Source organism: Mycolicibacter engbaekii (assembly GCF_002101585.1).
GTDB classification, from domain to species: domain Bacteria; phylum Actinomycetota; class Actinomycetes; order Mycobacteriales; family Mycobacteriaceae; genus Mycobacterium; species Mycobacterium engbaekii.
The window spans coordinates 1-87,302 of the sequence record NZ_LQOT01000012.1 but is presented as its reverse complement, the minus strand read 5'-3'; the positions used below and the strand labels follow the sequence as shown (position 1 = coordinate 87,302).

The 87,302-nt window shown below is 69.4% G+C and carries 82 protein-coding genes, 1 pseudogene and 1 riboswitch; of the genes and pseudogenes, 47 read left to right on the top strand and 36 right to left on the bottom strand.

The features are described 5' to 3' along the window. Positions 1-165: 165 nt before the first annotated feature. The 3 genes from AWC02_RS02670 to AWC02_RS02660 all read right to left on the bottom strand — a co-directional run bounded on the left by AWC02_RS02670 (position 166) and on the right by AWC02_RS02660 (position 2,509). Positions 166-687: a hypothetical protein gene (locus AWC02_RS02670; RefSeq protein WP_207567981.1), complete on the bottom strand. Its 522-nt coding sequence runs from the start codon at positions 685-687 to the stop codon at positions 166-168. A gap of 134 nt (positions 688-821) precedes the next feature. Continuing rightward, the gene (locus tag AWC02_RS02665) at positions 822-1,004 is read right to left on the bottom strand and encodes a hypothetical protein (protein ID WP_085126969.1); all 183 of its coding nucleotides are present in this window, start codon (positions 1,002-1,004) and stop codon (positions 822-824) included. A gap of 23 nt (positions 1,005-1,027) precedes the next feature. Continuing rightward, the gene (locus AWC02_RS02660; protein WP_085126967.1) at positions 1,028-2,509 is read right to left on the bottom strand and encodes an amino acid permease; all 1,482 of its coding nucleotides are present in this window, start codon (positions 2,507-2,509) and stop codon (positions 1,028-1,030) included. Between the two features lie 156 nt (positions 2,510-2,665). On the opposite strand from AWC02_RS02660, the gene AWC02_RS02655 reads away from it, so the two are divergent. The 6 genes from AWC02_RS02655 (at position 2,666) to AWC02_RS02630 (ending at position 9,357) form a co-directional block, all read left to right on the top strand. Beyond that, positions 2,666-3,826 (top strand): FAD-dependent oxidoreductase, encoded by a 1,161-nt coding sequence (locus AWC02_RS02655; protein WP_085126965.1) that lies wholly within the window; start codon positions 2,666-2,668, stop codon positions 3,824-3,826. Positions 3,827-3,849: 23 nt separating this feature from the next. Continuing rightward, a complete protein-coding gene (locus AWC02_RS02650; RefSeq protein ID WP_419179195.1) occupies positions 3,850-5,124 on the top strand; it encodes a cytochrome P450 in 1,275 nt (424 codons plus the stop codon). A 176-nt stretch (positions 5,125-5,300) separates the two neighbouring features. After that, positions 5,301-7,148, top strand: a complete 1,848-nt coding sequence (dnaK, locus tag AWC02_RS02645; protein WP_085126961.1) for a molecular chaperone DnaK — start codon at positions 5,301-5,303, stop codon at positions 7,146-7,148. Next, entirely contained in the window at positions 7,145-7,774 is a 630-nt protein-coding gene (grpE, locus tag AWC02_RS02640; RefSeq protein WP_085126959.1) for a nucleotide exchange factor GrpE, read from the top strand. The genes dnaK and grpE overlap by 4 nt, the downstream gene beginning before the upstream one ends. 21 nt (positions 7,775-7,795) lie before the next feature. Further along, positions 7,796-8,989, top strand: a complete 1,194-nt coding sequence (gene dnaJ / locus AWC02_RS02635; RefSeq protein WP_085126957.1) for a molecular chaperone DnaJ — start codon at positions 7,796-7,798, stop codon at positions 8,987-8,989. Then, positions 8,986-9,357 carry a heat shock protein transcriptional repressor HspR gene (locus AWC02_RS02630; RefSeq protein ID WP_085126955.1) on the top strand — a complete coding sequence of 124 codons (372 nt, stop codon included), beginning with the start codon at positions 8,986-8,988 and terminating at the stop codon, positions 9,355-9,357. Before dnaJ ends, AWC02_RS02630 begins: the two co-directional genes overlap by 4 nt. Before the next feature lie 72 nt (positions 9,358-9,429). Here AWC02_RS02630 and AWC02_RS02625 read toward each other — a convergent pair whose 3' ends face one another. The 3 genes from AWC02_RS02625 to AWC02_RS02615 are packed head-to-tail and all read right to left on the bottom strand — an operon-like array spanning position 9,430 to position 12,200. Further along, positions 9,430-10,332 (bottom strand): aldose 1-epimerase, encoded by a 903-nt coding sequence (locus AWC02_RS02625; RefSeq protein ID WP_237160294.1) that lies wholly within the window; start codon positions 10,330-10,332, stop codon positions 9,430-9,432. Continuing rightward, on the bottom strand, positions 10,329-11,495 hold the full coding sequence (locus AWC02_RS02620; RefSeq protein ID WP_085126953.1) for an FAD-binding oxidoreductase: 1,167 nt from the start codon (positions 11,493-11,495) through the stop codon (positions 10,329-10,331). Before AWC02_RS02620 ends, AWC02_RS02625 begins: the two co-directional genes overlap by 4 nt. A gap of 33 nt (positions 11,496-11,528) precedes the next feature. Then, positions 11,529-12,200, bottom strand: coding sequence for a GAP family protein (locus AWC02_RS02615; RefSeq protein ID WP_085126951.1), 672 nt, complete (start codon positions 12,198-12,200; stop codon positions 11,529-11,531). A gap of 107 nt (positions 12,201-12,307) precedes the next feature. Between AWC02_RS02615 and AWC02_RS02610 the strand changes: the two genes are divergently transcribed. After that, positions 12,308-12,799, top strand: a complete 492-nt coding sequence (locus tag AWC02_RS02610) for a hypothetical protein (RefSeq protein ID WP_109560831.1) — start codon at positions 12,308-12,310, stop codon at positions 12,797-12,799. Here AWC02_RS02610 and AWC02_RS02605 read toward each other — a convergent pair. Continuing rightward, entirely contained in the window at positions 12,788-13,405 is a 618-nt protein-coding gene (locus AWC02_RS02605) for a TetR/AcrR family transcriptional regulator (protein ID WP_085126949.1), read from the bottom strand. The two genes, AWC02_RS02610 and AWC02_RS02605, sit on opposite strands and share 12 nt — an antisense overlap. 100 nt (positions 13,406-13,505) lie before the next feature. On the opposite strand from AWC02_RS02605, the gene AWC02_RS02600 reads away from it, so the two are divergent. From AWC02_RS02600 to AWC02_RS02555, 10 genes are all read left to right on the top strand, one after another. Further along, positions 13,506-14,252, top strand: coding sequence for a nuclear transport factor 2 family protein (locus AWC02_RS02600; protein ID WP_085126984.1), 747 nt, complete (start codon positions 13,506-13,508; stop codon positions 14,250-14,252). A gap of 140 nt (positions 14,253-14,392) precedes the next feature. Continuing rightward, positions 14,393-16,939, top strand: a complete 2,547-nt coding sequence (gene clpB / locus AWC02_RS02595; protein ID WP_085126947.1) for an ATP-dependent chaperone ClpB — start codon at positions 14,393-14,395, stop codon at positions 16,937-16,939. Positions 16,940-17,096: 157 nt separating this feature from the next. Continuing rightward, positions 17,097-18,344, top strand: a complete 1,248-nt coding sequence (locus AWC02_RS02590) for a PecA family PE domain-processing aspartic protease (RefSeq protein ID WP_085126945.1) — start codon at positions 17,097-17,099, stop codon at positions 18,342-18,344. An 86-nt stretch (positions 18,345-18,430) separates the two neighbouring features. After that, a complete protein-coding gene (gene ttfA / locus AWC02_RS02585) occupies positions 18,431-19,294 on the top strand; it encodes a trehalose monomycolate transport factor TtfA (protein ID WP_085126943.1) in 864 nt (287 codons plus the stop codon). A 102-nt stretch (positions 19,295-19,396) separates the two neighbouring features. Continuing rightward, positions 19,397-20,173, top strand: a complete 777-nt coding sequence (locus AWC02_RS02580) for an SDR family NAD(P)-dependent oxidoreductase (protein ID WP_085126942.1) — start codon at positions 19,397-19,399, stop codon at positions 20,171-20,173. Continuing rightward, positions 20,160-20,708 carry an orotate phosphoribosyltransferase gene (gene pyrE, locus AWC02_RS02575; protein ID WP_085126940.1) on the top strand — a complete coding sequence of 183 codons (549 nt, stop codon included), beginning with the start codon at positions 20,160-20,162 and terminating at the stop codon, positions 20,706-20,708. The genes AWC02_RS02580 and pyrE overlap by 14 nt, the downstream gene beginning before the upstream one ends. A gap of 17 nt (positions 20,709-20,725) precedes the next feature. After that, positions 20,726-21,619: a hypothetical protein gene (locus AWC02_RS02570; protein ID WP_085126938.1), complete on the top strand. Its 894-nt coding sequence runs from the start codon at positions 20,726-20,728 to the stop codon at positions 21,617-21,619. After that, entirely contained in the window at positions 21,616-22,275 is a 660-nt protein-coding gene (locus tag AWC02_RS02565) for a TrmH family RNA methyltransferase (RefSeq protein ID WP_419179193.1), read from the top strand. Before AWC02_RS02570 ends, AWC02_RS02565 begins: the two co-directional genes overlap by 4 nt. 251 nt (positions 22,276-22,526) lie before the next feature. Further along, the gene (locus AWC02_RS02560) at positions 22,527-23,372 is read left to right on the top strand and encodes a hypothetical protein (RefSeq protein WP_133055596.1); all 846 of its coding nucleotides are present in this window, start codon (positions 22,527-22,529) and stop codon (positions 23,370-23,372) included. Between the two features lie 80 nt (positions 23,373-23,452). Next, a complete protein-coding gene (locus AWC02_RS02555) occupies positions 23,453-24,562 on the top strand; it encodes a glycoside hydrolase family 76 protein (protein ID WP_085126932.1) in 1,110 nt (369 codons plus the stop codon). A 10-nt stretch (positions 24,563-24,572) separates the two neighbouring features. Here AWC02_RS02555 and AWC02_RS02550 read toward each other — a convergent pair whose 3' ends face one another. Then, a complete protein-coding gene (locus AWC02_RS02550) occupies positions 24,573-25,271 on the bottom strand; it encodes a DedA family protein (RefSeq protein ID WP_085126930.1) in 699 nt (232 codons plus the stop codon). An 85-nt stretch (positions 25,272-25,356) separates the two neighbouring features. Between AWC02_RS02550 and fbaA the strand changes: the two genes are divergently transcribed. Continuing rightward, positions 25,357-26,388, top strand: coding sequence for a class II fructose-bisphosphate aldolase (fbaA, locus tag AWC02_RS02545; protein WP_085126928.1), 1,032 nt, complete (start codon positions 25,357-25,359; stop codon positions 26,386-26,388). Between the two features lie 72 nt (positions 26,389-26,460). Here the strand turns inward: fbaA and AWC02_RS02540 are convergent, their stop codons facing one another. After that, a complete protein-coding gene (locus tag AWC02_RS02540) occupies positions 26,461-27,315 on the bottom strand; it encodes an Rv0361 family membrane protein (protein ID WP_085126925.1) in 855 nt (284 codons plus the stop codon). A gap of 108 nt (positions 27,316-27,423) precedes the next feature. Between AWC02_RS02540 and AWC02_RS02535 the strand changes: the two genes are divergently transcribed. Then, positions 27,424-27,840, top strand: a complete 417-nt coding sequence (locus AWC02_RS02535; protein WP_207567980.1) for a DUF3151 domain-containing protein — start codon at positions 27,424-27,426, stop codon at positions 27,838-27,840. A gap of 4 nt (positions 27,841-27,844) precedes the next feature. On the opposite strand, the gene AWC02_RS02530 is transcribed toward AWC02_RS02535, so the two are convergent. From AWC02_RS02530 to AWC02_RS02520, 3 genes are all read right to left on the bottom strand, one after another. Continuing rightward, positions 27,845-28,732: a cation diffusion facilitator family transporter gene (locus tag AWC02_RS02530; RefSeq protein ID WP_085126921.1), complete on the bottom strand. Its 888-nt coding sequence runs from the start codon at positions 28,730-28,732 to the stop codon at positions 27,845-27,847. An 82-nt stretch (positions 28,733-28,814) separates the two neighbouring features. Then, a complete protein-coding gene (locus AWC02_RS02525) occupies positions 28,815-29,600 on the bottom strand; it encodes a site-2 protease family protein (protein WP_085126919.1) in 786 nt (261 codons plus the stop codon). Between the two features lie 50 nt (positions 29,601-29,650). After that, entirely contained in the window at positions 29,651-30,235 is a 585-nt protein-coding gene (locus AWC02_RS02520; protein ID WP_109560835.1) for a peptidase M50, read from the bottom strand. Between the two features lie 183 nt (positions 30,236-30,418). On the opposite strand from AWC02_RS02520, the gene AWC02_RS02515 reads away from it, so the two are divergent. Together AWC02_RS02515 and AWC02_RS02510 are read left to right on the top strand one after the other, a co-directional pair. After that, entirely contained in the window at positions 30,419-31,717 is a 1,299-nt protein-coding gene (locus tag AWC02_RS02515; RefSeq protein WP_085126915.1) for an adenylosuccinate synthase, read from the top strand. Further along, positions 31,714-32,352: a PaaI family thioesterase gene (locus tag AWC02_RS02510; protein ID WP_085126913.1), complete on the top strand. Its 639-nt coding sequence runs from the start codon at positions 31,714-31,716 to the stop codon at positions 32,350-32,352. Before AWC02_RS02515 ends, AWC02_RS02510 begins: the two co-directional genes overlap by 4 nt. 19 nt (positions 32,353-32,371) lie before the next feature. Here AWC02_RS02510 and AWC02_RS02505 read toward each other — a convergent pair whose 3' ends face one another. Further along, positions 32,372-32,737 (bottom strand): DoxX family protein, encoded by a 366-nt coding sequence (locus AWC02_RS02505; protein WP_085126911.1) that lies wholly within the window; start codon positions 32,735-32,737, stop codon positions 32,372-32,374. Between the two features lie 150 nt (positions 32,738-32,887). Between AWC02_RS02505 and purT the strand changes: the two genes are divergently transcribed. The 3 genes from purT to AWC02_RS02490 are packed head-to-tail and all read left to right on the top strand — an operon-like array spanning position 32,888 to position 35,815. Further along, positions 32,888-34,141: a formate-dependent phosphoribosylglycinamide formyltransferase gene (gene purT / locus AWC02_RS02500; protein WP_237160293.1), complete on the top strand. Its 1,254-nt coding sequence runs from the start codon at positions 32,888-32,890 to the stop codon at positions 34,139-34,141. Positions 34,142-34,184: 43 nt separating this feature from the next. After that, positions 34,185-34,589, top strand: a complete 405-nt coding sequence (locus tag AWC02_RS02495) for a rhodanese-like domain-containing protein (protein ID WP_085126907.1) — start codon at positions 34,185-34,187, stop codon at positions 34,587-34,589. Further along, complete coding sequence (locus AWC02_RS02490; protein WP_085126905.1) at positions 34,586-35,815, top strand: O-succinylhomoserine sulfhydrylase; 1,230 nt, start codon at positions 34,586-34,588, stop codon at positions 35,813-35,815. The genes AWC02_RS02495 and AWC02_RS02490 overlap by 4 nt, the downstream gene beginning before the upstream one ends. A gap of 6 nt (positions 35,816-35,821) precedes the next feature. Here AWC02_RS02490 and AWC02_RS02485 read toward each other — a convergent pair whose 3' ends face one another. The 3 genes from AWC02_RS02485 to AWC02_RS22805 all read right to left on the bottom strand — a co-directional run bounded on the left by AWC02_RS02485 (position 35,822) and on the right by AWC02_RS22805 (position 40,951). Next, positions 35,822-36,676 (bottom strand): SDR family oxidoreductase, encoded by an 855-nt coding sequence (locus AWC02_RS02485; RefSeq protein ID WP_085126903.1) that lies wholly within the window; start codon positions 36,674-36,676, stop codon positions 35,822-35,824. Positions 36,677-36,743: 67 nt separating this feature from the next. Further along, a complete protein-coding gene (locus AWC02_RS02480) occupies positions 36,744-37,928 on the bottom strand; it encodes an acyl-CoA dehydrogenase family protein (RefSeq protein ID WP_085126901.1) in 1,185 nt (394 codons plus the stop codon). A gap of 38 nt (positions 37,929-37,966) precedes the next feature. Next, positions 37,967-40,951, bottom strand: coding sequence for a PGRS repeat-containing protein (locus AWC02_RS22805; protein WP_165757829.1), 2,985 nt, complete (start codon positions 40,949-40,951; stop codon positions 37,967-37,969). A gap of 540 nt (positions 40,952-41,491) precedes the next feature. Here AWC02_RS22805 and AWC02_RS02470 point away from each other — a divergent pair. Both AWC02_RS02470 and AWC02_RS02465 read left to right on the top strand, forming a co-directional pair. Further along, positions 41,492-41,959, top strand: coding sequence for a hypothetical protein (locus AWC02_RS02470; RefSeq protein ID WP_237160292.1), 468 nt, complete (start codon positions 41,492-41,494; stop codon positions 41,957-41,959). Positions 41,960-42,003: 44 nt separating this feature from the next. Further along, positions 42,004-43,119: an alkaline phosphatase family protein gene (locus AWC02_RS02465; RefSeq protein ID WP_085126899.1), complete on the top strand. Its 1,116-nt coding sequence runs from the start codon at positions 42,004-42,006 to the stop codon at positions 43,117-43,119. A gap of 66 nt (positions 43,120-43,185) precedes the next feature. On the opposite strand, the gene AWC02_RS02460 is transcribed toward AWC02_RS02465, so the two are convergent. Further along, the gene (locus AWC02_RS02460; protein WP_085126897.1) at positions 43,186-44,682 is read right to left on the bottom strand and encodes a potassium/proton antiporter; all 1,497 of its coding nucleotides are present in this window, start codon (positions 44,680-44,682) and stop codon (positions 43,186-43,188) included. A gap of 157 nt (positions 44,683-44,839) precedes the next feature. Here AWC02_RS02460 and AWC02_RS02455 point away from each other — a divergent pair, with 157 nt between their 5' ends. After that, entirely contained in the window at positions 44,840-45,520 is a 681-nt protein-coding gene (locus AWC02_RS02455; RefSeq protein ID WP_085126895.1) for a potassium channel family protein, read from the top strand. A 4-nt stretch (positions 45,521-45,524) separates the two neighbouring features. Beyond that, the gene (locus tag AWC02_RS02450; RefSeq protein WP_237160291.1) at positions 45,525-46,460 is read left to right on the top strand and encodes an SAM-dependent methyltransferase; all 936 of its coding nucleotides are present in this window, start codon (positions 45,525-45,527) and stop codon (positions 46,458-46,460) included. A 10-nt stretch (positions 46,461-46,470) separates the two neighbouring features. Here AWC02_RS02450 and AWC02_RS02445 read toward each other — a convergent pair whose 3' ends face one another. Further along, positions 46,471-46,866: a heme-binding protein gene (locus tag AWC02_RS02445; RefSeq protein ID WP_085126894.1), complete on the bottom strand. Its 396-nt coding sequence runs from the start codon at positions 46,864-46,866 to the stop codon at positions 46,471-46,473. Between the two features lie 217 nt (positions 46,867-47,083). After that, entirely contained in the window at positions 47,084-47,839 is a 756-nt protein-coding gene (locus AWC02_RS02440; protein ID WP_085126892.1) for an MBL fold metallo-hydrolase, read from the bottom strand. Between the two features lie 43 nt (positions 47,840-47,882). Between AWC02_RS02440 and fgd the strand changes: the two genes are divergently transcribed. After that, positions 47,883-48,893: a glucose-6-phosphate dehydrogenase (coenzyme-F420) gene (gene fgd / locus AWC02_RS02435; protein ID WP_046319696.1), complete on the top strand. Its 1,011-nt coding sequence runs from the start codon at positions 47,883-47,885 to the stop codon at positions 48,891-48,893. 10 nt (positions 48,894-48,903) lie between these two features. On the opposite strand, the gene AWC02_RS02430 is transcribed toward fgd, so the two are convergent. From AWC02_RS02430 to glnX, 4 genes are read right to left on the bottom strand one after another with little or no spacing between them, the layout of a single operon-like run. Further along, positions 48,904-49,347 carry a cupin domain-containing protein gene (locus AWC02_RS02430; RefSeq protein WP_085126890.1) on the bottom strand — a complete coding sequence of 148 codons (444 nt, stop codon included), beginning with the start codon at positions 49,345-49,347 and terminating at the stop codon, positions 48,904-48,906. 31 nt (positions 49,348-49,378) lie between these two features. Continuing rightward, positions 49,379-51,628: a serine/threonine-protein kinase PknG gene (locus AWC02_RS02425; RefSeq protein ID WP_085126979.1), complete on the bottom strand. Its 2,250-nt coding sequence runs from the start codon at positions 51,626-51,628 to the stop codon at positions 49,379-49,381. Further along, a complete protein-coding gene (locus AWC02_RS02420; RefSeq protein ID WP_109560830.1) occupies positions 51,628-52,614 on the bottom strand; it encodes a glutamate ABC transporter substrate-binding protein in 987 nt (328 codons plus the stop codon). Before AWC02_RS02420 ends, AWC02_RS02425 begins: the two co-directional genes overlap by 1 nt. Next, a complete protein-coding gene (gene glnX / locus AWC02_RS02415) occupies positions 52,611-53,930 on the bottom strand; it encodes a protein kinase G-activating protein GlnX (protein WP_085126886.1) in 1,320 nt (439 codons plus the stop codon). The genes AWC02_RS02420 and glnX overlap by 4 nt, the downstream gene beginning before the upstream one ends. Positions 53,931-54,095: 165 nt before the next feature. On the opposite strand from glnX, the gene AWC02_RS02410 reads away from it, so the two are divergent. Then, on the top strand, positions 54,096-54,557 hold the full coding sequence (locus AWC02_RS02410) for an NUDIX hydrolase (protein WP_085126884.1): 462 nt from the start codon (positions 54,096-54,098) through the stop codon (positions 54,555-54,557). Positions 54,558-54,663: 106 nt separating this feature from the next. Here the strand turns inward: AWC02_RS02410 and thiE are convergent, their stop codons facing one another. Continuing rightward, a complete protein-coding gene (thiE, locus tag AWC02_RS02405) occupies positions 54,664-55,353 on the bottom strand; it encodes a thiamine phosphate synthase (protein ID WP_085126882.1) in 690 nt (229 codons plus the stop codon). Positions 55,354-55,414: 61 nt separating this feature from the next. Here thiE and thiO point away from each other — a divergent pair, with 61 nt between their 5' ends. From thiO to AWC02_RS02365, 8 genes are all read left to right on the top strand, one after another. Next, positions 55,415-56,431 (top strand): glycine oxidase ThiO, encoded by a 1,017-nt coding sequence (gene thiO, locus AWC02_RS02400; RefSeq protein ID WP_085126880.1) that lies wholly within the window; start codon positions 55,415-55,417, stop codon positions 56,429-56,431. A 50-nt stretch (positions 56,432-56,481) separates the two neighbouring features. Next, the gene (gene thiS / locus AWC02_RS02395) at positions 56,482-56,679 is read left to right on the top strand and encodes a sulfur carrier protein ThiS (RefSeq protein ID WP_046319713.1); all 198 of its coding nucleotides are present in this window, start codon (positions 56,482-56,484) and stop codon (positions 56,677-56,679) included. After that, positions 56,672-57,433, top strand: a complete 762-nt coding sequence (thiG, locus tag AWC02_RS02390; protein WP_046319684.1) for a thiazole synthase — start codon at positions 56,672-56,674, stop codon at positions 57,431-57,433. The genes thiS and thiG overlap by 8 nt, the downstream gene beginning before the upstream one ends. 34 nt (positions 57,434-57,467) lie before the next feature. Then, positions 57,468-58,226 carry an SGNH/GDSL hydrolase family protein gene (locus AWC02_RS02385; RefSeq protein ID WP_085126878.1) on the top strand — a complete coding sequence of 253 codons (759 nt, stop codon included), beginning with the start codon at positions 57,468-57,470 and terminating at the stop codon, positions 58,224-58,226. 90 nt (positions 58,227-58,316) lie between these two features. Beyond that, complete coding sequence (locus AWC02_RS02380; RefSeq protein ID WP_419179194.1) at positions 58,317-59,762, top strand: M28 family metallopeptidase; 1,446 nt, start codon at positions 58,317-58,319, stop codon at positions 59,760-59,762. Then, positions 59,759-61,216 (top strand): M28 family peptidase, encoded by a 1,458-nt coding sequence (locus AWC02_RS02375; RefSeq protein ID WP_085126876.1) that lies wholly within the window; start codon positions 59,759-59,761, stop codon positions 61,214-61,216. Before AWC02_RS02380 ends, AWC02_RS02375 begins: the two co-directional genes overlap by 4 nt. A 98-nt stretch (positions 61,217-61,314) precedes the next feature. Then, the gene (locus tag AWC02_RS02370; RefSeq protein ID WP_165757828.1) at positions 61,315-62,601 is read left to right on the top strand and encodes a TetR/AcrR family transcriptional regulator; all 1,287 of its coding nucleotides are present in this window, start codon (positions 61,315-61,317) and stop codon (positions 62,599-62,601) included. Between the two features lie 314 nt (positions 62,602-62,915). Further along, positions 62,916-63,917, top strand: coding sequence for a beta-ketoacyl-ACP synthase III (locus AWC02_RS02365; RefSeq protein ID WP_085126874.1), 1,002 nt, complete (start codon positions 62,916-62,918; stop codon positions 63,915-63,917). Here AWC02_RS02365 and AWC02_RS02360 read toward each other — a convergent pair whose 3' ends face one another. Genes AWC02_RS02360 through thiC form a run of 3 tightly spaced genes read right to left on the bottom strand, consistent with a single transcriptional unit; the run spans position 63,918 to position 67,032 of the window. Beyond that, positions 63,918-64,553 (bottom strand): alpha/beta hydrolase family protein, encoded by a 636-nt coding sequence (locus tag AWC02_RS02360; protein ID WP_085126872.1) that lies wholly within the window; start codon positions 64,551-64,553, stop codon positions 63,918-63,920. After that, positions 64,550-65,389: a bifunctional hydroxymethylpyrimidine kinase/phosphomethylpyrimidine kinase gene (thiD, locus tag AWC02_RS02355; protein WP_085126870.1), complete on the bottom strand. Its 840-nt coding sequence runs from the start codon at positions 65,387-65,389 to the stop codon at positions 64,550-64,552. Before thiD ends, AWC02_RS02360 begins: the two co-directional genes overlap by 4 nt. Beyond that, positions 65,389-67,032 carry a phosphomethylpyrimidine synthase ThiC gene (gene thiC, locus AWC02_RS02350; RefSeq protein WP_085126975.1) on the bottom strand — a complete coding sequence of 548 codons (1,644 nt, stop codon included), beginning with the start codon at positions 67,030-67,032 and terminating at the stop codon, positions 65,389-65,391. Before thiC ends, thiD begins: the two co-directional genes overlap by 1 nt. A 260-nt stretch (positions 67,033-67,292) precedes the next feature. Here thiC and AWC02_RS02345 point away from each other — a divergent pair, with 260 nt between their 5' ends. Then, a complete protein-coding gene (locus tag AWC02_RS02345; RefSeq protein WP_085126868.1) occupies positions 67,293-69,059 on the top strand; it encodes an MFS transporter in 1,767 nt (588 codons plus the stop codon). Positions 69,060-69,207: 148 nt separating this feature from the next. Next, positions 69,208-69,375: riboswitch (M-box (ykoK) riboswitch) on the top strand. Between the two features lie 227 nt (positions 69,376-69,602). Continuing rightward, positions 69,603-69,797, top strand: coding sequence for an Rv1535 family protein (locus AWC02_RS02340; protein WP_085126866.1), 195 nt, complete (start codon positions 69,603-69,605; stop codon positions 69,795-69,797). A 25-nt stretch (positions 69,798-69,822) separates the two neighbouring features. Here AWC02_RS02340 and AWC02_RS02335 read toward each other — a convergent pair whose 3' ends face one another. From AWC02_RS02335 to AWC02_RS02310, 6 genes and pseudogenes are all read right to left on the bottom strand, one after another. Then, positions 69,823-70,098 carry a hypothetical protein gene (locus AWC02_RS02335; RefSeq protein ID WP_085126864.1) on the bottom strand — a complete coding sequence of 92 codons (276 nt, stop codon included), beginning with the start codon at positions 70,096-70,098 and terminating at the stop codon, positions 69,823-69,825. Beyond that, a complete protein-coding gene (locus AWC02_RS02330) occupies positions 70,095-74,576 on the bottom strand; it encodes a cation-translocating P-type ATPase (protein ID WP_085126862.1) in 4,482 nt (1,493 codons plus the stop codon). Before AWC02_RS02330 ends, AWC02_RS02335 begins: the two co-directional genes overlap by 4 nt. Positions 74,577-74,742: 166 nt before the next feature. After that, positions 74,743-75,141 (bottom strand): annotated as a pseudogene (locus AWC02_RS22380) (hypothetical protein); the annotation flags it as partial. Positions 75,142-75,247: 106 nt separating this feature from the next. After that, positions 75,248-76,051, bottom strand: coding sequence for an exodeoxyribonuclease III (locus tag AWC02_RS02320; RefSeq protein WP_085126973.1), 804 nt, complete (start codon positions 76,049-76,051; stop codon positions 75,248-75,250). Between the two features lie 37 nt (positions 76,052-76,088). Beyond that, positions 76,089-77,009 carry an N-acetylglutamate synthase, CG3035 family gene (locus AWC02_RS02315; protein ID WP_085126858.1) on the bottom strand — a complete coding sequence of 307 codons (921 nt, stop codon included), beginning with the start codon at positions 77,007-77,009 and terminating at the stop codon, positions 76,089-76,091. An 11-nt stretch (positions 77,010-77,020) separates the two neighbouring features. Further along, on the bottom strand, positions 77,021-77,614 hold the full coding sequence (locus tag AWC02_RS02310) for a peptide deformylase (protein WP_085126856.1): 594 nt from the start codon (positions 77,612-77,614) through the stop codon (positions 77,021-77,023). 173 nt (positions 77,615-77,787) lie between these two features. Between AWC02_RS02310 and AWC02_RS02305 the strand changes: the two genes are divergently transcribed. The 5 genes from AWC02_RS02305 (at position 77,788) to AWC02_RS02285 (ending at position 81,138) form a co-directional block, all read left to right on the top strand. Continuing rightward, on the top strand, positions 77,788-78,096 hold the full coding sequence (locus tag AWC02_RS02305) for a DUF3263 domain-containing protein (RefSeq protein ID WP_085126854.1): 309 nt from the start codon (positions 77,788-77,790) through the stop codon (positions 78,094-78,096). A gap of 66 nt (positions 78,097-78,162) precedes the next feature. Continuing rightward, positions 78,163-78,633, top strand: coding sequence for a LytR C-terminal domain-containing protein (locus AWC02_RS02300; protein WP_085126852.1), 471 nt, complete (start codon positions 78,163-78,165; stop codon positions 78,631-78,633). Between the two features lie 9 nt (positions 78,634-78,642). Then, a complete protein-coding gene (sodC, locus tag AWC02_RS02295; protein WP_085126850.1) occupies positions 78,643-79,353 on the top strand; it encodes a superoxide dismutase[Cu-Zn] in 711 nt (236 codons plus the stop codon). Then, positions 79,310-80,500, top strand: a complete 1,191-nt coding sequence (locus AWC02_RS02290; protein WP_237160290.1) for a glutamate--cysteine ligase — start codon at positions 79,310-79,312, stop codon at positions 80,498-80,500. The genes sodC and AWC02_RS02290 overlap by 44 nt, the downstream gene beginning before the upstream one ends. Next, positions 80,500-81,138, top strand: a complete 639-nt coding sequence (locus tag AWC02_RS02285; protein ID WP_085126846.1) for an LON peptidase substrate-binding domain-containing protein — start codon at positions 80,500-80,502, stop codon at positions 81,136-81,138. The genes AWC02_RS02290 and AWC02_RS02285 overlap by 1 nt, the downstream gene beginning before the upstream one ends. A 26-nt stretch (positions 81,139-81,164) precedes the next feature. On the opposite strand, the gene AWC02_RS02280 is transcribed toward AWC02_RS02285, so the two are convergent. Together AWC02_RS02280 and AWC02_RS02275 are read right to left on the bottom strand one after the other, a co-directional pair. Continuing rightward, positions 81,165-82,004: a mycofactocin-coupled SDR family oxidoreductase gene (locus tag AWC02_RS02280; protein WP_085126844.1), complete on the bottom strand. Its 840-nt coding sequence runs from the start codon at positions 82,002-82,004 to the stop codon at positions 81,165-81,167. A gap of 96 nt (positions 82,005-82,100) precedes the next feature. Beyond that, on the bottom strand, positions 82,101-82,694 hold the full coding sequence (locus tag AWC02_RS02275; RefSeq protein ID WP_085126842.1) for a TetR/AcrR family transcriptional regulator: 594 nt from the start codon (positions 82,692-82,694) through the stop codon (positions 82,101-82,103). A gap of 124 nt (positions 82,695-82,818) precedes the next feature. On the opposite strand from AWC02_RS02275, the gene AWC02_RS02270 reads away from it, so the two are divergent. Both AWC02_RS02270 and AWC02_RS02265 read left to right on the top strand, forming a co-directional pair. Further along, entirely contained in the window at positions 82,819-84,099 is a 1,281-nt protein-coding gene (locus AWC02_RS02270) for a cytochrome P450 (RefSeq protein WP_085126840.1), read from the top strand. A gap of 51 nt (positions 84,100-84,150) precedes the next feature. Beyond that, positions 84,151-84,507, top strand: coding sequence for a bleomycin resistance protein (locus tag AWC02_RS02265; protein ID WP_207567979.1), 357 nt, complete (start codon positions 84,151-84,153; stop codon positions 84,505-84,507). 8 nt (positions 84,508-84,515) lie between these two features. On the opposite strand, the gene AWC02_RS02260 is transcribed toward AWC02_RS02265, so the two are convergent. Continuing rightward, positions 84,516-86,708 carry an AAA family ATPase gene (locus tag AWC02_RS02260; RefSeq protein ID WP_085126971.1) on the bottom strand — a complete coding sequence of 731 codons (2,193 nt, stop codon included), beginning with the start codon at positions 86,706-86,708 and terminating at the stop codon, positions 84,516-84,518. Between the last annotated feature and the right edge of the window lie 594 nt (positions 86,709-87,302).

The following is an 87,302-nucleotide window of genomic DNA, read 5'->3' as shown; positions in this document are numbered from 1 at the left end:
GGCCCATGGGCGCCGGGGGCGGGCCGGGCGGCTGCGGGCCGCGCTGGGAGTAGGGCATGGACCGAGTCTGGTCCTCGCCGGGTTTGCCGGAACCACCTGAAGATCCGAAGCGCGCCATTTCACCGATCGTAACGGAAAGCCCTGGCAGGCGACTTGGACGAGAGATCAGAAGGTGTCGACGTTATCGATGCTGACCACCATCCCGTGGCCGGTGCGGTCGTTGGTGAACCGGGTGCCGTCGATATCGGCATTGATCGTCCACCCCTGCGCCCGGTAGGTCAGGTAGTCGATGGTCACGACCGGAATATCGCCCAGGTTGCCCAGCACCCACTGCACGGTGCCGTCGGCGCTGACGCTGACGCCGTTGGCGTGCTGCCCGTCCTTGAGGGGGGAGTTGGTGAACTCCGCCTCGCAGTCGACTTGCGGTGACGAGATCTGGCAGCGGGTCCGCCCGGATTTCGTCTCGATGAAGACGTAGCCGTTGTCGTCGGGCGGCAGCGGGATGGCATCGGCCGGCTGGTTCGGCGTCGCCGACGGGGTCGGGCTCGGGGGGCTCGACGGCGTCGTGGTGGTCCGGGGCGGCCGCAGCGACGGCTCCGGCGGGCCACCACCGCCCGGCGCTGCGGTCGGGTGACCGTCGACGGTGGTGCTGCAACCCGCCAGCAGCAGTGCGGCCGCCAGCGTCAGCTTTACGACCGTCGGGGGCTTCGCCTGGTCTGGTGCTCGCACTCATTCCCTCGCTGACATGTAGTGCGGCTCAGCGTACGCACCCAGTGACTGCCGTGGCTGTAGTGACTCGCGGTGCCACGGTGGCGCGGCGGTCAGGAAAGGTCGCGGAAGGCCAGTACCGCACCGATGGCCGCCAGCACCGCCGCGAGCGCATATCCCGCGATCGACCACCAGCCGGCGTGCAGGGCCGCGGCGACGGCGACGATCGCGATGGCGCTGAAGACCAGCACCATTCCGTACAGCGGGGGCTTGGCTGCGTAACGGTTGCGGGTCATGGGATCGGGCCTTACTACTCGTCCTACTCGTCCGGATCGGGCGGCACGGCCGCGGGCCGAGCCTGATCGTGCTCCGGCGTTGCAAGCGCGGCCGCGGCCTGGACCCGACCGCGCACCAGAAACCAGCCGCCGAACAGTGCCGGGGTGCCGATGAGCAGCACGCCCCAGACAAACGGGCCGCTGCGCTGGTCGAACAGCATCAGAACCAGCACGCCGGCCAGGAATACCAACGTCACGTAGCCGCTGTAGGGCGCCAGCGGCATCCGGAACGACGGCCGCTGCATGACGCCCGCATTGGCGAGTCGGTGCAGCCGCAGCTGGCAGGCCACGATCGTGGCCCAGGCCGCCATCACCCCAACCGCGGCGATGTTGAGCACGATCTCGAATGCCTGCCCGGGGCGCACCGCGTTGAGCACCACGCCGAACAGGCCGACCGCGCTGGTCAGCAGGATGCCGCCGTAGGGCACCCCGTTCTTCGACATCTTGGCGGTGAACGCCGGCCCGCTGCCGTTGACCGCCATCGAACGCAGAATCCGCCCCGTGGAGTACAGGCCCGCGTTGAGGCTGGAGAAGGCCGCGGTCAGCACCACCAGGTTCATCAGGCTGCCGGCCCCGGTGAAGCCCACCTTGGAGAAGAAGGTGACGAAAGGGCTCTGGTGCTCCTTGAACGCGGTGTAGGGCAGCAGCAGTGCCAGCAGCACCACCGAGCCCACGTAGAAGATCGCGATGCGGGCCACCACCGAGTTGATCGCCCGCGGCATGACCTTCTCGGGGTTGGGGGTCTCCCCGGCCGCGGTGCCCACCAGCTCCACCCCGGCGTAGGAGAACACCACGCCGGACGTCACCAGCACCAGGGGCAGCAGGCCCGTGGGCAGCAGCCCGCCGTTCTCGGCCAACAGGTGCAGGCCGGTTTCCTGGCCGTCGACCTGGTAGCGGCCGCCCAGGAAGATGGTGCCGACCACCAGGAAGGTCAGCAGCGCGACGACCTTGATCAGCGCCGCCCAGAACTCCAGCTCACCGAAGAGCTTGACCGAGATCAGGTTCATCGACAGCACCGCCAGCAGCGCGATCAGGGCCAGCGTCCACTGCGGAACCACCCCGAACAGGTGCCAGTAGTGGAAATAGCTGGCGATCGCGGTGGTGTCGACGATCCCGGTCATCGACCAGTTCAAGAAGTACAGCCACCCCGTCACGTAGGCGGTCTTCTCCCCGAAGAATTCCCGCGCGTAGGACACGAATGATCCCGAGGTCGGCCGGTGCAGCACCAGCTCGCCGAGCGCACGCAGGATGAGGAACGCAAAGACGCCGCACACCGCGTAGACGATGAACAGGCCCGGTCCGGCCGAGGCGAGCCGGCCGCCGGCGCCGAGGAACAGCCCGGTGCCGATGGCGCCACCCAGGCCGATCATCTGCAACTGCCGGGGGGTCAGGTCTTTGTGGTAGCCCTCGTCCTCGCGGGCCAGTGCGGCGGGAGAAGCCGGCTGCGGGGCGGGGGAAAGTGACATCGCTGCGAGGGTAACGCACCGGGATTGCCGATCCGGATCAAAACCGTGGCCACGGGCACCACCCCGCCGCAGCGGGCCCGAGCCCGGGTGCCATGGTGATCTGGTCAGGGAGGTGCACGTGGCTGCGATCAGATGCGGTGCTGCGGGGTCGGGCTCATGAGGCGGCGCATCGCCGTCGTGGGTGCCGGCATAGCCGGGCTGGCGACCGCGGTCGGGCTGCACCGCGGCGGGCATGACGTCACCGTCCTCGAACAGCGCACCGACACCTCATCAGGGGCCGGCATCAGCATCTGGCCCAATGCGCTGGCCGCCCTGGACCACCTGGGCCTCGGCGATGCGGTCCGCGCGGCGGGCGGGCGGATCACCGCCGGGGCAGCCCGCTGGCACGACGGGTCCTGGCTGCGCCGCCCGCAGCCCGAGCGCATAGTCCGGGCACTCGGCGAACCGCTCGTCGTCGTGCAACGCTGGGCGCTGCGCGACGTTATCGCCGGCGCGTTGCCGGTGGGCGCCGTCGAGTACGGTCTGGCCGCCACCGAGGTGACGACCACCGGGGAGGCGGTGCGGCTGCACCTTTCGGACGGCTCGGCCCGCACCTTCGATGCCGTGATCGGCGCCGACGGCACGCACTCGGTAGTGGCCCGCCAGCTCAACGGCCCGCTGCAGCAGCGCTACGTCGGCTACACCGCGTGGCGCGGCGTCGCCGCCTACGAGCTGGATCCAGACCTGGCCGGCGAGACGGTGGGGCCCGGCGTGGAGACCGGTCATGTGCCGCTGGGGCCGGGGCTGACCTATTGGTTTGCCACCGAGCGGGCGCCCGCGGCGCAGCGCACGCCCGCGGAGGAGCTGGCCTACCTGCGGGCGAAGTTCGCCCGGTGGGCCGAGCCGCTGCCCAGCATTCTTGCCGCCACCGCCGCGGCCGATGTCCTGCGCGATGATCTCTTCGACCGCAGCCCGGCCAGGCGCTGGGCGCGCGGACCGATCGTGCTGGTGGGCGACGCGGCCCACCCGATGCGCCCGCACCTCGGGCAGGGCGGTTGCCAGGGGTTGGAGGATGCGGCAATCCTGGCCGCATTCGTCGACCAGGCCCCCGACCCGGCGACCGCTTTCGCGCGTTTCGAGTCCTTTCGCCGGCGTCGCGTCACTGCGATGGTGCGAGAGTCGGCCTTGATCGGCAAGGCCATCAACGTGCGGTCGGATCTGCTCAGCAGCCTCATCAGCCGCTCCACGGCGATGGTGCCGGAGTTCGTGATGACGAGGCATCTGGCATCGATCGCCGCGGGCAGGGCGTTCGTGCTGCCCGGCGCCGGTGCGCGCTGATGAGCGGCGTCGCGAAACGTCGGCTGCCGATGATGCTGTGGCTGCGGTGGGCCGTACTGCACGGGCTCCCGCGCGCACTTCTGGCCGTGCAGGCGCGGCGGGGAGAACCGATGGCACGCCTGTTGGTCGGCCCGCTGCGCGGCGGCGACCCGGCGCCGTTGATGGAGCAGATCCGCACGCGTGGGCGTCTGACGCGCACGCCGGCCGCGTTGGTGACCGCCGACCATGAGCTGTGCCGAACCATCCTGCGCGACGACAGATTCGGGGCGAGCAACCCGGCCAACATGAATCTGCCCAAGCCCGTTCGCTGGGTGTTCTACCGGACCGATCCCCAGTTGCCGAATCCGGCCGAACCCCCCTCGATGCTCGTGGTGGATCCGCCTGCTCACACCCGCTACCGGCGAGCTGTGGTGCGGGCCTTCACCCCTCGCGCGATCGAGCGGTTGCAGACCCGGATCGTGGAGGCCACCGAGGAGTTGCTGGATCGGGTTGCAGCAGCGGCGCATCCGGACCTGATCGCCGATTTCGCCGCTCCCTTGCCGGCCTTGATCATCGCCGAGATCCTGGGAATACCGCAGGACCAGCGGTCGCAGATGCTCGACCGGGGCGACCGGAGTGCCCCGTTGCTCGATATCGGGGTGTCCTGGAAGACCTTTCGAGGCGCCATGCGCTCGCTTCGAGAAGGCGACCGCGAGTTCGGCGACCACATCGAGCTGTTGCGTGCCGACCCCGGTGAGTCCGTCTACAGCCAGGTGATTCGCGACGGGCAGCTGGACCGGCGCGAGCTGGGCGTGACGGCGTTGCTGCTCGCCGGCGCGGGCTTTGAGACCACCGCCAACCTGATCGGCAACGCAATCTTCCTGTTGCTGCGCCACCCGGATCAGCTGGCGAAGCTGCGCGACGACCCCGGTTTGTGGCCGGCCGCCGTCGAAGAGGTTCTGCGCTACGACAGCCCGGTACAGATGACCTCGCGCAACGCGCTGTGCGACCTGGAGCTGGCGGGGCGCCGGGTGGCCGCCGGCGAGACGGTGGCACTGCTGCTGGGAGGCGCCAACCACGACCCCGGCGTGTTCACCGAGCCGGACCGCTTCGACATCACTCGGGCCAACGCCAAAGACCATCTGTCTTTCAGCAGCGGCATCCACGCCTGTCTGGGCGCCAACCTGGCCCGCATGGAAGCCACCATCGCCCTGCGTGCACTTTTCGAACGCTTCCCCGACCTGCAGCTGGAAGGGCCGCCGACTCGCCGCGGGCTGGCCACCCTGCGCGGATTCCGGCGGATGCCGGCGACCACCTGACCCTGGACGTCAGCCGTTTTTACCCCGGGAACAAATCGGCGGCCCCTCCCGTTGACGCTAGCGATAAGTTGAGTCGGAATCACTCAAGTCCAAGTTGACAGCGAGGCTGTCGAGGGAGGATCGTTGAGCGCAGTCCGCTCAGACTAGGGATTATCGTCTACCAGGGAGGAACCACAATGGCTCGTGCGGTCGGAATCGACCTCGGGACCACCAACTCGTGCGTCGCAGTGCTGGAGGGCGGGGACCCCGTCGTCGTAGCCAACTCGGAGGGCTCGCGCACCACCCCGTCGGTCGTCGCGTTCGCCCGTAACGGCGAAGTGCTCGTCGGCCAGCCCGCCAAGAACCAGGCGGTCACCAACGTCGACCGCACCATTCGCTCGGTCAAGCGCCACATCGGCTCGGACTGGAAAGTCGAGATCGACGGCAAGGACTACACCGCGCAGGAGATCAGCGCCCGCGTGCTGATGAAGCTCAAGCGTGACGCAGAGGCCTACCTCGGTGAGGACATCACCGACGCCGTGATCACCGTGCCGGCCTACTTCAACGACGCCCAGCGCCAGGCCACCAAGGAGGCCGGTCAGATCGCCGGTCTGAACGTGCTGCGCATCGTCAACGAGCCGACCGCGGCCGCGCTGGCCTACGGCCTGGACAAGGGCCACAAGGAACAGACCATCCTGGTGTTCGACCTCGGTGGCGGCACCTTCGATGTCTCCCTGCTGGAGATCGGCGAGGGCGTGGTCGAGGTGCGGGCCACCTCCGGTGACAACCACCTCGGTGGCGACGACTGGGACGACCGCGTCGTGGACTGGCTGGTCGACAAGTTCAAGGGCACCTCGGGCATCGACCTGACCAAGGACAAGATGGCCATGCAGCGCCTGCGCGAGGCAGCCGAGAAGGCCAAGATCGAGCTGTCGAGCTCGCAGAGCACCTCGATCAACCTGCCCTACATCACCGTGGACGCCGACAAGAACCCGCTGTTCCTCGACGAGCAGCTCACACGGGCGGAGTTCCAGCGGATCACCCAGGACCTGCTGGACCGCACCCGCAAGCCGTTCCAGTCGGTGATCAAGGACGCCGGCATCTCGGTGTCGGAGATCGACCACGTGGTGCTGGTGGGTGGTTCCACCCGAATGCCCGCGGTCACTGACCTGATCAAGGAGCTGACCGGCGGCCAGGAGCCCAACAAGGGCGTCAACCCCGACGAGGTTGTCGCCGTGGGCGCCGCGCTGCAGGCCGGCGTGCTCAAGGGTGAGGTCAAAGACGTTCTGCTGCTTGACGTCACACCGCTGTCGCTGGGTATCGAAACCAAGGGCGGCGTGATGACCAAGCTGATCGAGCGCAACACCACCATCCCGACCAAGCGCAGCGAGACCTTCACCACCGCCGACGACAACCAGCCGTCGGTGCAGATCCAGGTCTTCCAGGGTGAGCGTGAGATCGCCTCGCACAACAAGCTGCTGGGCTCCTTCGAGCTCACCGGCATTCCGCCGGCCCCGCGCGGTGTCCCGCAGATCGAGGTCACCTTCGACATCGACGCCAACGGCATCGTGCACGTCACCGCCAAGGACAAGGGCACCGGCAAGGAGAACACGATCAAGATCCAGGAAGGCTCCGGCCTTTCCCAGGAGGAGATCGACCGGATGATCAAGGACGCCGAGGCACACGCCGAGGAGGACCGCAAGCGGCGCGAAGAGGCCGACGTGCGCAACCAGGCCGAGTCGCTGGTCTACCAGACGGAAAAGTTCGTCGCCGAGCAGCGCGGAGCCGAGGGCGGCTCGAAGGTCCCCGAGGACACCCTGGCCAAGGTCGACGCCGCGATCGGCGACGCCAAGAAGGCGTTGGCGGGCACCGACATCGGCGCCATCAAGTCGGCAATGGAGAAGCTGGGTGTCGAGTCCCAGGCGCTGGGCCAGGCGATCTACGAGGCCACCCAGGCCGAGCAGGCCGCCGAGGCCGCAGGTGACTCCGGCGGCGACGACGACGTCGTGGACGCAGAGGTGGTCGATGACGGAGACACCAAGTGAGCCCCGAGGGCGCCGCGAACGGCTCCGACGTCCCGCCGGAGACCATCACCGTCACCGATAAGCGGCGTATCGACCCCGAAACCGGTGAGGTGCGGGAGAGTTCCTCCGGACCGGCCCCCAGTGGGCCGGCTCCGGAGGAGCCGCCCGTCGACGAAGACCAGGACGACCCGCTGGCCGAACTCACTGCGGACCTGCAGCGAGTGCAGGCGGACTTCGCCAACTACCGCAAGCGGGCGCTGCGCGACCAGCAAGGCGTCGCCGATCGCGCCAAGGCCTCGGTGGTGACCGAACTGCTCGGGATCCTCGACGACCTGGATCGCGCCCGTAGCCACGGTGACCTGGAATCGGGTCCCCTCAAGGCGATTGCCGACAAGTTGACCGGGGTGCTCACCGGGATGGGCCTGTCGTCGTTCGGCGTCGAGGGCGATGAATTCGACCCGCAGCTGCACGAAGCGGTCCAGCATGAGGGTGACGGCACGCACTCGGTGATCGGCACCGTCCTGCGACGGGGCTACAAGCTCGGCGAGCAGGTGTTGCGGCACGCGATGGTCGGTGTCATCGACACCGTCCCGGACGCCGAATCGGGCGGGGCCGTTGTCGACGGCGACAACGCTGACCAGAATTGACAGGTAAGGAGGTGACGCGGAATGGCTCAGCGTGAATGGGTCGAAAAAGACTTCTACAAGGAGCTCGGCGTCTCCTCCGACGCCAGCGAGAAAGAGATCAAGAGCGCCTACCGCAAGTTGGCCTCCGAACTGCATCCGGACCGCAACCCGAACAACCCTGCGGCCGCGGAGCGATTCAAGGCGGTCTCGGAGGCCTACAGCGTCTTGTCCGATGAGGCCAAGCGCAAGGAATACGACGAGACACGACGGCTGTTCGCCGGCGGCGGCTTCGGCCGGCGCTTCAACGGCGGCGGCTTCGGCGGTGGCAACTTCGACCGGTTCTCCACCGGCGGCGACGGCAGCGAGTTCAACCTCAACGACCTGTTCGGCGCCGCCGGGCAGACCGGCGGAGCCAACATCGGCGATCTCTTCGGCGGCCTGTTCGGGCGCGGGGCCCAGCAACGGCCCAGCCGGCCGCGGCGGGGAAACGACCTGGAGACCGAATCCGAGCTCAGTTTCCTCGAGGCCACCAAGGGCGTGGAGATGCCGCTGCGCCTGACCAGCGCCGCGCCGTGCACCAACTGTCACGGCAGCGGCGCCCGGCCCGGTACCAGCCCGCGAGTGTGCGTGTCCTGCAACGGATCCGGAGTGATCAGCAGTAACCAGGGCGCGTTCGGGTTCTCCGAGCCGTGTACCGAATGTCGCGGCAGCGGCTCGATCATCGAACACCCGTGCTCGGAGTGCAAGGGAACCGGGCGGGCAGCCCGGACCCGAACCATCAACGTGCGGATTCCGCCGGGCGTCGAAGACGGCCAACGGATCCGGCTGGCCGGCCAGGGAGAGGCCGGCCTGCGCGGCGCCCCCTCGGGCGACCTCTACGTGACGGTGCGGGTGCGCCCGGACAAGGTCTTCGGCCGCGACGGCGACGACTTGACGGTCACCATCCCGGTGAGTTTCGCCGAACTGGCCCTGGGCACCACCTTGTCGGTGCCGACACTGGACGGCAAAGTCGGCGTCCGGGTTCCCAAGGGCACCGCCGACGGCCGGATCCTGCGGGTGCGCGGGCGCGGCGTCCCCAAGCGCGGCGGCGGCCACGGCGACCTGCTCGTCACCGTCAAGGTTGCGGTTCCGCCCAACCTGGAAGGTTCGGCGCAGGCGGCGCTCGAGGCGTACGCGGCGGCGGAGCAGGCCAGCGGGTTCGACCCGCGGGCCGGATGGGCGGGTAACCGGCCATGAGCAAATCGGAGAACTCTCGCACCTTCTTGATCTCGGTGGCCGCGGAGTTGGCCGGGATGCACGCACAGACGCTGCGCACCTATGACCGCATCGGGCTGGTCAGTCCCCGGCGCAGCTCCGGCGGCGGGCGCCGCTACTCCGAGCGCGACGTGGACATGCTGCGCGAGGTGCAGCGGCTCTCCCAGGACGAGGGCGTCAACCTGGCCGGGATCAAGCGCATCATCGAGCTGACCAACCAGGTGGAGGCGCTGCAGTCGCGGATCAAGGAGATGTCGGCCGAACTGGAGATGTTGCGCGCCAAGCAGCGTCGGGAGATCGCCGTCTTGCCCAAGAGCACCGCGGTGGTGGTCTGGAAGCCCCGCAGCTAGCGATTCCCCGCTGACTCTGCGCCCACCAGGCAATCCACTCGCACATCTGCCGGGTACGCGCAGAGTCAACGCTCAGGCGAGCCGGATCGAGAACTGGGCCACGCCGGGTTGGCCCGAGCGCGCCACCGCGTAGCCGCCGCGGCGCAGCGCGTCGGTGGGCGCGGCCATCGGCTCGAAGCAGACCACGTCGTCGGTGGCCGGCGCATAGATCTGCGCCGCGGGATATCCCGCGTCGAAACGCACCTCCACGCGGCGCCCGCCGCCGGAGACCGCGAACACCGATCCCGGCTGCACCTCGTCGAAACCATGGTCGAAGACCTGCTCGCCCAACAACTGCGTGGTTGCCGGGTGCGCGGCGACCGCCCCGGTGGGGATGCCGTGCGGGTCCACGATCCGGGACCGCATCGCCGGGGTCTGGATCAGCCACTGTGAGCGGGGCACGTCGGGAAGCTGCAGATAGGGGTGGAAACCGAAGCACAGCGGCACCGCCGTGTCACCGGTGGCGGTGACCGTGGTGCGCACCGTCAAGGTGCGGTCCGCCAGTGTCACCGCCAGCTCCAGCAGGTGCGGGAACGGAAACGCCGCGAGCAGATCCGGGCGCGATCCGAAGTCGAGCTGCGCGCTCAGCGCCGACGCCGACTGGGCAGTCACCCGCCATCCCGGCTCGCCGGCCAGGATCCCGTGGATCGGGGCGCCGTAGGCGTCGGTGTGCACCCCGCCGACCCCGGGGACCAGCGTCACCGTTGTGTCGCCCACCCGGTAGGCGTTGGCGCTCAGCCGATTCGCCCACGGATACAGCAGTGGGATGCCCATGGTTTTGTGCTCGGTGACGTATGCGGCCACACCGCGGAGTTGACCGAGCAGTTCCACGCCGTCGTCGGCCAGCGAGGTGCCGATCATGCCGGCGTGCGGCAGGAAGGTCGCCGTCAGCGGTGACGACGGATCCGACAGGACGCAGGCGGCGAGATCGGTCACGCGGACAGGAGGTCGTGTTGAATGCGTTGCGGGGGAGTTCCTTTGGCGATCAGGGCGGCAACGGTCGCGCGCGTCATCTCCGGGCCTCCGCAGATCAGGATCTGCCGATCGCCCCAGTTGCCGTACCGGGTGACCACCTCTGCCAGTCGCCCGGTCTGGCGCAGATGCAGTCCGCGCGGCGGAGTCACGTCGGGATAGTCCGCGGCCCAGTCGGGGTCGCGCGGGTATTCCGACACCGGCGTCACCGACAGCCATGGATTGTGCGCCGCGATCTGCCACAGGGTGGGCAGATCGTAGAGCTCGCAGGGATAGCGGCCACCGAAGAACAGGTGCACGCGCGGATTCTCGCCCCAGCGGGTCAGGTCCATGATCATCGACCGCAGCGGCGCCAGGCCGGTGCTGCCGGCCACCATCAGGACGTCGCCGTCGCCCCGGTCCACGTGCATGCCGCCCAGCGGACTGGACAGGCGCCACCGGTCGCCGGGCCGGGTCTCGTTGACGATCGCGGTGCTGACCAGTCCGGCCGGGACCGCCCGCACGTGAAACTCGATCGCCCCGGTTTCGTCGGCCGGAATACTGGGGCTCAGATAGCGCCACGACCGAGGGCACTGCGGTACCTCGACTTTGACGTATTGGCCGGGGTGGTACGGCATCGGCTGATCCAGCTGGAGCCGGATGACGGCGATGTCGCGGGAGACCCGGAGCTGCTCGATGACGGTGCCGTCCCACCAGGCCGGACCCTCTTCGGCGTCGGCGGCCCCGCCCATCACCCCGATGATCAGGTTCAGCGCCTCGCGGGCGGCTTCGTCGACGGCCGCAGTCCAGCGGTCGGCCAACGCCTCGCGCAGGGTGGCCAACAGCACCTGGCCCACGCTCTGGTAATGGCGTTGGGTCACACCGTACTTGCGGTGATCGCGGCCCAGTTGAGCCAGGAATGACACGGGTGGTTGCGCCCGTTGGGCGAGGAATTCGCCCAGCACCCAGCTCATGGCGTGGGCGAAGGCGTCCCGCTGGGGGCTCAGGTCGGCGGGGAACAGGTCACGGACCGACGGGTCGGTGCCGAACCACCGGTTGAAGAACTGGGCCACAACACCGGAAGCGTCGCACGGCGCAGCGAACGCGTCATAGAGAACGCGCAGCGCATCGCGGTCATCCAGGCCCACGGCGCGATCTTAACGGCGCCGCTGCGTCGCCGGTCAGAGCGCGTCAATCCCGTTGTAGAGCACCATCGCACCGATCAGGACCAGGATCACCGCGACCAGTGCGGCGTGCTGGCGCTCCATCCAGTCTTTGAGCCGGTTCAGTGCCGGATTCAGCCGGTCGCTGGCGGCGACGTAGCCCAGGATGGGAATCAGCACCGAGGAGGCGGAGAGCGCGACGAAGAATGCCGCCATGGTCCAGCTGTCCTCGGCGGCCAGTCCGGCGCTGCCGATGGCCAGTCCGGCGGCGGCGCACATGAACAACACCTCGGGCCGGACGACGGCCAGTATCGCCCCCATCAGGCCGGCGCGCAGCGGTGCCATCGTGGTGAAGGAGCGCATCCAGCGGGGCATTTCGCTGTGGCCGTGCCGGGCCGTCCACCGGTAGAGGCCGAACCCGATCAGCGCCGTACCGACGACGATCCGCAGCCAGGACGCCCAGCCCGGCGGTGTCCGCTGCAGACCGCCGGCCAGGCCGGATGCCGCGACGAACGCGGCGGTCAGAGCCGCCAGGCCGGCCAGCCATCCGAGCAGGAAGGCCAGTCCGGTCTCCCGCGGGCGCGCAGTGTGCAGCACGAGCACGGCCGGGATTACGGTGATCGGGGACAGCGCCACCACCAGGGCAAGGGGTATCAGGGCAGTCCACACCGAAGCCAGGCTGGTCGTCATAGCTGCACCGTAGCGGACCGGATCGGTCCGGCCGTGCACCCGGCCATGCCTTGCCAGATACCCCTACGGGGTATAGGTTCGGCTCACAACCTTGGGAAGGGTGGGATATGTCAGCAACGCCGCAGCGCGACGCGGCAGGTCCGGGCAAGCCGGCCGGGCGCAGATTCGGGGTGGCGGGCGCGTTCGCCGCGCTGACCTGCACGCTGGCCTGTTGTCTCCCGGCGGTCCTGGCCGCAGTCGGCGCCGGCGCCTCGGCGGCGGCCGGCGCCGGCCATGGTGCACACGAGGGCGCGCGGTCCCGCGGCTGGGGTGGCGCTGCGCTCGAGGCGTTACATCGGATCAGTCCCGTCCTGCTGATCGTGTCGATCGTGTTCGTCACGGTCGCGCTGGCCCTGCGGCGTCGGGCTGCCGCGCTGCCTGCGCTGATCGTCGGGGTGGCGCTCTACCTCAGCGTGCACGGCCAGTCGGATCCCACCGTCATGTATGCCGGGATGGCATTGGGCTACGGCGCCTGGATCGCGCTGTTCCTCTGGAGCCGACCGCCGGCCGGCGCCCGGTCCTGCGAGACCTCGGCCTCGTGTGAGACCTCAGCGTCCTGAATCGCCGGACCCGGCCAGCCCTGCCAGCACCAGCGTGGTCGCGTAGGCGACCAGCTCGGCACGGCTGGCGCGCAGCCGGCCGTCGGCCCAGTCGAGAACCAGCGCGGTCAGAGCTCCCGACAGTGCGCTGGCGTGCATGGCGCGGCTGGTGGGGCTGCCCGGCGGGTCGGTGACGCCCGCGGAACCGGCCAGTTCGGTCAGGAGCCCGGGGAGTACATCGGCCCGGTGGGCGGCGAGCAGATTGCTGGACTGCGGCTCGCGCAACAGGATTCGCAACCGCCGGGGATCTGCCTCGAAGTAGCCGGCGGCAGCGTCGACCGCCGCCGCGACGGGGGATTCCGGGTTGGTGGCGCCGGCGATGGCGTTGAGCAGCTCGGCGTTGCAGTGATCGTAGACCGACAGCATCAATTCGTCTGTGTCGCTGAAACTTTCATAGAAGTAGCGCGGGCTCAGCCCGGCGTGGCGGCAGACCGCTCGCATGGTGACGCCTGAGGTGCCTTCGGTGCCCAGCAGCTCGAATCCGGCCCGCATCAGTTGCGTTCGGCGGAGTTGGGCCCGGTCGTCATGCGTCTGGCCGCGCCATACTCGCGGCGTCGTCGTGTCCATCGGGCCACCCCATCCGCTTGAGAATCACTTGATTCTACTTGCTGGGCCTGCTTTGATTGCGGGAATCAGGTGATTCCAATGCGGCGGGAAGGTGGGTGGCATGTTCGACGAGGCGCTGTTCAGGGAGGCCATCGCCAAACCGAGGCTGCGTCAGCCACTACCGGAATACCTGCCCGGAAACCGCGCCGGCGGCAAGGTCAAGGTGCTCACCGAGCCCGAGCTCAACGCCATGACCGAGCAGTGGTTCCTCGATCTGGACCGCAAGATCGCGCACTACGCCGAGCGTGGGATCGACGTGGCCTTCGCCGCCGAATGGGCCAAGAAGTATTGGTGGAGTTGGCTGATGCGCGACATGTCGCTCAACCACGAGCTCTACACGCCGGACCTGCGCTACAAGGACCCCACGACCTTCGGTCGCATCATCGTCGGTCTCGAGGAGTTCGAGCGCTACAACTTCTCCTTCCTCGACGCCATCCCGGACTGGCGCTACGACCCGCTGCCCGGGCAGGTCTATTTCGACGTCACGCCCGAGGGCGAGACGCGGGTGATCGTCCGCTACATCGGCAGCGGACACTTCAGCGGCACGCTGCGCTTCTATCCCTACGACGAGTCGGCTCCGGCGATCCACGGCGTCGGCACCTTCGTGCAGTGCACGGCGGTGGACCGCTACCACTTCAACGCCGACGGGCTCATGTACGAGGGGGAGACGTTGTTCGACCTGCTCGACGCCACCCAATCGGCCGGCGTGCTGCCGTCGGACGACAGCTGGCTCTTCCGGGCGCTGATGGGTGCCTCGCGGTTGCCCCGGATGATGCAGGATGCCCGTCGCGCGCTGCGTCTTGGCTGATCAGGCGGGGTGAGTCGCCGCTCAGGAAAACTCGTCAGACCTGAGCGGAACAGACTCAACCTTGACGGCGTTGGAAAACACGACAAGCATTTTTGGCGGGCGTTATGTGAGGCCCGTCACTAACCCCGAATGGAGGTGTCGTGGACTCTTTCAACCCGACCACCAAGACGCAGGCAGCCCTGACCGCCGCTTTGCAAACGGCCACGGTCGCCGGCAACCCCGAAATCCGGCCTGCGCACCTGCTGCAGGCCCTGCTGACCCAGAACGACGGGATCGCGGCACCGCTGCTGGAGGCGGTCGGGGTGAACCCCGCGACAGTCCGGACCGAGGCGCAGCGGCTGATCGATCTGGCACCGCAGGTGACCAACTCCAACGCGCAACCGCAGCTGTCCCGCGACGCGCTGGCCGCGATCACCGTGGCCCAGCAGTTGGCCACCGAACTCGACGACGAGTACGTGTCGACCGAACACCTGATGGTGGGCCTGTCCACCGGCGACTCCGATGTCGCCAAGCTGTTGACCGGTCACGGCGCCTCCCCGCAGGCATTGCGGGAGGCGTTCGTGAAGGTGCGCGGCAGTGCGCGGGTCACCAGCGCCGACCCCGAGGCCAGCTACCAGGCGTTGGAGAAGTACTCCACCGATCTGACCGCACGTGCGCGTGAGGGCAAGCTGGACCCGGTGATCGGGCGTGACACCGAGATCCGCCGGGTGGTACAGGTTTTGAGTCGGCGCACCAAGAACAACCCGGTGCTCATCGGTGAGCCCGGCGTCGGCAAGACCGCGATCGTCGAGGGGCTGGCGCAGCGTATCGTCGCCGGCGACGTCCCGGAGAGCCTGCGCGACAAGACCGTCGTCAGCCTGGACATGGGTTCGATGGTGGCCGGCGCCAAGTACCGCGGCGAGTTCGAAGAACGCCTCAAGGCCGTCCTGGACGAGATCAAGGCGTCGGCCGGGCAGATCATCACGTTCATCGACGAGCTGCACACCATCGTGGGCGCCGGTGCCACCGGCGAGGGCGCGATGGACGCCGGCAACATGATCAAGCCGATGCTCGCGCGCGGCGAGCTGCGGCTGGTGGGCGCGACCACGCTCGAGGAGTACCGCAAGTACATCGAGAAGGACGCCGCCCTGGAGCGCCGCTTCCAGCAGGTGTACGTCGGCGAACCGTCGGCGGAGGACACCATCGGCATCCTGCGCGGCCTCAAGGACCGCTACGAAGTCCACCACGGGGTGCGCATCACGGACTCGGCGCTGGTCGCCGCGGCCACGCTGTCCGACCGCTACATCACCGCCCGATTCCTGCCGGACAAGGCCATCGACCTGGTCGACGAGGCGGCCTCGCGGCTGCGCATGGAGATCGACTCCCGGCCGGTCGAGATCGACGAGGTCGAACGCCTGGTGCGGCGCCTGGAGATCGAAGAGATGGCGCTGAGCAAAGAAGAGGACGAGGCCTCCAAGGACCGGCTGGTCAAACTGCGCGCCGAATTGGCCGACCACAAGGAGAAGCTCGCCGAGCTGACGGCCAGGTGGCAGAACGAGAAGAACGCCATCGACGTCGTCCGCGAACTCAAGGAGCAGCTCGAGGCGTTGCGCGGCGAGTCCGACCGTGCCGAACGCGACGGCGACCTGGCCAAGGCCGCCGAGCTGCGTTACGGCCGGATCCCGGAGGTGGAGAAGAAGCTTGACGCCGCGCTGCCGGCTGCTCACGCTCAAGAAGACCTCATGCTCAAAGAAGAGGTCGGCCCCGACGACATCGCCGATGTGGTCAGTGCCTGGACGGGTATCCCGGCAGGCCGGCTGCTGGAGGGCGAGACCGCCAAGCTGCTGCGCATGGAGGACGAGCTCGGCAAGCGGGTCGTCGGTCAGCGCAAGCCGGTGCAGGCGGTCTCGGACGCGGTGCGGCGCAGCCGGGCCGGTGTCGCCGACCCCAACCGGCCGACGGGTTCCTTCTTGTTCCTGGGCCCGACCGGCGTCGGCAAGACCGAGCTGGCCAAGGCGCTGGCCGACTTCCTGTTCGACGACGAACGGGCCATGGTCCGCATCGACATGAGCGAATACGGCGAGAAGCACTCGGTGGCTCGCCTGGTCGGTGCGCCTCCCGGCTACGTCGGTTACGACCAGGGCGGTCAGCTGACCGAGGCGGTGCGCCGCCGGCCCTACACGGTGGTGCTGTTCGACGAAGTCGAAAAGGCGCACCCGGACGTGTTCGACGTGCTGCTGCAGGTCCTCGACGAGGGCCGGCTCACCGACGGCCAGGGCCGCACCGTGGACTTCCGCAACACCATCTTGATCCTGACGTCCAACCTGGGTTCGGGTGGCACCGACGAGGAGGTGATGGCCGCGGTGCGGGCCGCGTTCAAGCCGGAGTTCATCAACCGGCTGGACGACGTGCTCATCTTCGAGGGTCTCAACCCCGAGGAACTGGTGCAGATCGTCGACATCCAGCTGCAGCAGCTGGCCAAGCGCCTGGCGCAACGGCGGCTGACCATCGAGGTCTCCTTGGAGGCCAAGAAGTGGCTGGCCCGTCGTGGCTTCGACCCGGTCTACGGGGCGCGCCCCCTGCGCCGGCTCATCCAGCAGGCCATCGGCGACCAGCTCGCCAAGATGCTGCTGGCCGGCGAGGTGCACGACGGCGACGTGGTGCCGGTCAACATCAGCGCGGACGGCGAGTCGCTGATCCTGGGCTGAGCCCATCCAGACGTCACGGCCCCCGGGATTGATTCCGGGGGCCGTGACGTAGGACGCTTGCTTTGCAGGTGCGGTGCTCTGGCTGATCGGTTAGCCTTGCCGTTACTGAGAAATTCCCGCGAGTTCGGGTAGCGGGCGTCCAACCGGAGGGGTCATCATGGCACGTCGTCGCCATCGGCTGGTGGGTGCCGTCGGCGCCGCCGGCGCATTGCTGGCGCTGAGCGCCCCGGCCCCCGCCGCGCACGCGGACTGGGACGACCTGCTGCAGCCCCTGATCGACGCGATCAGCTGGACAGACCCGGGTATCGCCGCCGACACCGACCCGGGTTCGGCCCTGGCCTCGCTGGACACCCTGTTCACCGGCTGGTACCAGGACCTGGTCTACAACCCGCTGAACAGCATCGCGCCGTGGCTGTTCGGCCCGGATGTCGCCGGCAGCGCCGCCGACTACGGCCCGGACACCGCGCTCGCCGATCTCCCGACCAGCTTCACCGTCCCGATGGACGTCAACCTGGTCACCCAGCCGGTCATCAACCTCTCCGTCGGCGGGGGCCCGGAGACCGAGGTCCTGGTCGACACCGGCGCCGCCGGACTGGTCATGCCGATCTGGAACATCAACCCCTTCGGCATCACCGGTCTGCCGACCGGATTCAACATCGGCCAGTTCGGTGGCTACCTGAACTACTTCTATCTGGAGCTGCCCACCACGGTCACCTTCAGCGGCTTCGACCAGGACGGCGTCGCGGGTACGGTCACCGCCGACACGTCAGTCGCCGCGGTGCTGTTCGCGTTCCCGGCGGACTTCAACATCTTCGGCCCGTGGTCCATTCACGACTACCTGGCCGGATCCTCCACCGGCATCTTGGGCATCGGGCCCAACGCGCTGGGCCCCACCCCCGACCACATTCCGACCGCCGATCTGCCGGGCGAGCTCGGCCGTGGCGTGTTGATCGACCAGCCCAACGGGGAACTGATCTTCGGGGCCAACCCGCTGGAGGGCGGGATCGCCGTCGATGGCGCGCCGTGGTCGGCCCTGTACGTGAGCCTCAACGGCGCCACGCCTCAGCAGGTCAACGGAGTGATCGACTCCGGCGGGGTGTTCGGAACCATGCCGGCGTCGGTGCTGAGCAACGCGGGCATCACCCCGACGTCCACCGGCACCCTCCCGGACGGGACGCTGATCCGCGTCTACACCCCCGGCGGGCAGCTGCTCTACTCCTACACCGTGAGTTCGACGACCTACTCGGCCGACCCCGCGAACGCCTCGACGCGTGGCCCGGTGGTGATCAGCGCCAACAACATGAACACCGGTAACCTGCCGTTCGCCATGGAGCCGATCTACGTCTCCTACGACACCGGGAAGACCATCTTCGGCGGCGTCGCTCCGGACACCCTGCAATTGTGACGTTGACCTGTTGGAACAGTGCTGATACACGGTTGTGACCTGCGAGCATTCTCGCTTCGGGCCCGAGAACAGATACGCTAGGCCCAATGGTCCCGCTTTGGTTCACGCTGTCCGCGCTGTGCTTCGTCGGCGCGGCGGTACTGCTGTACGTGGACATCGACCAGCGTCGGGGCCGCAGTCGGCGCCGTAAGTCTTGGGCACGGTCGCACGGCTTCGACTTCGAACCGGAATCCACCGAGATCCTGCGCCGCTGGACACGCGGCGTGATATCGAGCGTGGGCGGCGAGGCGCCGGTGCGCAACGTGGTGCTCGGCCAGATCCGCGGCGAGGCCGTCTACATCTTCGACCTCGACGAAGTGGCCACGGTGATCGCCCTGCATCGCAAGGTCGCCACCAACGTGGTGGTCGATGTGCGGCTCAAGGGCCTCAAGGAGCCCCGCGAGAACGACATCTGGCTGCTCGGGGCGATTGGCCCCCGCATGGTGTATTCCACCAACCTGGACGCGGCACGCCGGGCCTGCGACCGGCGGATGGTCACCTTCGCCCACAGCGCGCCCGACTGCGCGGAAATCATGTGGAACGAGGAGAACTGGACGCTGGTGAGCATGCCCATCACCAGCACCCGCAGCCAGTGGGACGAGGGCCTGCGCAGCGTCCGCCAGTTCAACGACCTCCTGCGGGTGCTGCCGCCGGCCCCGCGCCGCCAGGCCGCCGAGGCCGCCCCGGGCCGCCGCAACGGCGGCCAGCCCAGCCGCCCGCTGGGACCGCCGAGCGCCGCGGAGGCAGCCGACGACAATGCAGCCGACCAGCCCGCATCGGCATCGCGGGCGCCCGCGTCCGCTGCGGGGGAGCCGGCGCCGCGCCGCCGGGCGAGCCGGGACGCCGCCTCGGACGGGCGTTCGGCCAAGGGCGGGCACAACGTGCGGCAGACCGCGCACTATCAGCGCTGACGACCGACGCCGCTCGATACCAGCGGCTTGGTTGGGAGATGACGGCGGCGAACCGCAGCGCCCGACTTCGTCGCGCTCGCGATCGCCGTTACGCTGACGGGCATGTCTCGCCCCGTCGCCGTGGTCACCGGGCCCACCTCTGGGCTGGGTGCCGGCTACGCGCGCCGCTTCGCCGCCGACGGACATGATCTGGTGCTGGTCGCCCGCGATGTCGAGCGCCTGGAAGCACTGGCCGCCGAGCTGCGCGACGCCCACGGTGCCGCCGTCGAGGTACTGTCCGCGGACCTGGCCGACGCCCAGGGGCGCGCGCGGGTCGCCGAGCGTCTGGCCGCCGGGGTGCAGGTACTGGTCAACAACGCCGGATTCGGCACGGCCGGAGAGTTCTGGACCGCCGACCCTGCGCTGTTGCAGGCGCAGCTGGACGTCAACGTCACCGCGGTGATGCAGCTGACCCGGGCCGCGCTGCCCGCGATGATCGACAAGGGCGCCGGCAGGGTCATCAACATCGCCAGCGTCGCCGGGCTGCTGTCGGGACGCGGCTCGACCTACTCGGCATCCAAGGCCTGGGTGGTGTCGTTCACCGAGGGACTGGCCGGCGGCCTGCACGGCACCGGCGTCGGCATCCATGTTGTCTGCCCCGGCTATGTCCACACCGAATTCCACCAGCGTGCCGGCATCGACATGGCCACCCTGCCGTCGTTTTTGTGGATGGAGGTCGACGACGTGGTCGCGGCGAGTCTGGCCGACATCGCCCGGGGCGAGGTGGTCAGCGTCCCGGGCCTGCAGTACAAGGCATTGGCAGGCGTCAGCCGACTGGTTCCGCGCGGGCTGTCGCGGACGCTGACCAACAGATTCGGGAGGGGCCGTGGCCGCACTTAACAACGACGAACGCGACGAGCTGGCCGCGCTGGTGCGCAAGCTGTCGGTGGTGCACGGCCGCGTGACCCTGTCCTCGGGAGCCGAAGCCGACTACTACGTCGACCTTCGCCGTTCCACCCTGCACCATCGCGCCGGTGCCCTGATCGGACGGTTGGTCCGCCAGCTCACCGATGACTGGGACTATGTCGCGGTGGGCGGCCTGACTTTGGGCGCCGACCCGGTGGCGACCGCCGTCATGCACGCCCCGGGCCGCCCGATCGACGCATTCGTGGTGCGCAAGTCGGTGAAAACCCATGGCATGCAGCGCCTTATCGAAGGGTTCGACGTCGCCGGCCACCCGGTGCTGGTGGTCGAGGACACCAGCACCACCGGCGGGTCGGCGCTGACCGCGGTGCGTGCGGTGCGGGAGGCCGGCGGTCACGTGGTGGGCGTGGCCACCGTGGTGGACCGTGCCACCGGAGCAGCCGAGGCCATCGAGGCCGAGGGCGTGCCCTACCGCAGTGTGCTCGGACTGGCCGAGCTGGGGCTGGACTGAACGCACCGAGGACCGTTGTGCGGAGTCTGATCGCGCTGGTGTCGGCGCTGGCCGTCGCCTGCGTCGCGGCGTGCGGGGGCTCGGAAACGGCCGGCCCCTACGGCGCCCAGGGCGCCCGGCTGGGTTCGCCGCTGACCTTCCTCGGCTGGGAGATGACCCTGTCGAACCTGCGGTGGGAGGTCGACTACGCCCTGATCGACGTCAAGGCCCAGCTCACCGCGGAGCACGGGGCCCACGCCGCGCCCGGCGATCTGCGGTTCGGGGTGTACGGCACCCCTTCGCATCCCATCGAAGCCACCGGGCTGGGCAGCTGCACGCTGTTGGGCGAACTGGTGCCGGCGCCGCTGTCGGCCCCGCAACCCGATCGGCTGACCGGCACCGTGTGCCTGGGCCCGCTCAAGGAACGCAGCGCCCTGCGCGGCGTGTACCTGTATTCGCCTGCCGACCGGATCAAAGACACCACGGTGGCCTACGCCGCGGCCTTCCCGGTGGGACTGGCGCCGGTCAACCCCGCCGACACCGGTCTGCTGCTCACCGCCCAGGGAGTGGCCGCCTACCGCGCCGACGGTGTGCCGCTGGCCCCGACCGCCCTGGGCGACCCGAAGGCGTTCACCGGCAACGGTTACATGGTGCTGAGCCTGACGGCCGACGCGGTGCCGGGCCAGTACCGCGACGAGGCGATCGCGCGGGGCGGACCGCTGATGCTGGTCGCCGGGCCGTCCACACCGATGCCCGGATTGGGACCGGACTGCCTGGCGGTCGGGTCATCGGTGCTGATCCTGCCGGAGGCCTCGCTGAACTCGGTGCACGTACCGACAGCGCTGTGCACGCACGGCGAGATCAACTCCGCGCTGCTCTACCCCTCGGTGTCGGTGGTCGGCACGCATGCCGCCGTGTGGACCACCGGGTGAGCGAGCGCTCCGAGGGGCCCGGCCCCACCGAGTGGTTCTCGCCGACGGACAACGGGGTGGGGCCCTGGCCGAGGCCACTGCCCAGCGACCCGCGGTACGACCCCGAACTGCTGCGCGACGGCGACAGCCGCAACGTCGTCGATGCCTACCGCTACTGGAGCCGCGAGGCGATCATCGCCGATATCGATCGCCGTCGGCATCGGCTGCACGTCGCGATCGAGAACTTCGGGCACGACGCCAACATCGGCTCGGTGGTGCGGACTGCCAACGCGTTCGCCGTGCACACCGTGCACATCGTGGGCCGACGGCGGTGGAATAGGCGCGGCGCCATGGTCACCGACCGCTACCAGCGGCTGGTGCATCACGAGACGGCTGCCGAACTGCTGGATTTCGCTGCGCGGCAGGGACTGACGGTGGTCGCAGCGGACAATGTCGCCGGCGCCGCGCGCTTGGAGCAGACCGCGCTGCCCGCCGACTGCCTGCTGGTGTTCGGCAGCGAAGGCCTCGGAATCAGCGACGAGGTGCGAGCCGGTGCGGATCTGACGGTGTCCATCGCCCAGTTCGGCTCGACTCGCAGCATCAACGTCGGGGTGGCCGCCGGGATCGCGATGCACGCCTGGATCACCGAGCACGCGGATTTCGACCGCGCCTGGTGACCGGGACGCCGGTCCCACGAGGCGTACACGGCTAACTCTCATACGCGGCGCAGAACATGCTTCCGGCAAGGCAGCGCCGAGGCCGGTGCGGCCAGCCTGCGGAGATATTTCGCCGCTCTGACGAAACCAGGAATCCGCAGGTGAGGGGCGCTTCCCATGGGCAAAGTCCAGGGATTTCCCTGTATCGGAAGCGGGGCCGCCACCGCTAGCGTGACGCCTATCAGGTTCCTGTCAGAAACGAGGATTCCCCCATGCATCTACGGAAGAACGTGCGCCCCTACGCTGCCTTCGGCGCCGCGCTGGTGGGCGCCGGAGCGATCTTGACCGCACCCGCGGCTGTGCCGGCCCATCCGGCCCGGGCCGTCGCTGCCGAGGTGGCCCTGACCGCCCTGGACTGGCCGGATGTCGAGGTCTTGACTCCCGACGGCTGGGTCAGCTTCGACTCCCTTGCCGCGGCGCAGGCCTACGCGGAGGAACTGACCGCGACCACCCTGTCGTATGGCCAAACGGCCGTCGAGTGGGCCGGCTGGCTGGACCCCTTCCTTTCCTTCGCCGGGATCTCGGGCGTCGGGGACTGGGTGACCGATCGCTACGGTCTGTTGGAGGAGATCCTCAGCCCCGGCTGGAGCCCTCTCACCTGGACCGAAGGATTTTTCGAGTCCATCAGCGATGACCCCGAAGTGCTCTTCGGCCCCGTCGCCGACTTCGACCTGGGCTGGCTGTACAGCTTGCTGGGAGTCTCGGCGCAGGACGGCGAGCAGCTCGATGGCCTGTTAGAACTCGCGTCCGGCTACTACGGAGGCGTCATCACCTGGTCGTTGCTGTCGATCTATGGGGCAGGCCCGGGGGCGATCAACGCGATTGCCGACGGCATCATCACCCTCGATGACCTGTTCCCCGAGGCCGGCAGCGACCTCGACGTGCTCGCCAACCTGGCCGGGGAATCGATCACCACCTGGTTGACGGAGACGGAAGAGGCACTTGCCGCCCAGATCGCGATAGCGTCGGACGTCCTGGAGGCTGCACCCGCGATCCAGTGGATTCTGGACCTGTTCGGTCAGCTCACCGACGGGGGCGGCTTCGAGCTGCCCTTCTGATACCTGAGCTGTGGATCTTCCCGCGGATCGCCGGTCCGCGGGAAGGTCCACGCTCGGCTTATGCGGCAAGATCAACGGCTATGGACCACCTCTGGGCGAACCGTGCCGAAAGCGCCGAAGCCGCGGTCACCGCACGCCACCTCAAGGCGCTGTGGCATCTGCCCGGCACGCAGCTGGGCGTCGTGGCCTGGCCGCCGGTACGGCGCGCGCCGCACTGGCATTACTGGTGGCAGGCGCACCTGCTGGACTGCCTGGTCGACGCGCAGCTGCGCGACCCGCAGCCCGAGCGGGTCACCCGGATCAAGCGGCAGATCCGCACCCACCGGCTGCGCAACGTGGGCCGCTGGACCAACGCCTACTACGACGACATGGCCTGGCTGGCGTTGGCGATCCAACGCGCGGCCCACGTCACCGGCGCCGACCGGCGCCGCGCCCTGGGCACCTTGACCCGCGAGCTGACCGACTCCTGGATGCCCGAAGCCGGCGGCGGCATCCCCTGGCGCAAGGACGAGCAGTTCACCGAGCCCTTCTTCAACGCTCCCGCCAACGGCCCGGCCGGGATCTTCCTGGCCCGCGAACCGGGGTGGCTGCAGCGCGCCGTGGAGATGGGCGACTGGATCGACGCCACCCTGATCGACCCGGAGACCCACCTGGTGTTCGACGGCATCCGGGCCGGTTCGCTGGTGCGGGCGCAGTACACCTACTGCCAGGGCGTGGTGCTCGGACTGGAGACCGAACTGGCGGCGCGCACCGGCGCCGAAAGGCACTTCGCCCGGGTCCACCGGTTGGTGGCCGCCGTGCGCGAGCATATGGCTCCCGGCGGAGTGATCAAGGGAGCCGGCGGCGGCGACGGCGGGTTGTTCGCCGGGATCACCGCCCGCTACCTGGCGGTGACGGCCACCACGCTGCCCGGGGACAGCGCGGCCGACACCGCGGCGCGCGACACCGCGGCACAGCTGGTGCTGGCGTCGGCGAAATCGGCGTGGGACTACCGGCAGTCGGTGAACGGGTTGCCGCTGTTCGGCGCGTTCTGGGATCAGGCGGCCGAGGTACCCCGCGGCGATGGCGCGCTGGCCACGTCGATCGCCGGCGCCGTATACGAATCCGAGGTCCCCGAGCGGGATCTGTCGGTGCAACTGGGCGGGTGGATGCTGATGGAGGCCGCCCACGTGGTCGCGGCCGCCCGGTAGCCGGCGCGAACTACTCGGGGTTACGGGTGCTGACAGCGGCCGGATCCGCCGGGGTCTGCACCGCACGATTGGCGCGCCGGGACAGATACGCCTTGACCGCCGAGTAGATCGCCGGAAGCAGCGAGACGAACAGAATCCCGATGATGATCAATTCCAGGTGGTCGGTGATGCCCGGCACCTTGGTGCCCAGCCAGTACCCCGTCAGGGTCATCCCGGCGCCCCACAGGATGCCACCCACGATGTCGAACGCCAGGTAGACCGGGTAGCGCATGTAGGACACGCCGGCGATCGCCGGGACGAACGTCCTGGCGAACGGTACGAAGCGGGCCAGAATGATGGCGGCCGGCCCGTACTTCTCGAAGAAGGCGTGCGAATCGGTCACGTAGTGCTTCTTGAAGAAGCGGGAGTCCTCTTTCTTGAACAGTGCCGGCCCGATGCGGCGGCCGATGAAGTAGCCGGTCTGGTCGCCCAATATCGCCACGACCGCCACGGCCGGGGCCAGCACCCAGATGTCGGGGTTGCCGGCGGCGGCCAGCAGGCCACCGGTGACCAACAGCGATTCGCCGGGCAGCAGGGGAAACAGCAGACCGGTTTCGACGAAGACGATCACCAGGATGGCCGGCAGGACCGCGTGCTCGAACAGGCCGCCCTGCCCGATCCAGTACATCGGGTCCAATATGTGGGGCATCGCCGCCACCGTCATGCTCATGAGGCCCCAACATACCGGTGTCGTGGGAGATTAACCGTTGGGGATACTGGGGGGACACCGTTTGCACCCAGGAGGAGAGAGTTCCATGCCCATCGCTACCCCCGAGGTCTACGCCGAGATGCTGGCCCGCGCCAAGGAGAACTCCTACGCGTTCCCGGCGATCAACTGCACATCGTCGGAGACCATCAACGCGGCGATCAAGGGCTTTGCTGACGCCGGCAGCGACGGCATCATCCAGTTCTCCACCGGCGGCGCGGAGTTCGGCTCCGGTCTGGGTGTCAAGGACATGGTGACCGGGGCGGTGGCCCTGGCCGAATTCGCCCACGTGATCGCCGCCAAGTACCCGATCAACGTGGCCCTGCACACCGACCACTGCCCGAAGGACAAGCTGGACGGATTCGTGCGGCCGCTGCTGGCGATCTCGGCTGATCGGGTCAAGGCCGGCCAGAACCCGCTGTTCCAGTCGCACATGTGGGACGGCTCGGCCGTGCCGATCGATGAGAACCTGACCATCGCCCAGGAGCTGCTGGCCCAGGCGGTGGCCGCCAAGATCATCCTCGAGGTCGAGATCGGTGTGGTCGGCGGCGAAGAGGACGGGGTGGAAGCCGAGATCAACGAGAAGCTCTACACCTCGCCCGAAGACTTCGAGAAGACCGTCGCCGCCCTCGGTGCCGGCGAGCAGGGCCAGTACCTGCTGGCCGCCACCTTCGGCAACGTGCACGGCGTCTACAAGCCGGGCAACGTCAAGCTGCGCCCGGACATCCTGGCCGAAGGCCAGAAGGTCGCGTCGGCCAAGCTGGGCCTCGCCGAGGGTTCCAAGCCGTTCGACTTCGTCTTCCACGGCGGCTCGGGCTCGCTGAAGTCCGAGATCGAGGAGGCGCTGCGCTACGGCGTGGTGAAGATGAACGTCGACACCGACACCCAGTACGCGTTCACCCGCCCGGTCGCCGCGCACATGTTCACCAACTATGACGGTGTCCTCAAGGTGGACGGCGAGGTCGGCAACAAGAAGACCTACGACCCGCGCAGCTACCTCAAGAAGGCCGAGGCCTCCATGACCGAGCGGGTCATCGAAGCCTGCAACGACCTGCACAGCGCCGGCAAGGCCCTGGCCTGAGTCGTTGACTCTGCGTCCACGGCGGGGAAGTTCGAGTGAGCCCCGCCGTAGGCGCAGCGTCAACGAACGTCATCAGCTGCCGTGCGACTGGCAGATCTTCCACTGGTCGTCACGGAACTGCAGGTCGAAGCTGCGGGTTGAGCGCACCCGTGGCTCGTAGGCCATGAAGGCGGTGACGTTGGCCTCGGCGTGGCCGTCGTTGACCACCACCTCGTCGATGCTGGCGACCACCGGGTACTGCTTGGCCGCCGCGATCCGGCGGTAGGTCTCGTCCCAGACCTTCTGGTCGTAGTTGACGTAGCGGTCGCGGATGTCGCCGCAGGTGAGACTGCGCAGTGCGGCCAGATCGCCGTTCTGCGTGGCGATGTCGAAACTCTGGATCGTGGACCGGACGTGTTCCTCCTGGGAGGCCGCCTGGCGGGTTTCGCGGGTCAGCCACAGCGTGCCCAGCACGGCGATCACCGCGAGCGCCAGGATGATCAGGATCACCGCCATCACCCAGCCCCAGCTGCGCGAGACGGTGCTGGGCAGCTTGGTGCCGACCCGTGCCGGAATCTGTTGCGGTATCGCCTTGCCCGCGTCATCGCTCTGCTGAGCGATCAGTTCGGTGTCGGCATCATCCACCGACGGGATGACTTCGGTGTGCCCGGCGTCGAACCCGGGAGCGGTGAACCTGCGCTCCGGTGAACCGTCGGTACCGGGCGCGGCCTCGGTGGCGATCACCTCGGTGACAGCGTCGGCGTCGGCCGGTGTCTCCGCCAGGGCGGCCGTCGCCGTCTCGTCGTCTGAGTCGACGGGCTGGATCTGGGTGACCTGGTCGTCGCCGTCGGGATGCTGCTCGACCGGGGCAGCGCCGGTCCCGGAACCCTGATCGGATGCGGGCGGTGCGGGAACGTCGTCGCGGTCGGGGCCGGATGGGTTCGGCATGGGCTACGGCTGTCCTCCCGCTAGCTAATCTGCTGCGCGCCAGCTTACTGAGCGAGCCGGCGGATTGCCGGAGTGGCTGGCCATGGACGGCACGGCAGAATGGACGATGTGACTCACACCGGTGATCTCCTCCGACCCGATCCGACCCTGCTGCCCGGCGATCCCGACGCCGAGGCCGCTCTGCGGGGCAACCAGAACCCCGAAGTTGTCGCGGCCGCGTATCCGGCCGCCTCGGTGGCGTGGGCGGTGCTGGCCGAAGCGGCATTGGCCGAGGACAAGGCTGTCACTGCCTACGCCTACGCGCGCACCGGTTACCACCGGGGCCTGGACCAGCTGCGCCGCAACGGGTGGAAGGGCTACGGCCCGGTGCCGTATTCGCATGAACCCAACCGTGGTTTCTTGCGGTGTGTGGCCGCGCTGGCGCGTGCCGCCACCAGCATCGGCGAAGCCGACGAGCAGGCACGCTGCCTGGCTCTGCTAGACGACTGCGATCCCGGCGCCCGCTCCGCGCTGGGGCTGAGCTGACCCCTCAGCATCCGAGCGAGCAACGACCCCCCTGCCCGGCAGGCTCCACCTGCACGGTGGCGTGCGTCAACCCGCGAGCGGCCAGCACGGCGCGCGCGTCGGCCAGCACGCGGCCGGCGTCGGCGCTGGTGCCCAGGTGCGCTGTGGCCATGTCCTGCCCCGGAACCAGCGTCCACACGTGCAGATCGTGAACGTCGGTGACACCGTCGATGCCGGCGAGTGCCGCGCGGAGTTCCGCGACGTCGATGTGGCTCGGTGAGGCCTCCGAGAGAATTCGCAGTGCCGCCCCCGCCAGGGCGAACGCGCGCGGCAACACCCACAGCGCGACGAAGACCGCGACCACCACGTCGGCGTAGGGCCACCCGGTGGTGAGGGTGACAACCCCGGCGATCAGCACGCCCACGCTGCCGACGGTGTCGGCCAGCACCTCCATGTACGCGCCGCGCACCGCCAGACTCACCGTGGAGTGGGACCGCAACAGCGCGGCGACCCCGAGGTTGACGACAAGTCCGGCCAGTGCCACCACGATCATCGGCACACCGGGCACATCGGGCGCGGTACCGATGCGGCGGATCGCCTCGGTGAGGATGAACGTCGCCACCCCGATCAGCAGCACCGCGTTGGCGACCGCGGTGAAGACCTCGGCGCGGTGCCAGCCATAGGTGTGCGACGGCGGGGTGCTGCCGCGCCGGGCCAGCATCACCGCCGCCGCCCCCATGAACAGGGCGGCCAGGTCGGTGAGCAGATGGCCGGCGTCAGCCAGCAGCGCCATCGAATTGATCATGATCGCGGTGGTCAGCTCGACGGCGAAGAACGCGGTCAGGATCGCGGCGCCGATGACCATCCGCGACAGTCGGGTGTCGGTGGTGGTGTGCTCGTGACCGGAGCCCATGGGAGGTGAATATAGGCGGGCGGGCCCGCCGCCGGGTGAAGTCGGGTTGCGGCGTGAGGCTGACCCGCGACGCCGGGCCCTGTCAGAACCAGGCGTTCCAGAACTGGGTCAGGCTCAGCCCCCACGAGACCAGCAGCCGCGGCACGGCGAAGAGGTCGAAGAACCACAACACCAGTGCGAAGAACTTCTGGCTCAACGCCGGAGAGGCGAACAGCAGCACCACCAGCGCCAACAGGCCCCACTGCTGGAAGGGTGCCACGGCGCGGCGGGTCGCCGGACTCAAGTGCGGCTCCAGCGCGCCGTAGCCGTCCAGCCCCGGCACCGGCAGCAGATTGAGCACCAGCGCGGTCACCTGCAGGAAGCCCAGAAACGCCACCCCGGACCAGAACACCGGATGAGCGGGGTCGTAGAACGCGCGCGTGACGCCCAACAGCAGCACCGCGAGCACCAGATTGGCCGCCGGGCCCGCCAGGCTGACCAGGGTGCGCCGCCGCGGCGTCATCGCCGAGGTCTGCACGTAAACGGCCCCGCCCGGCAACCCGATCCCGCCCAGCGCGATGACCAGCAGGGGCAGCACCAGTGACAGGCCGGGATGGGTGTAACGCAAGGGGTTGAGGGTCAGATAGCCGCGCATTTCCGCACCGTGGTCACCGAACCGCCAGGCGGTGTAGGCGTGGCCGAATTCGTGCAGGCACAGCGAGACCAGCCAACCGGCGATGACGAGCACGAACACCCCGGCGTAGGCCAGCGGCCCGATCTCCTCGCCCGCCCGCCAGGCGAGTGCGCCGCCGACGGCGGCCAGCGCCACCAACCCCAGGAACACCGGGCTGGGCCGGACCGCCCGGCTGCGCAGGGGTTGCACGTTCACCGCCCGAACCTACCGACTTTGCCGGAGCTTCGCTGGCCCGGCCCGCGCGGTCATCGCACGAGCAGCCAGTCCTCGATGTGGCGGTAGAAGGTGGATCGTTTCACGGTACGGCTGGCGCAGACCCCGTCGCGCACCACCAGCGCGCCGGTGGTGCCCAGCTGCGCCGCCCGGCCCGCCACCCAGCGCCGTACCCGGCGGCGCCGGGGCAGCACCGCGGCGCGCACACCCGGGGCGGTGCCGGTCGGCTCGATCACCACGCCGGTGACATCCCCGTCGAACAGGGCGGTGTCATCGACGATGCCCTCTCCGTGCAGCACCTCGGCGCCGTCCACCGGCAGCCAGCGGGCGGCGCCCACCAGGACGGTGCCGGCGTCGTCACGCACCAGCGGCACCGGCTGGGCGGCGCCCTGCCGGGCCCGCCGCGCGGCCCGCCATCCCGCCGGCAGCCGGTAGGCCGCGGTGGCCGGTGTCCGGCCTCTGGGGGCATAACCCACCTCGACGTCGAGCCGGTCGGTGCGCAGCAGCCGGGTCGCCAGGCGCGCCAGGTCGGCGTCGGCGCCGACGACCACCAGCCGGCGGTACCGGTCGATGGCCGCGTCGAAGTCCTCGCGGCCGCTACCGTCGCCGAACCGCATGGTGGGCAGCCCCCGCAGGGGGCGTGGCAGCGGCCGTCCGTCGAACACTAAGACGGCGGTTTGCGGCGCTGTCACAGGCGCTCCGTGCCGTTAGTGGCGTTCAACACGCTCCTCGTGAATCGCTTCAGATAGGCTCAGTCCCCGGCTGGACCACAGTAAGCCAAGACAGTTAGCGAGAAATCCATGCCGGCAATCGTCGTCATCGGCGCCCAATGGGGTGACGAGGGCAAAGGGAAAGCGACCGACCTACTCGGCGAGCGAGTGCAGTGGGTGGTGCGCTACCAGGGCGGCAACAACGCCGGCCACACCGTGGTTCTGCCCACCGGGGAGAACTTCGCACTGCACCTGATCCCCTCAGGGGTGTTGTCGCCGCACGTCACCAACGTGATCGGCAACGGTGTGGTGGTCGATCCGGGCGTGCTGCTCGAGGAGCTGGCGGGCCTGGAGGGTCGCGGCGTCGACACCTCCCGGCTGCTGATCTCCGCCGACGCGCACCTGCTGATGCCCTACCACGTCGCCATCGACAAGGTGACCGAGCGCTACATGGGCAGCAAGAAGATCGGCACCACCGGTCGCGGCATCGGCCCCTGCTACCAGGACAAGATCGCCCGGATCGGGATCCGGGTCGCCGACGTGCTCGACCAGGAGTCGCTGGCCGCCAAGATCGAAGCCGCCCTGGACTTCAAGAACCAGGTGCTGGTCAAGATCTACAACCGCAAGGCGCTGGAGCCCGAGCAGGTCCTTGAGGACCTGCTGGAGCAGGCCGAGGGTTTCAAGCACCGGATCGCCGACACCAGCCTGCTGCTGGGCGCTGCGCTGGACCGGGGCGAGAACGTGCTGCTGGAAGGCTCGCAGGGCACCTTGCTCGACGTCGACCACGGCACCTACCCCTACGTGACCTCGAGCAACCCGACCGCGGGCGGGGCAGCCGTGGGTTCAGGTGTCGGACCGACGCGCATCACCACGGTGCTGGGCATCCTCAAGGCCTACACCACCCGGGTCGGTTCGGGGCCGTTCCCCACCGAGCTGTTCGACGCCCACGGCGAGTACCTGTCCAAGACCGGCGGCGAAGTCGGGGTGACCACCGGGCGCCAGCGCCGGTGCGGCTGGTTCGACGCGGTGATCGCCCGCTACGCCACCCGGGTCAACGGCATCACCGACTACTTCCTGACCAAACTCGATGTGCTGTCCAGCTTGGAGACGGTCCCGGTCTGCGTCGGCTACACCGTGGACGGCAAACGCACCGACGAACTGCCCATGACGCAGGAGGAGTTTGCCCGCGCCGAGCCGGTCTACGAGGAACTGCCCGGCTGGTGGGAGGACATCTCCGGCGCCCGCACCTTCGAGGAGTTGCCCGCCAACGCACGCGACTACGTCTCGCGGGTCGAGGAGATCGCCGGTGCGCAGATCTCCTGCATCGGGGTCGGTCCCGGACGGGAACAGACCATTGTGCGCCGCGACGTCGTCAGGGATCGGGCGTGAGCGAGCCGCGGCCGGAGGATCTCGACCCCGACTACGCCACCCACGGGGGTTTCCCCGACTACGCGGTGGCCGACCCGAGCCCGGGTTTCGTCCGGTTCCTGACCACCATGCGGCGCCTGCAGGATCTGGCGGTGTCCACCGACCCCGACGACAGCACCTGGGACGACGCCGCCGATCGTGCCGAGGCATTGGTGGGGTTGCTGGAGCGGTTTCCGGCGCCCGAGGGTGTGGCCCCGGCTGGGCGGGCGCCTTCCCTGGAGGGCATGGGCAGCCTGTTGATGCCGCCGTGGCGCATCACCCGGTTCGATCCCGACGGCGTCTCGATGTCCGGGTCGTTCAGCCGCTTCCACGTGGGCGGCAACTCCGCGGTGCACGGCGGTGTGCTGCCGCTGCTGTTCGACTGGCTGTTCGGGATGGTGGTGCACGCCGCCAACCGGCCGATCAGCCGGACAGCGTTCCTGCATGTCGACTACCGCAAGGTCACGCCGATCAACACCCCGCTGCTCGCGCACGGCCGCATCGAGCGGTCCGAGGGGCGCAAGGCGTTCATCGGCGCCGAAATCACCGACGCCGACGGTACCGTGCTGGCCGAGGGGCAGGGGCTGATGGTGCGGCTGCTGCCGGGGCAGCCGTAGTGCTGCGGCGCGCTCGGCTCTAGCGCCGGGCGCTGCGTTGCGGACCGCTGAGCGTCATCGCCGCGAACAGCGTCAGCAGCGACGCCGCCGGCACGGTGTTGGCGATGCTGTCGCGGACCCGGATATGCGCGCCGACGGCAAGGACGAAGTACAGCGTCAACGCGGCGGTGGTCAGCCGTGCCAGCCGCGGAAACCGGTGCACCGACAGCAGCCCGACCGCCGCAGCGGCCTTGACGACCGGCAGGATCGGCCTGATCTCCTGCGGGCATCCGACGGTGTCGAGTGCTGTGGTGATGAACGGTGCCGGGATGGCGCACAGCGCCGCGTCGGCGGCTTGCAGGGCGGCCAGGCCCGTGTAGGTCTTCGGTGACGTCAGCACACTCATGGAACCGACTCTAGGCCCGGGCGATAAGGCCCGGAACCCCTGCGCGCAGCAAACAACCGGTCCGTTCCAGGCAGGTTCGCCGGCGCTGCAGCACCGTCGGCGTTCCCCCTATCCTGGAGCGGCATGCAACATTGCCGGGGAGGGGTGGCGGTGACGAGCGAGGCGGGCGAGATCGTGACTGAGCGGCTGGCCGCGGACGGTCCCAGCCGCACCAGGGTGGCGTTGCTCGGGTCCGGTGATCTCAGCCGTGAACTGGTGCGGGCGCTGCAGCGCCTGGGTGCCGAGGTGATCGCCGTCGACCGCTACGCCGATGCCCCGCTGCACGGGGTTGTCGATCGCACGGTGGTGGTCGACCTGGGCGACAACGACGAACTGGCGGCGGCCATCCGGTGGCTGCAGCCGAAATATGTGGTGGCGGGCTCCGAGGTGGGGGCCACCGATGCGCTGACCGCCGCCGTCGACACCGGCTTCACCCAGCTGGTGCCGGGCATCCGCGGGGCCCGGCTGGCCGCGGACCCCGAGTGGATGCGGCGGCTGGCCTCCGAGGAACTGGGACTGCCCACACCGCCCTTCTGGTTTGTCGGATCGGTTGAGGAACTGCGGGCGGTGGCCGGGCAGGCCGGCTATCCCATGTCGGTCAAACCGGTGGGCGGGGCGCTCGGGGAGGGCCGCTCGGTGATGGTGCGCGACAGCGATATCGAGCCGGCCTGGCAGCGTGCCGTGGCGGCCTGCGCCCCGGACGTACCGCCGCGGGTGTTGGCCGAGACGGCGGTGGAGGTCGACAGCGAGGTCATGCTGCTGGCGGTGCTCCGCGACGGCCACGACGGACCCGCCCTGGACTTCTGCGCACCGATCGGTCATCGCAGCATCGAGGAGCCGAACGGGCAGCTGACGGTGGAGTTCTGGCAGCCGCACCCGATGAGCTCCGTGGCCCTGGATGCGGCCAAGTCGATCACCGCGCGGGTCGCCCGGGCGCTGGGCGGCCGCGGCCTGTTCGGGGTGGAACTGCTGGTACACGGCGACGAGGTGTACTTCGGCGGGGTCACGGTGCGCCCCTACGACGCCGCCCTGCTGACGTTGCGCACCCAGCGGCTCTCCGGTTTCGAGCTGCAGGCGCGTGGGATCTTGGGCATGGTGACCGACACCATCATGGTCTCGCCCGGCGCCGCCCGGCTGATCTACTCTCGCCGCGGCGCCGGCACCGGGGCCGTCACCACTTCGGACAGCGCGTCGGTGGTCGCCGATGCACTCAGCGTGACCGAAAGTGACGTGGTGGTGTTCGGTCACCATGAAGGCCACCCCCGCCGCCGGCTGGGCTTGGCGCTTGCCACCGGGCCAGACATCGCGGTCGCGCGCGACCGCGCGGCGCGGGTGGCGACCGTGCTGGGCACGCTCTGGCCCTGACCCCCCGTGGCGGGAAACCGCCCCAGATGCGACACTTCCGCAGGTGAGCTACGCAGGAGATATCACGCCCGAGCAGGCCTGGGAGATACTGCGCGACGACCCGGCGGCGACGCTCATCGACGTGCGGACCGACGCCGAATGGCGCTTCGTGGGCCTGCCCGACCTGTCCACGCTGGGCCGCGAGGTGCTCTGTATCGAGTGGGTCCACTCCGACGGCACGCCCAACCGCGACTTCTCCCGCCAACTGGCGGCCCGGGTCGCCGGCGGGCCCGCGATCTTCCTGTGTCGCTCCGGCAACCGCTCCATCGGGGCCGCTGAGACGGGTACGGCACTGGGGCTGACCCCGTCCTACAACGTGCTCGACGGTTTCGAAGGCCATCTCGACGAGCGGGCTCACCGGGGCGGAACCGGCTGGCGGGCGGTCGGGCTGCCCTGGACGCAGTCATGAGCGAGCCCGGCCCCGCCCGCTCGGTCCGGCGGCCCAAACCGCTTCCCGAGGGTGTCAGTGCGGCCACCATCGGCGTGCGCGGCGGCCTGCTGCGCACGCAGTTCGAGGAGACCGCCGAGGGACTGTTCCTCACCTCGGGGTATGTCTATGAGTCCGCGGCCGCTGCCGAGCAGGCGTTCACCGGCGAAGTGGACCGCTTCGTCTACTCCCGCTACGGCAACCCCACGGTGTCGATGTTCGAGGAGCGGCTGCGGCTGATCGAAGGGGCTCCGGCGGCCTTCGCCACCGCCAGCGGCATGGCGGCGGTGTTCGTGGCGCTGGGCGCGCTGCTGAAGGCCGGCGATCGGCTGGTGGCCGCGCGCAGCCTGTTCGGGTCCTGCTTTGTGGTCTGCAACGAGATTCTGCCCCGCTGGGGGGTCGAGACGGTGTTCGTCGACGGCGAGGACCTGGCGCAGTGGGAGCAGGCGTTGTCGGTGCCCACCGATGCGGTGTTCTTCGAGACGCCGTCCAACCCGATGCAGTCGCTGGTGGACATCGCCGCGGTCACCGAGCTGGCGCATGCCGCCGGCGCGAAAGTGGTGCTGGACAACGTGTTCGCCACGCCGCTACTGCAGCAGGGGATCCCGCTGGGAGTGGACGTCGTGGTGTATTCGGGCACCAAACACCTCGACGGGCAGGGCCGGGTCCTGGGTGGGGCGATCCTGGGAGACCAGGACTACATCGACGGCCCCGTGCAGACCCTGATGCGTCACACCGGACCGGCGCTGAGCGCCTTCAACGCCTGGGTCCTGTTGAAAGGCCTTGAAACGCTGGCTGTTCGGGTCGACTATGCGAACTCCGCGGCGTTGAAGATCGCGCAGTTCCTGGAGCAGCATCCGGCCGTGCGCTGGGTGCGCTACCCGTTTTTGGCATCGCACCCGCAGTACGATCTGGCGCGCAAACAGATGTCGGGCGGCGGCACCGTCATCACTTTCGAGCTCGACAGCCCCGAGCGTGCCGCCAAGGCGCGGGCCTTCGAGTTGCTGGACAAGCTGAAGCTGATCGACATCTCCAACAACCTGGGCGACGTGAAGTCCTTGATCACCCACCCGGCAACCACCACCCACCGGGCCATGGGCCCGCAGGGGCGTGCCGCGATCGGACTCGGCGACGGGGTGGTGCGGATCTCGGTGGGCCTGGAAGGCACCGACGACCTGATCGCCGACCTCGATCAGGCGCTGGGATAGGGCTGCTCAGTCGCCTTCGACGACGCCGGTGGCGTGCTGCGCGCGATCCTCGTAGGCCTTGCGGGCCGCGGTGTCGAACTGCAGGAACACGGTGTCGTTGTGCGTCTTCTTGTTCAGCCAGCGACGGCCCCGGTCCGGCAGCAGACTGGCCAGGATCGAGACGCGACGCCCGAAGCCGGGCACCGAGAGCAGGGTCCGGGGCTTGTCGAGCACCTTGACGACCCCGGCGGCGATGTCCTCGGGCTCTACCGGCTTCTGGGCGCCGGAGGGCGCGGTACCCGAAATCAATTCGGTGTTGGTGAAGGTCGGCAGCACGGCGGAGACCTGGACGCCCTGCGGGGCGAACTCATCCGACATCGCGGTGCTGAGTCCCACCACCGCGAACTTGGTTCCGGCGTAGAGCACCTGGCCGGGCACCGCGATGATGCCGGCCAGCGAGGCGATGTTGATGATGTGGCCGCTGCGCCGCTTGACCATTTCCGGCAGTACCAGCTGGCAACCATTGAGCACGCCGTAGAAGTTGACTTCGGTCGCCGAGCGGATGGACTCCGGGGACTGCTCCAGGAACGGGCCCACCGGCATGACGCCGGCATTGTTGATCAGCACGTCGATGTGGCCGTCGCCGTCGGCGCGGGCCTTGTCCAGGAAGGTCGAGAAGGATTCGCGGTCGGTCACGTCGAGCGGGTGACCGCTGACCTGGCCGCTGGCACTGAGTCGCTTGACGGCGTGCTCGAGGACCGCGACGTCGCGGTCGCCGATGACGACGCGAGCGCCCCTGGCGAGCAGGGCCGTGGCAGTGGCCAGCCCGATACCCCGGGCGGCACCGGTGATAGCAATGGTCTTACCGCGAATGTTGTCCACGGCGACAAACTTAACACGTGTCAAGTTCGGTTGTCGACGGTAGGGGATGGTATGGGGGACCGCCGGGTCAGCGGAAAGCGGAAAGGCCGGTGAACGCCTGGCCCAGGACCAGCTGATGCATCTCCGGAGTGCCCTCATAGGTCAGCACCGACTCCAGGTTGACCATGTGCCGAATCACCGGATATTCCAGCGATATCCCGTTGCCGCCCAGAATGGTCCGCGCGGTCCGGCAGATCTCCAGCGCGGTCCGCGTGTTGTTGAGCTTGCCGAAGCTGACCTGCTCGGGCCGTAGCCCGGCGCTGTCCTTGAGCCGGCCCAGGTGCAGGGACAGCAGTTGCCCCTTATGCAGCTCAAGGGCCATGTCGACGAGTTTGGCCTGGGTGAGCTGGAAGCCGGCGATCGGCTTGCCGAACTGGGTGCGCTGGGTGGCGTAGTCGCGGGCCGCCTGCCAGGCCGAGCGCGCCGCGCCCATCGCCCCCCAGATGATCCCGTAACGCGCCTCCGACAGGCTGGCCAGCGCGCCCTTGACGCCACGCGCCCCGGGCAGCAACGCCTCCGCCGGCAGGCGCACGTCGTCGAGCACCAGCTCGCTGGTGATCGACGCGCGCAGCGACAGCTTGTGGTGGATGGTGTTGGCGGTGAAGCCGGGGGAGTCGGTGGGCACGATGAAGCCGCGGATGCCCTCGTCGGTGGCCGCCCACACCACCGCCACATCGGCGATCGAGCCGTTGGTGATCCACATCTTGCGGCCGTTGAGGATCCAGTCGGACCCGTCGCGTCTGGCCCGGGTGGTCATGGCCGCCGGATCGGAGCCGACGTCGGGCTCGGTCAGCCCGAAGCAGCCGATCAGCTCACCGGCCGCCATGCCCGGCAACCACTGTTGCTTCTGTTCTTCGGAGCCGTTGTTGTAGATCGAGTACATCGCCAGGGAGCCCTGCACGCTCACCAGCGAGCGCAGGCCGGAGTCGGCGGCCTCCAGCTCCACGCAGGCCAGGCCGTAGTGCACCGCCGATGACCCGCCGCAGCCGTAACCGTGCAGGTGCATGCCCAGCAGCCCGAGCTTGCCGAACTCCCGGGCCAGTTCGCGGGCCGGCAGGTCGCCGATCTCGAACCAGTCGCCCACGTGCGGCAAAACGTGCTCGGCGCAGAACTTGGCGACGGTGTCGCGCAGCGCGATCTCGTCGTCGGAGAGCAGGGTGTCCAGGCTCAGCGGATCGATCGGATCGAAAGGCGCGACGCTGCCGGTTGCCATCCGTTCATCCTGCCACCTGTCCGGCGGCGTGGATCAGGTCAGCTTTGACCGTCGGAGCCTGCGCTGGGTGTCCCGGGCGCGCCCGGGGTTCCGTCGGCCCCGCCGGCACTGCCGGTGCCGCCGGCCGCGCCGGTCACACCCTCGGGCTCGCCGTCGGCGCCGTTGCCGCCGGCCCCGCCGCTGCCGTCGCCGTTCGGGCCGATCTGGCCGCCGGCGCCCCCGGCGCCGCCCGCGCCGCCGGCCCCGCCGGGGCCGGTCTCGGTGGCGTCCGCGCCGTTACCGCCGTTGCCGCCGGCACCCCCGTCGCCGCCGTTGGCCGCCGCAGTGCCGGCGCCGCCGTCGCCGCCCCTGCCGCCGGCGCCGCCGGCCCCTCCGGGTTGGGTGGCGGAGTCGGTCGAGTCGTCGCCCGGCGTGGTGTGGTTCCGGCCGTTGAGGCCGGCGTCGCCGCCGGTCCCGCCGGCGCCGCCGGTGCCGCCGTCCAGACCAGTGCCGCCGTTGCCGCCGGCGCCGCCCTGCGCGGTGGTGCTCACGCCGCCGGTGCCGCCGTTGCCGCCGGTGCTGCTGCTACCGATTCCGGCACCCCCGTTGCCGCCGGTGCCGCCGGCGATGCTGCCGCCGATGGCAGGCAGGAGGCCGCCCTTGGCTCCGGCGCCGCCGGTGCCTCCGGTCCCGCCGTCGATTCCGGCGCCGCCGGTGCCGCCCTGGCCGCCGGCGGACGCGACACCCGCGCCGCCGGCACCACCGTTGCCGCCGGTGCCGGCGTCTCCCGCACCGCCACCGCCGCCACCGCCGCCACCACCCGTGCCGAGCGGCGGTGGGGTGCCGCCGTTGGCGATATTGCCGAGTCCGTCGAAGAAGCCACCGATGCCGGCGGCGCCGGTGCCACCGGTACCGCCCTGGCCGGCAATTCCGCCGTTGCTGCTGCCTCCAGCTCCGCCTGCTCCGCCGTCGCCGCCGCTACCGTTGAAGGCAGAACCCGCGCCGCCGGCGCCTCCCGCGCCGCCGTACCCGGCGGACGCACCGCCGGTGCCGTTTCCGCCTGTCCCGCCGTTTCCGCCGTTGCCTCCGTCGCCGGAGAACAGGCCGGCCGATGCGCCGTTTCCGCCGTTTCCGCCGTTGCCGGCGAGGGCGTCGGTGCCGCTGGCGTCGCCACCGCTGCCTCCGGCGCCACCACTTCCCGGCATGCCTGAATTGCCCAGCAGGCTGCCGCCGCTGCCGTCGCCGCCATTTCCGCCGGCACCGGCGTGCCCGCCGGCGCCGCTGGCGGTGCCGCCGGTTCCACCGGCACCGCCGTCCGCGCCGTTGCCCCCGAAAGCCGAGGTCAGTGCGGTCAGCGGATTTCCAGCCAGACCGGGCAGTCCGGTGAGCTCGTCGAGCCGGGCTTGGATTTCCTCCGGCGATCTGCCGGAGAGGACCGAGAGTTGGGTGAGGGCTGCACCCAACTGGTCGGGCGAGCCGAAGACGCTGCCGAGCGAACCGGCACTGCCGCCGGCACCGCCATCGCCCGCGGTGCCGCCGGTACCGGTGCTGGCGCCGCCCGTTCCGCCGGCGCCGCCGGCGCCGGCGTTACCACCGCTGATCAATCCGCCCAGTCCGCCGCCACCCCCGTCGCCGCCTGCGCCGGCGACGCTGTCGGCGCCGGTGACCGCGCCGCCGGACCCGCCGGTGCCGCCGGTCCCGCCCTGTCCGCCGAACAGGTATCCGCCGATGCCTCCGAAGCCCCCGTCGCCGCCCGCGCCTGCCGTGCTGCCGTCACCATCGGCGGCTCCGCCGGCACCACCGCTACCGCCCGCCCCGCCGTTGCCGCCGAAGATCGCGAGGGTAGTGCCGCCCTGCCCGCCGATGCCGCCGGCTCCCGCGGTGGCCTCATCGCCGTCGACGGCGCCCCCGGCCCCACCCTGACCTCCGGTGGCCCCGGTGCCCCCGAACAGTGCGAAGGTGCCCCCGCCTGTGCCACCGTTGCCGCCCGCGCCGGCCACCTCGGCGGCGTCGCCGCCGGTGCCACCAGCACCGCCCGCGCCGCCGACCACCCCGCCGTATCGCGCCCAGGACAGACCGCCGTCGCCGCCGGTGCCCCCGGCGCCGCCGGTCAGGCCGTTACCACCGGCGCCGCCGGTGCCCCCGGCGCCGCCGATCTTGAACAGCCGGGCCCCGATCGCCGGCCTCGAGCCGTCGGCGACCGGGCCGTTCGGGCCGGCGGTGCCCCCCTCGCCGCCGCGGCCGCCGGCCCCGCCTGCGCCGTCCAGCGCGTCGCCGCCGGTGCCGCCGTTGCCACCGACGCCGCCGAAGGAGAACCACTTCCCGACCGCGTCGCCGCCGTCCCCGCCGTCGCCGCCGTTGGCCCCGGCCAGTCCCGCGCCGCCGTCGCCACCGGCACCGCCGAAGCCGATCAGCGTTCCGCTGGTGCCGCCGTCGCCGCCGTCGGCGCCGTCGCCACCGAACCCGCCGGCCCCGCCGTTGCCGAACCAGCCGGCCGCGCCGCCGTTGCCGCCGGCCATCCCGACGATGTCGGAGTCATATCCCGCGCCGCCGTCGCCGAACAACCAGCCGCCGGTGCCGCCGTCGGGGTCGATCTCGGTGCCGTCGATGCCGTTGCAGATCAGTCCGCACACCGTGTCGGAGGCGAACAGCGGGTTGATCAGATCGCCGAGCTGTTGCCCGAACGAGCTGGACATCCAGTCCTGCATGCCGGTGTGCAACTGCAGATAGATGCTCTGGGCGAAGTCGTCGAGGCTGAAGGCGGCGAAGCTGTAGTCGGCCGCGCCCAGACCGTCGAACCACGTCGTGAGGTCCCCAAAGCCCAGGGCGCCCGGGTCGAACACCGCGCTGCCGACATCGCCGAAGCTGCTGGAGTCCGACCAGTTGGCCGGGTCGAACCAGGAACTCGGGTCGAGGAGATCTTCCAAGTCGGCGTTGGCGGTGGGTACCCACCCCAGCGGGCTCAGCCCCAGGGCCAGCACGGCCGCCGGCACCCCCATGGCGAGTCCCCGGCGGCGGTGGGCCATCTTGCGTCGACGCGACATAATTGCCTCTCAATGGGGTGGTCGCGGCGGCAACACCGAACCGGATCAGTGGTGACCCCGGAATTTACCGTAACTTAAGTAATTTCGCAGTGCGCTGACTGGGCGACGTTGGTCAATCCAAAGGGTGACGGAGTTCCCAAGCGGCCTCGGCGGGCAAAGCCGCCATTCCTTTTATCGATCACCGTGATTTTTTGTGCCGCCAATTGTCGCTCTGCGACAACCGGATCGCGGCCGCGGCGGCGGCTGTCGGAAGAGGCGAACGGTGTGCCGCGAGCGCATCGGCGCCTGGTTGTGATGGGCGTCTCAATTGCGCGCTGCACCAAGGGAAATGGGCGATTCTGCGCGCGCGATGACCAGCCGGATGACGGAAAGTGAACGGAATTTGAACATTGTCGTCGGAGGGGCTTCAGGGGTCGCCCGGCCGGGCGGGAAACGGCTACGTTCTTCCACGCCCGGCGCAGCATCGCCGGCGCGCAGAAGTCAGGAAGGACGTCGCGGATGAGCAGTCCCCGCCGGGGTGGATCGGGCCGAGGGAGGCCGGTGCGTGCCCGCATGTCGGCGACCGTGGTGTCCGCGGGACTGTGGCTCCTGGTCGCACCGACGGCCCAGGCCGACGTCGACGACATGCTGGACACCCTGTTCGGCGTGGCCGGCGCAGACCCTGCCCTCGTGGCCGACCTGCCCGCCGCACCGCTGGACTTCCGTACTTCCGGGGCCGACCCGCTGGCCCAGCTCGAAGAGGTGCTACGCGGCGCGCCCGCCGACGCCGACTCGGACACGCCCGCCGATGCCACGCGGCCGGGGGACTCGTCGGCGACCGACGATTCCGGCGATCCGCCGAGCCTGCCGAAATTCAACATGCCCGGCGGCGGCAGCGGCGGCAATGGCGGCTCCGGCGGTGGTGGGGGTGGACCCAGTAACCCGGCGCCCACCCACAGCAAGACCAAGACGAACGCCAGCGCCGCCAAGCACGGCGCCCCCCTGCCCAAAGAAACCGGCGCCGAGTAGGAGGTCGGCTGCGGCACGCAGCCGCTCGATGGCAGTCTGAACCGGTGCCAGGTTCGATCTGCGACATCCTGCCGTCCGCGGCAGCTCTGCTGGGCGTTCCCGGCGTGACCGACACGCTCGGTCTGAGCGAGCGTGTCGGCGGCGTGCAACGGGTGGCGGTGGTGCTCGTCGATGGGCTGGGTTATCACCTGTTGCCGCAGCTGGCCAAGGATGCGCCGTTGCTGTCCGCGGTGCTGGCCGGCTCCACCGGTCACCTGATCGAACTGCGCAGTACCTTTCCCTCCACCACGCCGACCAGCCTGGTCTCCCTGGGTACCGGCGTATCGCCGGGTGAGCACGGCGTGCTGGGTTTCACCGTCAACATTCCCGGAACCGAGCGGGTGCTGACGCACATCTACTGGGGAGACGAGCCGTCGCCGGCGCTCTGGCAGCCGGTGCCCACCTGGTTCGAAAGACTGCACGCCGCCGGCGTGAGCGCCCGCGCCGTGCTGCCGGAGATGTTCATCGGCAGCGGTTTGACCGAGTCCGCTTATCGGGGCGCAGAGTTTCGTCCGGTGGCCAAAGGCCAGCCCTACGTGCAGCGGTTTGTCGAGGCGCTCGATTCCCCGGGACTGGTCTACGGCTACACCGCCGCGCTCGACCACGCCGCACACGTGTCGGGGATCGGCTCATCGCACTGGCATGCCGCAGCCGCCAAGGTCGATGCGCTGCTGATCCATCTACTCGAGGAGCTGCCCGGCGATACCGTGCTGATGGTCACCGCCGACCACGGCGGCATCAACGTGCCCGATGCGGCGCGCCTCGACCTCGATGCCGACCCGGCGCTGCGTGCCGGAATCCGGGTGGTCGCCGGTGAGCCGCGGGTGCGTTACCTGCACACCGAACCCGGTGCCACGGCCGACGTGCTGGCGGCCTGGACCGAGCGTCTGGCGGGCCGGGCGTCGGTGCAGACCCGCGAGCAGGCGGTGGCCTCTGGGGTTTTCGGGCCGGTCCGCGACGAGCACTTAGCGCGCATCGGCGACATCGTGGTGACCTGCACCGGCGACAACGCGATTCTGGCGACCGCGCACGAGCCGCCGCAGGCGGCGCAACTGGTCGGCTTCCACGGCGGGTTGGCACCGGCGGAGACGGCGATACCCCTGATCGTCTTCTCCCGTTGACTCTGCGTCCACCAGGCAGTCCACTCGCACTTCTACCCGGTACACGCAGAGTCATCGGGGTTGCGGCTACTCCGAGTCGCCGTACTCGTCGAACCAGTGGGCCAGCTTGCCGCGTCGGCTGACCGCCCGCAGCCGGCGTTCTGCCGACAGCCGGGTTTTGCTGGTGGTGACGATCAGCAGTTCATCTCCGACGGTGATGCGGGTGTCCGGTTGGGGCACGAAGGTGTCGCCCTGGCGGATGATCAAGGTGATGACGCTCGGATCGGGCAGCCGCAGTTCGAGCACCGAGACGTTGTGCAACTTCGAGCCGGGCTGCACCGTCATCGTCAACAGCTCCGCCTCCAGGACGTCCAGCGGCGCGGCCTCCACCTGGATCTCCCGGGTGGTGTCGCGCGAGATCAGGTGCAGCCAGTGCGCGACCAGGCCCAGGCTGGGGCCCTGGACCACCGTGTAGACGACGACCAGGATGAAGACGATGTTGAGCAGGCGGTAGCTGTCGGGTACGCCCTCCACGATGGGGAAGGTGGCGAGCACGATCGGAACCGCGCCGCGCAGGCCGGCCCAGGACAGGAAGATCTGTTCACGCCACGGCACCCGGAACCAGATCAGCGAAGCCACCACCGACAACGGCCGGCTCAACAGCAGCAGCACCGCCCCGACGATCAGCGCCGGCACCAGCTCCCCGGACAACTGGCTGGGGCTGACCAGCAGCCCGAGCAATACGAACAGCCCGATCTGCGCCAGCCAGCCCAGGCCCTCGGCGAACGAGCGGATGGCCGCCCGGTGCGGCAGGCCGGAGTTCGCCAGAACCACACCGGACAGGTATGCCGCGATGAACCCGCTGGCATGCGCCGAGGAGGCCGCGGCGAATGCCACCATCGCCAGCCCGAACGTCGCCAAGGGGTACAGACCGGACGCCGGCAGGGCGGCGCGGCGCAGCATCATCGCACCGAGCAGCCCCGCGATCAGGCCGATCGCCGAGCCGGCCACCAGCTCATAGAACACGCTGCCGACGGCGTGAACCGGGTCGATCACCAGTGGGGTGGTGCTCAGCATCAGCACCACGATCGCCGCCGGCGCGTCGTTGAAACCGGACTCTGCTTCCAACAGCCCGGCCACCCGCCGTGGCAGCGGCAGCACGCGCAGGATGGAGAACACGGCGGCGGCATCGGTGGGCGACACGATCGCGCCGAGCAGGAAGGACAGCTGCCAACTGAGACCCAGGATCAGGTGCGCGGCCACCGCGATCACCGCCATGCTGACCGCGACACCGACGGTGGCCAGCACGGCCGCCGGCGCCAACAACCGGCGGATGTTGGCGAAGCGGGTCGTCAGACCGCCTTCGACCAGGATCACCGCCAGGGCGGTGGTGCCCAGATCGCTGGCCAGTTGCACATCGGAGAAGTCCAGGCCCAGCCCGTCGTTTCCGATCGCCACCCCGACCAACAGGAACAGCAACAGGCTGGGCAATCCGACCCGGTCGGCAGCGCGGGTGGCGATGATGCTGGCCAGCAGTACCAAGCCCCCGATCAGCAGAGCTATGTAGAGCTGTTCCAGGCTCATCTGCTCCCCATTCGGGCTGTTGGTGGCGGTCGGACCCGCTGGTGTGATTCGCTCAGGGGCAGCGGGTACGTGTCAGGTGTCAGTAAATCAGTACTGCTGTCACAACCGTGTTACGCCCGTAATGGCCGGGGCCAGCCCGGGGACGAGGGGAGTCACCATGCGCATCGGGATCGCCGGCGCCGGCGCGGTCGGGCGATCGGTCGCCAGAGAGTTGATCGGTGACGGCCACCGGGTGCTGCTGATCGAGCGCAACCCCGACCACTACCGGCCCAGCACCGTCCCGGAGGCCGAGTGGCTGCTGGCCGACGCCTGCGAGCTGAGCTCGCTGCGGGAATGCGGCATCGAGATGTGCGATGTGGTGATCGCTGCCACCGGTGACGACAAGGCCAACCTGGCCACGGCGTTGCTGGCCAAGGCGGAGTTCGGCGTGGCGCGGGTGGTGGCCCGGGTCAACAATGCCCGCAATGAGTCACTGTTCACCGAGGAGTGGGGCATCGACGTCGCGGTCTCCACCCCGCGGGCGATGGTCGCCGCGGTGGAGGGCGCCATCGACGTCGGTCATCTGGTGCCGTTGATGGCTTTGCAGCGCGGTCAGGCCAGCCTGACGAAACTGACGCTGCCCGACGACAACCCGCTGATCGGCCGGCGGGTCTGCGATATCGAGCTGCCCGAGGGCGCGGCCCTGGTCGTGGTGCAGCGGGGCGACCGGGTGATCCTGCCGCGCGCGACCGATGAGTTGCAGGCCGGAGACGAGATGCTGTTCGCCGCGGCAACCGGGACCGACGACGAGGTGCGTGCGGTGGTGCACGGTGTGCCCGCCGGCAGAAGGTCGTATTGACGCCATGCCGCTGCGGCCGGCACCCATGCGCGCGACGCCCACCGGGCGCGACGACGCCGGGAGCCTGGCCGGCGATGCCGGGGTCATGGCCACGGTGGTGGCGGCCGCACGGGCCGCGGCGGTGTCGCGCGGCCTGATCAACGACCCCTTCGCGGCGCCGCTGGTGCACAAGGTGGGCCTGCAGTTCTGCATTCGGATGGCCGACGGCGACCTGGACATCAGCGGGCTCGGCAAAGACGGCGGATTTCCCCGGCTTGCGGAGTTCTCCGCGGCGCGAACCCACTACTTCGACGCGTTCTTCACCGACGCGGCCCGCGGCGGCATCCGCCAGGCGGTGATCCTGGGGGCGGGCTTGGACACCCGTGCCTACCGGCTGTGGTGGCCGCCGGAGACCACCGTTTACGAGGTCGACCATCCGCATGTCGTGGACTTCAAGACCGCGACCATGCGCACCTGGGGCGCCACTCCCAGCGTCGACCGACGGGCCGTGGGGGTGGACCTGCGCGGTGACTGGCCGCAGGCGCTGCGCCGGGTGGGTTTCGACGGTGCCGCGCCCACGGTGTGGGTCCTGGAGGGACTGCTGGTCTGGCAGCTGGCCGCGGATGCGCAGAACCGCTTGCTCGACGGTGTGACCGAACTCAGTGCCGCGGGCAGCAGGCTCGCGGCGGATCACGCGGTGCCCCCGAGCCGGCCCCAGGCGGTGCACCAGCAGTCCCTCGTCGAGCGGTGGCGACGACGCGGCCTGAGCATCGCCGGACCGGGGCCCATCTACTCCGGAGAGCACCCCGACGTGGCGCGGCACCTCACCGAAAGTGGCTGGACTACCAGCGATTCCGGCATAGCGGAGGTGTTCGCGGCGGCGCGGTTGCCCCGGCTTTCCGAGCGTGAGCTCGATGGCGCACTCGCGGCCATCCGCTACCTTGCGGCCAGCCGGAACTGACCGGCTGGCATCATCCCGCCATGAATTCCGCGTAGGCCGAAGCCAATTCGGGCGGAAGTGCCGTGGTGTTGCATTGACGTTGGGTCTCCCCGATCGGCGCCAGAATCCCGCGAAGTTCGAAGTACTCCTGGGGGTGCGCCGTGAAGTAGTTGCGGATGTCGGCGGCGGCCTGCGGTCGAGGCAGTCCGACGGCGCGGTTCACCACGGCGCCGGCTCCGGGGTGGGTGGCCAAATACTGCTGGGCTGAACCGGTGACCGTGTTCACCGTGTTGGATACCCCAGCCGGACTGCAGTCCGGCGCTGCCCCAGCCGTTGGGGCGCCGACCACGGCGGCAACGGTAGCGCCGCAGAGTCCGGCTCCCAAAGAGAATCGGCGAATCCTGGTGAGGCCGTGTGCTTTCGGCATGAAGGCTTCCTTCCGGGTTGTAAGTGCGATTCCCGTCCGAAGCCCAACGTACGCGCGGCCCGCCGCGGCGCCGCCCCTCCCGACGCGCCCCGATCCCAGGTGACCGCGGGCGTTTGCGGCAGATGTCGGCGATTTCGTCCCAAGCACCCGCAGGTGCGGAGACCGACGCTAAGGCCCGTTCTTAATGTCCGTGGTCGGCGCTTATCCGATTGTGACCTTAAAGTTTGCCCGCCCGAGCGATCGCGGCCTCGGCGGCCTCCTGGATGGGCCCGTGCCAGACATCGCCGTGGCCGGGCGCCAGGATCTCGGTCTCCAGCAGCGCCAGCGCACTGAGGCTGCGAACACTGTCCTGCTGGCTGTAGCTGAACAGCGCGGGCAACAGCTGCGGTCCGGAGTGGGCCAGGACCGGGTGACCGGTGATCAGGGCGTCCCCACTGGCCAGGACACCGTCGACCAGATACGAGCAATGCCCTCGGGTGTGCCCGGGGGTGGGGATGGCGATCGGCTTTCCCGGCAACTCGGCGGCGACCTCACCGGTGAGTGGTTGCGCCGACGGAATCCCCTCCCGGCTCAGGCCGCCGCTGCGCACCACGTGCGCGGTCCACAGCGCCCAGCTCGGCCGCCACAGGCGCGCACCCAGCGCCAACGGCGAGACCTGCTCCAGGTACTCGCGTTTGGCGTGGCCGACCTCCTCGGCGTGACAGTAGACCGGGGTGCCGTACGTTTTCGCGAGCCAGATCGCCGCACCGAAATGATCGACGTGGGCGTGGGTGAGCAACACCGCACGCACATCGCCGGGCGCAAAGCCCAGCGCACCCAGCGACGCCAGCACATCGGTGCGATCGCCGGGGTAGCCGGCGTCGATCAGCATCACGCCGGTGTCATCGGCGACCAGCAGCCAGTTGACGGCTTCGCCGCGGGCCACATGCACGTGCTCGGTCACTGGAACTAGCTCGACGAGCTTCTCACCCATGCCCGTGAGTTTAGAAAAGGGGCGGGAGAGTAGAAAAGGTGGAATGGCGCAACTGAAACTCGGGTACAAGGCATCGGCGGAACAGTTCGGACCTCGCGAACTGGTGGAACTGGGCGTAGCCGCCGAAGCGCACGGCATGGACAGTGCCACCGTCAGCGACCATTTCCAGCCCTGGCGTCACGAGGGCGGGCACGCCCCCTTCTCGTTGGCGTGGATGACCGCGGTCGGCGAGCGCACGCACAAGATCCAGTTGGGCACCTCGGTGCTGACCCCGACGTTCCGGTACAACCCCGCCGTCGTCGCGCAGGCGTTCGCGACGATGAGCTGCCTGTATCCGCAGCGCATCTTTCTCGGTGTCGGAACCGGCGAGGCCTTGAACGAGATCGCCACCGGCTTCACCGGCGAGTGGCCCGAGTTCAAGGAGCGGTTCGGGCGGCTGCGCGAGTCGGTGCGGCTGATGCGCGAACTGTGGCGCGGCGACCGGGTGGATTTCGACGGCGACTACTACAAGCTCAAGGGCGCCTCGATCTACGACGTGCCCGAGGGCGGGGTCCCGGTCTACATCGCGGCCGGCGGGCCGGCGGTGGCCAAGTATGCCGGGCGCGCCGGTGACGGCTTCATCTGCACCTCGGGCAAGGGTGCGGAGCTCTACACCGACAAGTTGATGCCGGCGGTGCTGGAAGGCGCAGCGGCCGCCGAGCGCGACGCCGACGCGATCGACAAGATGATCGAGATCAAGATCTCCTATGACCCCGACCCCGAACTGGCGTTGAACAACACCCGGTTCTGGGCCCCGTTGTCGCTGAGCGCTGAACAGAAGCACTCCATCGACGACCCCATCGAGATGGAGAAGGCCGCCGACGCGCTGCCGATCGAGCAGATCGCCAAGCGCTGGATCGTGGCCTCAGACCCCGACGACGCCGTGGAACAGGTCGGCCAGTATGTGAAGTGGGGACTCAACCACCTGGTCTTTCACGCGCCCGGCCACGACCAACGGCGCTTCCTGGAACTGTTCGCCACCGATCTCGAGCCGCGGCTGCGCCGGCTGGCCTGAGGCCACGCACTCAGGCGTAGCCGCACCCGGGATCGGCCGCGTCCTCGAACAGCGGGGCGCCGATCGGCAACAGATAGACCGCCTGCATCACCACCGGGGTGGAGCCCAGGTTGCGGCCGATGTGTGCGTGCGCCGGCCCGCCGGGCTCGGTGATGGGGTCGCCGGGACCGTAGATGCCGTCGAGGCTGCAGTCGGCGCGGTTGTGGGTCAACGTGCCCTGCCGGACCACCCCGAACACGGTGCCGTCGTGCCAGTGCCAGCCGGTGCTGCCGCCGGGTTCGATGGTGATCTCGCGCAGCAGGTAGTCGCGGCCGTCGACCGTGGTGTGCGACAGGGTCACCCCGTTGGTCTGGTCGCTGGGCGTGGCGGTGGCGCTCGGCGGCAGCGCGGCCGAGGACACGGCGGCCGCGACGAGCGCCGATAACGCGGAAACTTCCCGAAGCCAGCTGCTCATGGCCAGCTATCGTGTCACACCGGCGGGCGAGCTAGAACGTGCTCATGGGCCGCACCGCGTTCGCGGTGTCGACCAGCCGATAGCGATGCTCCTGGGTGGGCGCCAGCCGGGCCAGAGCACGCAGCGCCATCTCCACCCCGAGTCGCAGCCCGTGCTCGGTGAACGGGAATCCGAGGATGTGGTTGGTGCTGGCCTCGTGTTCGGTCAGCCAGTCCATGGCCGCGCCCAGAACCAGCGCCCGGATCTGCAGGACGCGCGGCTCGGTGTCCGGCAGCGCCTCGACCCGGCGTGCGGCATCGCGGATCTGGGCCTCGGTGATCTCGCTGGACGACCGTCCCGACAGCAGCGTCACCGCACTGGTCAACCGCGCAGTGGTGAAATGCCTTGAGGTGGCCGGAACTTCGTCCAGGGTGCGAACCGCCGCGGTCCGGTCACCCTCCACGGACAGGGCGCGCGCCAAACCGAACGCGGCGGAGATGACGCTGTCGTCGGTGCGCCACACCGCCTCATAGAAGCCGCGCTCGTCTTCGGTCCCGGCCAGCTCGGCGGTGGCGGCCAGGGCCATCTTGGGTGCCAGCTCGCCGGGGAACATGTCGAGCACCTCAGTGAAATCCTTGCGGGCTGCCTCGTAGTCCCCGGTGAGCAGCTCGGCCACCCCGCGGAACCACACCAGCCGCCATTGCCACCCCACCTGCTCGGCCAGCTCGTCGAGCTTGCTGGTGGCTTTGGTGACGTTGCCCAGATCGAGCAGGGCGCGCACCTCCATCAACGGCAGTCCGACGGACTCCGACAGGTCGATACCCTCGGAATCCAGCGAACTGTTCCGCACGGCGCGCAGCGACTCCAGCGTCTGCACCGGCTCGCTGAGTTCCATCGACGACAACAGCGGGGCGGCGACGTCCCCCGGGTCGATCAGCGGCACCTGCAACGCGGTGACGATCTCGCGTGCGGTCAGGTTCTGGGAGTGCACATGCCCGTCGAGGTAGACGTCGGTGTGCGCCACCAGCAGATGCACGCCGAAAGTTGACCGGGAACGGGTGAACACGGTGGAAAGCCCCGGACGGGGTGTACCGGTGTCGCGGGCGACCACCTCGCGCAGCACGCCCATCAGCTGCGCGGACATCTCCTCTGCGGAGGTGAACCGCCGGCGCGGGTCGGGATCGATGGCGCGGCGCAGCAGCCGCCGATAGGAGTCGTACTTCTTCAAGACGGGGTCGTCGTCGGGCAGGCCGTCGACGTAGCGGCCGTCGCGGGTGCGCAGCTTGAGGGTGAGCGCGGCCAGGGTCCGTCCCACCGTGTAGATGTCGGTGGCCACGGTGGGCCCGGTGCGGACGATGTCGGGCGCCTGGAAGCCCGGGGTGCCGTAGAGGTAGCCGAACGAGTTGATGCGTGCCACCGCGCCGAGGTCGATCAGCTTCAGCTGCTCGGCCGTCAACACGATGTTCTCCGGCTTGAGGTCGTTGTAGGTCAACCCCAGCGAGTGCAGATATCCCAGCGCGGGAAGGATTTCCAGCATGTAAGCGATGGCCTGCGCGACCGGCAGCCGGGTATCGCGCCGCTGCTTGAGCGACTGCCCGCCGACGTATTCCATCACGATGTAGCCGACCGGATCGCCGTGGGAATCCGGGTGCTGGACGAAGTTGAAGATCTTGACGATCGAGGGATGGGTGACCTCGGCGAGGAACTGCCGCTCGGCCATCGCGATGGCCTGGGCTTCGGCGTCGCCGGAATGCACCAGGCCCTTGAGCACCACCGGGCGCTCGTTGACGTTGTGGTCGACCGCCAGATACACCCAGCCCAGACCGCCGTGGGCCACGCAGCCCTTGATCTCGTATTGTCCGGCCACCATGTCGCCCGGCTTCAGCTGCGGCAAAAAGGAGTACGGACTTCCGCAGTGCGGGCACCAGCCCTCCGCGGCGCCCTTGGCCGCACCGGTGGACCGGCCCACCGGCCGACCGCAGTTCCAGCAGAAGCGCTTGGACTCGGCGACCTCGGGATCGACCATGAGCGCAGCAAGCGGATCGATCTCGGGAACGCGGGGGATCTCCACCAGGCCACCGCCCAACCGGCGTCGCGGCGCGACGGTGCGCACCACCGTCTGTTGCGAATCGCCGGAGCCCGGGGAGTTCGAGCCCTCCCGGGGACGGAAGATCGCCTGGGTCGACATCGGCCGGCGCACCGACGACGATTCGGCCAGCACCTCCGCGCGCTGGGTGGCCGGGCCGTCGTCCTCGGGCTCGGCATCGCTGGGGTGTGCGTCGTCGTGGTCGCGGGCGGTCATCAGTCCGAATACCTCGGGGCAGGGGGCACCGGGGCCGGCCCGAGCACCGTCAACCACTTGCGGTACAGGGTGTTCCAGGTCCCGTCGCGGCGGATTCGCTCCAGCGTGCCGTTGACGAAACGCACCAGCCCGGTGTTGTCCAGGTTGATCCCGATGCCGTAGGGCTCCTCGTCCATGGACGGCCCGACGATATGCAGGTAGGGGTCTTGGGCCATCAGGCCGGCCAAGATGGAGTCGTCGGTGCTGACGGCGTCGACCTGGCGCTGTTGCAGCGCCACCAGACAGTCGGCCCAGTTCACCACCGAAACGATGATCGGCGCCGGTGCGATGTCGCGGATGCGGCGCAGTGAGGTGGTGCCCTGCGCCACGCAGACCCGCTTGCCCGACAGGTCCGAGGCCTGGCGGATCGCAGAGTCGCGCGGCACCAGCAGACGCTGGTTGGCGACCAGATACACCGTCGAGAAGTTCACCAGTTCCCGGCGGCGGCAGGTGATACTCATGGTCTTGACCACGATATCGACCTCGGATTTCTGCAGCGCCGCAATCCGTTCGGCCGACGCCAGGATCCGGTACTCGACTTGCGTCGGTGTGCCGAAGATGTCGCGGGCCACCTCGCCGGCGATGTCGACGTCGAAGCCGGTGATCTCCCCGGTGATCGGATCGCGGAAGCTGAACAGGTTGCTGCCGATGTCCAGGCCGACCACCAGCCGGCCACGCTGACGGATCTTGGCCACCGCCGCATCGGCTTCGGCTTTGGTGTGGAAGGGCCGCAGGCTGGCGGTGGCGTCGCAGTCCTCGGTGCGCGGCTCCGGCGGCCGTGGCGCCTCGGGCGCCAGTTCCTCCATGCCGGCCGGGGTGGGCGGCGGCAACGTGGGCATCGCCGTCGCGGTCACGAACTCGGTGCGCCCACAGGCGGTGAGGCCGGACAACAACAACGCCGTGCTCAGCGCGGCGAGCAGGAAGCGGGGCCGACGGCGGATCATCATCTGTACTCGTTCAGTCGAGGCCACAACCCGAGCGCGACCGCGATCGCGGCGCCCATGCTGAGCACCGCGCCCCCCACCGGGGCCACCGACAGTACCCGACGGGCGTTGAGGACATCGCCACGCAGCTGATTGCGGCTGTGCTGCAGTGCCTTGTCCAGCGCCGCGTCGAGCTGGTCGAACGCCGGTGTCGAGTCGTCGCCGCTGCCGCCCAGCGCCACCTGAGTGGCGGCCCGGTAGTTGCCCACGCCGATATAGGCGTTCATCCGGTCGTTGGCCTGGCGCCAGCGCGCCAGCAGCTGCCCGGCATTGGCCAAATCCGCCTTGTCCACGGCGTCGGCGCGCTCCAGGTAGGACTCCAGCTGCTGCTGCATGGTGTCGATGCGCTGGTAGAAGGTCTGCTTGCGGGTCTCCTCGTCACCGCGCCGGATCAGGGACAGCGTCTCGTCGGCGCGCGCCTGCTGCGCGGTGATCGCCAGGTTGGTGATCGCCTTGAGCGATTCGGCGCCGGTGTCTTTGGCATTGCGGCTGCCCGCGGTGGAGATCACCAGCACGGTGCCGACCCAGATGATCATGAGCAGTATCGCCAGGCCGCCGGCGACCAGGCCGGGGTTGATCCGGCGCCGGGTGTGCCGGGCCAGCCAGCGGTGGGCGAAAGCCCCGAACAGCACGGTGGTCGCCACCACCAGGATCACCGGGGCCGGCACCCGGGTGGACGCGGTGGTCTGCTGATCCACCGCCGCCGAAGTGGCCTGGTAGAGACGCTGGGCGTCGGGAAGGATGGTGTGCTGCATCAGCTCGGAGGCTTCCGACAGGTAGGAGGAACCGACCGGATCGCCGGAGCGGTTGTTGGTCCGCGCCGTCTCGATCAGGCCGGTGTACACGGCCAGCTGCGCGTTGATCCGGCCGAGCAGCAGCAGCAGCGGCTCGTCGTCGAGGCCCCCGGAGGCCCTGGTCACCGCCACCGCCGCGGCGGTGATGGCCTGTTCATAGCGTTCCCGCACCGCCCGCGGCTCGCCCTGGGCGATGAACGCGGTGGCCGCCGCGGCGTCGGCAACCGACAGGGTGGTGTAGAGCTGCCCGGCGGCGTACGCCAGCGGCTCGGTGTGGTTGAGCACCGTGGTCAGGGTGTTCTGCCGGTTGTTGATGGTGGTGGCGGTGGCGAAGGCGCTGATGCCGCCGAGGGCGGCGAGGATGAGTCCGATGGCCAGGATGCGTCCGGGTGTGGTGGTGAAGAACCACCAGCGGGGTCGGGCCGGTTCGTTGGGCGACCGCGACCCCGCCGGCTCGGTTGACGGGTGCGCCAACTCAACGGTCACGTCTGATCGGACTCCATCTCTGCGGCTGCTCGCGGCACCAACGATAGTAAAAGGATTCTAAGAGTGCAGGCGGTGTCCGCGGGGACTCTCGCTGCGGTTGGTGTCGAAAACGTCGCGCGATCTCGCCAGAACCGAGACCTTGCCAGTGCCGATACGCTTCCATGCGTGCGTGGTGACGGCGATGGATGGGCGTTCTCCGACACCGGCGCCCGGTTTTGGGGCCGGCATGGTGCGGCAGGTCTGCTGCTGAGGGCACCGCGTCCGGACGGTGTGCGCACCGTGTTGCTGCAGCATCGCGCCTGGTGGAGTCATCAGGGCGGGACCTGGGCATTGCCCGGTGGTGCTCGCGACAGCCACGAAACCGCCGAAGAGGCCGCCATCCGCGAGGCGCAGGAAGAAGCCGGCCTGCCCGCGGATCGGATCGTGGTGCGGGCGGCGGTGGTGACCGCGTCGGCCAGCGGAACCAGCTGGACCTACACCACCGTGGTCGCCGACGCCGACGAACTGCTCCCGGTGGTGCCCAACGGCGAGAGCACCGAACTGCGGTGGGTGGACGAACACGAGGTCGCCGGGATGCCGTTGCACCCGGGTTTTGCCGCCAGCTGGGAGTTGTTGCGCGGGTATTGAGCCGTATTGAGCCAGCAGCCGCCGCCCCCCGCGCGCGGCGAACGTGCACTCAGGGCGAGAAATGCGGGGAAATCTCGGTCTCAGTGCACGTTCGGCGGCGCCGGGATCATGGAGTGTCCGCCAAACCCGCCCGCAGGGCGGCAGCGGCCGCGCGCGGATCCTCGGCGGCGGTGATCGCCCGCACCACCACCACCCGGCTCGCCCCGGCCGCGACCACCTCGCCGAGCCGGTCGAGATCGATGCCGCCGATGGCGAACCACGGCTTGGGGTCGTGGCGGTCCGCGGCGAAGCGCACCAGCTCCAGTCCCGGTGCGGAGCGGCCCGGCTTGGTCGGGGTGGGCCAGCACGGCCCGGTGCAGTAGTAGTCGACCGCCTCGACCAGCGCCGTGGCGACCTGGTCGCGGTCGTGGGTGGAGCGGCCGATCAGCACGTCGGGTCCGACGATCTCGCGGGCGGCCGGCAGGGGCAGATCGTCCTGGCCCAGGTGCAGCACGTCGGCACCCGCGGCGCGGGCGATGTCGGCACGGTCGTTGACCGCCAGCAGCGCCCCGTGCCGGCGTGCGGCGTCGGCCAGGATCTCGCACGCCGCCAGTTCGCCTCGCGCCTCCAGCGGGCCGAACCGCTGCTCGCCCGCCGAGCCCTTGTCCCGCAGCTGGATGATGTCCACGCCACCGGCCAGGGCGGCGTCGGCGAACTCGGCCAGGTCGCCGCGTTCCCGGCGGGCGTCGGTGCACAGGTAGAGCCGGGCCTGGGCAAGCCGATCGAGGCGGGACGGACGGTCGGAGCGTTTATGCACACCGCGACGCTAGCGGCTAGCTTGGTGTGTTGACACGCGAGCAGGTGGAAGGGAGCAGCACATGCCCGCACCCTCGCTCGGTTCGCTGGCCGTGATCGGCGGCGGCGTCATCGGGCTGTCGGTGGCGCGGCAGGCCGCCCGTGCCGGGTGGACGGTGCGGGTGCACCGCACCGCCGAGTTCGGCGCGTCCTGGGTGGCCGGCGGCATGTTGGCCCCGCACAGTGAGGGCTGGCCGGGCGAGGAGCAGCAGCTGCGGCTGGGCCTGCGCTCCCTGGAGCTGTGGCACGACTTCCTCGACGGGCTGCCCGCTGAGCTGGTCACCGCACGCGAGTCGCTGGTGGTGGCCGCCGACCGCGCCGACGTGGCCGACCTGCGCAGGGTCGCCGATTGGCTGTCCGCGCAGGGCCATCCGGTGTTCTGGGAGTCCGCCGCCCGCGACGTCGAGCCGCTGCTGGCCGGCGGCATTCGGCACGGATTCCGCGCCCCCACCGAGCTGGCGGTCGACAACCGCGCGGTGGTGGGCGCGCTGGTCACCGCCTGTGCGGAACTCGGGGTGAGCTGGGCGCCGCCGGTGCATGACCTGGCCGAGGTGGCCGCCGATGACGCTGTGGTGATCGCCAACGGGATCGACGCCCCGGCGCTGTGGCCCGGCCTGCCGATCCGGCCGGTCAAGGGGGAGGTGTTGCGGCTGCGCTGGCGCAAGGGCTGCCTGCCGCCGCCGCGGCGGGTGATCCGCGCCCGGGTGCACGGCCGCGCGGTCTACCTGGTGCCGCGCCCGGACGGCGTGGTGGTGGGCGCCACCCAGTACGAACACGGCCGGGACACCGCGCCCGCGGTCTCCGGGGTCCGCGACCTGCTCGACGATGCCTGCGCGCTGGTCCCGGCGCTGGGGGAGTACGAGCTGGCCGAGTGCGCCGCGGGCCTGCGGCCGATGACCCCGGACAACCTGCCGCTGGTGCACCGGCTCGATGCGCGGACGGTGGTGGCTGCCGGACATGGCCGCAACGGGTTCCTGCTGGCACCGTGGACCGCTGAACAGGTTGTGTCCGAACTACTTCCGGTGGGAGTGCAGCAATGATCATCCGCGGCGCCGACGATGCAGAGCGAAGCGATGAGGAGGAGCGGCGCATGATCGTCAATGTCAATCAGAAGGCGGTGGAAGTGGCCGAGCAGACCACGGTCGCGGCGCTGCTGGCTTCGATGGGGTATCCCGACCGCGGCATCGCGGTGGCGGTCGACGAGGCGGTGCTGCCGAAGTCGCGATGGTCCACCCCGCTGTCCGACGGTGCCCGGCTCGATGTGGTGACGGCGGTGCAAGGTGGTTGACGCCTCGAAACTGACTATCGCCGGCCGGGAGTTCAGCTCTCGGCTCATCATGGGAACCGGTGGGGCGCAAAGTCTTACCGCTCTGGAAGAGGCTTTGGTGGCCTCCGGTACGGAGCTGACCACGGTCGCGATGCGCCGCGTCGACGCCGAGGGCGGAACCGGCATGCTGGATCTGCTGAGCCGGCTGGGAATCACTCCGCTGCCCAACACCGCCGGCTGCCGCAGTGCCGCCGAGGCGGTGCTGACCGCCCAGCTGGCGCGCGAGGCCCTCGGTACCGAATGGGTCAAGCTGGAGGTCATCGGCGACGAGCGCACGCTGTTGCCCGACGGCATCGAACTGGTTCGTGCTGCAGAGCAATTGGTCGACGACGGGTTTGTCGTTCTGCCCTACACCAATGACGACCCGGTGCTGGCCCGCCGGCTTGAGGACGCCGGATGCGCGGCCGTGATGCCGCTGGGCTCGCCGATCGGCACCGGCCTGGGCATCGCCAACCCGCACAGCATCGAGATGATCGTCGCGGCGGCCGGGGTGCCCGTGGTGCTCGACGCCGGCATCGGCACGGCCAGTGATGCGGCATTGGCCATGGAACTCGGGTGCGACGCGGTGTTGCTGGCCACCGCGGTGACAAGGGCGGCTGATCCGCCGGCGATGGCCGCGGCCATGGCTGCCGCCGTCACCGCCGGGTATCTGGCGCGCCGCGCCGGCCGCATCCCCAAGCGGTTCTGGGCACAGGCGTCGAGCCCGGCCCTATGAGGCCGACCGGGCACCTCCAGGCAGGCCGGCGGGCGTGAACCGCTATGTCGCCCTGGGAAGTTCGATGGCGGCAGGTCCCGGAATCCGTCCCCGCGCCACCGGGGCGCCCCGGGCCTCGGGCCGCTCCGCGCACAACTACCCGCACCTGGTCGCCCGGGCGCTGAACCTCGATCTGGTCGACGTCACGTTCTCCGGTGCCACCACGGCCCATCTGCTCGGCGAGCGCCAACACGGCGCGCCACCGCAGATCGACGCCCTCGACGGTTCGGAATCTTTGGTCACCGTCACCATCGGCGGCAACGATGTCGGCTATGTGCCGCTGCTGATGGCCGCAACGCTGCCCGTGCCATTGCAGCGGCTGCCCGCTGTGGCGAACCTGCTCGATCAGCAGCAGCGCGAGCGAGCGCTGGGCGAGGTCGAGGCGGCGCTGCGAGCGGTGGGCGCAGCCGTGCGGGACCGGGCGCCGCACGCGCGGGTGATCTTCGTCGACTACCTGACTCTGCTGCCACCGGCCGGGGTCCGGGCCGGCCGGCTGCCGGTGGGCGTCGTGGACCTGGCCCGGCACGTCGCCACCACACTGGAACGCCACACCGCTGCGGCGGCGGCCGCGACCGGCTGTGAGATCGTCCGGGCCGGCCATGCCAGCCGCGAGCACCATCCGTGGTCGGCACGCCCATGGACGGTGGGCGCGGGCCTGCCGCTGCCGTGGCGGCCGTGGCCGTTTCATCCCAACGCCGCCGGGATGGCCGCGGTCGCCGAGTTGGTCGCCGTGCACTGCGGCGGCCGGGCCTGAGTCCATACCCCGTGTGCACCCACTAACGTGGGCACGGTGGAGTACAAGTCGAAGTTGATCCCCGCCCTGAGCGTCGTGCTGGTCAGTGCACTGTTCGGCGCCGGCTGCAGTCGCACCACCGAAGGGGTCGAGCACGCAGTGGATCCCGCCGCGGCGGTGGATTTCGCCAATGGCCTGCGCGACAAGGTCGCCGTGGACGCGATGATGGCCCACCTGCAGAAGCTGCAGGAGATCGCCGATGCCAACAACGGCACCCGCGCCGTCGGCACCCCTGGCTACGAAGCCAGCGTCGAGTACGTGGCCGGCACTCTGCGTGAGCACGGCTTCGATGTACAGACTCCGGAGTTCGTCGCCCGGGTGTTCAAATCCGAGCCGGGGTCGGTGCAGCTTGGCGGCAAGACCGTCGAGGCCCGCGCCCTGATGTACAGCCTCGGCACCCCGCCCGAGGGAGTCACCGGCCCGCTGGTGGCCGCCCCGGCTGACGACAGTCCGGGCTGCAGCGCCGAAGACTATGAGGGGCTGGCGGTCAAGGACGCCGTCGTGCTGGTAGACCGCGGCACCTGCCCGTTCAAGGAGAAGATGGCCGTGGCCGTCGAACTGGGCGCGGTGGCGATGGTGGTTGCCGACAGCGTCGACGAACCCAAGATGGGCGGCACGCTGGGCGAGCAGACCGAGGTCAAGGTTCCGGTGGTGAGCGTGACGAAGGCTGACGGAGCGATGTTGCGGGCCGGACACGGCCCCATGACGGTCAAGCTGGACGCGCACACCGACAACATCCCGGCCCGCAACGTGATTGCTCAGACCAAGACCGGAGCCACCGACAACGTCGTCATGGCCGGGGCGCACCTGGACAGCGTTCCCGAGGGACCGGGCATCAACGACAACGGATCGGGTGTCGCTGCAGTGCTGGAAACCGCGCTGCAGCTGGGACATTCGCCGGAGGTGCACCACGCCGTGCGGTTCGGCTTCTGGGGGGCCGAGGAGCTCGGCCTGATCGGATCGCGCAAGTACATCCAGTCGCTCGACGTCGAGCAGCTCAAAGACATCGCGCTGTATCTGAACTTCGACATGCTGGGTTCGCCGAATCCGGGCTACTTCACCTACGACGGCGACCAGTCGCTGCCGCTGGACAAGCGGGGTCAGCCCGTGGTGCCCGAAGGTTCGGCCGGTATCGAGCGGACGCTGGCCGCCTACCTCAAGTCCGCCGGCAAAGAGCCGCAGGACACCTCGTTCGACGGCCGGTCGGACTATGACGGCTTCACCCAGGCCGGTATTCCGTCCGGCGGGCTGTTCTCCGGCGCAGAGGCCAAGAAGTCCGCTGAGGAGGCGGAGCTGTGGGGCGGCACCGCCGACGAGCCCTTCGATCCGAACTATCACCAAAAGGGCGACACCATCGAGAACATCGACCGCGACGAACTGGCCCTCAACGGCCGCGGTGTGCCCTACTCGATCGGGCTGTACGCGCAGGATCTCAGTGGCCGCAACGGAGTTCCGGTCCGCGACGACCGCACCCGCCACATTCTGACCCAGCCATGATCCGCCCGGCGGGAGCCCTGCTGGTCGCCGTCGGCGTGCTGGCGGGCTGCTCGCCGGAGCCGGCCCAACCGCTGCTGCCCGACCGGCTCGCCGAACAGGTCACCGGGGCGGCGATGCTCGTGCACCTGCAGCGACTGCAGGAGATCGCCGACGGGCACCAGGGGAACCGGGCCGACGGAACGCCGGGCTTCGACGCCAGCGCCGACTATGTTGCCAATGCCCTGCGCGACAGGGGTTTCGAGGTGACCACCCCGGAGCTGACCAGGTTGGACACCACCTCGCCGGGCAGGCCCACGCTGACTGTCGGCAGCATCGGCTATCCGGTCGACCAGGCCTCGCTGCTGGTACGCACGCCGGCCGGCGGGGTCAGCGGCCCGGTGATCCGGCCGGCGCGACCGTCGGGCTGCGCGGCCGCCGACTACCCGACCGACATGCCCCGCGGGGCGGTCGCGGTGGTCGGCGATGCCGACTGTTCGGTGGTGGTCAAGCAGGATGCGGCAGCGCAACGCGGAGCCGAGGCCCTGGTGGTGGTGAGCCCGCCGAGTCGCGCCGGAGCGCCCGCCGGATTGTTTCCGCCCGACTACTACGACCAACTGACCATGCCGGTCGCGGTGGCCGGGCGCGACGCGGACGGTGCGCTGCGCCGCGCGACTGGCCGGGTGAAGCTGGTGCTGGACGGCGAAACCGTCAAGACCACCTCGCGGAATATCTTGGCGCAGACGAAGACCGGCTCCGAGCGTGACGTGGTGGTGGTGGGCTCGCACCTCGACGGTGCGCGGGGCGGGCCGGGAATCAACAACAACGGTACGGGCGTGGCCGCAGTGTTGGAGACGGCGTTACAGCTGGGACCGCAACCGGAGGTGGCCAACGCAGTCCGGTTCGCGTTCTGGGGCGCTGCTGAACAAGGGCTCGGAGGTTCCAGCGACTACGTGTTCGGGCTTGATCGTGATCAGCTCAACGACATCGCGCTCTACCTCGACTTCGACATGCTGGCCTCGCCCAACCCCGGCTACTTCACCTACGACGGCGACCAGTCGGCGCTGCCGAGCCGCGACATCGCCGCGTCCGACGTGCCGCTGGGTTCGGCCGGAATCGAGCGCACGCTGGCCGGCTACCTCAACCTGGCCGGGGTGCGGCCTGCCGATATGCCGCTGACCAGTGACACCGACTACAGCCCGTTCCTCGTCGCCGGGGTGCCGGTCGGGGGGATCACCACCGGGGCATCTGCGCTCAAGACCGCCGCGCAGGCCCGGTTGTGGGGTGGAACGGCGGGTGCGGCGTTCGACCCGAACTACCGCGGCCCCGGGGACACCGTCGAGCACATCGATCAGGGCGTGTTGGAGCTAACCGGCGCCGCAGCGGCGTTCGCAGTGGCACACTATGCACAGTCCATCGGCGGACCCAACGGGGTCCCGGCCCGCGACAAACGTCAGCGGGCGCCACTGGGGCCGTAGGAGCAAACGGACTCAACGTCGAGGCCGCTGTAGGCCGTTAACCCGGCTGTGTTAATAATGCTGTGCACGTGACAAAGCTGACCTGAGTTGATCGGGGGGTGGTGACCTCGCTAGGTGCCACGAACGACCCTGTCGCCCGTAATGGTGCCCGGATTAAGCGGCGCCCCAAAGATCGCAAGGCCCAGATCACGCGCGCTGCCGCGGAGACCTTCAGCGCACAGGGCTACCACGCCACCAGCATGGAGGCGATCGCTTCCAAGGTCGGGATCTCAGCGCCGGCGCTCTACCGGCACTACCCCAGCAAGTACGAGATGTTCGCGGTCGTCGTCGGCTCGCTCGGTCAGCAGTTGGTGGATTCCACGGCCTTCATCGATGAGGTCTCCGATGGCGAGGTGAACGATGATCCCTCGGCGGTGCTGGACCGGATCATCGAAGGACTCATCACCTCCTCGATCATCAACCGCGAGGCCAGCGGACTGTTCCGGTGGCAGGCCCGCTATCTGCAGCCCGACGACTACACCAAGCTCATGGCGCAGATGCAGACGGTCGGTGCTCGCCTGAAGCGGCCGATCGCCGTTCTGCGTCCCGAACTGAACTCCCTGGAGCAGTGGACCCTGACGGTGGCGCTGGTCAGCGTCACCCGCAGCATCATCGGGCACCGGCTGCAACTGCCGGACGACGAGATCAAGCCGCTGCTCATCGCCGCGTCGCGATCACTGGTCGCCGCGCAGCTGCCGCGAGCCGAGGAGATCGGGGTCAGCCGGCCCTCGGTGTGGCGCATCTTCACCCCGGACGCCGGCCCCTACGAGGCGCTGCTGCACTCGGCGGTGCTGCTGTTCGGCAAGCAGGGATATGCCGAGACCGGCGTGACCGAGATCGCCGACGCCGTCGGCGTGCCGGCGTCCGGCGTCTACCGCTACTTCTCCAGCAAGAGCGACATTTTGACCACCGGGCTGCAGCGCGCCGTGGATCGGATCGCCGGCGAGATGTCGGCCATCGCCGGTGTCTTCGCCGAGCCGGACGAGGCGCTGCGCCGGTTGATCGAGGCCTACGTGGCCACAATATTCGCCAACCCCGAATTGGCGTCGGTCTATGACACCGAGCGGGTCAACCTGGCTCCCGCGGAGCGCGAACTGTTGCGCGATTCCGAACGGGCGTTCATCGAAACCTGGACCCGGCCGCTCATGACCATCCGGCCGGAGCTGGATCGCAAGCACGCGAAGTTCTTAGTGCACGCGCTGGCAGCACTCGTCGACGACTTGAGCCGGGTGGCCCGAGGCGGCGAGATCCCCGGTCCCGGATTCCTTGCCGGGGGACCGGGGTACGCGCAGGCCTGCCTGCGCAGACTGATGGAGTCCATCGTGTTCGACGGGATCAAAACCTGACGCGGATCGGCGAACCGCGCGGCTTGTGAGGCGGTTCCAGCTTCGCCTCTCCTGCGTCGAGCCTCGCTGAACCGCGCGGCTTGTGAGGCGGTTCCAGCTTCGCCTCTCCTGCGTCGAGCCTCGCTGAACCGCCTGTGGAGCAGTCGATTTCGTAGTCCTCAAGGTCGCTTCGCCGCTGGGATTGACGTAGTACGACCGTGACCCGGCGCAGGCGTCCACCGCCGCGGATAATGCACCGGTGGGCGTGACGGCTCGTAAGGGCCGTTATGGTAGGCGCTTGATTCAGCTGTTGCCTACTACCGAGAGACGTCCTGTTGAGCGAAATTCGCCACCCTGCGGCATCCAGATCGATTGGTCTGCTCGGCGTCGGGGCTGCTCGCCCGGCTCGGGTGGTCACCAATGACGAGATATGCGCGCGTATCGACTCCTCCGACGAATGGGTCTATTCCCGGACCGGGATCAAGACGCGCCGTTTCGCCGGGGACACCGACACGACGCTGAGCCTGGCCGTCGAGGCCGGCCGCGAGGCGCTGTCTCAGGCCGGTGTCGACGGGTCCGGGGTCGGCGCGGTGATCGTGGCGACCAGTACCAACTTCCGGCAAACACCGTCGTGTGCTCCCGCGGTCGCAGTCGCCCTCGGCGCGAAAGGCGTCCCCGCCTTCGACGTGGCCACCGGCTGTGCGGGATTCGGCTATGCCCTCGGCGTGGCAGCGGATCTGTTGCGCGGCCGCACTATCGACACCGCGGTGGTCATCGGCTCTGAGGTGCTGTCCCGGACCATCGACATGGACGATCGCTCGAACTGCTTCATCTTCGGGGATGGCGCCGGTGCGGTCGTGGTCGGCGAGACGACGGGCAATGGCATCGGACCGACGGTCTGGGGCAGCGACGGCGAGAACTGCGAAGCGATTCGCCAGGACATCGACTGGATCAGCTACACCGAGCAGCCGCACGGCCCCCGGCCGTACCTGCGCATGGATGGCAATGCGGTATTCCGGTGGGCGGCCTACGAGATGAGCGGGGTGGGGCAGCGCGCCATTGCGGCGGCCGGACTGCAGGCGCACGACATCGATGTCTTCATTCCCCACCAGGCCAATTCCCGGATCAACGCGCTGATCGCCAAGAGCCTTGAGCTTCGTCCCGACGTGGTTGTCGCCAACGACATCGAGAACAGCGGCAACACCTCGGCGGCGTCCATCCCGCTGGCGATGGAGCAGCTGCTGTCCGGCGGCCTCGCCAAGTCCGGTGACCTGGCTCTGCTGCTGGGGTACGGATCGGGTCTGAGCTACGCGGCCAGCGTCGTCACGCTGCCCTGATCAGCGGGTTTCGCCGAGCAGTCGCAGCGCCGCGTCGACCGCCAGCGCCGGGACGTCCAGGGTCTTGGATGCCAGATCGTGGCGCGCGCCGGTGATTTCGACGACGTCGTGCGGCGCGGGAATCAGCGCGGCGGCGGCGCGGATCTCCGCGCAGGTGCCGAAGCTGTCGGAGCTGCCGTGCGTGAACACCGTCGGTACGCCGATCTGGGGCAGATGCTCGGTGCGGGTGCGCTCCGGCTTTCCCGGTGGGTGTAGCGGATAGGAGAACAGCGTCAACAGGTCGACGCGTGCGTCGCCGGCGGCCACTACCATCGAGGTCTGCCGGCCGCCGTAGGAATGACCGCCGACGATCAGCGGACCGTCGGCCAGGGCGCGGGCGTATCCGATCGCCTCGGTGATCCCGTCTCGGTCCCCGGCGCCCGATCCCGACGGCGGGCCTTTGGGACGGCGTCGCCGGAACGGCAGGTTGTAGCGGATCGCCAGGAATCCGCGGCGAGACCATTCGTCGCACAGCCGCTGCAGCATCGGGGAATCCCGGTCGCCCCCGGCGCCGTGGGTCAGCGCCACCACGCCGGTGGGTGCGCCGGCGGGGTGATGGGCGACCCCGGCCAGTTCCGGCAGTTCTTCGCAGCTCATGAGCCGTCGAGCCCCAGCCGGAACAACGGCGAGACGGGGCCGTGTCCGTGGCCCAGCGGGTATGCGGCGCGCAGGCACTCGGTCACCCAGCGTTTGGCGAACGCCACCGCGTCGGCAACGCCGAGCCCATGGGCCAGCGCGGCCGCCGCGGCCGCCGCGAGCGTGTCGCCGGCGCCGTGGTCGTCGGCGGTGGCCACCCGTGGGCCGGGGAACTCCAGGAAATCGGTTCCGTCGTAGAGCAGATCCGGGCTGTGCTGCGCCGAGGGCAGATGCCCACCTTTGACCAGTGCCCACTGCGGTCCCAGCGCATGCAACGCGCGTGCGGCCGCACGTTGGGAGGCGGCGTCCACTACTTCGATGCCGACCAGCAGTCGCACCTCGTGCAGGTTGGGGGTGACCAGAGTGGCTAAGGGAAACAGCTTGTCCCGCAGTGCGTCCAGTGCCGATTCGGCCAGCAGTGCATCGCCGTGCATGGACGCCGACACCGGATCGACCACCAGGGGGACCGTCAGGCCCAGTTCCCGCCAGGTGTCGGCCACCGCGGTGATGATCGGCGCGGAGGCCAGCATGCCGGTCTTGGCGGCCTGGATTCCGATGTCGGGCACCACCGCGGTGATCTGGGCGGCGACGGTGTCCGGTGGCACTTCATGAAAGCTTTTGACTCCCACGGTGTTTTGGACGGTCACTGCGGACACCGCGACGCAGGCGTGAACCCCGAGCAGCGCACAGGTGCGCATGTCGGCCTGTATGCCCGCTCCGCCGCCGGAATCCGATCCGGCCACGGTGAGGATGCGTACCGGTGTGGCCCCGGGCGGGGCCAGTGGCAAAAACCCCACTAGGAGGAGATGGGCAGGTACACCCGGTTGCCGTGGTCGGCGAACTCGGCTGACTTCTCGGCCATGCCCTGCTGGATGGCGGCGTCGATGTCCTCCTGGCTCTGCAGCCCGTGCTCGCTGGCGTAGTCGCGGACATCCTGGCTGATGCGCATGGAGCAGAACTTCGGGCCGCACATCGAGCAGAAGTGCGCGGACTTGGCCGGCTCGGCGGGCAGTGTCTCGTCGTGGTACTCGCGGGCGGTGTCGGGGTCCAGCGACAGCGCGAACTGGTCATACCACCGGAATTCGAAGCGCGCCTTGGATAGTGCGTTGTCACGCTCCTGGGCGTGCGGGTGTCCCTTGGCCAGGTCGGCGGCGTGCGCGGCGATCTTGTAGGCGATCACCCCGTCCTTGACGTCCTTGCGGTCGGGCAGGCCCAGGTGCTCCTTGGGGGTGACGTAGCACAGCATCGCGGTGCCGGCCTGGGCGATGATGGCGGCGCCGATCGCCGAGGTGATGTGGTCGTAGGCCGGTGCGATGTCGGTGGCCAGCGGCCCAAGCGTGTAGAACGGCGCCTCGTCGCACCATTCCTCTTCCAGCCGGACGTTCTCGACGATCTTGTGCATCGGGACGTGGCCCGGGCCCTCGATCATCACCTGTGCGCCGCGGGCTTTGGCGATCTTGGTCAGCTCACCCAGGGTGCGCAGCTCGGCGAACTGGGCTTCGTCATTGGCGTCGGCAATCGAACCGGGCCGCAGCCCGTCGCCGAGGGAGAACGTCACGTCATAGCTGGCCAGGATGTCGGCCAGTTCCTCGAAGTGGGTGTACAGGAACGACTCCTGATGCCGCGACAGGCACCACGCCGCCATGATCGAACCGCCGCGCGACACGATCCCGGTGACCCGCTTGGCGGTCAGCGGCACGTAGCGCAGCAGTACCCCGGCGTGCACGGTCATGTAGTCCACGCCCTGCTCGCACTGCTCGATCACGGTGTCGCGGTACAGCTCCCAGGTCAGTTTGGTCGGGTCGCCGTTGACCTTCTCCAAGGCCTGATAGATCGGCACGGTCCCGATCGGCACCGGCGAGTTGCGCAGAATCCACTCGCGGGTCTCGTGGATGTCCTTTCCGGTGGACAGGTCCATGACGTTGTCGGCGCCCCAGCGGGTCGCCCACACCAGCTTGTCCACCTCTTCGGCGATCGAGCTGGTGACCGCGGAGTTGCCGATGTTGGCGTTGATCTTCACCTTGAACGCCTTGCCGATGATCATCGGCTCCAGCTCGGGGTGGTTGTGATTGGCCGGGATCACCGCCCGACCGCGGGCCACCTCGTCGCGAACCATCTCGGCGGGAAAGCCCTCGCGGGCGGCGATGAAGGCCATCTCAGCGGTGATCTCACCGGCTTGGGCGCGCTGCAGCTGAGTGCCCCGATCCCGCACCACACCGGGGCGCGGCGGCAGGCCCCGGTGCAGGTCGATGTCGGCATGAGCGTCGGTGTAGGGCCCCGAGGTGTCGTAGACGTCGAAGTGCTCACCGGTGGTCAGGTTGATCCGCCGAAACGGCACCTTCATGACTACGCCGCCGGGGGCTTCGATCTCCCGGTAGACCTTCTCGCTGTAGGGGATGGGCCCGGTGGTCACCTGCGGCTGGACTGCGACATCAGTCATGATCTTCCTCTCCCTTGCCGGAATTACCCGGTCAGGTTCGTACGGTCGACGGCTCGGGCCGTCCTCTCAGCGCACCGGTTGCGCTCCCGCGGTTGTGTGGTGTGTGCACTGCGATCCGTGCACCTGCCACGCTATCGCAGCCGGGCAGCCGGCGTAAGGCGCTGTGCGGGGTGCGGAGCGAGGGGGCCGGACGGGGATTAGGCAACTGATCGTTTGCTTAGCTAATATAAGCGCCTAGGAAATAGGGAGCTGGGAGACTCATGACGGCGCAGATCGAGCGGGCGAGCCTCGACGCCGGGGACCTGGGCGCCGTCGCCGAACAGGCCGCCGCCGGTCGCCGTCTGCGCTTGGACCGCGATCACCCCCGCTACAAGTGGGTCGCGCTGTCCAACACCACCTTGGGCGTGCTGCTGGCCACCATCAACGGCTCAATCGTGCTGATCTCGATGCCGGCGATCTTCCGCGGGATCGGGCTGAACCCGCTGGAACCGGCGAACGTCAGCTATTTGCTCTGGATGCTGATGGGCTATCTGCTGGCCTCGGCGGTGCTGGTGGTGTTCTTCGGCCGGCTCGGCGACATGTTCGGCCGGGTGCGGATTTACAACCTGGGTTTCGTGGTCTTCACCGCCGCGGCGATTGCGCTGTCGATCGACCCCTTCGACATGGGCCGCGGCGCCCAGTGGCTGATCGGGTGGCGGGTGGTGCAGGGCGTCGGCGGGGCGATGCTGATGGCGTCGTCGTCGGCGATCATCACCGACGCGTTCCCGGCCAATCAGCGCGGCATGGCCCTGGGGGTCAACCAGGTCGCCGCGGTCGCCGGCTCCTTCGTCGGTCTGCTGATCGGCGGCGTCCTCTCCGAATGGGACTGGCGTGCCGTCTTCTGGGTGGGGGTGCCGATCGGGGTGCTGGGCACCATCTGGTCGATGCGATCCCTGCACGAGCTCGGGGAGAAGGCGCGGGCGAAGCTGGACTGGGCGGGCACCGTGACGCTCGGACTGGGGCTGACGGTGGTGCTGACGGCCATCACCTACAGCATTCAGCCGCACGGAACTTCGCCCACCAGTTGGACGAGCCCCGTCGTGCTGGGTGCGCTGGGACTGGGCGTGGCGCTGTTGGTGCTGTTCTGCTTCATCGAACTTCGGGTTGCTGCGCCGCTGCTCGACGTACGCCTGTTCGCCGTTCCGGCGTTCGGCATGGCCAACGCGGCCGGGCTGTTGTCGGCGATCGGGCGCGGCGGTCTGCAGTTCATGCTGATCATCTGGCTGCAGGGCATCTGGCTACCGCTGCACGGCTACAGCTATGAGTCGACCCCGTTGTGGTCGGGCATCTATCTGCTGCCGATGACCATCGGGTTCCTGCTGGCCGGTCCGGTGGCCGGTTCGCTGGCGGACCGCCGTGGCGCCCGCCCGTTCACCGTCGGCGGCATGGTGTTGATGATGGCGACGTTCGTGGGGCTGGTGCTGCTTCCGGTGGACTTCGACTACCGGGTGTTCGCGGCACTGGTGTTCCTCAACGGCCTGGGCGGCGGGATCTTCACCGCGCCCAACAGCGCCGTCATCATGTCCAGCGTGCCGGCCGGGCAGCGTGGCGCAGCCTCCGGTGTGCGGGCCACGTTCTTCAACGCCGGCACATCACTGTCGATCGGGATCTTCTTCTCGCTGATGGTGATCGGCTTGGCCAACACGCTGCCGGCGGCCCTGGACGCCGGGCTGCAGCAGCAGGGGGTGTCGGCAGGTGTTGCCGAACAGGTGGCCGGTACCCCGCCGGTGGGCAGCCTGTTCGCGGCGTTTTTGGGCTACAACCCGATCGCCGAACTGCTGGGGCCGTCCGGAGCGCTGGGGCAGCCCGGCGTGGACGCCGCCACCCTGACCGGCCAGAGCTTCTTCCCGCAGCTGATCTCCGGACCGGTCCACACCGGGCTGGGTGTCGTCTTCACCGCCGCCGCGGTGATGATGCTGCTCGGGGCGCTCGCATCGCTGCGGACCCCCGGTCGCTACGCCCTTGAACCGGTGCCCCTGCGGGACTGAAAACGGCGCTGCCCCACCCGCGAAAGTGGCCGGTGGGGCAGCCGGGATACCGCCGGCGCAACGCCGCTGTGTCGGTTGGGCAACGGTGTGCCGAGACACACCGGTGTCGAGTTGACCGAGCCCGATGCGTCGTGCACTATGGACATTGCAAGCACCTCGTTAGGTGAGGCGTCTGCACGGACACAGGCCACTGACCCCGAACGTCGAAAGACGCCCCGGGTCAGGACAGCTCCTCCCGGCTTAAGGGTTGAGCCCAAGTGGCTTCCTGAAAAGGACACGCCGTGCAGTGCCGAAGCTCTGACGAGAGGGGTGCGGTCTCCCGACAGTAGTCGGAGCTGCCTCCCTGAGCATGCGGTGAATCCGGCGCGCTGGTGCGCGCCCGCGACCGAGAGGAGGTGTGGGACGAATGAGTTCCGGTGATAGTCCGAGCCGATATCTGACGTCTGTTCCGTCCCCATCCGAACGGTCGCATACCGCCTCCAGCTGAGCCCAAACCGGCCTGCTGCTGTGCGCGTAGCGACGTTACGCGACTAGGAGGCCATCATGGTTGCAATCGCTTACACCGACATCACGGCTCCGGCTTCGCCTGCTGTCAGCACGGTCAAGAAGCTGGACCGCCGTCCCGCCGCGCCCGCATCGGACCCGGTGGTCGACGTGACCACTCGGCTGCTCAGCGGTCCGCTGCACCAGATGTACGCCTTTCTGTGGCGCGTCGGGGTGCTGACGGTCAACGACTGAGCCGCGCTACGCGTCGGCTGCGGCGTCAGGCCTCTTCCAGGGCCTCGCCGATCTGTTCGAGCACCTCGCTGCGGTGGTTGCTGGCCAGGATGTGGCCGGCAGCCACCGCCGCGGCCACCGGCCAGTCGATGATCTCGAAAGCGGCCAGCAGGGCCAGCCCGCCGTAGTAGGCCAACTGCTCCGGCCGTGGCACAGCCACCTTGCCGATCACCGGCAAGTCGACGGCGAACCCCTCCGCCTCGCGAATACGGGCAACTGCCTCGCTCTGGGATGCGCTGCGCCGCGGCTTGTCCGCCATCATGAACCTCCTGGAGGCGACGTATCGCCGGATGATCGGGCCGCGACCGTCTCGCGGCGGGAGTCAGTGTCCTCATTGTGCACAAGACGCAGCCGCGGCGCGGCCTGACCGTTGGCAGATTGCTGCGGGTGGTCGGGTTGCCGCGGTCCCGGGACGATGAACTCCCGGGGCTTGCTGGCGGTGTCCTGCACACCCGACAACATCCGGGGCACCACGGCTGCCCCGAAGGTGGCGACCGTCGCGGTGCCCAGGGCCTGCGCCCAGCCCAACGGGCCGATCGGGGTACACCCCAGCAGCTGACTGATACCGGGGATGGTGATCAGCGTCCCCATCGCGCCGAGCGAGCCCACCGCGGTCGCCACCACCAGCGGATCGCGCGAGTCCAGCAACGTCTGCCCCAACTGGGTGGCCACCAGCGAGACCAGCGCCACCGTGGAAGCCCGCTGCTGACGCCCGGTGACCGAGGCCAGTCCCCACGCGGCCACCGCGGCCGACGCCGTCGTCACCCCGCGCACGGCCACCGTGCGCCACAGTGCGCGCTCGTCGGGGCCGTGCCCGCCTTCGGCGGCCTGCTCGTTGAGCGAGCTGACCGCCAGCGCGGTAGCCGGAAGGGCGTCGGTCAGCATGTTGACCAGCAGCAGCTGGCGGGCGTTGAGCGGTGAGCGACCGGTGAGCGCACTGCCGATGATTGCGAACGCCACCTCGCCGGCGTTACCGCCCAGCAGCACGGCCACCGCGGCCTGGACCCGCTGCCACAGCTCGCGGCCCTCGTCCAGTGCGTCGAGCAGGGTGTCGATCCGCTCATCGAGCAGAACCACATCGGCGGCGGTGCTGGCCGACTCACTGCCGTGTGCCACCACCGCGATCCCGACGGTGGCGGCCCGGATCGCCGCGGCGTCGTTGGCGCCGTCGCCGACCATCGCCGACACCTTGCCGGCGCGCTCCAGCGTCTGGACGATCTGCACCTTGTTCTCCGGAGACATCCGGGCGAACACGACTCGCTCGTTGACCGCCTGCTCCTGGCCTTTGCGGGACAGCGCATCCCACTGGGCCCCGCTGATCACCTGATCGTCGTTCACCTCCAGGCCCATTTCCCGGGCGATCGCGGTGGCGGTCAGCGGGTGGTCGCCGGTGATGAGCCGCACCGGGATCTTGCGGCGCCGCAGGTCGGCGAGCAGTTCGGCGGACTCGTCACGCGGGGTGTCGGACAGTCCGAGCAGACCGACGAAGGTCAGTCCGTCGCGGCAGTATTCGGCGATCTCCTCGGGCTCGGGATCCTCGCCCAGTGCCTTGCGTTGGGCGGCGGTCAGCTCACGCCGGGCCACCGCGATCACCCGCAGGCCGTCGGCCGCCAAAGCGGCGACCGACTTCTTGATCGCCGGACCGGCCCCGGTGCAGGCCAGCACCACCTCGGGCGCACCCTTGAGGGTCAGTTCGGTTCCCCGCACCGACGCCGAGTACGGGCGCCCGGAACGGAACGGCAGGTGCGAGACGGGCCCCTCGGACGCGCCGACGACGACGCCCGCCTTGGCGGCGCCCTCCACGATGGCGGTGTCGGTGGCGTGCACCTGGCGGGCTCCGTTGGGCACCGGAGCCGCGCTGGCCGCGAACCGCAGCACGTCCTCGTCGCTGAAACCGGACGCGGGGTGTACCTGCGACACCCGCAACCGGTTCCGGCTCAAGGTGCCGGTCTTGTCGAAGCAGACCACGTCCACCCGGCCGAGCGCCTCCACCGAGCGCGGCACGCGCACCAGCACCCCGGCTTTGGTCAACCGGCGGGCCGATGCCTGCTGTGACAGGGTGGCCACCAGGGGGAGCCCCTCGGGGATGGCTGCGACGCTGACGGCGATGCCGCTGGCCACCGCCTGACGCAGCCCGATCCGGCGGGCCGTGCCCAGGCCGGTCACCAGGGCGCCGCCGGCCAGGCTGATCCGCCACGCCTTCCTGGTGAGCAGGCTCAGTTGATGCTGCAGTCCGACCGCTGACTGTTCGCCGGCCACCAGGTCGGCCGCCCGCCGCCCGTGCGTGTCGCCGCCGACGGCGGTCACCAGCGCCAACGCGGTTCCAGTCACCACGGTGGTCCCGGCGTAGATCATGCATTCGCGCTCGGCCAAATCGGCCCCCGGCGTCGCCTCGACCTGCTTGACCACCGTCAGCGACTCGCCGGTCAGCGAGGATTCGTCGACCTCCAGGTCGATCGCCTCGATCAACCGGCCGTCGGCGGGTACCACCTCGTGGGCGTGCACTTCGATCACGTCGCCCAGGCGCAGTTCCTCGGCCGGAACCTCGCAATGGCTGCCATCGGGCAGCACCTTGCGGGCCGGCGGCACCTGTTCGTTCAGCAGGACGTTGAGCCGGCGCTCGGCGATGAGGCGCTGCGCGGCCGCCAGCATCGCATTGCCGCTCAGGACCGAACCGACCAGAATCGCGTCGACGGGCGAGCCCAGCACCGCGCTGGCCGCGGCCCCCAGCGCCAGCACCGGGGTGATCGGGTCGGACAGTTCGCTGCGCACGGCCTGGGCGAACTGCCGCAGCAACCGGGGCGGCGCGGTCTTCTGCGCCCCGCGGCGTGCCAAGTCCACGGCGGCGCGTGCAGCTGCCGCGGCGGGCGGGGCATGGCTTTGTGCCGGCTCCGGTGCCTCCGGTGCGGGCAGCGCCGCCCGGACCTGCTCGACCGACATCGCATGCCATTCGTGCGCCGGCGCCGGCCGCGGCACTGCGGCGTCCACGGCACGCCGGGCCAGCCAGTAACCCGACACTGCGCCCGCGGCCGCGCCGGTGATCACCGGCCCCGGCCCGCTGCCGCGCACGCCGGGCAGCAGCAGTAGTGAACCCAATGCCGTTGCGCCCGTGGAGATCTCGACTCCACGGTTGCTGGCGGAGCGGGCGGCGGGCAAGGCGTGCAGCACACGCCAGGCGGCAGCCAGGTCGGTCAGCAACACGTCGGCACACCATGGCGGCGCGCCCCCGCCCGGCGCCACGCCCAGCGCCACGTCAGCGGCCGCCAGAGCTTCCACGGCCACCGAGGACAGCACCGCGACGTCGTGACCGTCGGCCTGGTAGGCCTCTACCGCGGCCAGCAGCGCCAGGTCTATGGACACGCCGTCCAAAGATCGGATCTCGTCGAAGATCGGCCGCAGCTCGCCGAGCACCTCGGCCTCTGCCGACACCACCTCGACGTCGGCGCGGCGGGCCTCGGTCACCAACGCCGATGCCAGTGGCAGCAGCGCGGGCTGGAACGACGCCTCCACGCCCGGGCGCGGGCCGATCGGATGCCATCCGGCCTCAAGGTCGGGGTCACTCAGCCGCGCCTGCGCCTGCGCCCACACGGCGCGCAGTTCGTCGTCGTCGGCGCCGCGCACGTGCATCACCCGCAGGTCCTCACCGCACAGCACCCGGGGGTCGATGATCACAGTGTCGACGCGGTCGAGCTCACGCAGGCTGCCCGGTCGCAGCACCACGGTGTCGTGCTGATCGGCCAGACCGCGGCCCAGGGTCGCGGCGAACGATTCGCGGGCAGTGCGGGTGGCCTTCGGCGCGGTCACCGCCGCGGCCGTTCCGGCCAGATCGGGATTCCTGGTCGCCGCGCCGATCACGCCGGCTCCCAGGACTTGTGCCCAGGCACTGCGCGTCAGGTGGCGTTCCACCGGCCCCGGGGGCCGCGGCGCCGGGCGCTCAGGGACGTTGACCGCCGGCTGCTCGGCATGGTCGGCGAGCGCCGGTTCACGGCGGCGCCAGGCCCGTGCCTCCGCGCGTTCCTCCCCGGCGCGCATCGCCTCCACCGACAGGTCGACCGCCAGCGCGGTGGGCGCCTGGTTGAGGGTGTGAACGCCGGCGCTGGCCAGCGCCAGCAGGGCATCGGTCGCCTGTTTGCCGATCCGGTCCTCCAGCAGCCGGCGCATCCGAGGCTGGTAGTCGATGACCACCACCCCGGCCTCCAGGCCGAGGGGCAGGCCCGGCAGGCGCAGCAGCTGGCCCACCGTCGCCGCCCCCAGCCCGACGACGTTGGCGCCGACGGTCAGGACGCGCAGCGCTTGGGTCAATCCGTCGCCGGGCAGGCTGACGGGGGCCTGCCCGCTGGTTTTCGCCGGGCGGAATCGGCGTTCGGTCTCCGCGACCGTCTCGCACAGTTCACTCATCGAGACGACGCCGATGCCACCGGGTTCGAGCCCGACCACCAGCCGCGACAAGGGCTGGTTCAACCGGACGGAGACGACACCGGGCAGAGCGCGGGCCGCATCCAGGACGGCTGTCGCCAGTTCGGCCCCAGCCGGACCGTCGAGGCCCCGGATCTCGACCCAGGCCCGGCCCTCGCCGCGGAAGCAGCGCCGGGACAGCACCTCGGCGCCGTGGCCGGTCGCCACAGCACCGATCAGGCCGGCGGTCTGAGTCGAGGCGTCGATCAGCGCCGATGTGAGTTGAGCACCGAAGTTTGCTGCACGCAGCGGGAGAGAGCGCCTGTCGGCGCGGCCTGAATTCACTCGGACCCGTCTAGTGGCGAGTGCGAGTGCGGTTGCCGGCGGCAGCGCTACGCGTCTGCCGGGCCGCCGTCTTCTTCGGAGCCGGGCTGCGGCGCGACCTCGTCGACGCGCCGGTTGGCTTGGCAGCCGACTTCTCCGCCGGCTTGGCCACGGACTTCACCGCCGGCTTGGCCGCGGGCTTCTCGGTCGGCTTGGCCGCCGGCTTCTCCGCCGCCTTCGGCGCCTGCGCCACCTTCAACGACCGCGCCGGCGCGGCCGGAGCCTGGCCGTTATGCGACCGGTTGGTCAGTTGCCTGAGCACCAGCGCGGTGCCGCCCACCGCCACCAGCACCGGCCACTCGACCAGTCCGGCCACACCGAGCGCGCCCAAGGTCAGTCCCGCCGCGGCGGTCGAGTGGCTGCCGGACCGCAGCCCCTGCTGCACACCGCTGGCCGCCCCCTTCACACCGCCGATCGCCCCGTTGATTGCGGCTCCGCCGATCGCTCCGGCAGCCTCAGTGGTCATGGTGACCGCGCGGTTCGCCGCTCCGGCCACCTTTTGTACCGTCCCTGCGACGGCGTTCATGGGAATTCCCTGCCCTTCGAATGAGCAAATTGGTTAATCCGCCTATCCTATGCGTGATTCGGGCATCAGGCCGAAATCCACACGGAATTCATAGAACCGCGCCCGCTCAATCCCGCCGGATGTCCACCAGCACGGGGGCGTGGTCGCTCGGTGATTTGCCTTTGCGTTCCTCGCGGACGATCTCGGCGTGCGTGACTCGCGTCGCCAGCGCCGGTGAGCCCAGAATGAAATCGATGCGCATGCCCTGCTTCTTCGGGAACCGCAGCTGGGTGTAATCCCAGTAGGTGTAGACACCGGGTCCCGGCGTGAAGGGTCGCACCACGTCCAGGAACTGCGCGTCGGTGATCGCCTGGAACGCCTTGCGCTCCGGTTCGGAGACGTGTGTCGCTCCCTCGAAGAACTCCATGCTCCAGACGTCGTCGTCCTGCGGCGCGATGTTCCAGTCACCTGTCAGTGCGATCGGCGCCGACGGATCGTCGCGCAGCCAGCCCGCCGCGGTGTCCCGCAGCGCGGCAAGCCAATCCAGTTTGTAGGCGTAGTGCGGGTCGGTCAGGGTGCGGCCGTTGGGGACATAGAGGCTCCACACCCGCACTCCGCCGCAGGTGGCGCCCAGCGCCCGCGCCTCCACGGCCGGGTCGGCGTCGGCCTTGCCCCACGCCGGTTGGCCGGGGAACCCGATTTCGACGTCGTCCAGACCGACCCGCGAGGCGATCGCCACCCCATTCCACTGGTTGGTGCCGACATGGGCCACCTCGTAGCCCAGTTGGTGGAACGGCAGCGCCGGAAACTGCGCGTCAGTGCACTTGGTCTCCTGCATGGCCAGCACGTCGACCTCGGCGCGGGCCAGCCAATCGGTCACCCGGTCCACGCGGGTGCGGATGGAGTTGACGTTCCAGGTGGCCAGTCGCAGCGCAGTCACGCAGCCACCCTAGAACGCGGGCGCCGGGTCAGGGCCGCGCGGTGCGGGCGTCGATGTAGCGGGTGCGGTGCTGGCCGGCGAACCCCGCCGCCTCGAAGAACGTGAACGCGCGGGCGTCGGAGCTGGGCACCTGGACGTAACCGCGGGTGGCGCCACGTTCGGCCCCCCAGGACCGCAATGCGTCGCAGACTGCGCGGCCGTGGCCCTGCCGGCGCCGGTCCGCGGTCACCCGCAGCGCTGTCAGCCCCAGCCAGCGCGTTCCATCTGGTCCGTCGGTGACCGCGCCCCGCCCGACCGCCACCCCCGGGATCGTGGCGAAGACCACCTCGCCGCCGGCCACCGCGGTCAGCACCTCCAGCGGAGCCGCCACGTCGCCGGCCCGGTAGACCGCGAGCCAGTCGGTGCCGGGCTCGGCGGCCAGCACCACACCGTCCGGGGCCGTCGCGGTCGCGATGTCGCCCACCATGGTGCGGGTCTCATGCCGGGCCGGAAGGTCCGGCGACAACCGGAGCAACCGCTCCGGCACCGCCAGGTAGGGCGGCAGGCCCCGCTGGGCGTACCAGTCGATGATCGCTGCGGCGGTGTTCAGGTGGGCGAACATATCGAGTGGCACCGCCGAATTGGCGGCCAGGCCGGCGCCTGGCCCGGCCCGCAGCAGCCAGCCGTCGAGCCATTGGTGTTCGCTGCCCGGCCACGCCAGCGCGGCGGCGTGCTCGACGGAGCGGATCGCCGAGTTCTTCACCGGCCGGTCGGTCAGCCGCCGCACGTACAGCACGTCGGCGTGCCGGCAGTCGTGGAGCACGCCGTCGGCCGAGCGAACCCGCACCAGCGGCCCGGTCTGCTCCAGATGCCCGATCACGTCACCCATCGGGGGGTGCGAACCGGGTGGCCGCAGATAACGCAGGCTCACCCGCGTTCCGACTGCGGGCAGTTCGGGCGGCGGGCTCATCACCGGCTCAATCAGTGACCGAACGGATCGGGCACGTCGCCCGGCATCCACGACAGGCCGGCGACACCCCAGCCGTTGGCCTTGACCGTCCGCTTCGCGGCGCGGGCGTACCGTCCTACCAGCATGTCAAGGTAGAGCAGCCCGTCGAGGTGGCCGGTCTCGTGCTGCAACATCCGGGCGAACAACCCGGTGCCCTCCAGGGTGACCGGGTTGCCGTCACCGTCCAGGCCCGTGACGCGCGCCCATTCGGCTCGGCCGGTCGGAAACGATTCGCCGGGAACCGACAGGCAGCCTTCGTCGTCCTCGTCGGGGTCGGGCATGGTCTCGGGCCGCTCCGAGGTCTCCAGCACCGGGTTGATGACCACGCCGCGGCGCCGCGTGGTCGACCGTCGGTCGTCGGCGCAGTCGTAGACGAAGAGCCGCAGGCCCACGCCGATCTGATTGGCCGCCAAGCCCACACCGTTCGCGGCGTCCATGGTCTCGAACATTGTGGTGATCAAGTCGCCCAAGTCGGCCGGCAGCGAGCCGTCGTCGGCGACGGGCACCGGACTGGTGGGGGTGTGCAGGACGGGATCGCCCACAATGCGGATGGGTAGGACGGCCATGACCGCAAATCTTAGGTGCCCACCGCCGGCCAACTGCAGCGGCCACGGCGACTCGCCAAGCGGGCTCCCCGTTCAACACGGCTTGCCGTGTTTCAATATTCGCTCAGAGCACGCCGCCGAAATTCAGCGAACGTTGCAGCGAGAGAACCTTCCGGAAGGGTCCAGGAAACGATATGGACGGCGCCATGGCGCAGACGAATCGATCAGGGGACGATTCGGAACCCACCGACGGTCTGAGCCGTCGCGAACACGACATCCTGGCCTTCGAACGAGACTGGTGGAAGTACGCGGGCGCCAAAGAGGAAGCCATCAAGGAGCGCTTCGCGTTGTCGGCCACGCGCTATTACCAAGTCCTCAACGCGCTTGTCGATCGGCCTGAGGCGCTGGCCGCCGACCCGATGCTGGTCAAACGCCTGCGCCGGCTGCGCTCCAGCCGTCAGAAGGCGCGTGCCGCGCGCCGCCTCGGTTTCGACATCACCTGATCGCGCGACCACCTTGATTGCTGGGCGTTTATAGGTTATGGCCCGCTTCTGGATACAGTGGGCGCAATGAACGACCACGTTCCCGACTCCTCCCGCCTTCCGCTCCGGGCGATGGTGATGGTGCTGCTGTTCTTGGGCACCGTCTTTTTGCTGGTGGGATTCCAGGCACTCGGATCGTCGGGAACCGACGACGACACCGCCCAGCCCCCGACGGCGCAACCGGTCACCACCGTCTCGGAGCCGGCCAAGCCGGAACATCCCGTCCACCGGGCCGACGTGCGGGTCTTCAACATCTCCGAGCAGCCCGGCCTGGCCGGCCAAACGGCTGAGCGGCTGCGTGAAGTCGGCTGGAACGTGACGGAGATCGGCAACCTCGAACTGCCCGAGGTCAACCAGACCACCGTCTACTTCGGTGACGCCGAAGGTGAGCAGGATGCGGCCCATTCGGTGGGCGAAGTGCTGGGAGCCGCTGTCGAGCCACGCATCCCGGACGTGGCGGAGCAGCCACCGGGCGTCATCGTGGTAGTCGCGGGTTAAGCTCCTCGCATGGTCACAGGTCACCGCAGAGCTCTCGCCGCCGTCGTTTTCGCCACCCCGGTTGTACTGCTGGCGGCGTGCAGTCCCCCCAACGAGGTGCCTTCCGACGTGCCCGGCACCACTCCGGCCATCTGGACCGGCTCGGCGGCGCCGTCGGCCGAACCGGCGGAGCCCGGTGCCACGGCCGGCGCGGACAACCTCGTCGCGCACCTGAACACCCCCGATGGCGGCCAGGTCGCCACCGCAACGTTCGAGTTCAGCAAGGCCGGTGGCAAGGAGTTCGCCACCGTGACCGTGCGGACCACCAGCGCCGGGGTGCTGACCCCCGGTTTCCACGGCCTGCACATCCACGCCGTCGGCAAGTGCGAAGCCGATTCGGTGGCCCCCACCGGTGGGGCGCCGGGCAGCTTCCTCTCGGCCGGCGGGCACTTCCAGGCGCCCGGGCACAACGAGCACCCGCAGAGCGGGGATCTGACCTCGCTGCAGGTGCGCTCCGACGGCAGCGGGCTGCTGGTGACCACCACCGACGCGTTCACCAAGGCCGACCTGCTGGCCGGGGACGGAACCGCGATCGTCATCCACGCCGACGACGACAACTTCGCCAACATCCCCGCGGACCGCTACACCCAGGTCAACGGCACGCCGGGCCCGGACCAGACCACGCTGACCACCGGGGATGCCGGAAAGCGGATTGCGTGTGGTGTCATCGGCACCGGATAGCCAGCCGGTCAACAGGGCTTCTGCGAGGTCGCAAGCCCGAATTGAGTTTGCCCGCAGCCCCCGGCCCACCATCGGCGTGGAATGGGAACTGGCCCTGGTCGACGCTCAGACCCGCGACCTGAGCAACGAAGCCAGCGCGGTCTTGTCCGAACTGGGCGAGAACCCGCGGGTGCACAAGGAATTGCTGCGCAACACCGTCGAGCTCGTGACGGGCATCTGCGACAGCACCGGTGAGGCCATCGAGGACCTGCGCCAGACGCTGGCGACGGCCCGGCCCATCGTGCAGGGCCGGGGGATGGAGCTCTTCGGTGCCGGCACCCATCCGTTCGCCCGATGGTCGGCGCAGAAGCTGACCGATGCGCCGCGCTACGCCGAGCTGATCAAGCGCACGCAGTGGTGGGGCCGGCAGATGCTGATCTGGGGCGTGCACGTCCACGTCGGGATCTCCTCGGCCTACAAGGTGATGCCGATCATCACTTCCTTGCTGCAGCACTACCCGCACCTGCTGGCGTTGTCGGCGTCGTCGCCGTGGTGGGACGGTCACGACACCGGCTACGCCAGCAACCGCGCGATGATGTTCCAGCAGTTGCCCACCGCCGGTCTGCCGTTTCAGTTTCAGACCTGGGCGGAGTTCGAGGGTTTCGTCTACGACCAGAAGAAGACCGGGATCATCGATCACACCAACGAGATCCGCTGGGACATCCGCCCCTCGCCACATCTGGGCACCATCGAGGTGCGTGTGTGCGACGGCGTGTCCAACCTGCGCGAGCTGGGCGCACTGGTGGCGTTGACGCACTGCCTGATCGTCGACCTGGACCGGCGCCTGGAGGCTGACGAAGCCCTACCCACCATGCCGCCCTGGCACGTGCAGGAGAACAAGTGGCGCGCGGCCCGCTACGGGCTGGACGCGGAGATCATCCTCGATGCCGACAGCAACGAGCGGTTGGTCACCGAGGACCTCGACGAGCTGCTCAACCGATTGGAGCCGGTCGCGGCGCGGCTGCACTGCGCCGATGAGTTGGCCGCTGTCGCCGATATCTACCGCACGGGCGCGTCATATCAGCGGCAGCGCCGGGTCGCCGAGGAGCACGACGGCGATCTGCGGGCCGTGGTCGACGCGCTGGTGGCCGAGCTCGACAGCGCGTGATGCAGCTGCCGATGTTCCCGCTGGAGTGGGTGCTGCTGCCCGGCGAGGAACTGTCGTTGCGGATCTTCGAGCTGCGCTACACCGCGCTGGTCGGCGATCTGATGCGCAGCGGCGATCCCCGCTTCGGGGTGGTGCTGATCGCCCGTGGCCGTGAGGTGGGCGGAGGCGAGCAGCGCAACGATGTCGGCACCATGGCCACCATCACGCGGTGCACCGAGCTGGGGGCCGGCCGTTATGCGCTGCGCTGCCTGATCGGGCAGCGAATCCGGGTGCGCGACTGGCTTGTCGACGACCCCTACCCCCGGGCCGTGGTCGAGATGTGGCCCGACGAGCCGTCCGAACCGTTGGCCGAAGAGCAGTTCGGCGCGCTCGAAGACCGCATCGACGCGCTGCACCGGCGGATGGCACAGACCGGCCGGTATCCGGGTGGGCCGGCTCGAGGCAGTCTCGCGGACGTGCAGCGCCTGCGTTCGCTGGATCCGGAGCAACGGCTGTATTCGCTGGCCTGCCGGGTCCCGATGGGGGAGGCCGACCGCTACGCGGTGCTGGCGGCGCCGGCGCTGCCGGAGCGGGTGGCGGCGCTTTACGAGGCGATTGCGACCGTATTGGCCCTGGTCGAGTTCGATATGCCGCGCTGACCCGCGTGGGTCGGGTGGCCGGCGCCCTACTTGAGCATGCTGCCGGCGTCGACAGTGAGGGTCAGCCCGGTGATGTAGCGCGCCTCCTCGGACGCCAGAAACAGCACTGCGTTGCTGATGTCGACCGGTTCGACCCAGCCGACGGGCAGCGTATGCATGACCTGCGCGATGGCCTTGAGGTCGTCAGGACCGGGATCGGCCAGGTCCGGACGGAACAGTTTCATCGTTGCGTCGTTCATGAACATCGGGGTGTTCACGTTGGTGGGATGCACCGAGTTGACCCGGATACCGTGCTGGCCCAGCTCGACGGCGAAGCTGCGCATCAAGCCGACCACGCCGTGCTTGGCGGCGATGTAGTGGCCGGTGTGGGGATAGGCCTTGAGGCCGCCCACCGAGCTGGTCAGGACGATCGATCCACCCCTGCCGCCCGAAAGCAAATGTGGCACCGCGGCTTTCACCGTCTTCCACACACCGGACAGATTGACGTCGATCATGTCTGTCCAGTCGGTTTCAGAGGTCTTGTCCAACGTCTGTCCGCCATTGCCGATCCCGGCGTTGGCGACGACGATGTCGAGCCGGCCCAGCTGCTCCACCCCGCTGTCGAGTGCGGCCTGCAACGCGCCGAAGTCGCGCACATCGACCTCGGCGGCCACGATGCGCCGGCCCAAACCCTTGACCAGATCAACGGTCTGGGCAAGATCGTCGGCCGTCGCCGGCGCTATCGGGCTGTTGGCGCTGATGGGGCCGCAGATGTCGACGGCGATGATGTCCGCGCCCTCCTGAGCGAGCCGTTCGGCGTGACTGCGGCCCTGACCGCGCGCCGCACCGGTGATGAAGGCGACCTTGCCCGCCACTCTTGCGCTCATGTCTCCGCCTCCGCGATATTGGTCGATCGATCAGCAGTATGCGCAACGGTGACACCGGCGGGGTGGTGTTGTCAACGGTCGGCGCCGGGGCGGCTCTCAGGCGGTGGCAGGGGGCGGGGTCAGCCTGTCCAGCAGATGATCGACCAGCGCGCGCAATTCGTCGTGGCCCCGGGTGACGCCGACGCCGCTTTCATTGCACAAACTGCGGGCGGTCTGGGCGATCAGCATCGAGACCGCGACGGGAGGGTAGAGCTGCAGGTCGACGTCATGGGCGCGCAACGCCACCGTCACCGCCGCGGTCTCGATGTCCCGCACCCTCTCCGCGTATGCCTTGAGCTCGGCCCCGATGGCCTTGCGGTGGTTGGCCAGCGCCATGAACTCGGTATTGAGGCTGGTCACGCGATCATCGCTGTTGATCTCCCATAGGGCGCGAAGCGGATCGTCGGCGGTCAGGGCGGCGCGCATCCGCTCCAGGGCGGCGTCTGCGCCGGCCCGCAGAACCTCCACGAAAAGGTCGTCCATGGTGGGGAAGTAGTAGTAGACCAGGGCCTGCTTCACCCCGGCCTCGGCCGCGACCCGGCGCGACGTCGCCGCGGCGTAGCCCTCTTCGCGCATCAGTCTCGCCGTCGCCTCGATCAAGCGGCGACGGGCGGCGTTGTCGGTCGATTTGGCCTTGCGGGTGGCGGTCATTCACGCCAGCCCGGGATGCGGAATGCTTGACCGTCCGGCGCCGCGCGTGGTAGGCATGACGCATTGTAGCAATTTGATCGATCGATCAGCGTGACGAGAGCGTGACACGGGCGAAGGGCGGGCGATGACGGATCTCGCAGCGGTGGACTACTTCTCCGACCAGGCCGTCACGCAGGACCCCTACCCCTACTACGAATACCTGCGTGAATGCGGGCCCGTGTTCGCCGAGCCGCACCACGGCGTCGTCGCCGTCACCGGCTACGACGAGGTGCTCGCCGCTTTCAAAGACCACGACTCGTTCTCGGCGGTCAACGCCATCGGCGGGCCGTTTCCCCCGCTGCCGTTCGAGCCCGAGGGTGACGACATCACCGCCCAGATCGAGGCGCACCGCCACGAATTCCCGATATTCGAGCACATGGTGGTCATGGATCCGCCCGCCCACACCCGGGCCCGTTCGCTGCTGAGTGGGCTGCTCACCCCAAAACGCCTGCGGGAGAACGAAGAGTTCATCTGGCAACTGACCGACACTCAACTCGGCGAGTTCATCGACAACGGGCGCTGTGAATTTCTCTTCGACTACGCCAAACCGTATGCCACCCTTGCCATCACCGACCTTCTGGGGGTTCCCGAGGAGGATCGCGCCGAGTTTCGCAGTGCGCTGGGCGCGGGGTACCGGCCGGGACAGCATGTCGGATCCCTCGACGGAACTCCGGTGGGCCTCAACCCCTTGCAGTACCTCGACGAGAAGTTCAGCGGCTACCTCGCCGAGCGGCGCCGCCGGCCCCGTGGCGACGTGCTGAGCGGTCTGGCGGCCGCCACCTACCCGGACGGCGCCACGCCGGACCTGCTGGAAGTGGTGCGTCCCGCCACCTTCCTGTTCGCGGCCGGCCAGGAGACCGTCACCAAGTTGCTCGGCGCCGCAGTGCAAACCCTGGGTGACCGGCCCGATCTCCAGCAGACCTTGCGCGACAATCCCGCCCTGATTCCCGCCTTCATCGAAGAAGCGCTGCGCATCCAGAGCCCCACCAAGATCGACTTCCGGCTGGCCCGCAAGACCACCACTTTGGGCGGGGTGCCGATCAAAGCCGGAACCGTGCTGATGCTCTGCCTGGGCGCGGCGAACCGGGACCCGCGCAAGTTCGACAACCCCGACCAGTTCCGCCTGGACCGTAAGAATGTGCGTGAGCACCTTGCCTTCGGTCGCGGAATCCACACCTGCGCCGGAGCTCCGCTGGCCCGGGTCGAAGGCCGCATCACCATTACGCGGATGCTGGACCGGATGCGCGACATCAGAATCAGCGAGACCCAGCACGGACCGGCCGACCGGCGGCGCTACTCCTACGAGCCCACCTTCCTGCTACGCGGACTGACCGAGTTGCACATCGAATTCGACCCGGTCCACTAGCCTTCGGCCGCCCGGAGAGTCTGCCGGACGTACGCTGGCGCCATGACCGACATCGCATTCACCTCGGTCGCACCGGTCGTTCCAGTTCGAGACCTCGGTGCAGCGCTCGAACGCTACCGCCGGCTGGGCTTTACCGCGCTGTCCTACAGCGGCCCGGCTCGGTACGGGTTCGTGGATCGCGGCCGCGTTTCGCTGCACTTATCCGAGTGGGCCGAGCACGACCCGCAGCGCACCGCCGCCAGCGTGTACTTCTACGTCGACGATGCCGATGCGCTCTATGCCCAATGGACTTCGTCGGGAGTGCCGGGGCGCTTCACCGAACCCGCCGACACCGACTACCAGCTCCGGGAATTCGCCTACATCGACCCCGAAGGCACCTTGCACCGGGTCGGCTCGCCGCTGGCTTAACAGCGGCGTCAACGGTTGTCGGCGAAGGACCGCAACGCCTCGACCTGAGCGGGATCCAGTGACGGACGCACCGTTTCGCGTGCAGCGGCGACGTCCTCGGGGGTGACGTCGGCGGCGTCGATGTTGCGCCGCATCGCGGTCAGGGCCGCTTCGCGCAGCAGCGCCACGCAGTCCGCGGCGCTGTAACCGTCCAGGTCCGCAGCCAGCGTGTCGAGGTCGACATCGGCGTGCAGCGGAACGGATTTTCCGGCCACCCGCAGAATCTGGCGCCGGGCGTCGGCATCCGGCGGCTCGACGAACACCAGCTTCTCCAGCCGGCCCGGTCGGGTCAGAGCCGGGTCGATCAGATCCGGTCGGTTGGTGGCACCGACCACCACCACGTCGCGCAGCGGGTCGACACCGTCGAGTTCGGTGAGCAGCGCGGCTACCACCCGATCGGTCACCCCGGAGTCGAAGCTCTGGCCGCGGCGCGGTGCCAGGGCGTCGATCTCGTCGAGGAACACCAGTGACGGCGCCGAATCGCGGGCCCGCTGAAACAGCTCACGCACCGCCCGCTCGCTGCTGCCCACCCACTTGTCCATCAACTCCGCGCCTTTGACGGCATGCACGCTGACCCGGCCGGAGCCCGCCAAGGCCCGGATCACAAAGGTCTTGCCGCACCCCGGCGGTCCGTAGAGCAGCACCCCGCGCGGCGGGTCGACACCGAGCCGGGTGAACGTGTCCGGGTGCTGCAGCGGCCACAGGATCGCCTCGGTCAGGGCCTGCTTGGTGGCGACCATGTCGCCGACGTCGTCGAGGGTGACCGATCCCACGGAAACCTCGGCAGCCGCCGACCGCGACAGCGGGCGGATCACGCTGAGCGCGCCGAGGAGGTCCTGCTGGGTCAGCTGCGGTTCTTCGTCGTTATCGCTTGCTCGCGACGCCGCCCGCAGGGCTGCCTCCCGGACCAGTGCGGCAAGATCTGCGGCCACGAAACCCGGTGTGCGATCCGCGATCTCGCTCAACGTCAGGTCCGCGGTGGGAACCGCGATCAGCAGCGTCGCCAACAGCGCGGCGCGGGTCGCGCCGTCGGGCAGGCTCAGCCGGATCTCGCGGTCGCACAGCTCCGGCGCCCGCAACCGAGGATCGGCATGGTCAGGCAGCGCCGAGGTCGCGATGAACGCCACCCCTTCGGTGGCCACCACCGCACGCAGTTCGGCGAGGATCAGCGTGGCCACCGGCTCCGGCGGCTCGGGCAGCAGGGCGTCGACGTCGGCGATCAGCAGCACGCCACCGCCGTCGCAGACCTGCGCCGCCGCGGAGCGCACCGCGGCCAGCCGCTGCTCGGCGGCGAGCGCCCCGATCTCGGGGCCGTCCAGCTCGATCAGCCGGCGGCCCTCGCACACCGCCCGGACCATGGTGGTCTTGCCCACGCCGGCCGGGCCCGACACCAGCACCCCGAGATTCGTTCCGGCGCGCAGGGCCTTGAGCAGCGCAGGTTCGTCGAGCGCGAGTTTGAGCCATTCGGCGAGCTTTGCCGCCTGGGCTTCGCAGCCCTTGAGTTCGTCGATGGCGATCCGGGCCGGTGCGGCCGGTGCGGCGACAGTCGCCGCCGGGGCACTGGGCCCGGCGCCGAAGGTGACCAGCGAGTTGGGCTGCACGCTGACCGGCCCCGCCGGGTCCACCCCCGTGATCGTCAGCAACTCCGACGTCCAGCTGATTCCCACCGCCGAGGCCAGGGCGGAGGTGGCCGCCGACGTCGAGGTGCCGGGCCCCAGATCGCGGGGCAGGAGCGAGACCGCGTCGCCGACCGTCATCACCTTGCCCAGCAGCGCTTGGCGCAGCGTGGTCGGCGACAACGTCTGGGATGCCAGGGCAGACCCGCTCAGCGTCACCGACCGGGCGCCGTAGACGGTCACCGCGGCCACCACCACCTCGGTGCCGTCACGCAGGCCGGCGTTGGACAGCGTCACGTCGTCGAGCAGCGCCACCCCGGCCGGAGCGTCCGGGCCGGTGAGCCCCGCCACCGCCGAGGTGGTGCGAGAACCGGTCAAAGAGACCGCGTCCCACTCCCTGATACCCAGGGCGGCAACGGCTTCAGGGTGCAGTCGGACGACTCCACGGCGGGCGTCGACAGCGGAGGTGTTGAGCCGGGCGATCAGTGTCAGATGCCGGGAGGTGCCCACTCGGCGGTCTTCTTGGCGCTCATCGATGGAACCCACCCGGCCATTATCGACGGCGCCGATGTCAGCGAAGAGGGCGATCCAGTATCTGTGCTTTTGCTTGCGGGTGTGTGGACGCCGCTTAGGGAACAGCATCTGCGCCAAGGTTCGGCGCATCCCGACGAGTGTCGTGAGGCATTAATTCGGGTGCAGTAGTTCCCGATGCTGGCGAAGACTGGTTGGCGTTCTTGGTCCAGACGTGGGGCCGGGGTGCTCCGATGGCCGATCGGGTTGGCACAGGTGCTGAGCCGCTGCCGCAAATCAAACCCAGCCCAACTGGTTTGTCGACTTCGGTTCGGTCGACCGGTCGCGGGAGTTCGTCAGCGCCCCAGCTGTCGCAGGAGGTGTCTTTGCGGACTCCGGTCTACCTTTGAGGTAGATGATTTACTAATCAGGATGCTAGTCTGGCGCCGTTACCGCAAGGTGCACTTGAGTGTTGTCCCCGGAGGGAGATAGTTCACGATGCCTGCGCGTAAAGACCTTGAAGTGCTGCGGAGCGTGACTGGGCTACTGGAGGGGTCAAGTCCTTTGACGTGGTGTACGACGTCGTCGTGTGATTCTTCGTTGTGATGGTTCAGGCGGTCAGTGCCGCGG

Coding starts and splice junctions, on each gene's coding strand:
- fgd (WP_046319696.1), top strand. CDS start 47,883: ATGGCGCAACTGAAACTCGGGTACAAGGCATCGGCGGAACAGTTCGGA.
- AWC02_RS02360 (WP_085126872.1), bottom strand. CDS start 64,553: ATGAGCTGCGAAGAACTGCCGGAACTGGCCGGGGTCGCCCATCACCCC.
- AWC02_RS02580 (WP_085126942.1), top strand. CDS start 19,397: ATGTCTCGCCCCGTCGCCGTGGTCACCGGGCCCACCTCTGGGCTGGGT.
- AWC02_RS02345 (WP_085126868.1), top strand. CDS start 67,293: ATGACGGCGCAGATCGAGCGGGCGAGCCTCGACGCCGGGGACCTGGGC.
- AWC02_RS02340 (WP_085126866.1), top strand. CDS start 69,603: ATGGTTGCAATCGCTTACACCGACATCACGGCTCCGGCTTCGCCTGCT.
- sodC (WP_085126850.1), top strand. CDS start 78,643: ATGGTCACAGGTCACCGCAGAGCTCTCGCCGCCGTCGTTTTCGCCACC.
- AWC02_RS02455 (WP_085126895.1), top strand. CDS start 44,840: ATGCGCATCGGGATCGCCGGCGCCGGCGCGGTCGGGCGATCGGTCGCC.
- AWC02_RS02375 (WP_085126876.1), top strand. CDS start 59,759: ATGATCCGCCCGGCGGGAGCCCTGCTGGTCGCCGTCGGCGTGCTGGCG.
- AWC02_RS02660 (WP_085126967.1), bottom strand. CDS start 2,509: ATGTCACTTTCCCCCGCCCCGCAGCCGGCTTCTCCCGCCGCACTGGCC.
- AWC02_RS02555 (WP_085126932.1), top strand. CDS start 23,453: ATGGACCACCTCTGGGCGAACCGTGCCGAAAGCGCCGAAGCCGCGGTC.
- AWC02_RS02550 (WP_085126930.1), bottom strand. CDS start 25,271: ATGAGCATGACGGTGGCGGCGATGCCCCACATATTGGACCCGATGTAC.
- AWC02_RS02335 (WP_085126864.1), bottom strand. CDS start 70,098: ATGATGGCGGACAAGCCGCGGCGCAGCGCATCCCAGAGCGAGGCAGTT.
- fbaA (WP_085126928.1), top strand. CDS start 25,357: ATGCCCATCGCTACCCCCGAGGTCTACGCCGAGATGCTGGCCCGCGCC.
- AWC02_RS02520 (WP_109560835.1), bottom strand. CDS start 30,235: ATGCGGTTCGGCGACGGTAGCGGCCGCGAGGACTTCGACGCGGCCATC.
- AWC02_RS02275 (WP_085126842.1), bottom strand. CDS start 82,694: ATGACCGCCACCCGCAAGGCCAAATCGACCGACAACGCCGCCCGTCGC.
- AWC02_RS02270 (WP_085126840.1), top strand. CDS start 82,819: ATGACGGATCTCGCAGCGGTGGACTACTTCTCCGACCAGGCCGTCACG.
- AWC02_RS02315 (WP_085126858.1), bottom strand. CDS start 77,009: ATGAGCCCGCCGCCCGAACTGCCCGCAGTCGGAACGCGGGTGAGCCTG.
- AWC02_RS02610 (WP_109560831.1), top strand. CDS start 12,308: ATGTCAGCAACGCCGCAGCGCGACGCGGCAGGTCCGGGCAAGCCGGCC.
- thiO (WP_085126880.1), top strand. CDS start 55,415: ATGCCCGCACCCTCGCTCGGTTCGCTGGCCGTGATCGGCGGCGGCGTC.
- AWC02_RS02615 (WP_085126951.1), bottom strand. CDS start 12,200: ATGACGACCAGCCTGGCTTCGGTGTGGACTGCCCTGATACCCCTTGCC.
- AWC02_RS02430 (WP_085126890.1), bottom strand. CDS start 49,347: ATGAGCAGCTGGCTTCGGGAAGTTTCCGCGTTATCGGCGCTCGTCGCG.
- dnaK (WP_085126961.1), top strand. CDS start 5,301: ATGGCTCGTGCGGTCGGAATCGACCTCGGGACCACCAACTCGTGCGTC.
- AWC02_RS02460 (WP_085126897.1), bottom strand. CDS start 44,682: ATGAGCCTGGAACAGCTCTACATAGCTCTGCTGATCGGGGGCTTGGTA.
- AWC02_RS02300 (WP_085126852.1), top strand. CDS start 78,163: ATGAACGACCACGTTCCCGACTCCTCCCGCCTTCCGCTCCGGGCGATG.
- AWC02_RS02655 (WP_085126965.1), top strand. CDS start 2,666: ATGAGGCGGCGCATCGCCGTCGTGGGTGCCGGCATAGCCGGGCTGGCG.
- AWC02_RS22805 (WP_165757829.1), bottom strand. CDS start 40,951: ATGTCGCGTCGACGCAAGATGGCCCACCGCCGCCGGGGACTCGCCATG.
- thiS (WP_046319713.1), top strand. CDS start 56,482: ATGATCGTCAATGTCAATCAGAAGGCGGTGGAAGTGGCCGAGCAGACC.
- AWC02_RS02605 (WP_085126949.1), bottom strand. CDS start 13,405: ATGGACACGACGACGCCGCGAGTATGGCGCGGCCAGACGCATGACGAC.
- dnaJ (WP_085126957.1), top strand. CDS start 7,796: ATGGCTCAGCGTGAATGGGTCGAAAAAGACTTCTACAAGGAGCTCGGC.
- AWC02_RS02515 (WP_085126915.1), top strand. CDS start 30,419: ATGCCGGCAATCGTCGTCATCGGCGCCCAATGGGGTGACGAGGGCAAA.
- AWC02_RS02665 (WP_085126969.1), bottom strand. CDS start 1,004: ATGACCCGCAACCGTTACGCAGCCAAGCCCCCGCTGTACGGAATGGTG.
- AWC02_RS02310 (WP_085126856.1), bottom strand. CDS start 77,614: ATGGCCGTCCTACCCATCCGCATTGTGGGCGATCCCGTCCTGCACACC.
- AWC02_RS02600 (WP_085126984.1), top strand. CDS start 13,506: ATGTTCGACGAGGCGCTGTTCAGGGAGGCCATCGCCAAACCGAGGCTG.
- AWC02_RS02280 (WP_085126844.1), bottom strand. CDS start 82,004: ATGAGCGCAAGAGTGGCGGGCAAGGTCGCCTTCATCACCGGTGCGGCG.
- AWC02_RS02490 (WP_085126905.1), top strand. CDS start 34,586: ATGAGCGAGCCCGGCCCCGCCCGCTCGGTCCGGCGGCCCAAACCGCTT.
- AWC02_RS02530 (WP_085126921.1), bottom strand. CDS start 28,732: ATGGGCTCCGGTCACGAGCACACCACCACCGACACCCGACTGTCGCGG.
- AWC02_RS02590 (WP_085126945.1), top strand. CDS start 17,097: ATGGCACGTCGTCGCCATCGGCTGGTGGGTGCCGTCGGCGCCGCCGGC.
- AWC02_RS02560 (WP_133055596.1), top strand. CDS start 22,527: ATGCATCTACGGAAGAACGTGCGCCCCTACGCTGCCTTCGGCGCCGCG.
- AWC02_RS02425 (WP_085126979.1), bottom strand. CDS start 51,628: ATGACCGCCCGCGACCACGACGACGCACACCCCAGCGATGCCGAGCCC.
- ttfA (WP_085126943.1), top strand. CDS start 18,431: ATGGTCCCGCTTTGGTTCACGCTGTCCGCGCTGTGCTTCGTCGGCGCG.
- AWC02_RS02505 (WP_085126911.1), bottom strand. CDS start 32,737: ATGAGTGTGCTGACGTCACCGAAGACCTACACGGGCCTGGCCGCCCTG.
- AWC02_RS02305 (WP_085126854.1), top strand. CDS start 77,788: ATGGACGGCGCCATGGCGCAGACGAATCGATCAGGGGACGATTCGGAA.
- AWC02_RS02445 (WP_085126894.1), bottom strand. CDS start 46,866: ATGCCGAAAGCACACGGCCTCACCAGGATTCGCCGATTCTCTTTGGGA.
- AWC02_RS02285 (WP_085126846.1), top strand. CDS start 80,500: ATGCAGCTGCCGATGTTCCCGCTGGAGTGGGTGCTGCTGCCCGGCGAG.
- AWC02_RS02440 (WP_085126892.1), bottom strand. CDS start 47,839: ATGGGTGAGAAGCTCGTCGAGCTAGTTCCAGTGACCGAGCACGTGCAT.
- AWC02_RS02540 (WP_085126925.1), bottom strand. CDS start 27,315: ATGCCGAACCCATCCGGCCCCGACCGCGACGACGTTCCCGCACCGCCC.
- AWC02_RS02480 (WP_085126901.1), bottom strand. CDS start 37,928: ATGGCAACCGGCAGCGTCGCGCCTTTCGATCCGATCGATCCGCTGAGC.
- thiC (WP_085126975.1), bottom strand. CDS start 67,032: ATGACTGATGTCGCAGTCCAGCCGCAGGTGACCACCGGGCCCATCCCC.
- AWC02_RS02630 (WP_085126955.1), top strand. CDS start 8,986: ATGAGCAAATCGGAGAACTCTCGCACCTTCTTGATCTCGGTGGCCGCG.
- AWC02_RS02450 (WP_237160291.1), top strand. CDS start 45,525: ATGCCGCTGCGGCCGGCACCCATGCGCGCGACGCCCACCGGGCGCGAC.
- AWC02_RS02290 (WP_237160290.1), top strand. CDS start 79,310: ATGCCGGAAAGCGGATTGCGTGTGGTGTCATCGGCACCGGATAGCCAG.
- AWC02_RS02420 (WP_109560830.1), bottom strand. CDS start 52,614: ATGATGATCCGCCGTCGGCCCCGCTTCCTGCTCGCCGCGCTGAGCACG.